General features: G+C 46.2%; 124 protein-coding genes and 1 tRNA gene (1 of these 125 only partly in view). 72 read left to right on the plus strand and 53 right to left on the minus strand.

The annotated features are described in order from the left end of the window. The first annotated feature begins 195 nt into the window (after positions 1-195). The 3 genes from K2Q26_05175 (at position 196) to K2Q26_05185 (ending at position 2,038) form a co-directional block, all read left to right on the plus strand. Positions 196-768, plus strand: a complete 573-nt coding sequence (locus tag K2Q26_05175; GenBank protein ID MBY0314887.1) for a ribonuclease HII — start codon at positions 196-198, stop codon at positions 766-768. A gap of 22 nt (positions 769-790) precedes the next feature. Beyond that, positions 791-1,063, plus strand: a complete 273-nt coding sequence (locus K2Q26_05180; protein MBY0314888.1) for a YraN family protein — start codon at positions 791-793, stop codon at positions 1,061-1,063. 66 nt (positions 1,064-1,129) lie between these two features. Beyond that, the gene (locus K2Q26_05185; GenBank protein MBY0314889.1) at positions 1,130-2,038 is read left to right on the plus strand and encodes a hypothetical protein; all 909 of its coding nucleotides are present in this window, start codon (positions 1,130-1,132) and stop codon (positions 2,036-2,038) included. Here the strand turns inward: K2Q26_05185 and lptD are convergent. Then, positions 2,016-4,271, minus strand: a complete 2,256-nt coding sequence (lptD, locus tag K2Q26_05190; GenBank protein MBY0314890.1) for an LPS assembly protein LptD — start codon at positions 4,269-4,271, stop codon at positions 2,016-2,018. The genes K2Q26_05185 and lptD overlap by 23 nt on opposite strands. Before the next feature lie 278 nt (positions 4,272-4,549). Between lptD and K2Q26_05195 the strand changes: the two genes are divergently transcribed. After that, positions 4,550-4,906, plus strand: a complete 357-nt coding sequence (locus K2Q26_05195) for an STAS domain-containing protein (protein MBY0314891.1) — start codon at positions 4,550-4,552, stop codon at positions 4,904-4,906. A gap of 300 nt (positions 4,907-5,206) precedes the next feature. Here the strand turns inward: K2Q26_05195 and K2Q26_05200 are convergent, their stop codons facing one another. After that, entirely contained in the window at positions 5,207-6,295 is a 1,089-nt protein-coding gene (locus tag K2Q26_05200) for a hypothetical protein (GenBank protein ID MBY0314892.1), read from the minus strand. Between the two features lie 141 nt (positions 6,296-6,436). On the opposite strand from K2Q26_05200, the gene K2Q26_05205 reads away from it, so the two are divergent. Further along, positions 6,437-7,018, plus strand: a complete 582-nt coding sequence (locus K2Q26_05205) for a hypothetical protein (protein ID MBY0314893.1) — start codon at positions 6,437-6,439, stop codon at positions 7,016-7,018. A gap of 1 nt (position 7,019) precedes the next feature. Here the strand turns inward: K2Q26_05205 and K2Q26_05210 are convergent, their stop codons facing one another. Beyond that, the gene (locus tag K2Q26_05210) at positions 7,020-8,225 is read right to left on the minus strand and encodes a thioredoxin domain-containing protein (GenBank protein ID MBY0314894.1); all 1,206 of its coding nucleotides are present in this window, start codon (positions 8,223-8,225) and stop codon (positions 7,020-7,022) included. Between the two features lie 26 nt (positions 8,226-8,251). Here K2Q26_05210 and K2Q26_05215 point away from each other — a divergent pair, with 26 nt between their 5' ends. From K2Q26_05215 to K2Q26_05245, 7 genes are all read left to right on the plus strand, one after another. Continuing rightward, the gene (locus K2Q26_05215; GenBank protein ID MBY0314895.1) at positions 8,252-9,865 is read left to right on the plus strand and encodes a ChaN family lipoprotein; all 1,614 of its coding nucleotides are present in this window, start codon (positions 8,252-8,254) and stop codon (positions 9,863-9,865) included. Beyond that, complete coding sequence (locus K2Q26_05220) at positions 9,852-11,774, plus strand: GYF domain-containing protein (GenBank protein MBY0314896.1); 1,923 nt, start codon at positions 9,852-9,854, stop codon at positions 11,772-11,774. Before K2Q26_05215 ends, K2Q26_05220 begins: the two co-directional genes overlap by 14 nt. A 65-nt stretch (positions 11,775-11,839) precedes the next feature. Next, positions 11,840-12,514, plus strand: a complete 675-nt coding sequence (gene bamD, locus K2Q26_05225) for an outer membrane protein assembly factor BamD (protein ID MBY0314897.1) — start codon at positions 11,840-11,842, stop codon at positions 12,512-12,514. Beyond that, positions 12,514-13,254 (plus strand): hypothetical protein, encoded by a 741-nt coding sequence (locus K2Q26_05230; protein ID MBY0314898.1) that lies wholly within the window; start codon positions 12,514-12,516, stop codon positions 13,252-13,254. The genes bamD and K2Q26_05230 overlap by 1 nt, the downstream gene beginning before the upstream one ends. Before the next feature lie 78 nt (positions 13,255-13,332). Further along, positions 13,333-14,988, plus strand: coding sequence for a hypothetical protein (locus K2Q26_05235; GenBank protein ID MBY0314899.1), 1,656 nt, complete (start codon positions 13,333-13,335; stop codon positions 14,986-14,988). Further along, positions 14,985-15,485 carry a M23 family metallopeptidase gene (locus tag K2Q26_05240; GenBank protein ID MBY0314900.1) on the plus strand — a complete coding sequence of 167 codons (501 nt, stop codon included), beginning with the start codon at positions 14,985-14,987 and terminating at the stop codon, positions 15,483-15,485. The genes K2Q26_05235 and K2Q26_05240 overlap by 4 nt, the downstream gene beginning before the upstream one ends. 7 nt (positions 15,486-15,492) lie before the next feature. Next, a complete protein-coding gene (locus K2Q26_05245) occupies positions 15,493-15,930 on the plus strand; it encodes a hypothetical protein (GenBank protein ID MBY0314901.1) in 438 nt (145 codons plus the stop codon). Positions 15,931-16,041: 111 nt separating this feature from the next. On the opposite strand, the gene K2Q26_05250 is transcribed toward K2Q26_05245, so the two are convergent. Beyond that, positions 16,042-17,763 (minus strand): hypothetical protein, encoded by a 1,722-nt coding sequence (locus tag K2Q26_05250; GenBank protein ID MBY0314902.1) that lies wholly within the window; start codon positions 17,761-17,763, stop codon positions 16,042-16,044. Positions 17,764-17,956: 193 nt separating this feature from the next. On the opposite strand from K2Q26_05250, the gene K2Q26_05255 reads away from it, so the two are divergent. Both K2Q26_05255 and K2Q26_05260 read left to right on the plus strand, forming a co-directional pair. Then, positions 17,957-18,961 (plus strand): glycosyltransferase, encoded by a 1,005-nt coding sequence (locus tag K2Q26_05255; GenBank protein MBY0314903.1) that lies wholly within the window; start codon positions 17,957-17,959, stop codon positions 18,959-18,961. Then, positions 18,954-20,030, plus strand: coding sequence for a hypothetical protein (locus K2Q26_05260; protein ID MBY0314904.1), 1,077 nt, complete (start codon positions 18,954-18,956; stop codon positions 20,028-20,030). Before K2Q26_05255 ends, K2Q26_05260 begins: the two co-directional genes overlap by 8 nt. Before the next feature lie 84 nt (positions 20,031-20,114). On the opposite strand, the gene K2Q26_05265 is transcribed toward K2Q26_05260, so the two are convergent. From K2Q26_05265 to K2Q26_05280, 4 genes are all read right to left on the minus strand, one after another. Next, on the minus strand, positions 20,115-20,840 hold the full coding sequence (locus K2Q26_05265; GenBank protein MBY0314905.1) for a hypothetical protein: 726 nt from the start codon (positions 20,838-20,840) through the stop codon (positions 20,115-20,117). A gap of 262 nt (positions 20,841-21,102) precedes the next feature. After that, a complete protein-coding gene (locus K2Q26_05270) occupies positions 21,103-21,759 on the minus strand; it encodes a 3-oxoacid CoA-transferase subunit B (GenBank protein ID MBY0314906.1) in 657 nt (218 codons plus the stop codon). 8 nt (positions 21,760-21,767) lie between these two features. Next, positions 21,768-22,463 carry a CoA transferase subunit A gene (locus K2Q26_05275; protein ID MBY0314907.1) on the minus strand — a complete coding sequence of 232 codons (696 nt, stop codon included), beginning with the start codon at positions 22,461-22,463 and terminating at the stop codon, positions 21,768-21,770. A 21-nt stretch (positions 22,464-22,484) separates the two neighbouring features. Further along, the gene (locus K2Q26_05280; protein MBY0314908.1) at positions 22,485-23,666 is read right to left on the minus strand and encodes an acetyl-CoA C-acetyltransferase; all 1,182 of its coding nucleotides are present in this window, start codon (positions 23,664-23,666) and stop codon (positions 22,485-22,487) included. 132 nt (positions 23,667-23,798) lie between these two features. Here K2Q26_05280 and K2Q26_05285 point away from each other — a divergent pair, with 132 nt between their 5' ends. Beyond that, positions 23,799-24,647 (plus strand): hypothetical protein, encoded by an 849-nt coding sequence (locus K2Q26_05285; protein MBY0314909.1) that lies wholly within the window; start codon positions 23,799-23,801, stop codon positions 24,645-24,647. Between the two features lie 63 nt (positions 24,648-24,710). Here the strand turns inward: K2Q26_05285 and K2Q26_05290 are convergent, their stop codons facing one another. Further along, positions 24,711-25,271: a hypothetical protein gene (locus K2Q26_05290; protein MBY0314910.1), complete on the minus strand. Its 561-nt coding sequence runs from the start codon at positions 25,269-25,271 to the stop codon at positions 24,711-24,713. 106 nt (positions 25,272-25,377) lie between these two features. Here K2Q26_05290 and miaB point away from each other — a divergent pair, with 106 nt between their 5' ends. The 5 genes from miaB to guaA are packed head-to-tail and all read left to right on the plus strand — an operon-like array spanning position 25,378 to position 30,717. Further along, positions 25,378-26,685: a tRNA (N6-isopentenyl adenosine(37)-C2)-methylthiotransferase MiaB gene (gene miaB / locus K2Q26_05295; protein ID MBY0314911.1), complete on the plus strand. Its 1,308-nt coding sequence runs from the start codon at positions 25,378-25,380 to the stop codon at positions 26,683-26,685. After that, positions 26,678-27,187, plus strand: a complete 510-nt coding sequence (locus tag K2Q26_05300; protein MBY0314912.1) for a hypothetical protein — start codon at positions 26,678-26,680, stop codon at positions 27,185-27,187. Before miaB ends, K2Q26_05300 begins: the two co-directional genes overlap by 8 nt. Before the next feature lies 1 nt (position 27,188). Further along, on the plus strand, positions 27,189-27,719 hold the full coding sequence (locus K2Q26_05305) for a gamma carbonic anhydrase family protein (protein MBY0314913.1): 531 nt from the start codon (positions 27,189-27,191) through the stop codon (positions 27,717-27,719). Next, the gene (guaB, locus tag K2Q26_05310; protein MBY0314914.1) at positions 27,716-29,176 is read left to right on the plus strand and encodes an IMP dehydrogenase; all 1,461 of its coding nucleotides are present in this window, start codon (positions 27,716-27,718) and stop codon (positions 29,174-29,176) included. Before K2Q26_05305 ends, guaB begins: the two co-directional genes overlap by 4 nt. Positions 29,177-29,187: 11 nt before the next feature. Continuing rightward, positions 29,188-30,717 carry a glutamine-hydrolyzing GMP synthase gene (gene guaA, locus K2Q26_05315; GenBank protein MBY0314915.1) on the plus strand — a complete coding sequence of 510 codons (1,530 nt, stop codon included), beginning with the start codon at positions 29,188-29,190 and terminating at the stop codon, positions 30,715-30,717. A 185-nt stretch (positions 30,718-30,902) separates the two neighbouring features. Here guaA and K2Q26_05320 read toward each other — a convergent pair whose 3' ends face one another. Beyond that, positions 30,903-31,223 carry a hypothetical protein gene (locus tag K2Q26_05320; GenBank protein ID MBY0314916.1) on the minus strand — a complete coding sequence of 107 codons (321 nt, stop codon included), beginning with the start codon at positions 31,221-31,223 and terminating at the stop codon, positions 30,903-30,905. Between the two features lie 145 nt (positions 31,224-31,368). Here K2Q26_05320 and dnaE point away from each other — a divergent pair, with 145 nt between their 5' ends. The 11 genes from dnaE to K2Q26_05375 all read left to right on the plus strand — a co-directional run bounded on the left by dnaE (position 31,369) and on the right by K2Q26_05375 (position 44,182). Further along, entirely contained in the window at positions 31,369-34,836 is a 3,468-nt protein-coding gene (gene dnaE / locus K2Q26_05325; protein MBY0314917.1) for a DNA polymerase III subunit alpha, read from the plus strand. Further along, positions 34,772-35,725 (plus strand): hypothetical protein, encoded by a 954-nt coding sequence (locus tag K2Q26_05330; GenBank protein MBY0314918.1) that lies wholly within the window; start codon positions 34,772-34,774, stop codon positions 35,723-35,725. Before dnaE ends, K2Q26_05330 begins: the two co-directional genes overlap by 65 nt. A 208-nt stretch (positions 35,726-35,933) precedes the next feature. After that, positions 35,934-36,779, plus strand: a complete 846-nt coding sequence (locus K2Q26_05335; protein MBY0314919.1) for a hypothetical protein — start codon at positions 35,934-35,936, stop codon at positions 36,777-36,779. Between the two features lie 197 nt (positions 36,780-36,976). Continuing rightward, positions 36,977-38,089, plus strand: coding sequence for a leucine dehydrogenase (locus tag K2Q26_05340; GenBank protein MBY0314920.1), 1,113 nt, complete (start codon positions 36,977-36,979; stop codon positions 38,087-38,089). Further along, positions 38,086-38,838, plus strand: coding sequence for a hypothetical protein (locus tag K2Q26_05345; GenBank protein ID MBY0314921.1), 753 nt, complete (start codon positions 38,086-38,088; stop codon positions 38,836-38,838). The genes K2Q26_05340 and K2Q26_05345 overlap by 4 nt, the downstream gene beginning before the upstream one ends. Further along, positions 38,822-39,991 (plus strand): PQQ-binding-like beta-propeller repeat protein, encoded by a 1,170-nt coding sequence (locus K2Q26_05350; GenBank protein MBY0314922.1) that lies wholly within the window; start codon positions 38,822-38,824, stop codon positions 39,989-39,991. Before K2Q26_05345 ends, K2Q26_05350 begins: the two co-directional genes overlap by 17 nt. Next, positions 39,988-40,371: a hypothetical protein gene (locus K2Q26_05355; GenBank protein ID MBY0314923.1), complete on the plus strand. Its 384-nt coding sequence runs from the start codon at positions 39,988-39,990 to the stop codon at positions 40,369-40,371. Before K2Q26_05350 ends, K2Q26_05355 begins: the two co-directional genes overlap by 4 nt. A gap of 19 nt (positions 40,372-40,390) precedes the next feature. Continuing rightward, positions 40,391-41,557: a cyclic nucleotide-binding domain-containing protein gene (locus tag K2Q26_05360; protein ID MBY0314924.1), complete on the plus strand. Its 1,167-nt coding sequence runs from the start codon at positions 40,391-40,393 to the stop codon at positions 41,555-41,557. Between the two features lie 12 nt (positions 41,558-41,569). After that, positions 41,570-42,091, plus strand: coding sequence for an adenine phosphoribosyltransferase (locus K2Q26_05365; GenBank protein MBY0314925.1), 522 nt, complete (start codon positions 41,570-41,572; stop codon positions 42,089-42,091). Between the two features lie 98 nt (positions 42,092-42,189). Continuing rightward, positions 42,190-42,873: a hypothetical protein gene (locus tag K2Q26_05370; protein MBY0314926.1), complete on the plus strand. Its 684-nt coding sequence runs from the start codon at positions 42,190-42,192 to the stop codon at positions 42,871-42,873. Positions 42,874-43,024: 151 nt separating this feature from the next. Further along, the gene (locus tag K2Q26_05375) at positions 43,025-44,182 is read left to right on the plus strand and encodes a cation:proton antiporter (GenBank protein MBY0314927.1); all 1,158 of its coding nucleotides are present in this window, start codon (positions 43,025-43,027) and stop codon (positions 44,180-44,182) included. Between the two features lie 15 nt (positions 44,183-44,197). Here K2Q26_05375 and hemB read toward each other — a convergent pair whose 3' ends face one another. From hemB to K2Q26_05395, 4 genes are all read right to left on the minus strand, one after another. Further along, positions 44,198-45,178 carry a porphobilinogen synthase gene (hemB, locus tag K2Q26_05380; protein MBY0314928.1) on the minus strand — a complete coding sequence of 327 codons (981 nt, stop codon included), beginning with the start codon at positions 45,176-45,178 and terminating at the stop codon, positions 44,198-44,200. Then, entirely contained in the window at positions 45,175-45,972 is a 798-nt protein-coding gene (locus K2Q26_05385; protein MBY0314929.1) for a DUF1338 domain-containing protein, read from the minus strand. The genes hemB and K2Q26_05385 overlap by 4 nt, the downstream gene beginning before the upstream one ends. Positions 45,973-45,978: 6 nt before the next feature. Further along, positions 45,979-46,797: a carbonic anhydrase family protein gene (locus tag K2Q26_05390; protein ID MBY0314930.1), complete on the minus strand. Its 819-nt coding sequence runs from the start codon at positions 46,795-46,797 to the stop codon at positions 45,979-45,981. Between the two features lie 191 nt (positions 46,798-46,988). Further along, entirely contained in the window at positions 46,989-47,525 is a 537-nt protein-coding gene (locus tag K2Q26_05395; protein MBY0314931.1) for a YbhB/YbcL family Raf kinase inhibitor-like protein, read from the minus strand. Positions 47,526-47,594: 69 nt separating this feature from the next. Between K2Q26_05395 and K2Q26_05400 the strand changes: the two genes are divergently transcribed. From K2Q26_05400 to K2Q26_05410, 3 genes are read left to right on the plus strand one after another with little or no spacing between them, the layout of a single operon-like run. Further along, entirely contained in the window at positions 47,595-48,554 is a 960-nt protein-coding gene (locus K2Q26_05400) for a CPBP family intramembrane metalloprotease (protein MBY0314932.1), read from the plus strand. Positions 48,555-48,560: 6 nt separating this feature from the next. Then, complete coding sequence (locus tag K2Q26_05405) at positions 48,561-48,881, plus strand: hypothetical protein (GenBank protein MBY0314933.1); 321 nt, start codon at positions 48,561-48,563, stop codon at positions 48,879-48,881. Between the two features lie 56 nt (positions 48,882-48,937). Beyond that, entirely contained in the window at positions 48,938-49,672 is a 735-nt protein-coding gene (locus K2Q26_05410; protein MBY0314934.1) for a hypothetical protein, read from the plus strand. Here the strand turns inward: K2Q26_05410 and K2Q26_05415 are convergent. From K2Q26_05415 to K2Q26_05425, 3 genes are all read right to left on the minus strand, one after another. After that, positions 49,643-50,353, minus strand: a complete 711-nt coding sequence (locus tag K2Q26_05415) for a hypothetical protein (protein ID MBY0314935.1) — start codon at positions 50,351-50,353, stop codon at positions 49,643-49,645. The genes K2Q26_05410 and K2Q26_05415 overlap by 30 nt on opposite strands. Positions 50,354-50,505: 152 nt before the next feature. Beyond that, positions 50,506-51,111, minus strand: coding sequence for a hypothetical protein (locus K2Q26_05420; protein ID MBY0314936.1), 606 nt, complete (start codon positions 51,109-51,111; stop codon positions 50,506-50,508). 75 nt (positions 51,112-51,186) lie between these two features. Next, entirely contained in the window at positions 51,187-51,597 is a 411-nt protein-coding gene (locus K2Q26_05425) for a hypothetical protein (GenBank protein ID MBY0314937.1), read from the minus strand. Between the two features lie 276 nt (positions 51,598-51,873). Here K2Q26_05425 and K2Q26_05430 point away from each other — a divergent pair, with 276 nt between their 5' ends. Both K2Q26_05430 and K2Q26_05435 read left to right on the plus strand, forming a co-directional pair. Continuing rightward, on the plus strand, positions 51,874-52,266 hold the full coding sequence (locus K2Q26_05430; protein ID MBY0314938.1) for a hypothetical protein: 393 nt from the start codon (positions 51,874-51,876) through the stop codon (positions 52,264-52,266). Between the two features lie 98 nt (positions 52,267-52,364). Next, positions 52,365-52,916 carry a hypothetical protein gene (locus K2Q26_05435; GenBank protein MBY0314939.1) on the plus strand — a complete coding sequence of 184 codons (552 nt, stop codon included), beginning with the start codon at positions 52,365-52,367 and terminating at the stop codon, positions 52,914-52,916. Positions 52,917-52,924: 8 nt separating this feature from the next. Here K2Q26_05435 and K2Q26_05440 read toward each other — a convergent pair whose 3' ends face one another. From K2Q26_05440 to K2Q26_05450, 3 genes are read right to left on the minus strand one after another with little or no spacing between them, the layout of a single operon-like run. Continuing rightward, a complete protein-coding gene (locus tag K2Q26_05440; protein MBY0314940.1) occupies positions 52,925-54,556 on the minus strand; it encodes an aminotransferase class V-fold PLP-dependent enzyme in 1,632 nt (543 codons plus the stop codon). Continuing rightward, entirely contained in the window at positions 54,537-54,944 is a 408-nt protein-coding gene (locus K2Q26_05445) for a DoxX family protein (protein ID MBY0314941.1), read from the minus strand. The genes K2Q26_05440 and K2Q26_05445 overlap by 20 nt, the downstream gene beginning before the upstream one ends. Before the next feature lie 2 nt (positions 54,945-54,946). Next, positions 54,947-55,375 carry a hypothetical protein gene (locus K2Q26_05450; protein MBY0314942.1) on the minus strand — a complete coding sequence of 143 codons (429 nt, stop codon included), beginning with the start codon at positions 55,373-55,375 and terminating at the stop codon, positions 54,947-54,949. A 98-nt stretch (positions 55,376-55,473) separates the two neighbouring features. Between K2Q26_05450 and K2Q26_05455 the strand changes: the two genes are divergently transcribed. Beyond that, positions 55,474-57,051, plus strand: coding sequence for a VTT domain-containing protein (locus K2Q26_05455; protein ID MBY0314943.1), 1,578 nt, complete (start codon positions 55,474-55,476; stop codon positions 57,049-57,051). Positions 57,052-57,067: 16 nt separating this feature from the next. Here the strand turns inward: K2Q26_05455 and K2Q26_05460 are convergent, their stop codons facing one another. The 3 genes from K2Q26_05460 to K2Q26_05470 form a co-directional block, all read right to left on the minus strand. Then, positions 57,068-57,832 carry a choice-of-anchor D domain-containing protein gene (locus tag K2Q26_05460; protein ID MBY0314944.1) on the minus strand — a complete coding sequence of 255 codons (765 nt, stop codon included), beginning with the start codon at positions 57,830-57,832 and terminating at the stop codon, positions 57,068-57,070. 70 nt (positions 57,833-57,902) lie between these two features. Then, positions 57,903-58,241 carry a cyclic nucleotide-binding domain-containing protein gene (locus tag K2Q26_05465; GenBank protein ID MBY0314945.1) on the minus strand — a complete coding sequence of 113 codons (339 nt, stop codon included), beginning with the start codon at positions 58,239-58,241 and terminating at the stop codon, positions 57,903-57,905. Then, positions 58,241-58,882, minus strand: a complete 642-nt coding sequence (locus K2Q26_05470) for a hypothetical protein (protein ID MBY0314946.1) — start codon at positions 58,880-58,882, stop codon at positions 58,241-58,243. The genes K2Q26_05465 and K2Q26_05470 overlap by 1 nt, the downstream gene beginning before the upstream one ends. Before the next feature lie 167 nt (positions 58,883-59,049). On the opposite strand from K2Q26_05470, the gene K2Q26_05475 reads away from it, so the two are divergent. The 4 genes from K2Q26_05475 to K2Q26_05490 are packed head-to-tail and all read left to right on the plus strand — an operon-like array spanning position 59,050 to position 61,664. Beyond that, positions 59,050-59,730, plus strand: coding sequence for a hypothetical protein (locus tag K2Q26_05475; GenBank protein ID MBY0314947.1), 681 nt, complete (start codon positions 59,050-59,052; stop codon positions 59,728-59,730). Positions 59,731-59,772: 42 nt separating this feature from the next. Further along, positions 59,773-60,210, plus strand: coding sequence for a DUF2059 domain-containing protein (locus K2Q26_05480; protein ID MBY0314948.1), 438 nt, complete (start codon positions 59,773-59,775; stop codon positions 60,208-60,210). 4 nt (positions 60,211-60,214) lie between these two features. Beyond that, entirely contained in the window at positions 60,215-60,835 is a 621-nt protein-coding gene (locus K2Q26_05485) for a paraquat-inducible protein A (protein MBY0314949.1), read from the plus strand. Beyond that, positions 60,822-61,664, plus strand: a complete 843-nt coding sequence (locus tag K2Q26_05490; GenBank protein ID MBY0314950.1) for an MlaD family protein — start codon at positions 60,822-60,824, stop codon at positions 61,662-61,664. The genes K2Q26_05485 and K2Q26_05490 overlap by 14 nt, the downstream gene beginning before the upstream one ends. A 1-nt stretch (position 61,665) precedes the next feature. On the opposite strand, the gene K2Q26_05495 is transcribed toward K2Q26_05490, so the two are convergent. The 3 genes from K2Q26_05495 to K2Q26_05505 all read right to left on the minus strand — a co-directional run bounded on the left by K2Q26_05495 (position 61,666) and on the right by K2Q26_05505 (position 63,168). Beyond that, complete coding sequence (locus K2Q26_05495) at positions 61,666-61,917, minus strand: peptidylprolyl isomerase (GenBank protein ID MBY0314951.1); 252 nt, start codon at positions 61,915-61,917, stop codon at positions 61,666-61,668. Positions 61,918-61,936: 19 nt separating this feature from the next. Beyond that, positions 61,937-62,374, minus strand: coding sequence for a response regulator (locus K2Q26_05500; GenBank protein MBY0314952.1), 438 nt, complete (start codon positions 62,372-62,374; stop codon positions 61,937-61,939). 140 nt (positions 62,375-62,514) lie between these two features. Continuing rightward, entirely contained in the window at positions 62,515-63,168 is a 654-nt protein-coding gene (locus K2Q26_05505; GenBank protein ID MBY0314953.1) for a hypothetical protein, read from the minus strand. Positions 63,169-63,293: 125 nt separating this feature from the next. On the opposite strand from K2Q26_05505, the gene K2Q26_05510 reads away from it, so the two are divergent. After that, positions 63,294-64,157 (plus strand): mechanosensitive ion channel, encoded by an 864-nt coding sequence (locus K2Q26_05510; GenBank protein MBY0314954.1) that lies wholly within the window; start codon positions 63,294-63,296, stop codon positions 64,155-64,157. Here K2Q26_05510 and K2Q26_05515 read toward each other — a convergent pair. From K2Q26_05515 to K2Q26_05530, 4 genes are all read right to left on the minus strand, one after another. Further along, positions 64,154-65,176, minus strand: a complete 1,023-nt coding sequence (locus tag K2Q26_05515) for a hypothetical protein (protein ID MBY0314955.1) — start codon at positions 65,174-65,176, stop codon at positions 64,154-64,156. The genes K2Q26_05510 and K2Q26_05515 overlap by 4 nt on opposite strands. A gap of 47 nt (positions 65,177-65,223) precedes the next feature. Beyond that, a complete protein-coding gene (locus K2Q26_05520) occupies positions 65,224-65,901 on the minus strand; it encodes a 5'-methylthioadenosine/S-adenosylhomocysteine nucleosidase (protein ID MBY0314956.1) in 678 nt (225 codons plus the stop codon). Between the two features lie 3 nt (positions 65,902-65,904). Further along, on the minus strand, positions 65,905-66,429 hold the full coding sequence (locus K2Q26_05525; GenBank protein MBY0314957.1) for a hypothetical protein: 525 nt from the start codon (positions 66,427-66,429) through the stop codon (positions 65,905-65,907). A gap of 331 nt (positions 66,430-66,760) precedes the next feature. Then, positions 66,761-67,330, minus strand: a complete 570-nt coding sequence (locus K2Q26_05530) for a hypothetical protein (GenBank protein MBY0314958.1) — start codon at positions 67,328-67,330, stop codon at positions 66,761-66,763. Between the two features lie 157 nt (positions 67,331-67,487). Between K2Q26_05530 and K2Q26_05535 the strand changes: the two genes are divergently transcribed. The 11 genes from K2Q26_05535 (at position 67,488) to K2Q26_05585 (ending at position 75,016) form a co-directional block, all read left to right on the plus strand. Then, complete coding sequence (locus K2Q26_05535; GenBank protein ID MBY0314959.1) at positions 67,488-67,952, plus strand: site-specific integrase; 465 nt, start codon at positions 67,488-67,490, stop codon at positions 67,950-67,952. 104 nt (positions 67,953-68,056) lie between these two features. After that, positions 68,057-68,194, plus strand: a complete 138-nt coding sequence (gene rpmF / locus K2Q26_05540) for a 50S ribosomal protein L32 (GenBank protein ID MBY0314960.1) — start codon at positions 68,057-68,059, stop codon at positions 68,192-68,194. A 14-nt stretch (positions 68,195-68,208) separates the two neighbouring features. After that, entirely contained in the window at positions 68,209-69,195 is a 987-nt protein-coding gene (locus K2Q26_05545; protein ID MBY0314961.1) for a ketoacyl-ACP synthase III, read from the plus strand. 1 nt (position 69,196) lies between these two features. Next, positions 69,197-70,168: an ACP S-malonyltransferase gene (fabD, locus tag K2Q26_05550; GenBank protein ID MBY0314962.1), complete on the plus strand. Its 972-nt coding sequence runs from the start codon at positions 69,197-69,199 to the stop codon at positions 70,166-70,168. Between the two features lie 2 nt (positions 70,169-70,170). Then, entirely contained in the window at positions 70,171-70,911 is a 741-nt protein-coding gene (gene fabG, locus K2Q26_05555; protein MBY0314963.1) for a 3-oxoacyl-[acyl-carrier-protein] reductase, read from the plus strand. 55 nt (positions 70,912-70,966) lie between these two features. Further along, positions 70,967-71,203 (plus strand): acyl carrier protein, encoded by a 237-nt coding sequence (gene acpP, locus K2Q26_05560; GenBank protein MBY0314964.1) that lies wholly within the window; start codon positions 70,967-70,969, stop codon positions 71,201-71,203. Positions 71,204-71,271: 68 nt separating this feature from the next. Then, complete coding sequence (gene fabF, locus K2Q26_05565; GenBank protein ID MBY0314965.1) at positions 71,272-72,486, plus strand: beta-ketoacyl-ACP synthase II; 1,215 nt, start codon at positions 71,272-71,274, stop codon at positions 72,484-72,486. After that, entirely contained in the window at positions 72,483-72,902 is a 420-nt protein-coding gene (gene rpiB, locus K2Q26_05570) for a ribose 5-phosphate isomerase B (protein MBY0314966.1), read from the plus strand. The genes fabF and rpiB overlap by 4 nt, the downstream gene beginning before the upstream one ends. Positions 72,903-72,927: 25 nt before the next feature. After that, on the plus strand, positions 72,928-74,166 hold the full coding sequence (locus tag K2Q26_05575; GenBank protein ID MBY0314967.1) for a serine hydroxymethyltransferase: 1,239 nt from the start codon (positions 72,928-72,930) through the stop codon (positions 74,164-74,166). Then, a complete protein-coding gene (locus K2Q26_05580; protein MBY0314968.1) occupies positions 74,139-74,666 on the plus strand; it encodes a M23 family metallopeptidase in 528 nt (175 codons plus the stop codon). Before K2Q26_05575 ends, K2Q26_05580 begins: the two co-directional genes overlap by 28 nt. A 152-nt stretch (positions 74,667-74,818) precedes the next feature. Beyond that, positions 74,819-75,016 carry a hypothetical protein gene (locus K2Q26_05585; GenBank protein ID MBY0314969.1) on the plus strand — a complete coding sequence of 66 codons (198 nt, stop codon included), beginning with the start codon at positions 74,819-74,821 and terminating at the stop codon, positions 75,014-75,016. Here K2Q26_05585 and K2Q26_05590 read toward each other — a convergent pair. The 3 genes from K2Q26_05590 to K2Q26_05600 all read right to left on the minus strand — a co-directional run bounded on the left by K2Q26_05590 (position 75,013) and on the right by K2Q26_05600 (position 78,922). Further along, positions 75,013-76,596: a hypothetical protein gene (locus K2Q26_05590; GenBank protein MBY0314970.1), complete on the minus strand. Its 1,584-nt coding sequence runs from the start codon at positions 76,594-76,596 to the stop codon at positions 75,013-75,015. The two genes, K2Q26_05585 and K2Q26_05590, sit on opposite strands and share 4 nt — an antisense overlap. A 109-nt stretch (positions 76,597-76,705) precedes the next feature. After that, positions 76,706-78,292 carry an HTTM domain-containing protein gene (locus tag K2Q26_05595; GenBank protein ID MBY0314971.1) on the minus strand — a complete coding sequence of 529 codons (1,587 nt, stop codon included), beginning with the start codon at positions 78,290-78,292 and terminating at the stop codon, positions 76,706-76,708. Positions 78,293-78,352: 60 nt separating this feature from the next. Continuing rightward, positions 78,353-78,922 (minus strand): hypothetical protein, encoded by a 570-nt coding sequence (locus tag K2Q26_05600; GenBank protein MBY0314972.1) that lies wholly within the window; start codon positions 78,920-78,922, stop codon positions 78,353-78,355. Positions 78,923-79,055: 133 nt separating this feature from the next. On the opposite strand from K2Q26_05600, the gene K2Q26_05605 reads away from it, so the two are divergent. From K2Q26_05605 to K2Q26_05620, 4 genes are all read left to right on the plus strand, one after another. Next, positions 79,056-79,724, plus strand: a complete 669-nt coding sequence (locus K2Q26_05605; protein MBY0314973.1) for an RNA pseudouridine synthase — start codon at positions 79,056-79,058, stop codon at positions 79,722-79,724. A gap of 51 nt (positions 79,725-79,775) precedes the next feature. Beyond that, positions 79,776-80,204 (plus strand): hypothetical protein, encoded by a 429-nt coding sequence (locus K2Q26_05610; GenBank protein MBY0314974.1) that lies wholly within the window; start codon positions 79,776-79,778, stop codon positions 80,202-80,204. 135 nt (positions 80,205-80,339) lie between these two features. Continuing rightward, entirely contained in the window at positions 80,340-81,869 is a 1,530-nt protein-coding gene (locus tag K2Q26_05615; protein MBY0314975.1) for an AAA family ATPase, read from the plus strand. Further along, the gene (locus tag K2Q26_05620) at positions 81,866-83,446 is read left to right on the plus strand and encodes a response regulator (protein ID MBY0314976.1); all 1,581 of its coding nucleotides are present in this window, start codon (positions 81,866-81,868) and stop codon (positions 83,444-83,446) included. The genes K2Q26_05615 and K2Q26_05620 overlap by 4 nt, the downstream gene beginning before the upstream one ends. On the opposite strand, the gene K2Q26_05625 is transcribed toward K2Q26_05620, so the two are convergent. Continuing rightward, on the minus strand, positions 83,443-84,423 hold the full coding sequence (locus K2Q26_05625) for a transporter (GenBank protein MBY0314977.1): 981 nt from the start codon (positions 84,421-84,423) through the stop codon (positions 83,443-83,445). The genes K2Q26_05620 and K2Q26_05625 overlap by 4 nt on opposite strands. Before the next feature lie 86 nt (positions 84,424-84,509). Continuing rightward, positions 84,510-85,052 (minus strand): hypothetical protein, encoded by a 543-nt coding sequence (locus tag K2Q26_05630; protein MBY0314978.1) that lies wholly within the window; start codon positions 85,050-85,052, stop codon positions 84,510-84,512. Positions 85,053-85,218: 166 nt separating this feature from the next. Between K2Q26_05630 and K2Q26_05635 the strand changes: the two genes are divergently transcribed. Beyond that, positions 85,219-85,294, plus strand: a tRNA-Val gene (locus K2Q26_05635). Between the two features lie 5 nt (positions 85,295-85,299). Here the strand turns inward: K2Q26_05635 and K2Q26_05640 are convergent. Together K2Q26_05640 and lipB are read right to left on the minus strand one after the other, a co-directional pair. Continuing rightward, a complete protein-coding gene (locus K2Q26_05640) occupies positions 85,300-85,611 on the minus strand; it encodes a hypothetical protein (GenBank protein MBY0314979.1) in 312 nt (103 codons plus the stop codon). A 134-nt stretch (positions 85,612-85,745) separates the two neighbouring features. Next, entirely contained in the window at positions 85,746-86,426 is a 681-nt protein-coding gene (lipB, locus tag K2Q26_05645; GenBank protein ID MBY0314980.1) for a lipoyl(octanoyl) transferase LipB, read from the minus strand. Positions 86,427-86,481: 55 nt separating this feature from the next. Between lipB and K2Q26_05650 the strand changes: the two genes are divergently transcribed. Further along, positions 86,482-87,180: a hypothetical protein gene (locus K2Q26_05650; protein ID MBY0314981.1), complete on the plus strand. Its 699-nt coding sequence runs from the start codon at positions 86,482-86,484 to the stop codon at positions 87,178-87,180. Here K2Q26_05650 and K2Q26_05655 read toward each other — a convergent pair. From K2Q26_05655 to K2Q26_05675, 5 genes are read right to left on the minus strand one after another with little or no spacing between them, the layout of a single operon-like run. Beyond that, positions 87,170-87,925: an alpha/beta hydrolase gene (locus K2Q26_05655; GenBank protein MBY0314982.1), complete on the minus strand. Its 756-nt coding sequence runs from the start codon at positions 87,923-87,925 to the stop codon at positions 87,170-87,172. The two genes, K2Q26_05650 and K2Q26_05655, sit on opposite strands and share 11 nt — an antisense overlap. Beyond that, a complete protein-coding gene (locus K2Q26_05660) occupies positions 87,922-88,980 on the minus strand; it encodes a DUF2817 domain-containing protein (GenBank protein MBY0314983.1) in 1,059 nt (352 codons plus the stop codon). The genes K2Q26_05655 and K2Q26_05660 overlap by 4 nt, the downstream gene beginning before the upstream one ends. Before the next feature lie 36 nt (positions 88,981-89,016). Next, on the minus strand, positions 89,017-89,832 hold the full coding sequence (gene mutM / locus K2Q26_05665) for a bifunctional DNA-formamidopyrimidine glycosylase/DNA-(apurinic or apyrimidinic site) lyase (protein ID MBY0314984.1): 816 nt from the start codon (positions 89,830-89,832) through the stop codon (positions 89,017-89,019). Between the two features lie 54 nt (positions 89,833-89,886). Next, positions 89,887-90,267, minus strand: a complete 381-nt coding sequence (locus tag K2Q26_05670; GenBank protein MBY0314985.1) for a DUF3307 domain-containing protein — start codon at positions 90,265-90,267, stop codon at positions 89,887-89,889. Beyond that, positions 90,264-90,683, minus strand: a complete 420-nt coding sequence (locus K2Q26_05675; protein MBY0314986.1) for a hypothetical protein — start codon at positions 90,681-90,683, stop codon at positions 90,264-90,266. The genes K2Q26_05670 and K2Q26_05675 overlap by 4 nt, the downstream gene beginning before the upstream one ends. A gap of 135 nt (positions 90,684-90,818) precedes the next feature. Between K2Q26_05675 and sohB the strand changes: the two genes are divergently transcribed. Then, on the plus strand, positions 90,819-91,829 hold the full coding sequence (sohB, locus tag K2Q26_05680; GenBank protein ID MBY0314987.1) for a protease SohB: 1,011 nt from the start codon (positions 90,819-90,821) through the stop codon (positions 91,827-91,829). A gap of 2 nt (positions 91,830-91,831) precedes the next feature. On the opposite strand, the gene K2Q26_05685 is transcribed toward sohB, so the two are convergent. Beyond that, a complete protein-coding gene (locus K2Q26_05685) occupies positions 91,832-92,689 on the minus strand; it encodes an FkbM family methyltransferase (GenBank protein ID MBY0314988.1) in 858 nt (285 codons plus the stop codon). Positions 92,690-92,811: 122 nt separating this feature from the next. On the opposite strand from K2Q26_05685, the gene K2Q26_05690 reads away from it, so the two are divergent. The 3 genes from K2Q26_05690 (at position 92,812) to K2Q26_05700 (ending at position 96,239) form a co-directional block, all read left to right on the plus strand. Continuing rightward, a complete protein-coding gene (locus K2Q26_05690; protein ID MBY0314989.1) occupies positions 92,812-93,291 on the plus strand; it encodes a hypothetical protein in 480 nt (159 codons plus the stop codon). A 71-nt stretch (positions 93,292-93,362) separates the two neighbouring features. Further along, positions 93,363-95,693 carry a polysaccharide biosynthesis tyrosine autokinase gene (locus K2Q26_05695; GenBank protein MBY0314990.1) on the plus strand — a complete coding sequence of 777 codons (2,331 nt, stop codon included), beginning with the start codon at positions 93,363-93,365 and terminating at the stop codon, positions 95,691-95,693. Between the two features lie 21 nt (positions 95,694-95,714). Then, positions 95,715-96,239, plus strand: a complete 525-nt coding sequence (locus K2Q26_05700) for a hypothetical protein (protein ID MBY0314991.1) — start codon at positions 95,715-95,717, stop codon at positions 96,237-96,239. Between the two features lie 10 nt (positions 96,240-96,249). Here the strand turns inward: K2Q26_05700 and K2Q26_05705 are convergent, their stop codons facing one another. Next, positions 96,250-96,933, minus strand: a complete 684-nt coding sequence (locus K2Q26_05705) for a methyltransferase domain-containing protein (protein MBY0314992.1) — start codon at positions 96,931-96,933, stop codon at positions 96,250-96,252. Between the two features lie 70 nt (positions 96,934-97,003). On the opposite strand from K2Q26_05705, the gene K2Q26_05710 reads away from it, so the two are divergent. Then, on the plus strand, positions 97,004-98,152 hold the full coding sequence (locus K2Q26_05710; GenBank protein MBY0314993.1) for a glycosyltransferase family 4 protein: 1,149 nt from the start codon (positions 97,004-97,006) through the stop codon (positions 98,150-98,152). On the opposite strand, the gene K2Q26_05715 is transcribed toward K2Q26_05710, so the two are convergent. Then, positions 98,123-99,655: an oligosaccharide flippase family protein gene (locus K2Q26_05715; protein ID MBY0314994.1), complete on the minus strand. Its 1,533-nt coding sequence runs from the start codon at positions 99,653-99,655 to the stop codon at positions 98,123-98,125. The two genes, K2Q26_05710 and K2Q26_05715, sit on opposite strands and share 30 nt — an antisense overlap. Positions 99,656-99,746: 91 nt before the next feature. Here K2Q26_05715 and K2Q26_05720 point away from each other — a divergent pair, with 91 nt between their 5' ends. Continuing rightward, complete coding sequence (locus K2Q26_05720) at positions 99,747-100,886, plus strand: glycosyltransferase family 4 protein (protein ID MBY0314995.1); 1,140 nt, start codon at positions 99,747-99,749, stop codon at positions 100,884-100,886. 1 nt (position 100,887) lies between these two features. Further along, on the plus strand, positions 100,888-101,877 hold the full coding sequence (locus K2Q26_05725) for a nucleotidyltransferase family protein (protein MBY0314996.1): 990 nt from the start codon (positions 100,888-100,890) through the stop codon (positions 101,875-101,877). Here K2Q26_05725 and K2Q26_05730 read toward each other — a convergent pair. The 4 genes from K2Q26_05730 to K2Q26_05745 are packed head-to-tail and all read right to left on the minus strand — an operon-like array spanning position 101,845 to position 104,515. Further along, on the minus strand, positions 101,845-102,273 hold the full coding sequence (locus K2Q26_05730) for a S24/S26 family peptidase (GenBank protein MBY0314997.1): 429 nt from the start codon (positions 102,271-102,273) through the stop codon (positions 101,845-101,847). The two genes, K2Q26_05725 and K2Q26_05730, sit on opposite strands and share 33 nt — an antisense overlap. Then, complete coding sequence (locus tag K2Q26_05735) at positions 102,274-103,317, minus strand: radical SAM protein (protein MBY0314998.1); 1,044 nt, start codon at positions 103,315-103,317, stop codon at positions 102,274-102,276. Continuing rightward, positions 103,308-103,571 (minus strand): PqqD family protein, encoded by a 264-nt coding sequence (locus K2Q26_05740; protein MBY0314999.1) that lies wholly within the window; start codon positions 103,569-103,571, stop codon positions 103,308-103,310. Before K2Q26_05740 ends, K2Q26_05735 begins: the two co-directional genes overlap by 10 nt. Next, a complete protein-coding gene (locus K2Q26_05745; GenBank protein ID MBY0315000.1) occupies positions 103,568-104,515 on the minus strand; it encodes a hypothetical protein in 948 nt (315 codons plus the stop codon). Before K2Q26_05745 ends, K2Q26_05740 begins: the two co-directional genes overlap by 4 nt. 95 nt (positions 104,516-104,610) lie before the next feature. Between K2Q26_05745 and K2Q26_05750 the strand changes: the two genes are divergently transcribed. Beyond that, entirely contained in the window at positions 104,611-104,778 is a 168-nt protein-coding gene (locus K2Q26_05750; GenBank protein MBY0315001.1) for a hypothetical protein, read from the plus strand. A gap of 9 nt (positions 104,779-104,787) precedes the next feature. Here K2Q26_05750 and K2Q26_05755 read toward each other — a convergent pair whose 3' ends face one another. Continuing rightward, positions 104,788-105,918: a glycosyltransferase gene (locus K2Q26_05755; protein MBY0315002.1), complete on the minus strand. Its 1,131-nt coding sequence runs from the start codon at positions 105,916-105,918 to the stop codon at positions 104,788-104,790. 59 nt (positions 105,919-105,977) lie between these two features. Here K2Q26_05755 and K2Q26_05760 point away from each other — a divergent pair, with 59 nt between their 5' ends. The 4 genes from K2Q26_05760 to K2Q26_05775 all read left to right on the plus strand — a co-directional run bounded on the left by K2Q26_05760 (position 105,978) and on the right by K2Q26_05775 (position 110,511). Beyond that, the gene (locus K2Q26_05760) at positions 105,978-107,189 is read left to right on the plus strand and encodes a glycosyltransferase family 4 protein (GenBank protein MBY0315003.1); all 1,212 of its coding nucleotides are present in this window, start codon (positions 105,978-105,980) and stop codon (positions 107,187-107,189) included. Continuing rightward, on the plus strand, positions 107,186-108,337 hold the full coding sequence (locus K2Q26_05765) for a glycosyltransferase family 4 protein (GenBank protein MBY0315004.1): 1,152 nt from the start codon (positions 107,186-107,188) through the stop codon (positions 108,335-108,337). The genes K2Q26_05760 and K2Q26_05765 overlap by 4 nt, the downstream gene beginning before the upstream one ends. Further along, positions 108,327-109,508, plus strand: coding sequence for a glycosyltransferase family 4 protein (locus tag K2Q26_05770; protein ID MBY0315005.1), 1,182 nt, complete (start codon positions 108,327-108,329; stop codon positions 109,506-109,508). Before K2Q26_05765 ends, K2Q26_05770 begins: the two co-directional genes overlap by 11 nt. 175 nt (positions 109,509-109,683) lie before the next feature. Beyond that, complete coding sequence (locus K2Q26_05775; GenBank protein ID MBY0315006.1) at positions 109,684-110,511, plus strand: endonuclease; 828 nt, start codon at positions 109,684-109,686, stop codon at positions 110,509-110,511. A 56-nt stretch (positions 110,512-110,567) separates the two neighbouring features. Here the strand turns inward: K2Q26_05775 and K2Q26_05780 are convergent, their stop codons facing one another. Together K2Q26_05780 and K2Q26_05785 are read right to left on the minus strand one after the other, a co-directional pair. After that, positions 110,568-110,819, minus strand: coding sequence for a hypothetical protein (locus tag K2Q26_05780; GenBank protein ID MBY0315007.1), 252 nt, complete (start codon positions 110,817-110,819; stop codon positions 110,568-110,570). 125 nt (positions 110,820-110,944) lie between these two features. Continuing rightward, positions 110,945-111,337 carry a hypothetical protein gene (locus K2Q26_05785; GenBank protein MBY0315008.1) on the minus strand — a complete coding sequence of 131 codons (393 nt, stop codon included), beginning with the start codon at positions 111,335-111,337 and terminating at the stop codon, positions 110,945-110,947. Between the two features lie 223 nt (positions 111,338-111,560). Here K2Q26_05785 and K2Q26_05790 point away from each other — a divergent pair, with 223 nt between their 5' ends. Further along, complete coding sequence (locus tag K2Q26_05790) at positions 111,561-111,866, plus strand: hypothetical protein (GenBank protein MBY0315009.1); 306 nt, start codon at positions 111,561-111,563, stop codon at positions 111,864-111,866. Positions 111,867-111,878: 12 nt separating this feature from the next. Here the strand turns inward: K2Q26_05790 and K2Q26_05795 are convergent, their stop codons facing one another. Further along, on the minus strand, positions 111,879-112,131 hold the final stretch of the coding sequence (locus tag K2Q26_05795) for a DsbA family protein (protein ID MBY0315010.1). The gene runs 518 nt beyond the window's last position; the window shows 253 of its 771 coding nt (coding positions 519-771); its start codon lies beyond the right edge, outside the window; its stop codon occupies positions 111,879-111,881.

The following is a 112,131-nucleotide window of genomic DNA, read 5'->3' on the forward strand; positions in this document are numbered from 1 at the left end:
GAATCAAAAGGGTATGAAGGTTCCAGCTCCCTGCGTGCACTTTTCCACACCAGTTGTGGAAAAGTGCACGCAGGGAGCTGGAACCTTTTAAGATTGAAACTCTTTTGAAAAAGCGCCATTCTTTAATTCAGGGGAATCATCTTGGCGAAACTTCGTAATTACAATTGGCGCGTGATTAAAGGGGCCGTCATTGGCGTGGATGAGGCGGGTCGCGGGTGTCTGGCGGGACCGGTCTACGCGGGTGCAGTCATCGTTCCCATCGATTTAAAAATTCCTGGTCTGACCGATTCTAAACTTTTAAATTCCGAGAAGCGGAGTGAGCTCTTTGAAGTCATCCAAGAGAAATGCCTGTGGTCCTGCGGGATTGCAACGGCTCAAGAGATCGAAAGGATAAATATCCTGCAAGCCTCCTTGCTCGCGATGAAGCGAGCCGTGGAGGGCTTGCAGCGCGAGGCTCAATTAATTTTGGTCGACGGGAAGTTTAAGATTCCTGGAGTTCAATTCCCGCAAGAAGCTTTGATTAAAGGTGAATTGCGAGCGATGCCGATTGCCGCCGCTTCAATTGTTGCAAAGGTGATGCGCGATCGCAGATTAATGGAACTCGCTCAACAATACCCACAGTATGGTTTCGAAATTCACAAAGGTTATGCAACGGAACTGCATCGCCAGAAAATTGCAGAGCATGGGCCCTGTGCAGAGCATAGAGTCACTTTTGCTGGCGTACGCGAGCACGTCCGCCTCGCACCTTCGCCAAGCCCTGCTTTGTGAAATTGAAGCCGCCCAATTTCTTTTGGGCGAGGGATATTCATTGCTCTATCATCGTCGAAAAATTTGTCACGTGGAGGTCGATCTCATCGTAACTAAAGACGGTGTTGTGACTCTGGTCGAAGTCAAAACTCTTGCAAGTTTTGATCATCTCTCGCACCGACTTTCGGCTTCGCAGAAGCAACGACTCCTCAGGGCTCGAGCGTGGTTCGAAAACTACTACCGAGTCCCCACGGAGCTGAGCCTTGTGGTCGTGCCTTCGGATCTTGGAGGGATTCAGAGCTTCTTGGTAACATAATAATTCTAAGGCTTTTCTTTTTCCTCACATTCCTATTTTTCTAGTGTTAGATTTTAGGCGAATCCTATGCAATTTTTAGCCAAAGCCTTTCCTGAGCAAAAAGACGAACTCCTGCGCGAGATCCAGCAGCGCGGTGGCCATGTCGTGCAAGAGTATACCGAGTTTGTCGTTTACTCTGGCTTTAAAGAACGCCCTCTCTGGGCGCAGTTTGTGGGCGCTGATCCCTACCTTCACAAGTTTGAATCCATCTCCGACGGAGCAGAGCATTTGCTCTCGATGCAAAAGCGTTGGTGTTCGTTGTCGTCGCGAGAGCACCGTCGCGCCGAACTGATTCAAGAAAAAGTCTTCCGCTATAAAATTCCTCAATTTAAATTTTTACAAGACATTCCTGAGCAAAGCTGGGGCTTCTGGAGTTTGATTGAAAAAAATGAGATGGTGGTCTGCCGGAAGATCGATACACCAGTCCCCCTCGGAGAGTTTCAGTTTGTAGAAACAAAAGAGCCGCCGTCACGGGCGTATCTCAAATTGTGGGAAGCCATCACTCGATGGAAAGTAGGTCCGAACGCCGGCGAATACGTTGTGGATCTTGGCGCCTGTCCTGGAGGTTGGACATGGGTCCTCGCGCAGATGGACTGTAAGGTAACGGCGGTCGATAAAGCGGCGCTGGATCCCAAAGTCATGGCCATGGATAATGTTACTTATCTCAAAAAAGATGCGTTCAAAATGACCGAGGTCGAACTCGGAAATCCTCAGTGGATATTTAGCGATATTATCTGTTATCCCAAAGATCTGTATGACTTGGTGATGACCTGGCGTGAGCGCGGGGTCAAAAACTTTATTTGCACTCTTAAATTTAAAGGGGAGACGGACTGGGAGTCGATTCGTAAATTCGAAAAGATTCCGGGTGGAAAATTAGTCCACCTGTGCGCCAACAAACACGAGTTGACGTTTATTAGCTTCCAAAAAGAAAATTAAAGCCCACCTTCGTACCGAAGTTGTCAGCATCGAGAACCTTAAAGAGATCCAAATTAAAGTTCCAACAACGCCCCGGAGGCGTCAGCGCGGTACTAATCAACCAGCTCTTAAATTCAGACTCAACAAATGAGTATTGAATATTGCCTGAGATTGTAATGTAGGAAACATTGGCCCCGGCACTTAAGAAGGCGCTCTCACGACGCTCATTAAACTTAACATCGATAGGGCGAGCGGGGATATTGAGATAGTTGGAATAGATCACTTCGGCAAAGGTCGCTTCGGTCAAAGAGGTTCTCAGTCTCGTTGTGACGTTGGTCACCTTGTGATTAGGAAATGTGAAAGTCTCGGTGATACTGTCGATGCCTCTCCAGCGCACGGAAGTGAACGTACGAATATCTTGCCATGGAATTCCATTGGGTTTATCGGCCTCTTGCATGTCGTAGGCTTGAGAGACTCGAAAGAGAAAAGCTTGATCGTAACTATTCCATTCGTTCTTAGTCACAATGCGGTTGGAGATCGCTAAGTTCAATAGTCTTCGTCCAATCACGCGATCTTCGTAATCAAATTGTAAGCCTCGTCCCGCGAGAGTGAGATCCTGATTCTGTAGAGGCTGCGTCTCTAGGAAGAACGGAATCTGATCCTGACTACCGAAGAAAGGGTGATTGGTCTGATTCAGTTGAGGAATAGCTTGAAAGCTCAGTTCCGGAATGATCGAGTGTCGAAAGGACGTCTTTCCTTCGGTCGTGTAAACACGGCTAAATTCGGTGGATGTGTTTACGCCGTAGGTGGCATAACTACGGCGAGGAAAAATATCAAATTCGTCCACAATGGGAGGGGTCGTCGCGGGATTCAGATCCGATTGAGCTCCTAAAAGATATTGCGTGTGGCGATAAGATAAGAAGGGTGTAAAGTCCACTCGATTGCCAAAAAGCCGAAACGTCGCGTACAAGTGAGGCTGTAAATCTAAACGCTGACCGGTACGAACCTTGTCATTATTGGGATTAAAAATTCCGTTACTGAGATTAGCGCTGTAGGAGCCATCCGGTTGAAGTGTATCGAAACCATTTCCGGAGCGGGCCAGGTTAATGTATTGCGAATCGAATTTAAAATACAAAGGGAACGATTGGAAAAGTCTCTTGTCGGTGATGGAAAAACGAATCTCCGGTAAGCGATGGACCGAGTTTTCCTTACTCTCGTCGATCGAGTTCTGAATCAAGCTGAGATAATAACTTGTATCTAAGCTCAAGTGATATCCAGCATGATTCTTAGTGATCGAGGTTCGCGTGTCGAGAGCGGATTCACCGACGAAGTTAAAGTGGTATTGGAAATCTTTGACGTAGTCCACATCCGAAGTCAGGTTCACGGTAGTGCGCTGGATGTAGTCATTTGGTAAATCGAAATAGTGAGAATAGGTGGTGAACCATCGCGTTCGATTGCCGCTGACTTTATCCCTAAGCCAACCTCCATTGAATTCTCCGCTGGATTTTTCCGAGAGCATGTAGCGATAGTTTGTGAGCAACTGAACTCCTCGTCGCGAGAGATAGCGAGGAGTGAGCGTTAAATCCTGACTGCGATTGATGGCCCAAAAGAAAGGGAGATCCAAAGAGAGTCCATCTCGATTGGTTTGTCCAAAAGATGGGGTCAATACGCCCGTTTGTCTCTCGTTTTTAAGAGGTACGATAAGGTAGGGCATATAGAGTGTGGGAAACTCAAGAAAGTTCAGCCATGGGTTGGAGATAAAGGCATAACCCTCCATCGTGGCATCGATACGATCTGCAGTGAAACTCCACGAGGTGGGACATGTGGTACAGCTCGTGAGATACGCATCATTTACTATAAATTTATCGGGCCCGGTTTTTTCGATGTACTCGCCCTGCAAGAGAATTTGCCCGGAGAGGATCACGCCACCGTAGATGTGACCTTTTTCATTCTCAAAATTATAAACGATTTTATCGGCTTGAATGGTCGATTTGCCGGACTTCATTAAAACATTGCCGACCGCGATGACTTCGTTTTTGGACCACAATACGATCGCCTCGTTGCAAGAAATGTAGTTTTGATCGAACACCACCTGGACATTGTCTCGCAAAATGGAAATGCCTTTTTCGTTATCTCTCTCCATAAAATCGGCATTAATCAGGATCTTCTGACTGGGATTCTTGGTCAGCGACGGTGCACCGTGTGCGGAGCTGAGTAAAATGACTGAAAAAAGGAATGAGAGTAGGGCCTTCATGAAGTGACACAAGCGTACCTAATTTATGAGGTTTTGGGTATAAACGTCGTCGCCCGACGCGCAGCTTTTAGTTCGCTGAGAGGATAAATTTTTTAAAATGAAGGTTGGGTGTTCTTTCCACCTTTGCTCAATTTATAATCAGACAGGACCAAGCCTAGTCTAGACTTTCTCAAATTGAGACACCCAGCTCGAATTAAGACCATAGTAAAGTGGAGGGCGCTGGTTTTTTTGAAAACGCGCACCAGAATGATATACTGTGATTTATCCGGGGGGAAATAATGCAAGCTAAAGTGAACCATAAGAATGGTGTTGTTGTCGTTAATCTTAAAGGTTTTATTGATTTCGAAACGGCTCAGCCTTTTCGAGATGCCTGCATGAAGTCTTTTAATAAATCGGGAAAAAAAGTTGTCTTTAATCTTGAAGGCTTAAATTTTGTGGGTTCCAACGGAATTCTTCCGTTCGTCGAAACGTTAAATGACATCTGCGATCAGAACAATATCGAAGTCAAATTCTGCAAAGTCAGTTCGGAATTCCAGAAAATCTTTAAAGCTAGTCCGCTTCGCGACGTCGAAATCTACACCGACGAACAAGGCGCTATCAGCGCACTTCAAAAATCAGAGCCCCAGGTTTCTTAAAGACATAGTCCAAACCATTTACTGCTTTCGTCGTAAGTGAAGAAGTGGTTTGTGGCACTTCACCGTCCCTCGCATTCACATCCAACGATGAGTTTGAGCGGATCTATCCATCCATGAGAGGGTTGTCGTCTTGGCGTCCGGTCAAGCCGAACTAAGCCAGATTTTCTATTTTGATCTCATCCCCAAAAAAATCTCACACAAACAGAAAGCCCAAGGGGCAAGGATGCCCCGCGCGTAAGGCCTCCACGGAAGGAGACATCGAGAATAATTCCTAGGGACCACTGTCGCTAGGAGATTCAACTAGGGTTCCATGTCGTGATTTTGCAAAAGGAACTTTTTAAAGTATTCGTCTTCGGTTCCGGTGGCGGCGATCTTATGATGCAGTTGGAGCGCGAGCTCGCGGTTGAGTTTGTTAAGAGCGGTATTTTTTGTTTTCTCTTTTTCGAATTCGCCCTGAAGTTTGTACCAAAGATTTTGCAGGTTTTCGACTTGCTTTTCGAGTTCGTTGTTGTCTCGTTGTAAAGACGCCGCTGTGGCTTCCAAAGTTTGGAGTTGAGTGCCCGCGTGATGTCTTTCCTGGGTGATGGCCTTATAGGCCGCACGCAGGTTTTGGAGCTCTTGGTTTTGTTGAGCTAATGTCTGATGGATCTCCTTCACGGCGTGCTCTTTTTCGCGCTCTTTGACGATCAAAGCGTTTTCTAACTCGGCTTTTTCTTCAATGACCTTCTGGTTGAAATCGACCTGAGTTTTTAACTTTTTAATGGTTTCTTCTAAAGCGGTAATACCATCGGTTTTAGCTGTGAGCTGATTTTTAAGAGCTAAGAGGTCCTCTTCCTTGCGTTGAATATAGGTGCAGAGTTCGTCGATTTTGCTCTTAAAATAATTGTTTTCGTCGCGAATTTTAATATTTTCCTGCTCGAGAGGAATGAGTTTTTTCAGTTCCGTGATCTGCGCATTCAGATCTGTCATCATCTTGTTGGCTTCGGATTCCTTTTTTTGCCCCAGCGCAAAAGTCTCGTTATAGCGGAGCTCTAAAAGGCTCAATTCTCGATTTGAAGATTCAAGTTGAGTTTGGAGATCGCGCACCTTTTCCGATTGAGTTTGATCCTTCTCAATGAAGATTTCGTTTTGCTGTTGAAGGGTTTGCATCTGTTTTTCAAGCTGAACGGTTTTGTCTTCGAAATCTAAAGCACGTCGCTCAAGGACCGCGTTTCTGCGGATTTGCACCTTGAGGCGAGCCATGAGATCTTCAGTTTGAGACAGCAAAGTCTCTACCGTGGCGGAGTGAATCACACTCAATGGAACTTTGGATAAGTCGGGAGGTTCTGGAATTTGGGAAGGTAAAGGAATAGGTACAAATTCGTTCTTTTCAAACTCGGTCTCAGTCATAGATCCTCCGTGATAATGACTTGTACTGATCGAATGACCAGTAGGAATATTGTGTCAGGCCTTAAGGCGGTGTGTCTATAAGTAATTCTTTCTGCTGACGCGGCTCTTAAATTTTCTCCGTAAATCGCCGATAAGTGACCGATGGCGAATGTTTTATTGACCAAAGAAACACAAAAAGGAACGACAAAGGGTTCAGGAAAAAAACTCTTGGCCTTTAAAAACCTTGAGAAAAGACTGGAAGAACTTCTTAACGAAGAGGGCCCCAAGTCTCGAGTTTCCTTTGGCTTTATGGTTTTAAACTGTGTTGTTCAGGGGAACTATGAGCGGGCTCTCTCCGAGCTCGACAGCACGGCGATGGGAATTGAGGGTTATCCGGAATTCACGGAGAAATCTTCGCGCTACATCGAGCACGCTAAAAGTCTAGTGCTCGCCATTAAAACTAAAAAAGAGATTGGCCTTTCTCCGCACATCAATAAATCCAAACAAAAAGAGCTCGGCGATCGCATCGCCGAGCATTTTATGGATTTAAAAAAATGCATCATCATCATCGAAAAAATAGAAAAAGGAATTCGCGCCAAGGATTTGGGATCCTCAGTATATATTATTGTATCGCTTTATTTTAGCGTGGTCGGGCTGTTTGTCGCTTGCTTGGTTGCATATCTATGGCCAGAGATCAAAGATCTACCTTGGGATAGTATTCAAGAATACTTCTGGCCCGAGTAGATTACTTCACATCTTCTAAAAGCACTTCACCATGAATCGCCTGCAGAATTGATAAATTCGCAGCGCCTTTTGTTAATCTTTTATTAATGAAAATTGTAGGAGTGGAATTGATTTTTAAAGTTTTCGAAGCGTATTCTTTTTGTTTCACCATCGCTTCATAGGTTTGAGGATCTTTAAGACAAGAAACGATTTTTTCACCATCTAGGAACCGAGAGCGAACAACTTCGGCGAGAACGGGGCTTAAACCCTCTTTAGCGAGATCAGATACGGGGTCCTTGTAAAGCAGCGCTTGGCGATGAAAAAGAGCTTCGTTAGTTTCATAACCGCTCCCTTGTTGATTGGCGCAGTACGAGAACAGCGCCAGTTCGCAACTTTTTCCATAGGATCCATTCACTTTTTCGCAGCCATCCAATGGGAAGGCTTGAAATATAAATTCGACGTCGGGGTTCCCCTTGAGGAAGGTATCGATCTTTGCAGACGCCACCATGCAGTGACCGCAGAGGAAATCGGCGTACTCAATAATTTGCATCTTAGCTCCCTCAGCGCCCTTACGGATAGGGGAGAAGACTTCGATTTGAGTTTCGGGTGTTTGTTTCCATGTGCTAATGATCAGGTCGTACATTTCGCGAGCTTCCCGATTCTCGTATTTATTAATCGAGATTTTGCCGGAGGCGAAACTCAATGCAAAAACGATAAATCCAACGATCGCGAGTGAGCGATAGGCCGCCGGTGTAAATATATTTTTGCGTGGGAAAATCATGAGCGCCGAAATGATAGAAAGAAACGAAAGAACATAAGCGGCCGTACAGAAGGGGCAAAGAGTTTTTAATATGACAAGCGAAATGGTGGCCATCACTATACTGGCAAGCACAGCGATACCCGTTAAGCTAAGAACAATAGTTCCGTCGTTAGAACGAGCTTCGTCGGAAGAGCTAAGGAGGAAGTACTTCAGGGTAAAAAACAAAGCGACCAGTGCCGTCATAATCCCGAAAAATGCGATGGGGATTCCAAACAATTCGGAGTAGCTACTCGAAATCGCAGCGTTACAGTTGATAGTGCTCGAGACGTTACACATCTGATCGCCAGCTTCCATACTGTATTTGGTCACCAAATGCAGGCGAGCAAGATAGAAGTGAACTCCCGCAGCAAGGGCGAGACTGATTATTAAAGTAAGACTTGAAGGGTTGGTAATTTTTGTTGTACGCATGCTCTCTCTTTTCTAATCTTGATACTGTGACACTAAAGAACAGCTTACGGCTTCGTCAAGAAATTCTAAATAAAATCAAAAGTCAGGTGCAGCTTTATCTGACTGAGGAGCCTAAAGATCTTCGGCGTTACGCACTTGCCTATAAAAAGAACATAGAGCGAACCCGTTGGCAGCTGTCCGACACCGAGGAACTTCAGGATCAAATTCAAGGAGTCGACATTGTCTATGGAGGAGATTTTCATGCGTTTTCGCAGGCTCAGCGAGTCCATCTCAGGCTTCTAAGGACAATCTCCGAGCAAAGGAAAGTTTGGCTTTGCCTCGAGTGTTTCACTTCCAACGCTCAGAGAAACATCGATAGCTATTTGAAGGGTAATATTAGCGAGGAACTATTTCTTAAAAAAGCTCAGTGGAGTAGCTCTTGGGGGTTTCCGTGGGAGCACTATAAGCCACTTTTTGATCTGGTAAAAAAGCAGGGGGGAGAGTGTCGCGGGCTCAATATTATTTTTAGCCAACGCACCGGCAAATCCTTGCGCGCACGAGATCTTCATGCGGCGAAGATTTTAGCGAAGGTGCTTCGGGAAAAAGCCCCGGAAGACTTGGTCTATGTTGTTTATGGCGACCTTCATGTGGCCAAAGAGCACTTGCCTAAAGATGTCGACCGACTGACGAAGTCTAAATTTAAAGGACTTACGGTCTTTCTCAATCCTGAAAAAATTTATTTCCAATTAATCAAGAAGGGCTTAGATCGCTCGGGGACCGTGCTCAAGTTTAACTCGCGAGAGTATTGCGTCGTCGATTCTCCGCCTTGGGTCAAATGGCAGAGCTATCTTCTGTTTCTTGAAGAAACTCTCGATAAGTCCATCGATGAGGAAGATCGACATTTTAATTATGCCGAAACTGTGTCCTCCCTGATGAGGCTCATGACCTCGGATCTCGGTGTTGATCATAAAAAAGCGGATTCTATTGAGCACGTCTACTCCTTTAATGATGAGGAATTTCTTGATTTGTTGGCTGACAAACTCGGGCGTGATGAGTTTTCCTTAGCCGAAAAAATCGTAGCCGCAGACGTGAGTTTTTATTGGCGCGAAACCGGTACTGCTTATTTAGCGAGGGGAACTGTGAATTATGCGTCTCATTTGGCGGGACTCATTGTGCACGGCGGATTAAGTCGACGAGATCAAAATTTTTGGGATTTGCCGAAAGATTTCACTCGCCAGATCTGGATAGAAGCCATGGCTTTCTTTTTAAGTAAAACCGTTAATCCTCACCGCAAAGCCCTTAATTTGAATGACTTAAAAAAACAGCTAGCGGCCTTCTCGCCTCGTGATTCGGGGGAAGAATCGCTGAAAATTGCCTTAGATCAGAAAATGTATGAACTCGTTGCGACCTATGGAAGGGCGAACGAGAAGCGAAGATTACGTGCAAAACAAACCGTGAGTTACCTTAAGGCAGCGCAAATTCTTGGGGCGATTCTGGGTGAAAAAGTATTTACGAACTATCGAGCTGGACGTTTGTCCCGATCCAAGATCATGGAATGGCTCAGTTCTCCTGTGAATCAGGAAAATTTCGACACTTTCTATTATCAACGGGTCAAAGATCTTGATAGCATGGAACTAGGAGATCCCCATGCAAGACAGTAAGTGGTATTACGAAAGCTTTGGCGCTGCCAAAGGTCCGATGACTTCTCAAGAACTGATCCTTAAATTGAACAAGGGTGAGCTCACTTTGGTGAGTCTTGTTTTTAAGGAAGGTGAGGGGCAGTGGTATCCGCTTGAACACTTTACCGAGATCACAGAACAGCTCGGAAAGAATGATGTTAAGGTCGATGCGGAATGGGTGGTCCTGCGAAGTCACGAAGTGGACGGTAAGCAGAGTTTTGAGCAAGTGGGGCCGTTCAATGCGGAGCAAATTCTACAGCTGATCGAAAACGGTAAAATAAAATTTAGTGATCATGTTTGGCGTGACGGGTTTAAAGCATGGGTTCCTCTTGGAAAGATTGATGAGTTTGAAAAACCTTTGACGTCGTCTGTGGAAGTGGATCTTTCGCTCTATCAGTTGCCGAAACACGAGATCATCAATTCTTCGCCAGCCCCGATTAAAAAGTTTTCGCCAGCGACCATTGAGGAAACGGAGCCAGAGCAGATCCCAGAAGAAGCGAAAGGCGAAGATCTCGCTCAACCGAGTTGGATTCTTAAGCGAAAGCCGAAAGTTGAAATCTTAGAAGAGCCGACCCAACAAGATCCTCTGCTTCAAAAGAAAAAAGAGAAAGAGGCTGCCGCTCGAAAGGCGGAGCAAGAGGCGGTGGATAATGAATTCCAGGCCAAGCAAGCTGCCGCTGCGTCCAAAGAAGCTCAGCGAAGAGAAAAAGCCGAAAAAGAGCGTTTAAAGCAAGAGGCTTCCGAAAAAGAAGCTCAAGCCCAAAAAGAGATTCTCGAAAAAGAGGCCCGAGCTCGGGCGGCCAGAGAAGCTGCGAAAGAAAAAGAGGTTCAAGAAAAGTTGGCCATGGAAAAAGCCGCGAAGGAGAGCGAAGCCGCAATGATCGCGGCTGCAGTAAAACTTGCGGCGGAGAAAGAGGCGGCCGACGCCAGTGCCGAAAAGTTAAAATCCACTGCGCAGATCAAGGCAGAGGAGGCCGAAGCCGCCGCTGCAGTTAAAGCGCGAGAGGTTGCACGCAAATCGAAAGAGGAAACTGTCACAAACGCTCCGATGATGACGGAGAAGCCCAAGCGAGACTCTTCCAAAGATAAAGTTGTGGTGGATATTCCCACCGCGGACAAGCTTGAAAAGATGTCGAGATTGTGGAACCAGGTCGCCACAGGCCTAAGCGTCGCCCTGGTGGTTGCCGGAGTTATGGTTTTCGGTGTTTTCGCTAAAAATAAGTTTTCTAAATCCAGAAACTCAGTGGCAACAGAGGAGATTTACCCCGATGTGCCAGTGGAGTCGCAGCAGGCCACAAATCAGTTACCCCCGCCCAGTGAGGGTCTGCCTCCACCCGTTCCTGCAGAGCCCCAAGTTCAGAACCCATCTCCTTCAGCGGGCACCGTGGCTCAACAGCCGACGTCGACCCCTTCGCCGGTCACTGCCAAAACTTCCGGTGAGGATCTCATGGCCAACGAAAATTTAAAGAGAGACCCAGAAGCTGAGGATGTCTCTAAACTCGGAATAAAAGAGCGCTCATACTATTTTAATCGCGATCAAAAGTTAATTTATTACACATCCCTTAAAGGTGTAAAGTTCGCAGCAAGCATAGAAGCCGTTTACAAAAAGCAGAGGAATGCAGACTCCTGGAATGCAGAATTTAAGAAGTGGAAGACTCAGGTGAAAGCCGGTATTCCGCAGGATCTCAAGCGGACAAGCTTTAAAGGGGATTACATGTTTCCTGACACCATGACGGCGTTGAAAAATAATTTTAAAGAAATGCTTCGCCGGGGTGAAGAAATGAACGGTAGCCTGGTCGGAGGTCGAGGCCCTAGCCGCGACCTAAATATGGCTGACGTGATCGGAAAATTTAGAGATATTAGCGAAAAAGCAAAGAAGCTCAATCCCTAAAGAAATCAGTGGAATTTAAGAGCTAAACCCTTAAGCTTATTTGAGCTTTTACCGATAAAATGGGTATGAGTTCGAGAGTGATTGCCATCGTATGTTCTTTTATCACACTGGTGTGTTGCTTTGCGCTTTGGCGTGGAGAACTTGCATTCGCAACGCGTGCAGGAATTGAGAATCGTTTAAAAATGGCTTCGCGCAATGCCACCGAAGAAAAAATTAAGCGATTGAGTTTGCAAGCCCGCTTTAAAGATTTTCAACAGAATGTTGCTCTTTATATTCCCAGAGACAAGCATAATAAAGTCGAAATCGAAGCCAGGGAACTTGCGAGTGTTATTCCTCATTCTTCGTTTCCTAAAAGTGAAGAATCACTTTCACGTATGGCTCTCAAGAGCGGCAAAGAGCTTTTTTTAGATAAAAAATACGAGCAGTCGATTCAGCCTTTGACCGATTTAATTTCGAAATATCCCGAGTCGGTTTCTAGTCTCGAAGCTTCTTACTATCTCGTGAAGGCATTTTACGAGACGAAAAACAAACAGGAATCGATGGAATGGGCCGAGAGAATGATCCGGCAATTCCCAGAAAGTATTTGGACGGCGAAATCCATGATTTTACTTGCGGATATTTATCGCGAGCAAGATCGTCGTAATGAGGCCTTGGATACTTATCAAATTGTGATGTCGTCTTTCGACGAAGCGGATATTCGCGATGAGGTTAAAAAGAAAATGGCAGAGATGGGTTTATAATGAGACCGTTCTTTGGCCTCCTCTTTTTGGTTTTGCTTCTTCAAAATTCTGCTTTCGCAAATTACAGTTCCATGCCTAAGGGATGTCTTAAGCAGCCGCTGCACGACGGTGAGATCTGCAAAGTCTTATCACATGATAAAGTGATGGTTCCTTGGGTAAAGAACAAATTCTATACTTCACCGAAAACTCTTTTAGAGATTCAAAAGGACCATATTTTTTTAGGATATGGTTATGTTTGGTTTCATTTTGATCAGCCCGTAGAAATTCGTACCCCCTATGGAAATGTGATGCCGACAGGATCTGGCGAAGTTTGGGTCGAGGTTAAAAATGATCACGCGATGATTCGCGCTCTAGGGGACAATCTTTTAGTCACCGGTAAGGGGAGCGAAAGTTCGCAACTTCTCGTCAAAGGTTTCGAAATGAAGCTAGGTACTGTGTCCTATGCGACAGGCGCTGCCCATCAGACAATTCCCACTTCAATTTCAATGGAGGATCATCTCCAGTCTTTAGACCGAGTATTTCCCTACGATGACATGGATTTTAAAGCGACCGTAAATCAATTGGCCCACGTCTTAACTAAAGCCTCGGCTCAAGCTTCGCAGCTTCACCAAAAGATCGTTGAGCGAAAAATTGCGAGCGAAAAAGAGCGCATGCAAAAGGCCGAGTTTAATGCTGAACTTAGGTCGCGCCTCGAGAAGTACTTTCGTCGCATATATCGTCAAAAAAACAGTCTAGAATAGCCCTCCTATGATATTCTTAAAAGGAGCTTTATTTCCGCTTAAATACTGGAATACAGCGTCTTTTTCATGGAGGAAAAAGTGTCATCGATCAATGGTAATGATCCGTACGACGAGTTAAAGAAGCTTCGTGAATACTATCAAAAGCGCGAAGAAGAAACTAAAACGAATCACACCAAAGAAAAAGAAAAGCTCTCTTCGGCCCACAAAACTGAAGTTAAGAAAATCAGTGAGCAGAATGCACAACGCGAGGCCGAACGACGTGATGAGACGAAAACTGCCATCAGTAAAAATGATATGCGCTACACGCGAGATGTCGAAAAGATGAAGCAGCTTCATAGCAAGCAAATTAAAGATCAACTTTCGCGTCAAGCCATCGAAGAGAAAAACTACAAGAAAGCCTACGAGGACAATAGCGAGCGCAATGAGGGAATGTACAAAAGTAAATTGAGTGAACGAGAGAGAGCTCACGCCAAAGCCCTCGAAAGTCAGCAGGATACGACCGCAGAGACCATGACTCGCTACCAGCAAAAAACGAAACAAGAGATGGATGAGATGCGAGCTCGACATCAAAACGAAACTTCGAACAAAAAAGACGTCGTTAGAAAAACACTGCACGAAGAAAAGGCAAAGGTCGTTAATGAGTACGATGACTATCGCGCGTTTAAAGAGCAGGAGATTAAAAAGCAAGAGCGAAAAAAAGAACATGAGATCAGTAGTCTCCGCGAGGATTATCAGCAGCAGTTGATGCGGAAAGATCGACTTACCCAAGAGAAGCTCGATGAGATGCGTGAGCTGAGCCAAGAGGGTGTAGCGCGTGAGAAGCAGCAACATATGAAAGCGCTCGAAAAAGAACGTAAGGCACTCGAAAAAGCTCGCGAAGATCTCGAGATTGGTCGTAATGCAAAACAGATCGATCATTTGCAATATAAGATTCAAGATCTTCAAGACAAGAACATTCGGGATATTCAGAAGAGTGAGAGAGCAAAGAATCGTGAAATCGAAAACGTCAAGATTGCTTATCAAGATAATGTCGATCTATTAACCGAGCAGCGCTCCGCAAACCTAAAAACACATAATGAAATTCGCGCCAATCAATCCGAGTTGACTCGGCAACAGGCTGAAGCGCGTGTGAAAGACGCACACGATTACTTTAAGCAGAAGATGGATCAAGAGTCGGACCATCACGACGCCAATGTGGCGCGCCTCGAACGTAAAATGAGTAAAGACAATCAGCATAAACATGCCATGTCCGATATGAGATTTAAAAAAGTTCAGGAAGATTATGCTCGTGATCGTGCAGAACTTGAACGTGCTCATGGGAGAAACGTCGCAAGTTTGCGCGAAGAGTTTAAACGAGTGATCGAAAATGAACGGGGTGAGCATTTCCAAGAGCGTGATACGATGAGAAAGCATTACGAAAACCAATTTGGGGAAATGCAAATAAAACATCAAAGCGAAATGGATAAAATGCGATCTCAATACGAATCCTCCGTGGCTCAATTGAGAAACGAATATGCCGACCATCTCAATGAAATCCATAACAAGGGCCAAGCGAAGTTAACTGAGCAGGCTCGCATGAAAGATTCCGAAACGGAAAACCGACAAGCTCAGTTTGAATATCGCCTAAAAAAAATTGAGCAGTCCTACAATGAAAATCTAAAGCGTCTCAACTCGAGGCAGGAAGAGAACGTTAAGCTCCTAAACTCAACTCCTTCTAAAGGGAAGTACGCGTGAAGAAACGTTTAGGAAAAGGTTTTCTCTTATGTTTACTTTTTAGTGGCGTTAGCGTCGCATTTGCGAGTATTTTTAATCAGAGGCCAAGTCGCGGTCCCAGTCGAACTCATGATGGATATGATTATCCAACAGCCCATGGAACTCCGGTTCCTTCGCGCAGCGCGGGAACGGTGAGCCTTGTCGGATCTCGTCCTGGTTATGGTAAAACCGTAGCGGTGGACAAGGGACGTTGTCGCGAAATTTATGCTCACTTTAGCTCGATGAGCGTTTCCCCCGGGCAGCGTGTGTCCCCTGGAACTATTCTTGGCTTAGCTGGCCGTACTGGACGGGTGTCGTTGTCTCAAAGCACCGCGGTTGTTCATTACGAGTCGTGCAGTCCACTTTATCCTCTCGGAGGAGAAGTTCGAGGTTCTGGAACTCGTGGACGGAGAGGCCAGCCGTCTCAACAGGGCGGTTACGACCACATGCTGAGGGACACAACAACGACGGGCCAATAGGAAAAGGATGAATATGATTCTAGCTTTGTTATTATCTTTATCGATCGCTTCGGCAAAACAAAAAGCGGACCGTGTGTACACGCCTCGGGCCGGTGAAACTTCAATTCAGGCGATTCTTCGCAAATGCGTTGAGACCGAGCAGGCACGGATTTTAAAAGAAAAACTTCACAAAGAGAGCGCCGTGGGAGCGGCCGATATTTGTCGGTGCATCACCGACAATTTACAGAAAAATGTTCCCGAGGAACAACTCTATATCATAGCGAAGTACGAGGCTGGATTTCGCGTCATCGACGATATTCGTCGCATCGAAGGGGCCCAGGTCCTTTTTGATTTTGATGAAGGTGTTCGCACAAATTGCCGTAAGGACGTGAATCACGTGGCGCAGATTGAAGACGCGAATGAGACTCCGGGGAATGATCGCCGGCCCAATTCTAAGAAGAAGTAAAACGTACGCCGGTTCGATTCCCAAACGCAAAAGGCCATAAAACATTAGGTGTTTTATGGCCTTTTGCGTTTGGGAATCGAACCGGCGGAAAGTGGATGCCGTAACTTTTCCTTACTGGTTTTGGCGCCAAACGTTTTTCTTCATAATGTAGAAGAAGTCTTTGTACGTCGGCTGGATGATCGAGCGTGGAGCTTTTTCACCTTGCCCGCTGACGCTTTCTCCGGCCATGGAGGAGTGCAGAGTCTCAATATCAAATAATCCTCGGTCGTTCCGTGTGAAGAGAGCCGCATACGCAAAACGAGGAGAGTTCATATCCAGATGAATCGCATTTTTGCACTGATAGGACTGCAAGACGCGAGTCATCGCACTCGGGGAGTGTCCTGAGAAATAACTAATAAGAAGGAAGCGACGTCCATTGTTTTCGACGATACATGCCGCAGTTCTTGGAGTTCTCAGTTGAGCATCGGCGTTTCCAGACCAGTTCCCGGCGCCCCAATTATTGACGTAGCGACCTGGAACTCCGTCTTCAATGAGAGGCACTCCGTTTTGGCGAATGTCTTTGATCTTATCGAGATTGGCGTTGTCAGCTAAGGTCCACGTTTTAATGTCGACGGTGCCGTCTTTATAAGTAATTAACGAAGATAGGTTGGGAACGATGGTGCTCATGATCACACCTTTTTCCATCACACCGTAATGGTGCCCTTTATTAAACGATGTCAAATCACCGCTCTTAAAGGCTGCGTGTTTGCGCTGGAATCCTCCCGCAAAAGTCCCAATGACTGCCGGAAGATCCTTGGGGTTAAGAACACCAGGAAACGCCAATGGTGCGAGCGTATTGAAGCCATCAGGACCGTTTCTGTCGTCATTTCCGCGACGAATTCCCGATGGGCGAGGAGACCAGCCTGTGCCAGGATGCTCAGAACCATTATCAAAAGCCACGAGGTACTTCGAAAGATCCATGGCCATAAACACGGCGAGAGCACCGCTTTCTCCGCGGGAATTGCTGCCAGATCCATCTAGAGAACTGACGCGCTCGGGGTAAGATCTAAGAATGTCCTCTTTCACGAGATTGGGGCGCATGACGCTCACGTAAACGTTTTCGTAATTCTTGGCCTCGTACCACTGACCAGCCACCATAGACTGATTGTCTTCTTTGCTCTTTACAGAGAGACCGTGATTTTTAATGGCAACACGACTGCTCACTAATGCTGCGGTAGGGGCTTCGGCTCCGGCGTGGGAATCGGTCGCGTTTTTATCTTCCGTTCCAAAAACCTGATCGGCCTCGTTGTATTGATTCTCTTTCACCCAATCGAGAAACGACTCACCGATGCCACCTGTGCTGCGAATGCCGTTCACAAGATTTTCGAACGTCGAGCGATTCCCGTCCTGTTGAGTTTTAACAGAAAGTCGGAATTCGCAGATCATCGTGTAGGGGCTACGGGTGCGAACCGCCTTATCAAAGTCACCGTCGGTGACCTGAGTTCCGAGAACGTTACAGTTTTGTTCGCCCTCTTTTGTTGTTATCGTCAGCTCGCCGTTGTTGGCTAAGGTTATTTTTTGAGACGAAGGTAAATTGTTTTCGAAATTATAAATGTACTCTTGTCTTCCAAATTTAGCTTTAAGAATAAACCAGGAGTTGATTTCTTTATTCAGACTAATGAGTTGGACATCAGCTGTTTTGCCGGGAGCCAAAGTTACAGTTTTTGTGATTGTCTCAGAAAAAGTTTGAAAGGCTACGACATCTGGGGCCGTTCTCCAGTTTTCAATTCTCTGATTTCCCTGTGCATTTGCAGCTAGCGAAAATAGAACTGCAGACAAAATTGTAGTGATCATGACACTCCCTCTTTATTTAAAGATTTAGCGGGAACCTAAGCCAGTGAGTGATTTATGACAACAGACGGTAAGACTGTGGAATTTTTTATGAAAATGTGGAAAAAAATTTCAAAAGGACGCTTTGATCTGCCTCTCATTGCTGCGACCTGCTACCTCCACACTCAATATACAAAGGGAAAGAAAAGAGGGTCTCGTGGGGTCTTTTAAACACTTACGCATCTTTATACTGATGCTGGCGCTTTCGCTAGGTTCATTGGCAACGGCGCAAGCCAATATCTGTTTAGACTTATTTGCCCATTCAAGATGGGTCTCCAACAAGTCCTCGCACGCGTTCCTCAGAGTTGAATATCCGACCTACAGCGCGCCCGAGCGGGCTCAACAGGTTTTTGATAACTACAATGACTCTCTTCAGTTGGTGGGCCAACTTGGGGCGACTTCGGATTCCCCCGCATTGACCATCGTTATTCCAGCTTACAAGGAAGCGGCTCGTTTACCTCGAAGTGTCCAGCGGATTAAAGATTTTTTTGAGGTATTTCCATTTCCCGTGGAAGTTATGATTCGTATCGAAAAATCGCCTGACAACACGGTTGAGGTGACCCAGCAAGCGGTGGGGCAAAGTCCAATTTTTAAAGTCTTTCCCCATCCTGTCCAGCGCGGGAAGGGATATGCCGTGAAGCAAGGAATGCTCGAAGCGAACGGCGCCTACATTCTTTTTATGGATGCCGATCTTTCTACGCCACTTCCTGAAGTCTTTAATATCTTAGCCAGCGCCTACAAGAACCAAAATGTGGATGTTTTTATCGGTGATCGACACCATAAGGAGAGTGATGTCACTCAAAAACAGTCGTTTCGCCGGCAAGTGATTGGCTCCGTATTTCGTTTTATAACGACCACCACACTATCTACAGTGGGTCTTAAAGGGATTTGCGATACTCAGTGCGGATTTAAGATGTTCTCGGCTCCGGCGGCGCAAAAAGTTTTTAATCTGATCGAAACCAACGGGTTTGCCTTCGATGTGGAAGCGCTGATGTTGTCCTCACGACTTGGCTTCGAAGTGATGCCCATTCCCATCCAGTGGGTGGACGACGCCCGCTCGACGGTCAATCCCATCGTCGACGCCCCGAAAATGTTGATAGATACAATTAAAATGCATCGAAGAATTCGCAATCGAACTTTTGAAGGAAATGAAAATGAATAAAATAATTCTCGGTCTGGTATTGCTCGTCGGCGCTTCCGGCGATGTCGTCGCTAAAGAAAGCGAAGCGTTTGTGAATAAAGTGAGTGAAGCTCATGCGCTAACGCCCACGCAAACGCAGTCGCTAAAGGTGATCATCACCACAGAGCCCTCCCTCACCCGAAATATTGGGACCGAGGATCTCGAGGCGGTCCAAGGGACTAATAACTCTTGGCATCCTGTCAGTCGAGCGACCTGTATCGAAAAAGTGATCAAAACGGGAATCGTTCAGCAGAATCCCGAATTCGAGAAAATTTGCAAGCGCAAGTGGATGTCTCCGGTGCCGGGGTCTGATGGCAAAATCTCTTCTGCAAAGGTGTGTATTGATCAATTCGAATTTCCTAATATTCCTTGTGAATATCCTGTAGTGTGGACGCCCGCGTCCTCGGCGAAAAAGATTTGTGAATCCATCGGCAAGCGAGTCTGTAATTCCCATGAGTGGGAAGGCGCATGTGCGGGGTCTACGGACGAAAAAAATCCTTATCGCTTTGATCTTGCGGATCTCAAACAAAGACGGAGCGCCTATAATAACTCTCGCCAGGTGATCTGGGCGTTTTCTCACGATCCCGCTTTAGCTCATATTCAGGACACCCGTGAGCTCTGCGGTGTGTACTCTGCCAACGATCCTGACTTTGCGGACTACTTGAAGAACGGAAAAGCGAGTGAATACTTCAACTCCATCGGAAAATCCAACACGTGTCACAAAAAACCGTCGGACTACGCCACTTGCGGGACGAACACATGGCCTGCTGGTTTTAAGCATCGCTGTAAGAGTTTTTACGATGTTTACGATATGCATGGGAACGTGGCGGAGGTGACAAACTTTCCAAGATCCCCGGGCGGCCTTGCGACCGTCGGAAACACCGACCGCACAGAACGCAAAGGTTCGTTCTTCGTGACCCGAGTGGGTGGGGGAATGAAGTACCCCGATGATTGCCGAGTAAGACAGCCCTACGAGCATTTTAATGACTACGCTACAGATAAGCACTCTTACTATCAAGAGGGATTTCGCTGCTGCTCCGACATTAAATAAATTAAATTTAAAGATGATTAAAAATAAAAAAAAGGCAACAGGGTTGCCTTTTTTTTTATTTTTAATCAAAGACGAAAACCTGGCTTACTTTTGGAACCAGCCGGCTCCGTATTTGCCACTGATACAGTAAGGCACCGAAGTGTGTAAGTGGTTCTTGTGATTTTTATCTTCCTTACCAATAGTTCCGGCATTTTTCACATTCGGACATTTGTTAAAGTCCCGAAGAGTTTCTGACCAACACTTTCTAAAGGCATTAAAATAGGCGGTGTTGGCTGAGCCCGCAAACACGAAGTTCTTCACTTTACCGCCAACGAGTTTGACTTCCATGGATTTGATATCAATAGCACGATTTTCGGCGTGTAAGCTTTTAGGAGAATGTCGTGGGTCACCCGTGATTCCGGCGTGGACGATATGGTAGTCGGCCATTTTTCCACCACCTTGGGCTGCGAGGCCGCGGTTCACGCACTTGTGCATATGGGTCATCATAAATGTTTTCAGGATTTGAGAAATTTTGCGAGTGTTGGCGCATTTATACCCACTATAATTTCCAGTCACATCATCGAGACATTCTTTCCAGATGGTTTGAGGGAACTTATACTTATAAGCTTTGCCAACGATTTCATTTTCGAGTTGTTCCTGCTCGAAGGCTTCTTCTTGCTCAGGTGATAATACATGGAGATCAGATTCTTCAGCCTCAGAAAGAATCTCGTCCGTCGTGGAGGCGAGAGTCGTCTGATCTATGGGGTCATTCCCATTCTTACCACAGGCGACCGCAAGGAGAACAACCGGAATCAGATAGATGAATTTCATAATAGACCTCTTGTTGGTTACAAGACTTTCATCGACGGAGAGAGGTCTAGGATTTAATCCATAGTGTTCAGGACTTTTATACGAGCTATAAGCACTATTCCAAGGAGGAAACTGGACGTTTCGAAAAAAAATTGAACACTAAAGTAAAAAATGAGGGCCAGGTGCTAGACCATCTCATGCACTGAATTTTAGATATTTTGTTAAAAGAATCGACAAGATTTCAGGCCCGTCATCCTCAGCGAACGCAAAGGATGACATCTCATTAAAACTTCATCTCTTTAAGTTGAGGGGAGACGACCACGGGTGCGCCTGTTCCCTTGATGATGTCGTCGACAGAAACGTCGGGGGCTTTTTCAAGCAAAATAAATTTGCGATCTTTAATCGAAAAAACGCCAAAATCGCTCACCACCATATCGATGCAATTGATGCCGGTAAGGGGGAGGGTGCACTTGTCTAAAAGTTTCTTATCGCCGGAGCGATCCATGTGTTGCATGGCCACGATCACGCGGCGAGCGCCGGCCACGAGGTCCATCGCGCCGCCCATGCCTTTGACCATTTTACCTGGGACCATCCAGTTCGCGATAGATCCTTCAGCGTCCACTTGCATAGCACCGAGAACGGTCAGATTGACATGACCCCCACGAATCATCTCAAAACTTTCGGAAGACGAGAAGTAGCTGGCTCCAGGAACTGCAGTCACTGTTTGTTTTCCGGCATTGATTAAGTCAGGATCGACTTCGTTTTCTTTGGGAAAAGGACCAATCCCTAAAAGTCCGTTTTCGCTCTGTAACATAACGCTCATGTGTTTAGGAATGTAGTTCGCCACAAGCGTGGGAATACCGATTCCTAAATTCACCACAAAACCATCTTCGATCTCTTGAGCCACTCGTTGAGCCAATTGTTCTTTAGTTAAAGGCATACAAATTCCTACTTTGAAACTGTTCGTTGTTCGATGCGTTTTTCGTACTTTTCACCCTTGATAATTCTTTGGACAAAAATTCCAGGGGTGTGAACTTGGTCTGGATCGATATCACCATAGTCGACGATCTCTTCTACTTCGACGATTGTTACTTTTCCCGCAGAGGCCATCATGGGATTAAAGTTTCGAGCGGTTTTACGGAAGACCAGATTCCCAAAAGGATCAGCCTTCCACGCTTTGATTAAAGCAAAGTCGCCGCGAATTCCGCGTTCCATCACGTATTTTCGTCCATCAAATTCGCGCACTTCTTTTCCTTCGGCAACGAGAGTTCCCACTCCCGTCGGCGTGAAAAAAGCGGGGATACCAGCTCCTCCGGCGCGCAGTCGTTCCGCGAGAGTGCCTTGAGGCGTGAGTTCCACCTCGAGCTCTTGACTCAAAAACTGACGCTCGAATTCCTTGTTCTCACCCACGTAGCTTGAGATCATTTTTTTGATCTGACGAGTCTCCAACAGCATTCCCAGTCCAAAGCCATCGACTCCGGCGTTGTTGGACACGCAAGTGAGCCCCTTGGCCCCCGAGTTTTTTAAGGCCAATATTAAGTTTTCGGGAATTCCGCAGAGACCAAATCCCCCGACGAGCAAGGTCATGTTGTCTTGAATTCCTTCAATTGCTTTTTCTGCTGAAGGATAGACTTTATTGATCATAATATCTCCGTCCGACTTAAATTATTCCGCAAGATTTTCGACGATCACAGCAACGCCTTCGCCGCCACCGATACAAAGGGTCGCTAAACCATACTTCTTATTGTGAGTTTTCAGGGCGTGAAGAAGTGTCGTAAGGACGCGTGCGCCCGAGCCACCGATTGGGTGACCTAAAGCAATCGCACCGCCATGCACGTTCACCTTTGATCGAGGAATGTTAAGGTCTTTCATCGCCGCCATGGTGACAACGGCAAAAGCTTCGTTGATTTCAAAGAGATCAATCTGCTCGACTTTGAGGTTCGCGGCTTCGCAGGCTTTACGAATGGCATTCACCGGAGCGGTCGTGAACCACTTTGGATCTTGAGCAAAAGTGCCTTGGCCGACAATTTTAGCGATGGGTTTTAAATTTTTACTTTTGACATATTTTTCAGAGGCGAGAACCACAGCGGCCGCTCCGTCGTTGATCTTTGAAGCATTGGCCGCTGTGATTGTACCGTCTTTGGCGAACGCTGGTTTAAGACCAGGGATCTTATCGTACTTCACCTTAGTGGGCTCTTCATCGGTATCGATAACGTTGGTTTTATCTTTAACAGTAATTTCTACCGGAGCGATTTCGTTTTTAAAGGCTCCGCTGGCCTGTGCTTTTGCGGCGAGCTCGTAGCTTTCTTTGGCGTACTTGTCTTGCTCTTCACGAGTGAACTTGTATTCTTTGACGCAAATTTCGGCGGCGTTACCCATATGAAAATTATTGTAGGGGTCCCACAGTCCATCTTTGATCATGGAGTCAGTCATCTGCACATTCCCCATGCGATATCCGGCGCGGGCGTTCTCCATCAGGTGAGGAGCGAGGGTCATATTCTCTTGTCCTCCAGCGACAACCACGTCGGCATATCCGAGTCGAATGCTATCGTTAGCCATCATCACGGTTTTTAAACCTGAACCGCAGACTTTATTGATCGTCATGCATGGGGCAGAGGTGGGGATTCCCGCACCGAGCGCTGCTTGGCGAGCGGGGGCCTGACCGACACCGGCGGTGAGAACTTGGCCAAAGATCACCTCTTGAACGTCCTCTGGCGGAACATGCGCCGCTTTCAGTGCGCTTTTAATTGCGGTGGATCCCAGTTGTGGTGCCGGAACTGAGCCTAAAACTCCTTGGAAACTTCCGATGGGTGTACGTTGTGCGCTTAAAATATAACTCTGATTCATAAAAACCCTCCCGTGATGAAAGAAACATGTGTAACAGGTAAAACTCCCTACGAAAAGACGCGAACAGGATGCGCAGTATAATGTGTGGTATATGCTATTGACTCTCTAGACGAGATGAATCAAAGCTACTTCATGGCTAAAAGTAAACCGAAAGCGAAAAAACCAGCAAAAGCGGCTAAACCCGCAAAACCTATTAAAAAAGCAGCAAAGTCCGCGACGCCCGTAGTGGCCAAAAAGCCTGTAAAACAGGATGTGAAGTCTGCTAAAAAAGTCGCCGCTAAAGCCACGCCAAAGAAAGCAGAGAAAAAGCCTGTTTCCAAGGCGGAGTCGAAAAAGTCCGACTCGAAAGGTGCCGCAGGAAAAGGCGATGGTAAATCGGTCGTTAAGTCGCTTAAAAGTTTAGTTTCGCAATTACTTCCGACTAAAAAAGGCGCGGCTGCTGTTGATTCCAAAGCAGATTCGAAGAAATCTGACGCCAAGGACACCAAGGGCGATGCCAAGTCCGCAAAGGCTTCCAAAGCGGATGCAAAAGCGGCAAAGACCAAAGGCAAAGTCGAAGAAGAAATCAAAGTTGAGGCGAAGCCTGTTGTTCAGCAAGAGCTGATTCTCACAGATGCCGAAGGTCGTCGACTTTGTAAGGTGAAAGATTGCGATCAGCCCGCTGTCGTTGAGGGGTACTGTCGTTATCATTATTTGTTTTTCTGGAAAAAAATCCAAAACCGTAAGAAGATTCTCTCCGAAGGAAAACTCGAGCAGTATATCGAAGAGTTGACAGCTCGTTATCCTTTGAAGTTTCTTGAACTCATCCGCAAGGATTTAAACACTGAGGCCGATTTCATGGGCGCGATCCAAGAGTTGGATATCGACGAAAATAGCAACCTCGACGAGTTTGAAGATGAGAATTTTATGGAAGAAGTTCGCGGCATGAGCGCCGGCGCTGCGGCTGGCGAAGGTACAGACCGCGTCGACGACGACTTTTAGTCGTCGTCGATAGTCCAAAGCCACCATCCCGAATTCCTGACAGCTCGCTTGAACCCTTACAAATTAATGCAGGGGATTTTCGTCTTCGGACGTCGATGCACCTTCATGGGCGCCTCGTAAAATTTCTTCGACGAAGTCTTTGTCGGCGTTTTCTACCTCTAGAGTATCTTCACCATAAACCAACTGTTTGTCGTATTGCTGAAGCAAAAGATCGGCTTCTTTTTCTAGATCTGCATTCACGGAAGTGTAGCGATAGTGGATCGGAGAGTTTTTGGTGTAGGGCTGCCATAACAACGGGAGTTCAATGAGGGGAACTTCTTCTTCCAGATGATCTTCCCAGATGATGCCTAAGGCGTCGGAGAGCTGTTGAATGACCTCTGTGGCTTTTTCTTTGTCGGGGTTGTAGGCGACGGAGACCTCAAAATTGTCCCGGCGAAGTTGGTTGGGAACCGCAAGTCCCACGCGCAAAACGATCTCGGTCGGGAAGATGGCTCCCTGGGCTTTAAATACGCCCTTTTGAAGATCATATTCGGCGAAAAATTCGTTAAAGACATCCTCGATCTGACGGGTCAGTTCTTCGGGAAACGTCGTCCATTTGGTGGAGGTTTTGAGTCGGGATTCCATGAGTCTCCTTATTGACTTCAATTTTGCAGTTGCTATAACTACGTAGATTATTTAGCGCAATTTGTCACGCCTCGCTAAGAAGGCGCCCTCAGTTTTAAGGAATTCGATGGAAAAAGGTGTATTTATTTCAACATACGGCTGTCAGATGAACGTCAATGACACCGAACGCATGTACTCTTTGTTGGAAATGCAGAATTACGTGCCTGTGGCGACACCAGAGCAGGCCGAACTGATCATCATCAATTCCTGCAGCGTGCGCGAGAAGCCCGTTCATAAGGTCTCCTCGGAAGTGGGTCGCTATCGCAAGATGAAGGACAAAAACCCGCGCTTAAAAATCGGCGTGGGCGGCTGCGTGGCCCAACAAGAAAAAAAGAATCTTCTCGATAAAGATAAAAACCATCTCATCGATTTCGTTTTTGGAACAGATGCCATTGATCTCCTACCTGACCTTGTCGAGCGCGCCTACAGTAGCGAAGAAAAGTTTGTCTCCGCTCGTTTCGAAAACTCAAAGCCTTATCAAATTGAAACTTTAGTGAGAAATCCTGGTGTTTCGACGTTTGTGAATATCACTAAGGGTTGTGATAACTTCTGCACGTTTTGCGTGGTGCCCTACACCCGTGGACGGGAGCGCAGTCGCAAACTTTCGGAGCTCATCTCGGATATCAATTCCTTAACGGCTCGCGGAGTGAAAGAAGTGACTCTGCTCGGTCAGAACGTCAATTCTTACAAATCCGAGTGCGGAGCAAATTTTGGTCAACTCCTCAAAACTGTAGCAACCGACACGGATATTTTGCGAATCCGTTACACGACGTCTCATCCCAAGGACTTCGATCAAGAGCTCGTGGATATTAGTGCTCAGTATCGCTCCAAGATCTGTGACTACATCCATCTGCCGGCTCAGTCTGGAAATTCTGAAGTCCTCGATCGTATGAATCGCGGGTATACACGCGAAGGCTACCTCAAAAAAGTTGAGATGATTCGCCAAGCGATTCCGGGAGTGACCCTGTCAACCGATATCATTGTTGGATTTCCTGGGGAAACCGAAGCGCAGTTTGAAGATACGATGACGATGATTCAACAGGTGCGATACGACAACATCTACGCTTTTAAATACAGCCCACGCCCGTTTACCAAGGCGGCGCAATGGCCTGATCATTTGTCAGACGAAGAAAAATCAGCGCGGCTCGACCGATTATTCAATGCGCAGAAACCCATTGCGCTTGAGCTTGCGGCCGAGTCCTCGGGCCAGGTGCTCGAAGTGCTCATCGAAGAAAACAACGAAGGGCGAGCCTTCGGTCGGACCACTCACAACCGCCCGGTGAAATTTGATATTCAGAACCACAAAGTCGGTGATCTTGTAAATGTGAAAATCGGGAAGGCTCGACCGGTTTTAATGGAGGGCGAACTTGTCTAAATCTAAAAAAATTATGGCTCCTATTTTTTGTGAACATGAGTGGATGGAACTTCATCCTAAGGGTTTAGTCTTTGAAGGTTCTCATTTTGTCTTCCTGTTGGAGAACGCCAAGGAGCAAGTGGTTCTGCCTTTGAGATATCCTATTCAGGCCGTAGAATTGTTGGGCGCGGTCCATATGCAATCTTTGTGGAAGCGTTCATTGACTTTTTTGCGCAACGAAATTCTTGGAGACGAAAAGATTGAGTTTAAGCGCTGTGTGTTTTCTCGGCAGGTGGGTGGCCAACATATCGTGAAACTTTTCTATGTTCGAAATGGCGAGAGTCGCTTTATTGAAAAAGATTTAGAGCACGTATTAGGGGTCGCTATCGAGGCGGAATTGCCTTTTTATGCCACAAGATCGTATATACAGGAGACCAAGGTTTCTGGAGCCGAAGATCAAAAAAATCATTCGATTTTAATGAATCAACAGTGGACAGAAAGCTCGCAAAAGTATTTAATGTGACATGGCTCACCTCATTCAACTCGACGGTAAGGAAATTATCATTTCCCCGAGTTCATTCCTAGCCAGCACTGCCCAAATTATTGGAGATGTAGAGATCGGCGACAACAGTTCGATCTGGTACGGAGTTGTTCTTCGCGGGGATGTTTTTCCCATCAAAATCGGAAAAGAAAGTAACATTCAAGACAACACTGCGGTCCACGGCACTTACAAAAAGTGCGGGACACGCGTGCATGATCGCGTAACGGTTGGTCACTCGGCCATCCTTCACGGGTGTGAGCTGCATGACGAAAGTTTTATCGGTATGGGTGCCATTGTTATGGATATGTGCGAAGTCGCTCCCCGCACCATGATCGGAGCCGGCGCTCTCCTCACCGAGAACACAAAAACCAAAGAGGGATGGCTTTATTTGGGTCGACCGGCCAAGGCCATTCGCCCGCTCACTCCCGAAGAGCTCGCTTTTCTTCCTCAATCCTCAAAAAACTACATGCTCTATAAATCCTGGTACACCACCGCAAAGGAGTCTAAATCATGATGCACTTTGAAGACACCGCTCTCACTTATGATGATCTTCTGCTAGTTCCTCAGTTTTCGGAAGTGGTTCCGAGTGAAGTTCAAACGCGAAGCTTTTTCGCTCGAAATGTATATCTGAACACTCCGGTGATTTCGGCGGCGATGGACACCGTGACCGAGCACAAAATGGCGCGAGTTCTGGCGCAACTGGGTGGTTTAGGATTTATTCATAAAAATATGACCATCGAAGAGCAGGCCTTCGAAGTCGAAAAGGTCAAAAAGTACGAAAGCGGAATGATCACGGATCCGATCGTCCTTGCTCCTGATCTTCCGGTGAGTCGCGCTTTAGAAGTCATGCAGAAGTACGGCATCAGTGGAGTGCCGATTGTTGTGAATAAAAAACTGGTGGGGATTCTCACCAATCGCGATTTGCGTTTTGAAAAAAATCTCAGTCAGCCCATCTCAAATTTAATGACCAAAGAAGGTCTAGTGACTGCGCCACAAGGAATTACTCTTCAAGAGGCGAAAACGATTTTACAAAAACATCGCATCGAAAAACTCCCGGTGACAAGTCCCAACGGAGATCTTGCCGGTCTCATCACAATTAAAGATATCGAAAAATCCAGTGCCTTTCCTCAAGCGACTAAAGATTCCAAAGGTCGCCTATTGGTGGGAGCCGCTGTAGGCATTGATGCGACCTCTCGGGATCGCATTGCGGCTCTTGCGGCTCAAGGCGTGGACGTGATCGCAGTGGACACGGCCCACGGTCATTCGAAGAATGTTCTAACGATGGTCGATTGGGTGGCTTCGAACTATCCCGACATTATTTTGGTCGCGGGCAATGTGGTCACTCCCGAAGCCACCGAGGAATTATTTAAACGTAAAACCGATGTGGTGAAGGTCGGAGTGGGTCCTGGAAGTATCTGTACCACTCGTGTTGTGGCGGGAGTAGGGATGCCTCAAGCGTCTGCCGTTCGTGATTGCGCTCTCGTCGCTAAAAAAATGAAAAAGACCATTATTGCTGATGGTGGGATTAAGTACTCTGGAGATGTGGCCAAGGCCTTAGCCTTGGGTGCAAACTCCGTCATGATCGGAAATCTTTTAGCTGGCGCCGATGAGAGTCCCGGTGAGATGGTGATCTATCAGGGTCGTACCTATAAAACCTATCGGGGCATGGGAAGTCTCGGAGCCATGAAGAAAGGCTCTCGGGATCGTTACTTCCAAGCCGATGTAGAAGATGGCGATAAATTAGTTCCAGAAGGAATCGAAGGACGCGTTCCTTACCGAGGATCGACCAGTGGAATTGTTCATCAACTAGTGGGCGGTGTACGCTCAGGTATGGGTTACGTCGGAGCCGCGAGCATCGAGGCATTACAAGAGCGTGCTAAATTTGTTCGTATCAGTACTCAGGCTTATAAAGAATCCCATGTTCATGATGTGGCGATCACTAAAGAAGCCCCAAATTATAGATTAGAGTAGGAGATCTAGCCGTGACAGGTGGTTTTGTAATTTTAGATTTTGGTTCGCAAGTGACACAATTGATCGCGCGTCGTTTGCGCGAGTTTCAAGTGTTTTCAGAAATCGTTCCGTTTGATATTTCTTTAGAAGAGCTACAGAAGAAAAAGCCTGGCGGAATTATTTTAAGTGGTGGACCTCAATCCGTGAATGACAAAAAAGCGCCTTTGCGAGACGTAAAACCGCTGATGGAACTCGCTCCACTTTTAGGAATTTGTTACGGCATGCAGCTCATGGCCAAAAGCTTAGGCGGTATCGTTGAGACAGCCAAAGTGCGGGAGTACGGTTTAAAAACAGTTCATTGGAAAACCGCCATCGCCCCAACGGTCCCGAAAGATCAAACGGTATGGATGAGCCACGGCGATGTGGTGAAAGTTCCGCCTCCTGGATTTGAAATTGTCGCGCATTCCGATAACAATCATCCCGCGGCAATGATATCGAAATCTTGTATGGCCGTGCAGTTTCATCCCGAAGTGTCTCACACTCAGCACGGGGCCGATCTGCTGAAGCATTTTGTATTTGAGCTTTGTAAAGCCAAACCTAACTGGAAAGCGCCGGGCATCGTCGAGCAGATCAAGCAAGACATGCTTAAAAAAGTAGGACCCAACGAACATATTCTTTGCGCCTTGAGCGGCGGTGTGGATTCGACGGTGGTGGCTACACTTTGCACGCAAACGTTTGGTTCGGATCGCGTTCATTGTGTTTTCGTCAATAATGGTTTGCTTCGGAAGAATGAATTCGAAGAGGTGATGGCCCGTTACGAAAAATTAGGCCTTAACGTTATTGGCGTCGACGAATCGAAAACCTTTATGAAAGCTTTAAAAGGTCTGACCGATCCCGAGCAAAAGCGGAAGGCCATCGGTCGCACATTTATCGAAGTCTTCGACGAGAATATTAAAAAACAAAAACTCAAGTGCCAGTGGCTCGCCCAAGGGACCTTATATCCAGACGTGATCGAAAGTATTTCTCTTCGCGGAGAAAACGTGACGATTAAATCTCACCACAACGTCGGTGGTTTGCCAGAGAAAATGAATTTAAAATTACTAGAGCCGCTCCGTGAATTGTTTAAGGATGAAGTGCGCGCCATCGGTCGTGAGCTCGACATCCCCAAAGAAAGTTTAGAACGCCATCCGTTTCCAGGACCGGGACTGTCGATTCGAATTTTAGGAGAAATCACCGAAGCCGATCTCGAAACCATGCGTGATTGCGACGACATTTTTATCAACGAACTTAAGATGTCGGGTCTCTACGATAAAACCTGGCAGGCCTTTTGCGTTCTCCTTCCCGTGAACACCGTGGGAGTTCAGGGTGATGCACGAACTTACGGTAAAGTCCTCGCACTCCGCTCTGTCACATCAGTGGATGGAATGACGGCCGATTGGACGCAGCTCCCTTTTGATTTCCTGCAAAGAGTTTCTAATCGCATCACCAACGAGGTTCACGCTGTGAACCGCGTGGTCTACGATATCACCAGTAAGCCTCCAGGCACCATCGAGTGGGAGTAGAGCCTGTTGCTCGTCCGGTCAAATGAGTGGCGAGTGAAAGTGTTTGAGCGAGATAAGAGTAACATAATAATTCTTTTTTTAAGCGGAACTTGACCGACTCTCACTTAAAAAAAATGAACAGGAATTCCATTCCTAGCGGAATCAAATTAAATCCAGTGAAGTGAGTGGCTTGGAGGAGCTGGTGTCTACCAGCGGGCGAAGACGTAGTAGGCGATCGGGAATAATAAAACGTAAGCCGCTAAATTAAGAGTCGCTAGGAATTTAATGCGGTTGCCGCGGTCTTTGTAGGTGAGTTTGCGGGTGCGGCCGTCGATGGGTTCAAAGATCAAGTAGAGTCCGTAAACGAGGATCAAGCCTTCGTATCTACGAGTGCTCACATAACTAAAACCGGCGCGGAGAATGAAATACCCGAGAATCGAAAACAACACTCCGGTGATCATATTAAAAATTTCCATGGCAACGAGAGCTTGAGGGCTCGACGGTGGAAGCTGAATTTCTGTACCCATGTCTCTAGTGTGTTCCCCTTCTCAAGGAAAAGCGAGCTCTCTCGACAAATAGCCTGATATTTAAGCAAAGCTTTAAGTATTTAGGTGCCTTGCGCTGCGAAGATAAGACCTGCAGGGGATGTAAAATTGTGATAGTTTACTTCCCGTGTCTTTCGTTCATTTACACGTCCATTCTCAATACTCGCTTCTCGAAGCCTCCTGCATTCCTAATAAAATAGCGGAGCAGGCCGCGGCGTTTGGCATGCCCGCGGTGGCCATGACCGATAATGGAAATATGTTTGGAGCGATTGAGTTTTATTTCGCTTGTAAGAAGGCGGGGATAAAACCGATCGTGGGCATGGACGCTTATTTAGCGCCGGGGTCGCGATTGGCCAAGGAGGGCGGAAAGCCGTCCCACACACGTATCGTGCTTTTGGCTCAATCTTACCAAGGCTATCAGAATCTGTGTCGTTTGAGTTCTATCGGGTATCAAGAGGGTTTTTATTATAAACCTCGCATTGATTACGATCTCTTAAAGCAATACTCCGGAGACATCATCGCCTTGACCGGCGGGCAGTTTGGAGATGTTCCGTTAGCTCTTATTAAGTCGGGGGAAGAGCTTGCTTTAGAAAAGCTTAAAAACTTAAAGGAGATTTTTAACGATCGCCTTTATCTTGAATCTTGCCGAATGAATATGCCCGATTGGGATCGGGTGAACGACTTCTACAAATCGGCCTCCAAAACTTTAGATATCCCGCGAGTGGCGGCCAATGATGTTCATTATCTCAAAAAAGAAGATCAGATCGCTCAAGAGGTTTTGATTTGCATAGGAAGCAACAAAACACTTCATGATGAATCTCGTTTTCGCTTAGGTAGTGATGAGTTCTATCTCAAGTCTTCCGATCAGATGCGAAATCTCTTTAAGGATGAGCCTGAACTTTGTGATCGCACATTAGAAATCGCCGATCGGTGTAAGCTGGAATTCAAACTGAAAGATGAAAAAGGGAAAGCCCTTTACTTTCTTCCTTCCTACAAGACGGAGCCCGGAGTCACTCTTAAAGAAGAAGTGATTCGCCTCACTCACGAAGGTCTCAAGGACCGGTTTGGGGAAGCGGAACGTCGGGGTGAAGCGGTCGCCGAAACCGATAAACCCAAGTACTATGATCGTTTAACCTACGAAATTAATGTGATCGAGAACATGGGCTTCTTAGGTTACTTTATGATCGTCCAAGATTTTATCAACTGGGCGAAGACGCATGATATTCCCGTGGGCCCTGGACGGGGATCGGGAGCGGGATCTCTTGTCGCTTACACTTTAAAAATTACCGATCTCGATCCGGTGAGATACAGTCTGATCTTCGAGCGATTCTTGAATCCTGAGCGTGTGAGCATGCCGGATTTTGATATCGATTTTTGCCAAGAGCGCCGCGGGGACGTGATTAAATACGTGACCGACAAGTACGGCTTTGAGAGTGTGTCCCAAATCATTACCTACGGTAAACTCCAAGCGCGGGCCGCGATTCGCGATGTGGGTCGAGTTTTGGGAATGACGTATGCTGATGTGGACGTGATCTCGAAATTGATGCCCGACAAATTGGGTCTCACTTTAGAAGAGGCACTTAAACTCGAGCCTCGGCTCGGGGAGTCGATGGACGCTGATCCGCAGGTGCGCACCCTGATGGATCTCGCTATGAAAGTGGAGGGCTTAGTTCGCCACGCCGGGATTCACGCCGCCGGAGTTGTGATTGCCGACGGACCTTTGGTCTCCCACGCACCGCTTTATCGAGGCGCGGACGGGGAGAGCGTCCTTCAGTACGACATGAAGCACGCCGAGAAGATCGGTTTGATCAAGTTCGACTTTTTAGGTTTAAAAACTCTGACTCACATTAAAGATGCGTTAAAGCTCATCGAGAAAAACCGTGGGAAGACCATTCTTCCGCAGGAAATTCCTCTGAGTGATCCCAAAATTTACGAAGTGATGTCCGCGGGAGATTCCGCGGGAGTGTTCCAGTTTGAAGGTGACGGGATCACCGATGCGCTTAAAAAAATTAAGCCATCAAGTTTTGAAGACATCATGGCGATCAATGCTCTCTATCGCCCAGGTCCGATGGATATGATTCCGGAGTACACTCAACGGAAGCATGGACTTTCGAAGGTGAATTATCTGTTTCCAGAACTTGAAGAAGTTCTTAATGAAACTTACGGAATTATTATTTATCAAGAGCAAGTTCAGCTCATTGCCTCCAAAATTGCATCTTATTCTTTAGGTGAAGCCGATCTCCTTCGTCGCGCCATGGGAAAAAAGATCGCTGAGGAAATGAATCAGCAGCGCTCTCGTTTTGTCGATGGGGCTGTTAAAAACGGTTTTGATCAAAAGAAATCCGAAGAGCTCTTCGAGTTAATGGCCGAGTTTGCCAACTACGGATTTAACAAATCTCACTCGGCGGCCTACTGCGTGATCGCCGCGCAAACCGCCTGGATTAAACACTATTATCCAGTTGAGTTCTTCGCTGCGCTGTTAAGTACGGAGATGTCCGATACGGATAAAATCGTTAAGTACACGCGCGAAGCTCGTCGCCGCGGAACCGAAATTAAACCTCCGCACATCAGTTACTCGGATTATAAATTCACCGTGAAGGGTGATGTGATCTACTACAGTCTAGGAGCGATCAAGGGCGTCGGCGAAGCCGCAGTTCAATCGATCGTAGAGACACGAGAAGGTTTGCCGGGGAAAAAGTTTGAAAGCCTAGAGCAGTTTTTCGAAACCGTGGATCTCCGGCGCGTGAATAAAAAAGTGATCGAATGTCTCATTAAGGCGGGCGCTCTCGATGGTTTTGGTTATCACCGCGCTCAGATCTATCAAGAGTACGAACGCATTCTTGATGCCGCGGAAGTTTCTCGTCGCGACCGCGAAGTGGGACAAGAGTCTCTCTTTGCGATGATGGAAGAGAGCTCGTCAAGCTCAAGCAAGATTGTGCTTCCGGCAGTGACTCCGTGGGCTGACCTGGCACAGCTCAGTTTCGAAAAAGAAGTGTTAGGATTTTATCTCAGTGGACATCCCTTGCAGGGCTATGCCGCACTGGCCGCCATTTGGTCTGATTGCGAAATCAAAAATCTGAAAGATCGGCCGGCAAAAAAGAAAGTGCGACTTTTTGGAATGGTGGCCTCTCATCGAGAGATCATCACAAAAAAAGGGACGCGGATGGCGTTTTTGCAGTTTGAAGACCTCACTGCGCAGGTGGAGTTGATCGTCTTTCCGGATGTGTACGCGAATGCCGAAGCGCTCATTAAAATGGATCTTCCGATTTTACTCACAGGCACTCTAGAAAAAGACGGGGACACGGTCAAAATCATTGCCGAGAAATTGGAAATGACCGGTAACCTTTTAAAAAAGGTCCAAAAGATGACTCTCAAGATCGACGAGAGCATCGAGTCCAAACTCCCCACTCTGCACGCGAAGTTCAAAGAACATCCCGGGGACACTAGACTTTCGTTGGAGATGATACTTAAAGGTTTAGATAAAACGATCGTATTAGATATATTGGAACCTAAGGGAGTTGCACTTTCTGATGAATTCTTCCAAAACATCAAAAATGAAGTGGGGCATACTGATTTTATTCAGTTGCATCTCTAAATTCGCCGTAGCGAATCCTTCGCTGATTTCATCGAATCCCTCAGAAACTCGAAAAGCCACGCTGACGCAGAACCTTGAAAAAACTCAAGCCTCACCGAAAGGCAACAAAGCCAAGCCTCTCGTTCTTCCGCTGATGACCTTCTTTGATTCGGAAAAGGGAGAGGTCTATAACTGGTGGGCCGAGAATCAATCCACCGGCCGAATGAATCAGCTCTCTCAATGGGTTTTAAAAAATATGCCCGTGGCGGAAGCGCCCGTGAGTTTTGCACCGGTGCTCACAAGTCAGGTGAGTTTACCGGAATCTTACAAGAAAACAGAACTGACGCGCACACAAATGGTGGAGCTCGCAAAAGCGTTTCGTGCCCCTTACATTGTCACCGGAGATATTGTGGTGTCGAAGAGTCCCATTGTTCAAGGGGGCACTCGCATGAAGGTCCATCTGGAAATTTTTTCGGCTCACAACGGGGTTCGGGTCCACGAGGTTCTTCGAATTTCGGAACTGCCGGCCCATATGCTCGTTCCGCGCAATCAAGATATGGTAAATACGTCGAAACATATTCTCATCGACTCATTTACGGCGATGGGTGAGGGCTTGCAGCAGAAGCAGGCGGAAACAGCGTGGATCGACATTGTTGTGAATGGTCCCATGAGCCACGCACAGCTTCAGCGATTAAAATATATCTTAAAAACAAATGTTGCGGGGATGAGATCCATGTACGAAAAGGTCCACGCTCCGGAGCAGGTGGTTTGGAACGTGGACTACGATGGTCCCGGGGCCAAAGGGCTGAGTTCCGCACTGGCGCATATTGCTCCTGAGGAATTCTTTATTCAGGTCGCTCAGTCTGATGCGGGACAAGTTCTCCTCGATGTTAAAGTAAAACCTAAATAGTTTTGGCTTTAATGAGAGCGGTAAAGATTCCCCGTTCTTTTGTCCTGTTATCTCCGCCTGCGGTTGGTGGATCTCCGACCTCCATTTACAATAAATAAATATGAAATACTCTTGGTTGCCTCTATCCATCTTATCTGTATTTTTAATTCAGTGTGCCTCCATTCAGACAAAAAACAGAGGAGCTCTCGGAGATCCAAAGAGTTCGAATGTGAAAACCAAGCAGGAAATGTTTTCGGCGCGCCCGGGGTCGGAACTTCGTAAGCGAATTATCGTGCTCCCTTTTTTAAATCATTCCGCCTACGACAACGACACTTTGCTTCAGGATGCGCGCGATCGGTTTATTGATGAGGTCAAACGCACCGATGACGTTATCGTGCTGGACTGGAAATCTCTCGGCATCCATCAGCTCTCCGAGTATCGCGATGGGAATAATTATAAAATAACAGACCTCGTAAAGAAACTTCGCTCTTCCGGTGTTCATGCCATCGTCGAAGGCACCATCAAAGATTTACGCACGGGAAAAAAGGGCGACTCCATCGGAGTTTTTCGCAGAGTGCAGGCGGATGTCAAAGCCATGGTTGAGCTCAAAGTCTATTCGGTTCGGAGCGGAAAAGTGATGGCTTCGGAGGAGCGCCAGGCGGACGCTTCAGAATCTTACACTCGCGTCGCCGAAAAATCTTTCACAGATAAAGAGCTCCGCGACAATCCCGAATCCGTGAGATTTGTTGTCTATCTTGCCTTTGAAAAGACCGTGCCGGTCCTTATTGACTCCCTCAAGAAATTCTCTTGGGAGGGGCGAGTGGCTTTAGTGAAGGGCGAAAAAGTGTATCTCAACGCAGGTCGCCTCTCTGGGTTACAGGTGGGAGATCTGTTGCGCATTGTAGAGCCTCAAGAAGAAGTTTTCGATCCCGAAACAAGTCAGTTTATCGGGCAGATCAAGGGGCGAATGAAGGGCACGGTGGAAGTGACAAATTACTTCGGCACCGATGGCGCAGTGACACAAATTCATTCGGGATCGGGATTTAAGGAAAACGACCTCGTCGAATTTTACTAGGCGGACGTCGTCACTTTCAGCCTAAAATAACGACTTAGAAATTCTCACAACATCCTATCAGATATGTTAATGACCGAGACATGATTTGCCTCTTTTGGCCCTGTAATTATTCTCTTGAAAGGCCTGGCATTCCTCATTATTCTCGTCCAGATACTAAGAACAGCATTGTGAATTTTTACTCAGTCGAAAGGTGATTTATGGTCTTCGAATCCATTGGCAAACACGGAAATCACGAGGAAATCGTTTACTGTCACGATAAAGATGTCGGTCTAAAGGCGATCATCGCGATCCACAACACGACACTGGGCCCAGCTCTCGGCGGCACAAGAATGTGGAATTATAAAACTGAACAAGATGCGTTAATTGACGTGTTACGTTTATCTGAGGGCATGACCAACAAAGCATCCGCGGCAGGGCTTAACCTTGGCGGTGGAAAAGCGGTGATTATCGGAAACCCAAAAACCGATAAGACCGAAGGAATGTTTCGTGCGTTTGGTCAATTCATCAATGCCTTAAATGGACGCTACATCACTGCCGAAGACGTGGGCACAACAGTAAAAGATATGGAGTATATTTATAACGAAACTCCTTGGGTCACTGGAATTCCGAAAAGTTTAGGGGGATCGGGCGATCCTTCACCGTATACCGCTCACGGCGTTCTTATGGCGATCAAGGCGAGTTGTAAAGAGAAGCTCCATGCCGATAGCCTTCGTGGTGTTCGTATTGCCGTTCAAGGCTTAGGAAACGTGGGCTCTCACCTTGTGAAATATCTTAAAGACGAAGGGGCCGAACTGACGATTGCGGATATCGATGAGCAAAAGGCAAAAATCGTGGCTCAACAATTTGGGGCCACTTTGGTGGGCCCCGATGACATTATTAAAACCGAGTGCGAAGTCTTCGCACCGTGCGCCCTTGGCGCGGTGATCAATGATCAATCTCTAGAACAACTTCGCTGTAAAATTGTGTCGGGAGGAGCGAACAATCAGCTCGCAGAAACTCGGCACGGCGTCGCGCTTAAGGAAATGGGTATTTTATATGCTCCGGACTTTGTCGCTAACGCTGGCGGATTGATGAATGTTTTTGTGGAGCTTGAAGGCTACTCTGTGGACCGCGCTCTCGAAAAAACGACACGCATTTTTGATAGCATGTTGGAGATTTTCGAAATCGCGAAGAACGAAAATATTCCAACGAATGAAGCAGCCGTTCGCTTGTCGCGCGCGCGCATCGAGACGATGGCTGGCCTTAAACGTAAACATTTGGGTAAGACGTCTCGTCTTTACACTAATTTAAGAGAGGTTAATCTCCGATGAGCGAGCAACTCAGTCATTACGTCCAAAAGTCCGCAGTTCCTTTGATGATCCTGTTAGTGGTTATTGCCGCAGGCGGGATTGGATTTCATTTTATGAATTCCAAAAAGAGTGAGAAGGCCGAAAAGCTGGGGAGTGAGCTCTTTACGATTCGTAAAGAATATCGAACCGCCACAGAGGAATTAGCGAAAACCCTTCCAAAGCCTCAAGAAGGAAAACCGCAGCTTGAGGCTCCTAAGCCCAAAAAAGCAGACGCACAAAAGGCTTATTCGGCTCTTGTGGAAAAGCTGGATGGATTCGTAAAAGCCAACCAGGGAACTCTTGTTGCCGTTGAAGGCGGTCTTCTTGCGGCGGAAATGGCTCAGAGTTATGATGACTGGAACAAAGGAGCTGAAATCTTAAACTCGAGCCTTAAAGATTTTAACGACAAAGGCAACTTTCTCTATGGCACGGCCTACTCTGAGCTCGGTCATTTTTATGCAAAGCTGGATAAGTGCAACGAAGCCACTCAAGCCTGGGAAAAAGCGATGGGCAGTGAGCCTGTGGCATTTTTAAAGCCACAACTTCGTTTAAAATTAGGAGTCTGCTTCGAAAAGCTCAGTCAGTGGGATCGCGCCGAGAAAATGTATCAGGATATCATCAACGAGACTCCTGCCACGTTAACGGCTCGAACTGCGAAGAAGTTTTTATTCAATCTCAAACTGACAAAGGCTAAAGCTTCGAATGAATCTAAAAATGCTCAGAACAATTAACGGATTCTTCTTGCTCCTCCCATTATTGATGGGAGGCTGTGCCCACCGGACCAATACAAATCCTGACAAAGTAAGGCTTGAGCGATCTTGGTCGCGCTCCACGGTCAACGACAAGTACATGGGATTTACAGATCCTGCGACCATCTCCCCTTTGATCTATAAAGACGTCGTGATCTCTGGAAACGGCACCGATGCCATCATGGGATTTAATAAAAAGACCGGAAACGAAATTTGGCGCATTCCCTTAAAGAACGGAGCGGAGGGTGCATTTATCGACGAAAAAGGCTTTCTTTATTTTGGTTCAAACAACGGTTTGTTCTATCAAGTCCAAGCTGAAACTGGTCAAGTGGTCTGGAGTTACCCCATCTTCTCAGAGTCGACAGGGGCACCTTTAGTCAAAGGAACCTATGTCTTTCATTTAGCGATGAATGGTTCTCTCTATGCCCTCGAGAGTGATTCGGGTCGGGCCATATGGATTAAGTCTCGGCCTCCTCGAGATCCGATCTCTATTCGCGGATCAACTCAGCCTCTCTTTGAGGATGGAAGAGTGTACGTGGGTTATAGCGATGGCTACTTTGTGGCTTACAATGCGACCGATGGGACAAAACTCTGGGAAAAGAGAATGTCCGATAATAAAAAATTTAACGACGTGGATGCGCGTCCTGCAACAACGTCCAAATGCGTGATTGTTGCTAATGCCATCGATTCCATCTCTTGCCTGGATAAAATCACAGGAAATACCCTGTGGCAGTCGGCAGAAGGGGGGAGCTCTCAAGCGGTGCTCGTTGTTAACAATACAGTGATTTACTCCACAGATAATTCCGTGGTCATGTTGGATTCAGATTCGGGTCGACTTAAAAAGAAATATGCCATTGATAAAAAGTACGGAAACATTACCGCTCCCGTGGCTTTGGAGAAATGGGTTTTTGTCGGGACGGGCGAGGGGCCTATCCTAGTGATTGATACGCAGACTCATCGGATCATTGAAACATTTTCCACGGGTCGCGGGATTTCGGCTCCGATGACCTATGATGAGTCCACTCGCAGTTTCTATGTGACGTCCAATCAAGGAAATATTTATCGACTGTTATTTAAATCAAAACCCGAAAAAGTAGCGGCGATCAAATCATCTAAAAAGAGTATAAAAAAATGATTCAAAAATATTTAGTTTTTTTCGCTTTAGTGTTTGCGGTGGGATGTACCACGGGACAATGTCGCCGCGACGGCAGTCCCGTATTGGCCAAAGAGGAAGGTAAGACGTTGTCGGAGCAGGAAATGGCGAATGAGGTGGTCTTGGTTTCGAAATCCGACGGAAGTCTCCAGTGTGGTTATAAAATTGGTGTGACCATCGAGGCGATGAGCCAAGAGCTCAAAGGCCTACAGATTCTCAAATCTGAAAAACGCAACGATGGGCTCGTGCGCATCCAAAGTTGTGGAGCTCCCACCGGTATGCTCAATGTTTATCACATCTATCGAAAAGATGTAAAAACCGCTCTCAAGCTCGGTTACAAAGTCATAGACACCGCAAAGTAATTCCAGCCATAATGTGGCTATGGGCCAACTCGAAAATCTCCAACTCAGTCTCGAATCCAACTCGTCAACGTCGTTGTCTCTGGCGAAGGCCAAAAGCGCCGCTCTTGAAGGGTTTCTTCAACTCTGTAACGGATCTTATTCTATTCACGAAATCATTATGACTTTGCATCGCAAGGGACTGCCGGTGAATTTCACCGAGCTTGTATCGACCTTGAGAAATCTTGCGAAACATAATATTTTTAAGAACTCCGCTCACATCCTTTTACTTCTCGATTACAAACCCGGCATCCGGCCGGGTAATGATGTTAAAGTGGAAATCAAAACCGAAGATGACTTGATCAAATGGCTTCGCAAAGTGCGTTTGTTCTCGGATCTCGCGGAGCCACTCTTAAAGAATATGGTGAAGTCCTCGACCCTTAAAAAATATAAGGCCGGGGATCTAATTATAAAAAAAGGCACCATTGGAACTGACGCTTTTGTCTTGGTGAACGGGCATGCGGGGGTGTTTACCGGGCGCCCCGAAGATCTATCAAAGCCGGTGGCGACGATTGGTCCAATGACGGTCTTTGGCGAAAGCGCAGCTGTCGATGGAAAGCCTCGCACGGCGGATGTGATGTCGCTTGAGGATTCTCTGGTGGTCCGAATCGAAATGTCGTCTTTTATAAAAGACGACTCGATTAAGGATCTCAAAAAAAATATTCGCCTGCGCTTAATGGTGAGTCAGGTGCTTAAGCTCCACCCGCTGTTTAAAACACTTCCGGCCGAAATTATGAGCTTAATGATCAATAGCTGTCGGCTGGAGCGCACGCCGGCTCAAAAGACGGTCATCCAACAGGGGGATCAGAGTCAGAATTTTTATTTTATCATGAGCGGGGAGTGTCTTTTAATTAAAGACCGAGTTCCCGAAGTGAGTTTAAAAAGTGGCCATTATTTTGGTGAAATGGGCATTTTGACCAAAAAAGCCCGCACGGCCTCGGTGATCACCAAAACGGAATGTGTCCTTTTGAGTATTGATTCTGAGAATTTTATGTCTTTATTGGCCAATAATTTAGCACTCGCTGTCGTGATGGAGGGTATTGTTCAAGAGCGCATGGGGATCACGGATGAAGAAACCGACATTCTGAATATTGACGGAGAGATCACTCAGACGTTATCTACATTCCCAGACGCGATCGATCTCGTATAGCAAGGGGGATTTGTGGTTAGTATTGGTGATATCGAACAAAGAATAAGACAAGTTCCTAATTTTCCCAAGCCGGGGATCAACTTTTTAGACATGAGTCCCATTCTTGAGAACAAGAAATTATTCTCCGGACTTATAGAACACATGACCCGAGCGGTCCAACATCTGTCGATCGATAAAGTCATCGCCATCGAATCTCGCGGATTTATACTCGGGGCCGGAATGGCTCGCGATCTTAACGCGGGGTTCGTCATGGTTCGCAAAAAAGGAAAACTTCCAGGAACGACCGTTTCCGTCAGTTATGATCTCGAATATGGCACAGACTGTTTAGAGATCCTTCCGCAAAGTATCAAGACGGGGGATCGAGTCCTTATCGTGGACGATGTGCTCGCCACCGGTGGAACCGCAGCGGCCACGGCTCAGTTGTGCGATAAGCTAGGGGCTCATGTGATGGGATTAAGCTGCTTTATGGAGATCGGATTTTTAAACGGAAGAAACCGATTCCCCTATCCTGTTTATAGTTTAATACAGCGGTAAGAGCGGATCCCTCGCTGAGCTCAGGACGACAGCTGGACCTTGGTCAGTTTCTGCTCGCAAACGTTCTCTGCGCCGAAGGCCAGTGATATTCTTTGATCATGAAAAATTACATCTTAGTTTTAATCGCGTTAATCACTCTAACAGCTTGTTCTTCTTCCGATAAAGATCCGGCGAACGAAGCCCCTGCACAGGAAAATAAAATTGTCATCGAAACGGGCGATATCGAGATCGACGGCGACAACTTAAGTGTTCCGATCAAGGGCCGATGTATCAAAGGATACTCGAACGTTGTCCTTCAGATTGGGGATTTCTATAAAGCCTTCGAATGTAAAAACGGCGGTTTCAATTTCACCCACACTTTCCCTAAGGCGGCGCTTAAAGAAAATCGCTCGAAAAAGAAAGATTACGTTTTAAGAATTCGTAGTTTCCATGAGGAGAAAAAAGCGGAGACCTTAGCTCAAAGTTTAGTGGTGATTAGTTATAAAGATTTCCAAGCGAAGCTTGTGATTAATCAGAATCTCACCACACTCGTCGGGAAAGAGGGTCACTTTTCGGATTTATCTCTCTTTGGGCAGTGCGCCCAGAACAGTGTCATTGAGGTTGAAATTTTTGATGACTGGCGGGGCGTGAGTATGGAAGAGGAAAAGCTTAACTGTACTGAAACAGGCTTTGTTTACTTCTCGCGCCGTCCTGGAGCCATGAAGAAGGGTATGCGTTTGCTTTTACGAGAGATGCGCAATGAAAAACCTCTCGCGAGCTACGAAGTCGTCCTCTTTAACTAATCTCATCTCATTTCCATTTTTATTGGGAGAAATGAGCTCCGCATGTTATAAGTGCTGAGCATGGCCTCATTTCTTTCAGAGCACTACTTTTGGTACATTTTTTTAGGGATTATGCTGCTGACCTTCGGCATTGTCCGGCATCACACCTCCGATGGTATATTTGTCCATCGGTGGGATACTGGGTTTATTTTTCAGAACAAGATATGAGGACGTCATCTCCCAGGGCAGACTTCTTGAGTATTTTACGGAATTCGTTGTTATCGTTTCCATTTTCGCAGCCTCCACCAAACTCAAATTAGATCGAAAAAAGGAATCCCCAAAAGTTATTTTTCGACTTTCCGTCGTGGCCATGTGTATCTCGGTTCTGTTGATGGCTCTCCTTTCTTCGCTTCTCTTTAATTTTGATTTCAGTTTTGCCCTTCTTTTGGCCGCTATTCTGGCTCCCACAGATCCTGTCTTGGCGTCTTCGGTCCAAGTGGAGGACAAACAGGATACGGATAAATTACGTCAAGCTCTCACCGGCGAAGCCGCGATCAACGACAGTAGTGCTTTTCCGATTATTTATTTAGCATTAGGTTTAGCCGGCGTACGAGAGTTGGGAAGTTATGGAGCTCATTGGTTTTGGAAAGATCTCGTCTGGGCCATCAGTGGTGGTTTGTTGATTGGCTCATTTTGCGGCTTCATCTCAGCCGAAATGATTCGTTGGGCTCGCAAGGCCGGCTGGGAAACGGTTATCCTTGATGACTTTATTGCCATGGGAATTATGGGATTGAGTTATGGATTAGCACTGTCAGCGGACAGTTACGGCTTTGTCGCCGTGTTTGCAAGCGGTGTTACTTTTCGCTACGTCTTCGACAAAAATCAAAAACGAGAGACGCCGACCGATAGCACAAATCAAGACTCAAATCTCGACGGGATGATTCAATTTCAGGAACAGATCGAAAGATTCGCAGAGATGTTTGCGGTCATTATCTTAGGAGTGCTGGTTGTTTCTGTGGACATGAGCTGGTCGATGATTGGCTTCGCTGGGGTGACGTTCTTATTGGTTCGACCCGTCTCAGTCTTTTTGTCCTTGATAGGATCTTCCGTCACACTCAAACAAAAAATCATAATCTCTTGGTTGGGGCTCAAAGGAATAGGCTCGATGTTCTATCTGAGCTACTCCATCGTTCATAGCTCAGATTCAGAGCCGTTGAGGTGGATTTATTCAGTGACCTTGGTGGTTATTTCTCTTTCTATCGTCATCCACGGAGCCACATCATCAAGTCTGATGAAATGGTACAATCGCAAAAAAAACCTAACTTGGTAGTTGTAACATAATACTTTAGAGCGAATTGAGCCACTCGCAATATTCCATCGCAAAATAACTTAAAATCACATCGGCACCGGCGCGTTTGATGGACGTGAGCATCTCATGGGTGGCCAGGGGGCCATCGAGAAGTCCTTTTTCGGCGGCGGCTTTGATCATGGCGTATTCACCACTCACATTGTAAGCCGCAACGGGGACCGAGCTGTGTGTTTTAAACATTTTGATAATATCGAGATAGGCGAGAGCCGGTTTAACCATAACCATGTCGGCACCTTCGCTGATATCGAGCTTTAGCTCTCTCAGGGCTTCGCGAGAATTGGCGGGGTCCATTTGGTAGGTCTTTTTATCTCCGGCTCGGGGAGCCGAATCTAATGCGTCTCTAAAAGGTCCGTAAAATTGCGAGGCGTACTTTGCGGAGTAAGCGATGATCCCGGTTTCTGTAAAATTATTTTCGTCGAGCTGTTGACGAATTTTTTTGATTCGGCCATCCATCATGTCGGAAGGTCCCACATAGTCGGCACCAGCCTCCGCATGGACTACGGCCATCTGTGCAAGAACGTCGTTGGTTGCGTCGTTGAGAACTTTTCCATTTTCGACGATGCCATCGTGACCATCGCTTGAAAACGGATCTAACGCGATATCGGTCATCACGATAAGCTCAGGGAAATGCTTTTTAACTTCCCTTACGGCATGAGGCACTAGACCGCGAGAATTTAAAGCCTCCGACGCCTTTTTATTTTTTAAAGACTCGTTTATTTTAGGAAACAGGGCGATCCCGGGAATTTTTAGTTTTTCGATCTTCTCACAAAGTAAAAGAAGATTATCCACAGAGTGCCGGAACTGGCCGGGAAGTGAGGAGATTTCCTTTTGGACATCCTTTCCCTCAACAATAAAAACGGGATAAATAAAATTATGCGGTCGAACTTCTGTTTCCCCCACCAAGGTGCGGATGGATGGGGTTCTTCTATTGCGGCGTGGGCGTTGTAACACAATTATCTCTTTACGTTAGTGCTCTCGAAAATTTTATCGGCCGACTGCTCGACAAAACCAGAGTAGAGTTGACCATTCACTTTAAATCTTTGAGCAAACTCATAGTAACAACCGGGGATTTGATGAGTCCCATCCCTAAACTTTACAGCAATAGGCTCGGCCAGTGTCGAGGACTGGCGAAGTCCGATCTCTTCGGTGCCTTTGATCACGCCACCGCTGGTATTCAGTTTAAATCCCGCGGCCGTAATGGCGTCGTTAACGGCTTCGAGATTTGAGAGAGTCCTTAAACCATTCACAAGTACGGTAAAATGATTCACTCGAAATCCGAAAGCGGCCATCCATGCGGCGTACTCGCTCTCCTCTAAGAGCTTTTGATAGTCATGATGGCTCACCATCCACGGTTTTCCGCTCACACAAAAGTCTTCGGCTTCAGCTTGTTGAATAGGGATCGTATCAATGATCGAATTCACTTTTTGCTGAAGTTCGGGAGAAAACTGCTCTGTGAGAAGTTCACTAATAAAAATTTTCGGTTTTGCCGGATCGCTGTGCTCAAAATGTTCCGCGTAAAGTTTTTTGACCTTAAAACTATAGTCGCCTTTTTTGCTATAACCATGATCTAAAAAGTATTGGGCCATTTTTTTAAGCCCAATTTTAGGATGGTTATAAGTTCGAAAGGCGACGTGATCGTTGATCACCGACTCTCCTCGATCCGTAAAAACTTTGTAAACTTTGGCGACACTCGGGTTAAGTGTCGTGTAGTCCTGCCATAATTTTTCAAACATCGAATCGAGTGTCATCACTAAGTCCTAGTAGTTGTTCACCTTGCGGTTTTTGCTCTCCTGAAGAGGGCGATTGTTGGCCGGGAATTTAGATCGGAAGGCCATGATTTGGTCTCTCGATAATTCCATTGGCGTGTTGAAGATAATCCACTCCACACCCTCGGAGCAAGGAGGAGTTGTCAATGACCCGACATAGTTATAATGCGTGCGAGATGGAGGGATGATCTGAGCGAGATCGATCTGAAGATCTGATGGTGGTTCCATGAGCTTATTAAGCACCATGTTGATCATCGAGTTCTCATTCCCCTCAATTCCAAAGATCGAAACGATCGCGATTTTATCGCCGTTGACCGCTTTGTGAATCAATTGCATTTCCATGGCCAAAGAATTTCCACTCAAGTTGTGTTCGCTGGGAGAGTGAAACTCCATTTTTTCCAGTCTGTAAACTTGGCCTTTGTAAAGAAGTTGATTGTTGCCCGTGACATTGACGCCCGCAGTGTAGCCGAGGTTTTCGACACGAACCGCCGAAGGTCCGTAGCTAAAATCCATGCGTGGCCCTTTTTTCGTCGGCTTTTTCCACTTGAGATTGATCGGAGATTGATTTTTGCCTTTGCCACAAAGAATGTAGTCGGGGTTGATACTGGCCCAAGACTGCGCCCCTTTATCGCCCTCGTAAGACCAAGGAAGCGGATTGGCGGGAGTCGCTGCTGTGGCGGCCGTGGGAGCAGCGGCTGGGGCTTCTGCCACCGGTGGCTCCGTTGTTTCTTCTTGAACCGCAGGCTTACTGCGGCAGGCGCTGATTACATAAGATAAAGCAATAATTGCTAAAATACGAAAAACCATCATTGGTGTCTCCTTCAAGTTGTTGCAGACTAAATTATTGTTTTTCAAGCTGAAGTTGTCCATCACTCAAGGTGAGCGACACACTGCGACTGGGGGGAGGGGAGCGAAGTCATCCTGGGCAGAGCAAGGGACCTTAAAGTGAGATCGTTTGCTCCGTTCAGGATGACTCTCAGATGGATCGATAACGTGATTTTCTATCGACCGTAAAGACCGGTGAGCGTGGCCTTTTCAATGGCGTTTTGATTTAAAAAATATCCGACCATGGCGCCGGGGGCGTTGCTGTCGAGATCAATTTTGTCGGTTTTTAATGCGTAAACCGTAACAATGTACCGATGAGGTTTATCCCCAGGAGGAGGGCAAGCTCCGCCAAATCCTGCTTTCGCATAGTCTGTGCGACCTTCAACGGCACCTTTAGGTAATTTTGCTGAAGTTAAACCTTGAGGAAGTTCTTTAGTATTTGCGGGTAAGTTGAAGAGGGTCCAGTGCCACCAGCCACTTCCTGTGGGCGCATCGGGATCATACACGGTCACTGCAAAACTTTTTGTCCCTTGAGGCGCATTTTGCCAAGCGAGCTGCGGAGATAAATTTTCTCCAGTACAACCCATGCCATTAAATACGTGTTTATTCGAAAGCGTTGCACCGTCCTTAATGTCTTTGCTGGTGACAGTGAAAGGTTTTGCAAAAGCCAAAGAGCTGGCAAGTAAGCTAAGAGTAACGAAAATGATCTTCATAAGGCCTCCTTTAGTCCATTATTGAATTCATGAATTGTAACTCACTCAATTGCTTTCTATAAATAGAAAATGAACTTATTTTTTATTTTGTTTGTGCTGTTTGCGTCAGCAAAAGAGGTCTCCTCCCTAGAACCGGTTCCGACTCCTTTTGCCATTGAAGACCGAGGCCAAGAGCCTTTCTTTTCCTACCGACTGGTGGGCGCATTTGATGAAGAGCGAAATTATGAATGGCCCGCGGTGGTTTCTATTTTTATTCCGGGATTAGGTCAGTGGTGGGAAGGTCAATATCGTTCGGCCGCACTTTACTCGGCCTACGGTTTTGGCGGATTAGCTACGGCTCTTTCGCTGCGGGACGATGTGAATGGACTTAATAACAGTTTTGGTGACCGCGAAAACGGAGAGCCGCAGTTTAACCAAAAGCAAATGTGGTTCACCTTTGGTTCTCAGGCGTATCAGGCCGCCGGATTTGTGAGTGCGTTCCATGCGTTTCGCACATCGGTCGAGGCGAAAAAGAAAAGCGGGGAGTACGAATTTTTAACTCACGAAGAAACCACAGGGGACTTGATGCTGGCCCCACTCCGCTTTGACTATCTTTTGCGTCCCACCACATTCCTTCCCTTACTTTTAATCGGGGCCGCCATTTCGCTCGATGATCCTCATCACTATAAAATCTCTCGCAGTGATTCTTTGTTTGTCACCGGTCTTTCCTTTAATGCGGGAGTGAGTGAAGAGGCGTTTTTCCGTGGGGCCATGATGCCTTATGCAAAAAATCAAGGGGCCTCCGATTTTTGGTCGAATGCCATCACGGCACTTCTCTTTGGGGCCGCTCATATTGATAGCGATAATCCATTTCCCATCATGCAAACTTTAGGAGGTTACTACTTTGGTTATCTCACTCAAAAAAATCAGTGGACGATGTCAGAAGCTGTCTTCGTGCATTTTTGGTGGGATATTATCGCCATAGGTGCGGAGTTAGGTGCAAGCCGCGGCAAAGGAGCTTACATTCCTCTGATAAACATGTCATTCTAGTGAACGATGATCAAGTGGCTTTGTCTTATCTCCTATTTCTTTTTGCTCGCGAATCAGTTCACGCTCAACGAGCTCGAAGAGCAGTATAATTCTTCAAGTCCTAGCGTGGTCTTAGATTGGGATGGGGATGGCGAGCTCGACTTCGATCACGAGGACGAAGAAGACGCAGAGGCGCGCAGTCTAGGAAAATGGTCCCTGGATATTTATTCCCCACCTGATTTTGTTTCTACATTGAATGTAGATCCTCACAAGCTTTGTTTCTTTTACCCGAATCTTTCGGACCAAAACGTTTTTATTAAGATCAAATACCCACCTCGAGCCAGTTAGCTCGGTCTCTCATCCGTTAAAAATTGAATAATAACTTTGCTTTAGAGGTGGATTCTATGAGTTTTCTTTTATTTTTATTGATTTTGTTTTCTCATTTTCAGGTTTTCGCTCAAGATACGGCTTTCGAAGACTACGAAACGAAGGGCGAAATTCCCGAGCCCCTATATATCGACTTAGTTCGAAATTTAAACTCGAAGAGGGGAGAGTGGGAAGTGAACTCTCTATTTTATCATAAAGACTCGGGATTTGATGCGTTTCAGTGGGCTCCAGAGATCGAGTGGGTGGCTTATTCTGGAGGAGCGGTAGAACTCGAGTTTCCAATGCTAGGAGATTCGTTGTACAGTTACAAAGTCGCTTTTCAGCAAAAGATTTGGGGAGACCCTCAGCAAAATGATTTGCACGGATTGCAATTGATTTACGAGGCCGACAAATCGTTCTCTGAATCTGAAGGCACTCTTTATTATATAATCGCCTACCGTTGGAATGCGTCGTTCTCGGCCATCGCCCTTATCGGTGGGCGATGGGCTTTAGAAACGGACCACGGATTCTCGCCTCGGTGGAATATCACATTGTTCTATAATAAGTCTGACGAAATCGACATCGGGTTCGAAGTGAATCATTCCTCAAATTGGCATTCCGAAGCGCAGTGGACCCAGATTATTCCCCAACTGCATTTCGCTCTCGACGAAGGATACAAAATACAGTTTGGTTTTGGCGCGAGAGAGGAGTTTAAGCAGTGGAGTCCAGTCTCCATGTTTCGATTAATTCGAGAATTCAATAGAGGTCCTTAATATTCTTTGGATCGCGTTGAACCAGCCTTCGGCGAGTTTTTGATTGCCGCGGTCATTGGGATGGAACCCATCAGGTCCAATGTCTTCGGCGGTTAAAAGCTTAAAGTTATCTTGGAAATAGAGCTGTTTATTATGTTTCATTTCGCGAGTGATTTCTTTTTGCAGCTTGGAATTGAATTCGATGACTTTCGCATTGAGATGATCCGCTCTCGGTGGTCGACTTTGAACAATGACGATCGCTTGGGGTGAAAGTTTATGAATTTTCCGAATCAATGAAACAAGCCGTTGATGAGCGGAATCCAATTTGAAGTTTTGGGCAATGTCGTTACCGCCGGCGCCCAGCAAAATGAGATCTGGCTTAAATGTCCCTAAACTTTTTTCGACCACTGGACCGAGTTGGTCAATGCGATACCCACCGTACCCTTCATGATCTGGATCTGGCATATCCGGTGGTCCTTGTTGATTCGATCCGAGGAAGTCCACCGAAAACCCTGCATTTTTAAGTAAAATGTAAAGGTGAGGACGATAACCTCCATTATTAGCGACTCCTGCCGTGAGGGAATCACCCAGGGCGAGAATTTTGAGTGTTCGAGGCTGAGGCGCTTGGGCGAGATGACGAGTTCCAGAGTGACAACTCAAACCTAAGGTAAAAACAGTAAGACCAATGAATGTTTTAAACATAACGATAGAATCACTCATAAAAAGAAATAAGAAAATGAGGACCTGGACCAGGCTGAATTAGCAAAATATAATTTGAGTCATTTCAAGCAGATACACACTTGATGATACATAATATAACTTATAGGAACGATTTGTTTTCGATGAAACCAGACCTATGTGGCCTGGCCACTTTGGTAAAGCATTATGAATCTTTGGGTCTCTATCATTTCGTAAATTTCTAAAATGTATTTTTTAAAATTTGGATTTTGTCGAAGTTCGTTCATTTGATCTTGAACTGGAAGTGCAAGAAATCTTTGAACTATAGCGGCGGGATACTCTCGATTCTCCGGGAGGCTTAAGCTGAACTGCGGACTTGAGAGGTTGAGAAGAACTTCCGGAGGCACTAGTGCCAACGCCGGTACAGATCGTTTTGCAGTCGCCAATGCCAATTTCTGTAGAGTGTTTAAAAATAACCATCGCGATGCCGCGGTCGCTCCAATTGCAATCCAAACAATTCGCACGTGGGAGTCGTTGAGGGCCAACTTGAGTTGTTCTAGAGTGCGTTGAAGGGAGGTTTCACTCCCCGCCTCATCTAAATGGTAGGCGCAACGTTTTTCCGCTTGCTCGAAGGTCAAACCCCAGTTGTCCATAAGATCTTCCACGCAGGCCTGATAAACATCGTAGATAGATGGTTTTTGCGGAGTTTCGTTGCCATCACTGTCATTGGCCAAAAGAGGAGCGCAGAATAGAAAAATAAGTAAGGAGAGCGTGAGTTTCATAAACAACCTTCGATCACTTGCAACGTATATGATCTCGCTCTCCCCATCAATGTGAGTGTCTCGCCCCTGTGATTATTACTGAATTGACTTCGAATTCGACAATTTATCGGAGCAAGCCCCGATCGTAACTTCCATATGGACCCAGTCATTGGGCTTATCGTAGACTTCAAAACTCATTTGTGTTTCATTTTTTGGAACCACATTTCGAATCGAAAATTCATCTCCTAAGAAATCGGAATCGCTTAAGGAGTAAAGAATTTTTGAAACGTCTTCGGTGTTTCCATTAAAGCAAAGTTGACCGTTAATCAACGCCTCGGCCCCACCCATATCCCAGGCCATTTCCACTTCACTTTCATCCACATCTTCGCCGAGCCAGTCGATCTTAATCTTTGTGCCATTTTGGACCAAGATCTCGATACTGCTATGGTCTGCAGCGAAAGCCGATGTTGTACCGATAAGTATGATGAGTGATAAAATTAAATTCATAAATTCTCCTTCTCTTAATTGACGCGGATCCTAAGCCAGGGTTTATGTTGGTTGACTGATTTGACCGACGTAGCACAGCGAGGATTGAAAAGGAAAACCAATACCCTGTCTCTCAGGCGCAGTGAAAAATATCCCCGTTACCACGCAAGAGTTATTTCCTAAATTTACCAAATTTGTCAGGGTTCCATAAGAAATGAGTCGAAGTGAAATTCGAAAAAAATTAGCATTTCAATTATTTGAGTTTCAAGGATATGTTCTCGGAATAGGGAGAATTTTATGAAAACTTTATTGTTCAGTTTTATAGTTGTCTTGACCATGGGTGTTAGCGCGAGTCCTCAAAAGTCTTTTGAAGTTCCTGCGGCGGGAGAAATCACTGCGGTTAGTCCTCTTTGTCCTCAGGGGATGATGTGTATCACTAATGGCTCGATCATCGATATGGTATTTCGTTTTTCTAACGGATGTTCGGCTCTCAAAGTTTTGAAGTTTGAAGCAAATCCTGAAGCCAAAACAGTTGAGGTTGAAGCGGTCGAGTCTCGGGATCCTTTGAGTATGTGCACGACGGCCATTGTCGAGCGCGCGGAAAGAGTCACTGTTCCGAGTTTTTACCCACCCTTCGTCCTTTCGTTTAAAGGTACGGGAGTGGTTTTTAATGTCACTGAGTTCTTCTAAATAATCTCTCACTGTCGAAAGATCGCTCTGTTCTAGAAATATTACAGGGCTTTTGCGTGCTCATGGAGTTAAAGGGGCCTCCCCATTATAATCCGGCAATGTCTTTTCGATTTGGGACCATTACTTTGAAGCTTTTAGTGAGTCTTTTCATCGCTGGAAATTCGGCTCCCGCCAGTGCCATTACGTTTGAGGAAGCTCAAGGATCTTGGACTCGCGTCGGTGACGGATGTCGGGAGCTCACTTCTTCCGAACTGGCAAATCTTTCCAATAACGGTGGGGGAAACTCCTCTCGACGTCGCATGCAGATGACCATCACCGAAGAGGGTTTCTCGGCGGCATCCTATCCCAGTCTTCGCTGTGAAAGGGATTTCGAGCGTAACGATGCTATCCCCTTTGATAATCAAAATGTTTGGTTCAATTGCGCAAATCCTGCGACCAATTCCGGTCGAATTACCTTTGATGGCGATAATGTTTATACTTCGGCTAATGATTGTCGGAGAGTGGCTGATAATCCGTGGGGCTGCACTCTCACCGACTGGAAGGTGCGTCGCGTGGGAGATGTTCTAGAATTTAAATATCAACATCCCCAAGAGTGTAAATCGGGAGAACACTATTTTTACATTTACTTTATTCCAGCGCCATTGAGCTAACGATGGTGTCACGTCACCGCGAGGGCCGCGGTGAGAAGTTCTTTTAAGTGGTGGAGCTGGATATGAGGATGCACCAGGATTAATCTTAAAAAATGAACACTGGTCTTCGTCGTTGAATAATTCACCATTGCCGTGTTCGATAGGCGAAGCTGCTCGCGCACATGTTTTGACCACAAGGGATCGTGCTCCCCTTTTGGGTTTAAAACTTCTACGCAAATGTTTAAAAATTCGGGCTCGTGAACGAGCATTAAGCGCGGTTGATCTTGAATCCACCTTACGCATTCTTCCCGAAGATCTAACATATGATCGATGGCCGCTGTCATGCCTTGCGTGCCTAAGTTTTTCCAAAGTGTCCAAAAGCTTAAAACGTCACCGCCTCTTCCACATTGCCAGGACAGTCTCCCCCGGTCGAGAGTCTCACTCTCGTGAAAAAGGTACTCCCCGCCCTTAGTGTCGTTGGCTTCGAGTAACAGTTGAGGGTGTTGGATTAAGAAAAAGCTACTTGTAAGGCTCGAACCAAAAAACTTGTGAGCATCAAAAGTTAAAGAATCACATTGATCCAGCCCTTTAAGTCGCGGTTTAAGCTTTTGTGAGAACAGTGCGGGCGCGCCCCACGCGGCATCGGCATGAAGCCACATCTTGTAACGACGAGCGATGTCGGCTAATTCTTCGAGGGGGTCAATAGCGCCAAACACGGTGGTACCTACTGTGGCTCCAATATAAAGCGGGATGTGTCCGCTCGCTAGATCTTTCTCGATTAAGGCTTCTAAATGCCGAACATCCATTTTACCCTGAGCATCCGTGTTCACAGAAACTAAAGCGTCGGTGCCTAATCCTAAAACGGCCACAGCTTTTCTAAACGAATAATGAGCCTCGTGCGAAATATAAAGTTTTACTTTTTGATTTCCAATACCTTCCCGACGAGCGTCTGGGAATTTTTTCTGGCGAGCACAATGAATGGACATAAAATTAGCGGCACTTCCCCCAGGAACCGTAATTCCGCTACGCAGTTCGGGCTTCCAGCCGATGAGTTCGCCGAGCTGATCGGTGACCTGTTGCTCGATGAGCGAAAGAGCCGGGCTGGCTTCGAAGGTGGCTAAGGTCGTTCGAGTCTTTTGTAACGTATTCTCTGCCCATCTTGTTTGGGAAAACACTCCCGAAAAAAGCTGATTCATAAAAAATGGGGAGTCGGTGGTGATGGAGGCCTTCTCAATGTTCTCTAAGTTTTTAAAAATGTGTTGGTATGAGCTACCCTCGTAGGTCAAAGCCAGATCCAAATTTTTCTTTAAAACATCTGGGGACTGCGGGACAAATTGGACCAGAGAATCGACTTTAACTATTTTGGGCGAATACACATGAAGTGTCTTTCCCCGTTGGGACACGCATCGCAGTTCGTGCTGAGCACCAAGAGGGGTAAAAAACGTTTGTCCCTTTTCGATCGCTTGGACTTCGCTTTTAAATTCGTAGGCGGTCGTGTTTTCAAACAGACCCTCTTGGACAAGAACCGAGCAACTGCTGTCCCCGTGCCCATGCATGGGTGAAATGGCACCCCTCTCCCAATCACAGGCAACCACCTCGAAGGCGTCGCACTCATAGATTGTCGTTCGAATGTATTGAGGATTAGATTTGTTTTCTGACATATTTACTTTTAATGGCCATGATTTTTTGAACAAGCTGCTGTCTGTTGAAAAAAAGAATCATCAGCGAACCGATAAATACGGTTACAGCCAAGCCAAATAAAAGTCCACCATCATTTTGCACGATAATCCCCAAGATCAACAAATGGCTTAAAATAGCTCCTGAAATGATCATTAACGAAACGAGCGCTCCGAAGAGCTGCGTGGCCGGGATTAAAAGCAGAACGGCGGCCGCGAGTTCAGCAAATCCCGAGAGCCAGCGCCCCCAAGGCTCTGCCCCAAGAGAAGAAAATATAAAAACAGACTCCTCGGCTCCTGTGAATTTAAAAAACAGGGTTTGAAGCAGGATTGCCGCCACAACGATTCGAGTAGAAAGTAAAAAATATTTCATTGTTACTCCTTAGAAGTGCGGACTTTGGGCCACAACTGGTCTGCTTTTTTAATACTCTCGGCTTCGTTTTTTACCCATTCCTTTTTGGCATCACCCTTCCAGCCTTTATAAAACAGGTATAAACGACCGTCTGTAATTTTGTAGTTGAGAGGATCTATATCGTACTTATAGCCCCCGGCAACTGCGGTCGCACACCACCCTTCGTACGCGGGACGATATTTTTCAGGATTCTTTAAAAACTCACTTCTATTTTCTTCGCTAGCAAACAAATATCGTAGGCCTCGATCATCGTAAGAAATCGTTTTTTGACCACGACTGGGTTGATCTTTAAAATACGAAACCGGGTCGTAGCCATAAAGTAGTACTCCGTCTCGAATATTAGCGGTTGAATCTGCACCGGCGATGGACCCGAATAAAAATAAAAAAAACAATCGTGAATCTCATATTGAACCTCCATAAGCTCTACGAGGTATTACGCCATGGTTTATAAAAAGTTACAAAAAAAGCAAGTTAGTGTTACGTTGTTGGTATGATCAGCACCTTCTGGGGAATCGTATTAGGAACTTTCGTTCTCGAAGATATCGCAATCGCCAGCAGTCTTGCCCTGGTTCAACAAGGTCAGATTTCACTAGGCCTTGCGGGGTTCGCCTGCTTTTTCGGCATTTCCTTAGGGGATATTATTCTCTTCTTACTGGGTCGAGGGGCCTCGCGATTTGACTTTATCCGGTCGTGGTCTCTGATTAAAAAAGCACAAAGGTATTTCTCTCACGAAGAGCAAAGGCAAAAACTAGCCACGGCTATTGTGGTTTCTCGGGCCATTCCTGGAACTCGGCTTCCCACCTACATTGGTGCTGGTTTGCTCAACTACTCTCTGCCCTCTTTTGTGGGACTGACTCTCATCAGCGTGGCGATTTGGGTTTTAGCCACTTTTGCCGGCGGTCGTCTACTCCTTGGACAAGGTCAGTTGCATTGGTCACTGATCGTTATTGGTTTATTAGTTCTGATGGCGACCCTGCGCCGCCTCTTCATCCTTGGCACTGATCCTTGGGCGCGCAAGGCGTGGAAGTCCTCTTGGCTCAAATGGCGATCTTTTGAGTTTTGGCCCGCGTGGCTTTTTTATCTTCCGATGATTCCCCATTATCTCAAGTGGTCTTTTAAAACTCGAAGTCTAATCACCCCGTTTTATGCGAATCCGAAAATTTTAAATGGGGGTATTGTTGGAGAATCGAAGTGGGACTTTCTGCAAGATCTCCCCTTAGCGGCACCCTACACCTTAAAGTCTTGTCAGCTCTTTGCTCCAGTCACTTTGGAGACTGTGAAATTGCAAGTGCAAAAACTGGGACTCGAGTTTCCCTGGATTTTAAAACCTGATGTAGGACAAAGAGGTTTTGCGGTGAGATGGATTAAATCGTGGGACGATGTAGAGGGGTACCTTGCACAATCACATTTTGATTTGATTGTTCAAGAGAAAAGTAAGTATTCACGCGAAGCCGGCGTATTTTATATCAAGTATCCTGGAAAACCTCGCGGCGAAATTTTCTCCATCACGGATAAAGAATTTCCATCGGTTAGGGGTGATGGAGTTACAAAGCTGGGAGATTTAATTCTTCAGGATGAACGAGCTCGAATTATTGCGTCGGTCTATTTTGAAAGGCACAGGGTGGAGCTGGATCGCGTACTTCGGCCCGGAGAAGTCTTCACACTCAGCGAATGTGGCAATCATTGTCAGGGGGCTATTTTTTATAATGGGAAGAATTTAAAGACCCCCGCGCTACTCCAGGCGATAGAGGAGGTCGTTAAAGATATTCCTGAGTTTTATTTTGGGCGTATCGACCTCCGCTACGAGTCGGCGGAACGACTTAAAGAGGGCAAAAACTTCCAAATTGTTGAGATCAATGGCGCGGGTTCGGAAGCCACTCATATCTGGGATGCCTCGACAACACTTTCGGAAGCTTACCAAACTCTCTTTCAGCAGTGGGAGCATCTTTTTTTGATTGGCCAAGCCGTAAGAGAAAAAAATATCGAAGCCAATGTGAGCGCGAGAGCTTTCCTTAGAGATTTTTTTTCACAGATTTTGCGCAAAGAAAAACTTTCCGTATCCTCTTAAAATACTTGCGTCGGAATTACTTGGCTCGGCCCAAAAGCTCAAGTTCAGCGGCTTGAACCGAGTTTCCATCAAAATACTGGAGCGTTAAAGAGTTGGTAAAAACACCTGCCTCCGAAGGTTGAAACTCAAGGAGCATCTGACAGCTCTCATTCGGTTTAAGAGTGGCTCCGCAGCTCCCGGCGGTGCCCGGATAATCTCCTCCTGGAAAGGCGAAAGGCGTTTGTAAGTCTTTAATAACGATTCCACTGAGGGTCGATCCGCCAGAGTTAGAAATAGTGATCACTCGTGTGGACACTGTTCCTTTCTTAAGGAGTCCGAAATTCACGGAGTCTGCTTCGAGGACGAGGAGGCCGGGCACTATAGGGTTAGGCTCCATCGGGGCGTCCTCAGCGATTCCTTGCCCCGTTAAAGTCAGTTGGAGACTTTGCGGTTGGTTTCCAGCCGTGTATGAGAATTTAATAAATGTTGAGACCGTTTTACCGATCGCATTTGGGGAGAACGCGACAATAAAGGTGCATGACTGGAACGGTTGAAGTTGATACTCGCAAGTTCCGCCCGTCCCCGGAAAGTCTTTGTCGAGGAAGAGAATCTGTTCGAAAGTAAATCCAATGTAAATCGTGTTTAGAACTACAAATTCATTTGAAGTATTGACCAGAACCACACTCGTGTTCTGTGTTTGGCCGGCCACCACTTTCCCGAGGCTTACATTTTCGCCCCCAGCGATACTCAAAGCGGCGCTCGATATGTGGGTCGTTAATAGGAGAGAAAGAAGTAAATTCATAAAAACCTCCGAGTGAATTCAGTCTGACGAAGGTTTTCGAGGAATCAAGAGTTAACGCTGGAATTAATATTTATTTTTTATTGGCGACGCGGAGCTTTTCAGACAATGACTTCATGGTGATTTTTACCCACTCTGGCAAAAGCTCCATTTGTTTTTCGAGCTGAAAGTACGGCAGCTTCACAAGTTCGCTGTCTTCAATAGCTTTCGCACTGGCGCTGCGAAGACCTTTATCAAAAAGCCCCATTTCGCCAATTAGATTTCCGGGGCCAACCAGCGTGAGCGCTTTCTCTCGATTATGCTCAATCACGTAAATGCTCACGGCACCCGATCGAACGATGTACATACAATCAGGATAATCGCCTTCTTTAAACAAAACTTCATTTTGTTTGAGAGAAATAACTTCGGACATCACTGCTCCACGGATGGTGGGGCCGCAGGGGCTGACTTGGGAATATTAGCTTCACGAGTTTTATGGTTGGCTCTCGCGGCTCTTTGAATTTCGCGCGCCTCGTTTCGGACTTCTGCAACCGTTGTGCAAGGTTGCACGGCGGCGGCGAAATCCAGCAAGCAACTCTGAGAGCGGCTCATGCCCCGATCGGAAGGCGGCTCACACTCAAGACGACTTTTTGTGATCTTCTCGTCAAGAAGGGCTTTCCACTCTTTAGTGAGACTCGCACCCTTCAGGGCACGGCAACTCGCCAGTTGTGAATTGTTTTTTGCAGCCTCTTGAGGATCAACCACCGAACTATTTTCTCCGTAAGCTAAGTGATGGACGCGACCATTGCTTTTCAGAGAAAGATAGAACGGACCTGTTGAGGCCGTTCCGCCGGTCACCACGGGAGCGTTCGCGGGAACTTCGCACTGTTGAATCCCTTGTGCTGTAATAATTTGAAAAGCTTGAGCGTTGATTCGCCGGATTCCCGCAGTCCCATTTGCAAAAATGGTTTGCACATCCGAAAAGTCGCTCAGTGATTTATAGCAGCGAAACTGCGCGGATGAATTGGCTTGGGCTATGCTAAAAATTGTAGCAATCGTCATGATGAAAAACACAGGGACCTCCATGCGGCAAGCCGCCAATTCAAGAATACCGCTCCTTTAGATGCCTCATCAAGTCTAGTTCGCCCTAAATTCCTGAGATTTGGCCTGTGACACACCAAATTGATCTTTTTTAGGGAAACAGTACCGTGGGCTGTGCTATCGAGATGACAGAGGTGCCTATGAAAATTTTTGGTGTGCTAGCTTTAATTATAGTTTTCGTGACAACGCTTTCGTGCGCGCAGACGTCTCAACTGGAAATGCCTGCAGATCCGCTCCCCGAGCGTCGGGAGATTCCGTTATCAAGTGGAGAGGTTAAAGCCATTGAGTACAGAGTCCAATCCAAATGTTTAATGTTAGGACGAGCCGCCCTTACGCCATCCGATGAAGTGATCTTAACTTTTGATAACAGTTGTGGAGCGATTTCTAAAACAGGGCCTCTGTGGCACGGATATGGGCTTATTTTACAGGCAGTCCGTCGAGATTTTCCTTTGGAAAAATTAAAGACAATGACATTTTTAAATCACAGTTCCATCGGATCTGTCGACTGGGGTCCCACTCTTGCCGGCGCAGCGGTCAAGTCGGAGTCCTGGACATCCTATAGTAAGGGAGAGAAAGCCAGTCGCGCATTTACTGGTCTCTTCAATGAGAATCAGTTGGGCGCCGAAGTTCGCCTGCTCATCAAAGATTGGCCCTTGGAGATTCAGTTGGACAAGGTCGAAAAAATCTATCAAGAGCGTGGAAAGAAAATGCCGTTTGCTGCGCAAAAAGGAGAGCTGTTTGCATCACGTCTGCTCCTCCCCTACACGGCGTCGGTTTTTATCTTTACGGCTCACAAGCCCTTGATTAAATCGACAAACTAACCAATGATAAATTCGTTCGATGTTTTAACCCAAGGACTATTTATGAAATTAATGATTTTAATTTTTGGAATACTCGCCACCGTCTCCGCTGTTGCGCAATCCACCCACGACAAAGCGGTCGATCAGCTCTTTAAATCGATGGATATGGAGGCGGTTCAGAAAAAACAGATTGAAAATATGGTCGCCATGCAGTGCGAATCGAATCCCGTGCTGCAAAAAATCCGTCCGGAGCTCACCAAATTTTACATGGATAATGTCGGGTGGAAGCAGCTCGAGCCGGAAATGAAAAAGCTTTACAAAAAGTATTTCACCGAAGCCGAGGTGTCTGAAATCAATAAATTCTATCAAACGCCGGTGGGTAAAAAAGCTCTTTTACAAATGCCGACCTTGTTTTCTGAAGGGATGAAGTTGGGGCAAGCGAAAGTGTCAGCGAAGATGCCCGAGTTTATAAAATCCGTGGAAGGCAAACTCAGTCAATAAACGTATGGAAACTCGATTGACCGACAATTCCTTCTATCTCTGCGACCAATGTCACCAACCCATCGCCTATGACAACTCTCTTGAACAAGGACTGCATTGCGATCGCTGTGGTCATCATATAGATCGTTGGTACGGAAAATCCACTCGGCACACATTAGTTTTTAGCCTAACGGCACTGGTTCTTTACATTCCAGCGCTCATGTTCCCGTTTATGACGGTAGAGCTCAATGGAAACCGAACCAGTTCCACGATTTGGCAAGGCGTTGTTTCTTTAAGTGAAAGTGGATCATGGATTATCGCGATCATTGTTCTTCTCGCGAGCATCGTCATCCCTTTTGTAAAACTGATCCTGCTTTTTTATCTCACCATCACCCGATCCACGGAGCGCAATGCAAGAGCAAAGACGCAAATTTTTAGATTCATCGAAAGTATCGGTCGGTGGTCGATGTTAGATATTTTTTTGCTCTCAGTTTTGGTCGCGATTATGAAGATCAATCCTTGGACCTACGTGCGACCAGAGTTGGGCTCTTTGATGTTTGCATTTGTCGTGATTTTTACAATGATGGCCTCAGCCAGCTTTGACCCTCGTTTAATTTGGAAGGATATTCCCAGTGAAAGAAAATAAAGTAAGACAAATCCCTTTAAGTTTAATGGATATCGCCGTATGGCTTTTTCCTTTGTTTGCGGTGGGAATTACTGCATTTTTAATCTTCGACTACTATCAGAAGCGGGGTCCAATGATCACCCTTCACTTTAGCGATGCTTCGGCGGTGGAGGCTCAAAAAACTCCGTTGCGATTTCGTGGCGTCAACGTCGGAAAGGTGGAGGCGGTTGTCCTTGCGGAGGACACTCAAGGGATCGTTGTTAAGGCGCGCCTCAATCGCGAAGCAGGTCATCTCGCGGTTGAGGGGACCAAATTTTGGATCGTTCAACCTCAGGTGGATTTTGAAGGAATTCGCGGACTCGAAACCCTGTTTAAAGGTCCTTACATTCGAATCGAACAAGGCTCTGGCCAGCCGAAGAAGGAGTTTAATGGTTTAACTTTAGACGAAAAAGACTCACCTTCGGGAACAATGGCCTACACATTGACCTCGCCCCTGGCCGATTCCGTGGATGTCGGCGATCCGGTCAACTTTCGTGGAGTTAAAGTGGGCTCTGTGACTTCCGTCAAGTTGGATAGCAAGGGTCAAGGGGTTGATATTCAAATTAATATTGAAAAACGATACTCCAAGTTTGTTCACAAAAATACAGCCTTCTGGCGGAAGGTGGCGGTTCACGCCAAAATGGGTCTCCTCGGAGGAGAAGTGAAAGTGAACTCGTTTGAAACTCTTTTAAAGGGTGGGATCGACATGGCCACTCCGAATAATCCGACAGGAGTGGCGGAGGCCAAAACGAGATTCGTACTCCAGGAAAATCCTCCAAAGGATTGGATCAGTTGGAATCCCTCATTGTAGCCTAGTAGCGCAGAATAATATGATGTCCAAATCGGGTTCTTACGATTGATGAGAACTCACCGATCTTAAGTTGCTCAGCAATTTCAGCAAAATCGCTATCGAGTCTTGCTGGATCCACGCTCCCTAAATCCCCGCCCACCTCTTTTGATGAGCACTGAGAGTATTTACGAGCGAGCTCATTAAAGTCTTCACCTCGTTTCAGTCGGAGTAGAAGATCTTCGGCTTCGTAACGGTGTTGGGTGAGAATGTGCATGAGATTGAGCGTCGCCATTTTATCGGGGAGGGACTTCGTTCAACTTTAACCAGTATTCTCCCAGGCTTTTCACGGTCTCTGTAAAGTGGGAGAAATCAACAGGCTTACGAACGTAGCTATTGGCGCCCAGATTATAACCTGTGGCCACATCTTTTTCTTCTTTGGATGTGGTGAGAAGCACCACTGGCAGTCTCTTCGTGATTTGGCTGGCACGAATTCGCTCAAGAACTTGGAGTCCATCCATCTTCGGCAAATTAATGTCGAGTAAAACAACTTGGGGAGTGATGTCGGGATTGCGCTCGGAATACTTCCCGGTGCAAAACAAATAATCCACGGCTTCCGCGCCATCGCGAGCGATGATCACTTCGTTTGTAATCTTATTTTGTTTAAGGGCACGTAGGGTCAGAAGTTCATCCTGAAGATTGTCCTCGACCAAAAGAATTGGCTTTGCATCCATACGAACCTCCTACATTCCGTTGAGAGCTGTCTAACACCCTAAACCCATTGTCGGCAACAAACAAGGCGAGTTTTCAGCTGTTCCAAACCAAACTGGAATTGTCAGATCAAAAAGAATGGTAGTCCTTTTTGAACATCCGTTTATCGAGGTATAAGAAGCAAATTCTTCACAAATTTCTGCATAAGACTTTTTTCTTCAAAATGACGGTGGAATGTTTTCAGCGCCGACGCCTCCGAAAGTTCCTTGGCCTCTCGCCACAGATCTTCAAACAGCAAAGAGGTGGCTCCAACGGCCAGGGATGGAAAAGCGCCGTCGTCAACTTCTCCGTGGCCGACAATCAAAAGGCGAGAGAACAGGTACTTCATCGCACGATTGAATTCAGGTTCGTTATCGCGCCCTTGCAGGTCGTGCTCTTTTTTGATGTCGCGAGTAGAAATGGGCGAATTGCTTTTTAACGTTTCAAGAATTTGTGCGGCCGTGCGAGGTATCCCCTGCTCCTCAATTTCTGTGGTCTTAAGAATTTTGAGGAGAGCTGTGAACACTTCGCGAGAGAAAAAAGTCGCTCGCCCGCGAAACCATTTGCCGTAAACGATGTCGGTTCGAGCGGAGAGTTCCTTCATCAGGTGCCAGAGCTCGGCCACGTGATCATCACCGTCTTCGGACCATTCCCAGCGCATTTCTTTACGCGGGTAGAATTGAGACCAGAGGGACAAGGGCTCCTTCGCATTTTTGATCGGAAAAACCAAAAGTATTCCTTCTTGATTGATAAATTCGATCGCCTTTTTTTTCTGCACCGAAAGCTCCTTCCGTCTCCCGGAGTCTAACTCCAAGCACGGGTGGGAACAACGCAGTTGTCACACTGTATTAAGTTACGACAGCTTGAGAGAAGTTTGGTAATTCCTAGGAATAAGGAAGTATCATGGAAATCACTATGACCTCAGCATTAGAAATTTTAGTCAAAAAGATCGAACTCTGGTTTCATGAATCCGTGGCCGCGCTCCCGAATATCATCGTTGCCGCCATCATCGTCGCTGGATTCTTTGTTCTCTCCCGATTTGTCCATAAGCTCGGGCGTCGCTTTTTAGAGCGATTTTCTATCAACCGGGCGCTCAATGAACTTATGGCCTCAAGTCTACAGATGGCTGTGGTTTTGGTGGGCATTTTTATTGCGTTGGGAATATTAAATCTCGAAAAAACCGTGACCTCTTTGCTCACAGGTGCGGGAATCATTACTTTTGTTATCGGTTTTGCGTTTCAAGATATTGCGGCGAATTTCTTTTCGGGAATTCTCATCGCCTTTAAAAAACCTTATCAAATTGGTGATGTGATCGAGATCGAAAAAAATATGGGTGAAGTTCAAGAGATCGAACTTCGATCAACAATGATCAGAACATTTGATGGTCAGGACATTTTAATACCTAACAAAAATATTCTCACTCAGGTGGTCACGAATTACACCTACTCCCCTTATCGACGAGTTTCTATTGCTGTGGGTGTGGCCTACGATTCCGATCTTAAAAAAGTCGTCGAAGTGACGACCAACGCCCTGGAAACGCTAGAGGGAAGAGACCCATCAATCCCGGTCAGTGTGCATTTCACCGATTTCGGCGCAAGTTCCGTCAATCTCTCAGCCGAAGTCTGGATTGATTATAAACGCAACAGAACTTTCCCTGAGGTAAAACACCAAGGCATTATGGCGATTCATGACGCCTTTAAGCAAAATGGAATTGAGATCCCTTTCCCAATCACCCAATTGATACCGCCACCGGCACCCAAAGTTTAAACTTTTCCAAAGATGATTTCGATCCGGAAATAGAACTCTAACTGGGTATCAAATTGACGGTCCCGGGGAAATGAGACTCCCGGAGAATATTCGAAGAACATATAGTTTTTATAAACGAGTTGACGATAGGTCACGTAGGCCTGGTAACTGTTCGCATGGAACGTCGACGCCGTCGTGGGGTTTAAACCATTCACTGTCGCCAGGTAAGACATGGAACGACGTTTGGAAAGTTCATGAAAAAAAGCAAAGCCATTGGTTGTTAAAAACGTATGATCCAAGTCACGATAAATGGCCTCGTTGATCAAACGGAATAAAAGCTTTTTGTTCACACTGTAATCGAGGTAGGCCGTAAAACGATCTCCCGTTCTGTCATCTGTGTCCCCAAAAAAATCGTTAATCAGAGTGAGCTTCGTGCGTCGATTGAATGCAATATCTCGAGAAAGTCGAAAATTCCCATAAGGGACAAAGCCATTGCGATATCTCGCCCCCGCCGTAAACTTACTTTTTAGACTGAGAACATCTTTAAAAAACGAGAATCCAGCTCGCGTCGCCCGATCCTGACTTCGCAGAGGGGAGTTCTGTAAGCTTCCGGTGTTTCCGCCTTGGGCTGAGTATTCGTCGACTTGCTGACCTAATTCAAACTGAACTTTTTCCTGCAATTGGGGAAGTCGCAAGCGCAAACGAACGTCGGCGTTATTTTTAAACCCCTGGTGCTCAATAACAGAGGCGGTATTTAAAACACGCAAGTTGGTCTGGTTTCTCCCGTCGATCACTCTCTCATTCACGAAAAAAGAGTCAATCCGTTCTGCATTTTCAGTGATTTCTTCCGAAAGACCATCGTGGATGTAATCTAAAGTTTGCAGAACGGAGAGCTCTTCGTTCTTGAGCGGTACAAAATCTTGAGAATCTTCGTATTCATTAATAAAGGAGTCTAGATCTTCGGCCATCTCGGTGCGCACGGCGGCCTGCGAGTAGGAGCTCAGCGTGAAGATTAGTAAGGAATAGAAGTATTGTCCCACAACTCGAGTATAAGGTCTCAGAGGAAGAAAAACATTATAAAAACAATTTAAAGGCTGGGTGTAGAGACGAGTTGAGCAAGAACAACGGAAAGATTATGAGAAATAACTTTAATATTTTTCCGGAAGTCCGTGTTCGCAGAGCTTGTAGCGCTATCGGTAATTCCGCGCAATTCGACAAAAGGAATCTGATTAAAAGCGCAGGCTCTCGCGCCTCCCGCCCCTTCCCACCCCACAGCTATACATCCCGAGGATTGGGCGAGCTCGTCGCGACGCTCACGAGAGATAATGTCCTCATCTCCGCTCGCGATGGCCCCTAAATGGATCCTAAAACCCGCATAGCTCATGCTCTGGAGTTTATCTAAAAGAAAGCTCGCCCCTGGAAATTCTGGAGATGGTTTTTGAATAAATCTTAATTTGAAATCATGTTCAATCGTGCGAGTGGCCCCGATGATATCACCAACATCGGTCGCGTCACTCAAACTCCCCGCGCCGCCACAGCAAAGCACAGCTGAGATCTTTTGAGGGAAATGATCAATGGCATACTGAGTTTGTAAGGCAAACTGGGTTTTTCCATGGCCGCCGATGGAAAGGCAAAGCCCCAACTCTTTAAAAAAAGTGGCCGGAAGCTTTCCTAACTGGGTCTCTTCCGAGGAGAAACTGGTCCTAAGGGCCAGTGCGAGCTCGTCATATTCAATTCGAAGTGGAGTCAGAGCGATAAAAGCCATAAATTACTTTAAGTACATTAGGTAAAGCCCAGCCGACAGGATCAATAGTAAGGATAATCCTTGAAGAGCTAAAACGCGAACCAATATCTTGTTTCGCAGCTCTAATTGCACCGAGCGACTCACATCTCTGCGAAGTTCCCATGAAAGTTTATTTTTAATATCTGTCAGCTCTAAATCCGACATCTTCGGTTGAGACACGCCTGCTAGCCAAAAGTAAGGATGAGCTTCCGGATGCTTTTCGTGGAGAGTTAAAAACCAACTTAAAGAGCGGTAAATATGGGGAGGAGCTTCGTCTCCATGCTTTGTCCATCGAGTCCATGCCGACGGATCCACCATTAAAAGCTGGGATATTTTGCGCTGACTGAGGCCGAGCCTTTGCCGGATGCCTTCAAGATCTCCCCACTTCTCTTTAATCAACGTGATTTCTGCGGAATACTTCATCCTTTGTGAGCTTTGGGCTCTTTTGGAGGTCTCTAAAGGCTTCACCAGTTTAAGCCGATCATTTTCCGTGTTGTTTTCCAGATCCATATAAACACCTCTTTTGACGTTGTATATTACAATTAATATATTGTTAAATAGAATATAAGTAGTTGTAAAATACAAAATGGGGATCCTTGGAAAAGTTATGCAAAACATTAAGGATCTGAAATAATTCTAAATAAGCTGGAATTCAGATCCTTCCCGAAGTTTAAAGATCTAAATTTACACTTATAGTTATAATATTAAGTATTAAGTAATTGATATTATTAGGTAATATTAAATAACGAGTTTGGACCTCTTAAAATGGCCTCTACGGCGCGAGAGGTTGGGGGGATGTCTAGGTATGGCTTTTTTCGATTTTGAAAAGCTTAATTTTTAATCAGGACATGGGGTACGGAATCCAGTACCGAACCAAGGTTTTTCCACTCAAGCACTGTTGCGTACCCCGTTGCTCAAAGATCATGGTGGTTCCGATCATTCGCACCACCACAGTTTTTTGGTCCACCCCGAGAGCTTCGTAAGCGCCTCGATCCATGGTGGTTCTCGAACCTTCAAAGGAGTAGATTCCGGCATTCCCGAACGGTTTATAGAGGCCTTCGCTTTTGACCGGACTTCCGCAATAATATTGATTGTCGTCCCCGTCTATTCTTTGGAACTGGGAGTACTCCTCTTTACAGCCAACGCCGGCAAAAAACTCGGAGGAATACGTTCCATTTTGCAGGCGTAAAATCGTCGAGAAGTAATGGCTATTGCCGCCCGATTGGGCGAGGTTTTTCACTTGGTCCTCAGGAAGATGAAGATCGCAACCGGAGACCACTTCGATCCACACTCCTTCGATAGATGGAGGTGATGAAGCATCGGACTGAGCGATACTGGATGATAATAAGAAAACAAATCCCAAAAACGTTCCCAAAACAATTTGACCCATGTCAGCGGTATCCAACGGCATTTCTAAAAAGGCAATCTCGTCTCGATAGATTATAAAACTAACACTCTCAAAAGTAGTTGCAGGACCCCGACGCCCTCCCTATCCTAAGGGGGTGTCCAGTCGCTATTCCCTCAATAAAAACAAATATCTCCTCGATCCTGAATACGATCATCTCGAAATGCTTCTCACCCGTTATCGCAAGGACGAGCCGCGAAATTGCCTAGCCATCCATTTGGCTTTAAAGACCGGAGCCCGGGCCCAGGAGCTCCTCAACGTCAAGAAGTCGGATCTCAACCCCTACGATCAGTCGGTGTTTATCACGGGCCTCAAAGGTTCTGACGACCGCGAACTACCGATTGATCCGATGCTCTTTGAGCAAGTGGAAGAGTACGCGCACAAGAAAAAGCCCGAAGAGTTTTTGTTCGATATCACCTATCATCGCTTGCGACAAATCTGGTGCGATTACCGACCGGTGGCCAAAAAGTTCCATTGCCTGCGCCATACTTTTGCCATTCGATTGTACAAAAAAACGAAGGATATTCGATTGCTTCAGGTCGCACTGGGTCATAGAAATATTACAAATACCATGATCTACGCCGACTATGTGTATTCGCAGACCGAACTTCGCCGCTTAATCTTATAATATTAGTTGATTTTCCTGGGAAATTTTATATTTTAGCACCTCAATTTCAAACAGAGGTAACTATGGCAACGCCCAAGAAACGCATGAGCCGTTCAAAAACTGGAATGAGAAGAGCACACGATGCATTAGTGCCGACAACCGTAATCGCGTGCAAGAACTGCAGTGCAACGGTGAAGCCTCATCATGTTTGCCCTTCATGTGGATACTATAAAGGTAAAGAAGTCGTCACCGCTCAAGCGTAAGCGATTCACCCTTCATGTATAGATCCTACATCTCAGGTACCGGAAGTTTTCTTCCGGAAAAAAAACTAACTAACTACGATCTAGAAAAAATCATGGAGACATCCCATGACTGGATCGTCGAGCGAACAGGGATCGAAGCCCGACGTATCGCCGCTCCTGGGATTGGTCCAAGTGATCTTGCTCTCAACGCCACCCGCGCCGCTCTGGAACAGGCGGGTTTAAAGCCAGAAGATTTAGACATGATTATTTTCGGAACATTAACGTCCGACTACATCATGCCCAGTGCTGCGTGCGAACTGCAGCGCAAACTCGGAGCTCGAAACGTCATGTCTTTTGATTTGTCTGCGGCCTGTTCCGGTTTTGTCTACGGAGTTTCCGTGGCTGATCAATTCATTAAAACCGGACAGTATAAAAATGTTCTCGTCGTCGGCGCCGAGGTTCTGCACAATTTGGTGAACTACCAAGATCGTCAAACCGCGATTCTTTTTGGAGATGCTGCGGGCTGTGCGATTTTGAGCCGTGCACCTGAGAAGAGCCAAAGCCAAATCCTCAGTACACATATGTTTGCGGAAGGCGAGCTGGCAGATCTTCTTGTGATCCCTGCGGGCGGATCGAAAACTCCGACCACCAAAGAGACCCTTGATCAGCGTCTGGGATTTGTGACGATGAAAGGGCGCGAAATTTTTAAACATGCCGTTCGCACCATGTCTTCCTGCTGCCAGATTGCCCTTGATCATAACAAAATGGGCAAGGACGAAGTCCAATGGGTGATTCCGCACCAAGCGAACACTCGAATTATCGAAGCTGTGGCCAAACACTTTGATATCTCCATGGATAAAGTCATTTTAAAAATTGCGGATATGGGTAACACATCTGCCGCTACAGTTCCTGTAGCTCTCGATACGGCTGTTCGTGATGGTCGAATTCAGCGCGGTGACGTGGTTCTTCTCACCGCCTTTGGCGCTGGCCTGACGAGTGGCAGCGTCCTTATGAGGTTCTAATATGTCATTTCATTTTTTGTTTCCGGGCCAAGGCAGTCAGCACGTGGGCATGGGAAAGTTTCTCTGCGAAGAATTCTCTGTGGCTCGTAATGTTTTTGAAGAGGCCTCGGATGCCATTCACGTCGATCTCAAAAAAATGTGCTTCGAAGGGGATGAGGCGACTTTAGCGCTCACCCATAACACTCAGCCCGCTCTTCTCACCACTTCGGTGGCCACGTTTCAAGTTTTAAAATCCATTCGCGAAATGCGTGTGGAACTGAGTGCGGGCCATTCTGTGGGCGAATACGCCGCTTTAGTGACTGCGGGGACGATGTCTTTATCCGACGGTGTAAAAGCTGTGCGCTTTCGCGGCCAGGCCATGCAAGAGGCTGTACCCGTGGGCAAAGGTGGAATGTTAGCTGTGATGGGCCTACTTCCCGAAGAGGTCGAAAAAGTGTGTCAGTGGGCGATGCAGGAGTCGAAGCTAAGTCCGCTGGAGCCGGCCAACTTCAATGCTCCTGATCAGACAGTTGTCAGTGGCTCGGCTGAAATTTGCGAATGGCTCCGAGCGAATTTTAATGCGGAAAAATTGCAGATCAATAAACGAGTGAAGTTTATCCCGCTGAAGGTCTCAGCTCCATTCCACTGCTCTTTGATGAAGCCGGCCGAAGAGAAAATGGCCACTTTCCTAAAAGATATTTCATTTGCTCAGTCCCTTTGGCCCATCGTTCAAAATTTTACCGCAAAGCCGGTGATGTCTCCGGAAGACTTAAAGCAAAACATCATTCGTCAGGTGACCGGTTCTGTCCGCTGGACTCAAAGCCTAGAGTACATGCGCACTCATGGATCCCAGCCTTATGTCGAATGCGGTTCCGGAAAAGTTCTCGCGGGTCTTTTAAAGAAAACGAATCCCGACGGCATCATCTTTAACATCAATTCTATCGAAGATATTAAATTATTTGAAACTGCACCCCTGGTTTCGGGCGGAGGCTAAAAATGGGATCACTCACAGGCAAAAAAATTATTGTCACCGGAAGTAGCCGAGGCATTGGCGCAGGTATCGCGAAACATCTTGCCGAAGAAGGCGCTGCGGTCGCGGTCACCTATTCCGCTTCTGAGTCGCAAGCGCAAGAGGTTTTGAAGTCCCTCCCCGGCTCCGGGCATATCCTTTTACCTCTTAAAGTGGATGATGAGCTCTCCGTACAAACAGCGTTTGATCAAGCCGTCGAAGCGTTTGGAACCATTGATGGACTCGTGAATAACGCAGGCATCACGAAAGATCAGCTTCTTCTCCGCATGAAGACCGAAGATTTCACTCAAGTGATTCGCACCAATCTGACAGGTACATTTCTCTGCACGAAGGTGGCCGTTAAATTGATGATGAAAGCGCGCAGCGGGAGCATCGTAAATATCACAAGTGTGATCGGGCAAACCGGTAATGCTGGCCAAGCCAACTATGCGGCCAGTAAGGCCGGTGTCGAAGGGTTTTCGAAATCGATTGCTCAAGAAGTGGGCTCGCGTCACATTCGTGTCAATTGCATCGCGCCGGGATTTATTGTGACCGATATGACAGATAAATTAACGCCTGAACAGAAAGAGGGCATTTTGCGCAAGGTCCCGTTGCAAGACCTTGGAAAAACAGAGGATATCGCATATGCTGTGGCGTTCCTACTGAGTGATAAAGCTAGATATATCACCGGACATACATTAAGTGTGAACGGTGGACTATACATGTAGTTTATACAAAGTATTTTTTAATAAAATAATTAGGTAATTGACGAAGGAGTCATAAATGGAAGTTCCTGCAAAGATTAAAGAAGTGATCGTAGAACAACTCGGTGTAGACGCTGAACGCGTTAAATCCGAAGCTTCATTTATCGATGATCTAGGTGCAGACAGTCTCGACATCGTTGAGCTTGTTATGGCGATGGAAGAAGAATTCAACATCGAAATTCCTGACGAAGAGGCTGAGAAGCTTAAGACCGTCAACGACGTTGTTTCTTATTTAAAAACTAAAGGTAAAGCTTAATCCTCGAGATCCCCGTGAGCGTGTTTACAAGACCCATCACTGCAGAAAGACGAGTTGTCGTTACCGGAATGGGGATCATTTCTCCTTTAGGCCTTACCATTGATGAGAACTGGAATTCCTTAATGGAAGGAAAGTCCGGCGTCGGACTCATCAGCCAATTTGATTCCGAAAAATTCGACGTGAAGATTGCGGGCGAGGTGAAAAACTTCGACCCCAATACCATCATCGAGAAAAAAGAACAGAAAAAAATGGATCGCTTTGTTCAGTTCTCTCTGCATGCGACGGAACATGCGATCAAAGACAGCGGACTTAAGTTTGCGGAGGACGAGGTTCTTCGCGCGCGCACGGGAGTGATCGTGGGCGTGGGAATCGGTGGCCTTCAATCCATCGAAGATCAAACGGAAGTTTATCTCAATCGCGGTCCAAGTCGCATTACGCCTTTCTTTATTCCTCAAGTGATTATCAACATGGCCTCGGGACATATTTCTATCCGTCACGGATTGCGTGGCCCTAATTTCGCGGTCACTTCGGCCTGTGCTACGGGCGCTCACTCCATTGGTGAAGCGGCCAAGTACATTCGCGAAGGAACTTGTGATGTGATGATTGCTGGCGGAGTGGAAGCGGCGGTCACTCGCCTTGCCGTGGCGGGTTTCTCTTCCATGCGCGCATTATCAACGCGCAACGATCAGCCTTCCAAAGCCAGTCGGCCCTTTGATCGCAATCGCGATGGTTTCGTTTTAAGCGAAGGTGGAGCTGTACTCATTTTAGAAGATTATGAGCATGCCTCTCGACGGGGCGCTAAAATCTACGCCGAACTTACCGGTTATGGCGTGTCGTCAGATGCGTATCATATGACCAACCCTGCGCCTCAAGGCGAAGGCGCGGCGCTGGCGATGAAGATGGCCCTTAAAGGGGCGAGATTAAGCCCGGAATCCATCGATTACATTAATGCCCATGGAACCAGCACTCCCGTGGGAGATGGGCTAGAAACCGCGGCCATAAAGCACGTTTTTGGCGACCATGCGAAAAAACTCTTGGTGAGCAGTACGAAAAGTATGACGGGTCACACTTTAGGTGGCGCTGGAGCTATCGAGAGCGTTTATTGTTTATTGGCCCTCAAACATCAAATTGCACCTCCGACCATTAACCTTGATGATCCGTCGGATGACTGCGATTTAGACTATGTGCCTCACCGACCGAGACCACATAAAATGCAGCACGTGCTCAATAACAGTTTCGGGTTTGGTGGCACGAACGCCTGTGTGATATTCTCGAAAATATGAAGATACTCATCGCCTCTGATCACGCTGGATTCTCTCTTAAAAATAAAATTATCGAAAAGCGAGATCATGAATGGATTGATCTTGGTCCACAAAACGAAGACCGAGTGGATTATCCAGACTTTGCGGATCAACTCGCTCAAACGCTAAAACCGGGGCAATTTGGAGTTTTAATCTGTGGCTCGGGCCAAGGAATGTGCATGCGAGCCAATCGTTATTCTCATATCCGAGCGGCTTTATGCTGGTCGAAAGAGTCGGCAGAATTAGCTCGCCGCCACAACGACGCCAACGTCGTTTGCCTCGGGGCCCGTCTGCTCGCCGAAGACACTGTTTTTGAAATTTTAGATATATTTTTCAAGAGCCCTTTTGAAGGTGGCCGTCACGCGGATCGTGTGGAAAAATTATCAAAATCGACGTAATACACTTTAAAAAAAGTAGGTCCTTATGCAAAAGCATTTACAGTCCGTTGATCCCCAAATTTTTAACGCTATCGAAAAAGAGTTTGAGCGCCAGCGCTTCGGTCTTGAGATGATCGCCTCTGAAAACTACACCTCGCCGGCCGTGATGGAGGCGCAAGGCTCGGTCCTCACCAATAAGTACGCCGAGGGATATCCGGGAAAAAGATATTACGGCGGTTGTGAGTATGTGGATGTGGTAGAAACATTAGCGATTGAACGCGCGTGCCAGTTGTTCGGTGCGGCTGCGGCCAACGTCCAGCCTCACGCAGGATCTCAAGCAAATATGGCGGTTTACCTCGCCGAACTTAAAGCGGGAGATACAGTTTTGGGAATGGATCTTTCTCATGGAGGTCATTTAACCCACGGTTCTCCGGTGAACTTTAGCGGAATTTTATTTAACATCGTTTCTTACGGATTAGATCCCGAAACTCATCTCATTAATTACGATGCCTTAATGGCGAAAGCTAAAGAAACGCGTCCAAAGATGATCATTGCGGGTTACAGCGCTTATCCGCGCATTTTAGACTTTCAACGCTTCCGCGAGATTGCCGATGCCGTCGGTGCAAAACTTCTTGTCGACATGGCCCACTTCGCAGGGCTCGTGGCCGGAGGCGCTCATCCCAATCCGGTGCCCTACGCGGACTACGTGACGACGACCACCCATAAAACTTTGCGGGGACCCCGCGGAGGATTGATTCTCACCACCGAAGAGAACATTAAAAAAGTAAACAGCAAGATTTTTCCCGGCATTCAAGGTGGACCTCTCGAACACGTTATCGCTGCTAAAGCTGTGGCTTTTCAAGAGGCCTTAAAGCCTGACTTTAAGGTTTATGCGAAAAACATTATCGTAAATGCGAAAACTCTGGCCGAGGGTCTTCTCTCTGAAGGGTTTAATTTAGTCACTGGGGGGACGGACAACCACTTGCTTCTCCTCGATCTGACGGCGCAAAATATTACAGGTAAAGATGCGGAGAATGTTCTCGATCGCGCGGGCATTACGGTGAATAAAAACACCGTGCCCAATGAAAAGCGCAGTCCCTTTGTGACGAGCGGCGTGCGCATCGGAACACCGGCATTGACGACGAGAAATATGGGGCCACAGGAAATGAAAAAAGTGGCTCGCTGGATTTCCACCGTACTTAAGAATCCAGCCGATGAAAGTGTCATTCAGAAAACCAGAAACGAAGTGAGAGAGCTTTGCGAGCAGTTTCCAATTTATTCTTAAAATTCGTTTTTCTTGGCGCCGTGGTGACGTTCACGGCGTGCGCCACTCGCAATTCGCAAGAGGAAGTAGTTCCGGATACCGTCGAGGACGCGGCCGTCGACAGCTCGGCGATGAATTTTCAGTTCCCTCTGAAAACCTTCAAACGTTTAGGTCGAGGATTTAAAAAGAAACACAAGGGCATTGATATCAGTGCGGACAAAAACACACCCATCCTTGCGTCGGAATCCGGATGGGTGACGTATGCAGGCCGACGCTTCAAAGGCTTTGGAAAATTGGTCATTATTGAGCACAGTAAGGTCTGGGCAACCTTTTATGGGCATCTTAATACCTACGCGGTCGAGCAAGGCAAGTGGGTGAATAAAGGCGATGTGATCGGTTATGTGGGAAGCACGGGTCGCTCCACCGGCTATCACCTGCATTTCGAAATACGCCGGAGTCATGTCCCGATCGATCCGATGATTTACTTTTACAACGATAATCTTAAGATTGGTTCCAATTAATTATTAAAGTCGTCGGCCATCAGCGGGTTTTTTGCCACATTGCCGTCCATTTTTTTCCATCAGCCCCACTCTGCCCCTTTCGTTTCGATGACATACATTTTTGAGCTGGTATATAACGTGCTCTAGTCCAAGTGAATGGTCAGGAGGCTTTCATGGAAGATCAAGAAACCAACACCAAAGTTTTAAATTCTCTTTTTATAATGGTGGCCGTTTGTGTCCTCACGTTACTTTTAAGAAACACCGTCGCCCTCGTTGTTTTCCCTAAGGGTGGAGAAGGAGCTCAATTGGAAATCCTTCGTTCGACCCAGGAAGACGGGCGTGAGAACGTCCGCCTTCAACCCGTGGGTTAAGGGTTTTCACTTTCTAAGCTCTCGAGGTATCTGAGGAGTTCGTTTTTACTGACTGTCGATGGCGCCCCTCTCGGCGGCATCTGCTCCTCGGAAGTGGCATAGTTGCTCAATCTGAACTTGATCTCCTCCAACAAGGTTCCCCGTTTATATCCGCGAGTTTTAAGTTCGCGCGCTAAACTCTTTGGATTTAGAAAGCTAATCGAAGGAATATCTCCCACGCTGGCGTCTTCCGAATGACAGCTCGCGCATCGTTGAATGAGAGGCATCGAGGGTTTGCGGATCAGCGCATCTGCTTGTCGCGATTGATCTTTGATTTGTTGGACGGTGTTGATATTCACTTGTTCCAGGCTGCGCCCTTTGAGCTTCTCGCAATCGGCCTCCATCAACTCTTTGTCGTCCGCCCAGACCACCTTTAGGGCATTGAGGAAGGTTTGATTGGGATTGCTCGGAGTTCCAAAGCGTTCAAACGCCGCCATGCGAGCGTTGTCGCTTTTAAAGTCCATGGACCAATCCTCCGTATCGACGTGAAAAGGCTCGAACATCAGAGAGATCACATCGCTGACTCGGGCGATGGGAAAAATCAGCGGCGGTCGCTCGATGATGATCGGACCACCATCACTTCGTAAGCCATCGCTATAATGAAAAACTTGAGGGTAAGTCTGGTAGATCTGTTCCGGCATGTGGGGGTAAAGTTTTGCGGAGTTGGTTTTGAGCCAATCGTAGGTGCCATCCTCACCGATATAAAAAGTATTACACTTAGCGTATCCCATCACCGTCCATTTGATCTTCTCGAAGATCGGCGTGGCCTTCATCAGACGCCCGACCCTTTGGAAATTCAATTCGGCAATGAGGTCGGTGAAAGTCCCGTTGAGAGTCTTTTCGCTGGAATAGCGACTGCGTCGCATCTCGTCTTCTAGAATTTTATAGCGAGGATGTTGGGGTTTGATGTCCTTTTTGTAAGTTTCGAACCACGACTGTTCGTTATCCACTTCGTAAAAAAGAATCTGATCTAGGTCCTTATTGTACTGAGGATCGTTACGCATGTTGTTTTTAAAAAGATCCACATCATCATCAAGACTTCCGTAAAATCCGGGCCATGTATTGTAAGGCTCCCAGTTCGGCCGAGGATCGGCGTTGGAGCGAGATTCACCTTGGTGGCAATCCAAGCATTTGCGCGGGTTCACATTGGAGAGCTGAGGCTTTTCGCCATTTTTAAAGGAGATTTCAAAAAATTCAAATTTACGATCCTCCCGATTAAATCTCATCACCTCCAGATCATTGTGGCCGCGGAACTTTTCGTGCCCATTAAATGTAATTGCAAAGTCCGCCCGTGGAGAAAACATTATGATACGAGGAAACATTGGGGACGCTTTTTGCAAGCTTCGACTCCGGTAAGCCAGGAGATAACTTGCAAAAAGGTCCGGCTGTTGCGCCTTCATTTCAACTAGAAATTGATCGAGAGTTGCGCCTCGCGCGCTTTGGTTCACTTGATTTAAAAGAAGCGGAAAATGATCTCGAGGTTCGACGTCCTTCGCCCAGCTCCACTGAAGACTCATAACGATAAATAAAATGATTCCCAAAGTTCCCCCGAACTCCCAACCCCATCCCAGTTGCTAATAGGAAACACTTCAAATATGTAGCCTAAACCCCTAAAATCACTGAGATGTAATGTTTTTGTAAGAAAGAAGTTTATTGTCGAGAATTTTTTTCCAAGGAGGACGCCTCGGGGTCGTCGTCGTAGGGGTTATTGCTCTCGAGGTTATCACTTTTCGAAAAGCAGTTGTGGGTCCAAACTAATACTTTTTCTACGACTCCCGTCTCGCCGGGGGCGGGGGTATTTTCACGCATAAAGAATAATTGATAGTCTTTGAGTTTTTCACTCTCAGGTCGGTCATTAAAGTCATTACGAACTCGACACAAATATCGGCCAAACGCCAGGCGAGTTTCTCGCGGACTACTCTCCATCCAAGCGTTGGTCATGTACTTTCGCCAGTAAGTGGTGCGGAAAGTGTCGGAGATGTTTTTAGGTTTGTTCCAGTGAGGCTCGTTCGTTTGATTCCATAGATCAATTTTCTCGCCATTTTTTAGACGCCCGTCCATTACAAACCAACCGTCACTTCTCATCGGAAATGGAGAGAACATACTCCAGTACTGATCCAATCGGACAATCAGAAGCCAGCGCTCCATGGCGACCGGCACGTGATACGGAAATCGAGGAAAGCTTGCAATATTCCAACTGACCGCGGAGACGATAGAAAACAACAGTACAATTTGTAAGATCACGTGGCGAAATGTAGATCCCCGCCAGAGAAACGGTGGAGGAAGGAACCGAAGTATAAAATCAAAAAAGAGCTCAAGTAAAGACACCATTGAGGCGGCCGCCGCGGGCACGAGGCTCCAGATGCGATGAGGTATGAACAGAGTCCAACAGGCGATACATGTCCACGGAAACATCCCTAAGTTCATAAGGAGAATCAAGCCGACATGAAATCCCATAAATAAAAAAGGTATAAAACATCGAACCCAACTCTGAATTCCCGGCACAATGAGCAGTACCGGTCCCAAGACTTCTAAATGATAAGTGCAGAAAGTTAAAAATTTGAGGAGTCCGGGGAAGTGCAAAAGATACGGCGCCAATGACGTCGTAAAATGATCGAGGTTGAGTGCATAATAAAGAGCGGTGTAATCTCTGTTCCACTCGGGGTGATTTTTTAAGAGTCCCGTACAAAAATAAACTAAAAGAAGTTGAAGTAGAATCGAAAACGAGGCGAGCGAAGTCACACCCTTTTCTTGAGGTCGAAAAATCCCCTCCCCTAAGCTTCGCTGATAAATATCATCTAAGGAGACGTAGGCTTCGGTCGGTAAAAACATCATCCAGAACAGCATCACTCGAATAAGATTATCACCCGAGTGCAGAATAACAGGATTGCGATTATGTAAAGAAACAACAAAGATCCACAAAAGAAATATCGAAAGGCGTGTTTGATAGCCAATCATCACGCAAAAAGCGAGTAAAGCCCCCACAAGGAAGCTAAGATACATAAACCAATGGCTGCCGCTCGAGAAGTGAAAGGACCATGCCCACCACTCACTCTTTTCGATGGCGACAATTCGAGGAAGCACGCCGATGTCGGTAAAAAAATCAGTCGTTCCGATGAACTTTGTATAGATGTCGACCAGAACGACAAGTCCGAAGACGATGCGAAAAAGTATAAGACTTCGCCAATCGATGAGAGAGATATCTTGCCATGCTGATTTTAAAACTGATGTGTTCACGAGATAAATTTAACCCAAAAAAAGGGCTACCGAAATAGCCCTTGAATAAAAACTGACGAATTACGGAATTTTCGTAAATGAAGTGAGTTCGATAGTCACTTGGCCCAATTGGCTCGGTTGAACCGTTTTAATCATGCCTGAAAGTGGCACAGATGTGGTCTGCCATACATTCACTTCTTGATTTTGTGTTTTATCCATCAAACGAATGTGCATGCAATTGAATGTTCCCGCGGGGACAGTGATATTAGCGTCGACGATCTCGATCACTTCGATCTCTTGTTTTGGTGGCTCTTGCTCTTTTCCGTTAACGAGAAGTTTAAGAACCGCACCCGTGTTAGGGTCGATCAGAGTTTCCATGTTCTGCTTCCCGGCAAAGCCCAACTCCACGTCTTGAGTCATCCAAATTCCTTCGGAGTCGTAAGAACGAACAGCCATCACCATTGTTCCTTGAATAAAACCCATATCGAGTTTGTAATTGTTGGTGTCTCCCACTTTCCATTCCAAAGCGCGACTCACAGCCTGGGCGAGCATGTCCTTTTGGATTTTAAGGGTCACTTCTTCGATACTTGTGGCAGCAAAAGCGTTCATAGAAAAGAACATGACTGACGCTGCTAGAATTCTTTTTAGCATTGATTCCTCCTTGAAATCGTTCGTTCTGAGGCCCATTAAATCACAGGGAAAATCACTGTCAATAGCGGACAACAGTACTTGCTCAATGTTTACGCAAGGCGAATTTTGTTCTTGTGTTTAAAAGAGAACTACGTTGTCTCTACAAAGCATGCCGTCGTTAATTCCACTTTTGCTCCGGAACGAAAACTTCATCGCCGTGGATAAGCCGCCAGGGCTATCTATTCATAACACAGAAGACTCGCAGAATCTTATCAGCGTGCTCGAGCAGCAACTCAAAACAAAATCGCTACTCCCCGTGCATCGCTTAGACAAGGAAACCAGCGGTGTTCAAATTCTTGCGTTCAATTCAGCGACAGCTCAAAAGTTAGCCAAAGAGTTTGAACAACGAGCAGTACGAAAAATTTATCATGGAGTTACGAGAGGAATTGTTCAGCCCAGCGAAGGCGTATGGGATTCTCCCTTGACGGATAAAGCTGAAGGACGAAAAGCCCCAGCGGGTCACCCTTCGGCCCGGGTACCTTGCCTTACAGAATATAAAGTTCTCAGATCTTCGGCTTATTTTAGTCTGTGTGAATTTGATTTAAAAACGGGACGTCAGCACCAGATTCGAAAACATGCCGCTCTCTCTAAACATGCTTTGGTCGGTGATGATCGTTACGGCGACCCAAAGTACAATCTACGTATGGTGGGCATTTATAAGTGCAACAGAATGTTTTTACATAGTTCCCAACTGGAATTTCTCGACTTTAAGATCGAAGCCCCCTTACCGCCCGAATTTGCAGCGCTCTTAGACCCTAGTTAGAGTCAAAAATTATTTCTTTGGTTTTTGAGGAGAGTGTGGGACTATTTCTTTATGAAGAAATATATTTTTATCGTCGCCCTCGTATTCGTCTCTTGCACCTCCACGGCTCCTAAAGAAGGGGCCAGTGAGGATGAAACCAGCTTCACCAAGCCTCCGTCGTCCGAAGAAGTGATGTTGGATCGCAGCTTTGATACGACAAAAAAAATTGATGTGAACATTCTAAAGTCCCTAAAAAACTCGACGATGACCGCTGACGTTTTTGTCAGCTTAAAGATGACCTGGGCCGAAGTGGATGATTGTCGTGACGCGATTTCTAAAACGGGCATCCAGCTCTATCCCGGCCCTGCTCTTGTTCCCGACTCGATGTTTTCGGCACGTGGGAATCTCGCATCCCTGCGAAAATTGGCTCGCTTAAAATGTGTAAAGAAGATCGAATTGGATCGCAAAAGCCAACAGCTGAATCCCGCCCAAGACGATTAGTTTCGTTTTCAAAGATGGGGCGTTGTTCCCCATCTCCTCCGTTACTCTTTTTCTGTATTCGCTTAAAAGACACCTGCAGCCTCTATCTTTGAGGTATGGGCTTTGCTTTGTCTTCTTTTGAGCGAAAGGACAATTATGTTAAACACACCAAAAAGTAAGCATCTGGAACCCAAGTCACCAACAGGTGTGCCCGGGCTCGACGAAGTTTTACGTGGGGGACTTCCCTCCAACCAACTTTACCTCATCCAAGGAAAGCCCGGCACCGGAAAGACCACTTTGGCCCTGATGTTTTTAATTGAGGGGGCTGCGCGAAAAGAAAAAGTCCTCTACGTCACTTTCTCCGAAACGAAACAAGAGCTTGAGGCGGTCGCCCATTCCCACGGATGGGATTTAAGCCATGTGGAAATTCTCGAACTTTCGGCGATCAATCTCTCCATGGGGGAATCTCGCAAAAATACTCTGTTTCACAATTCTGAAATCGAACTTGAACAAACGATCAATTTACTTTTAGAACGAATAAAAACAGTCAATCCTCAGCGAATCGTCTTTGATTCGGTGTCGGAATTAAGATTGCTCTCTGACAGCTCGCTGAAGTATCGCCGGCAGATGCTCTCTTTTAAAGAGTTTTTTATCAACCGCGGATCTACCGTTTTATTTCTTGATGATATGAGCACCGAGGCTGGAGATATGCACGTTCAGAGTATCGTTCACGGCGTCCTACTTCTTGAAAAAATTCGCGCCGGGTACGGTGTTGAACGTCGCCAGTTTCACATTGCAAAACTGAGAGGTGTAAACTTTCGAGCAGGGACTCATGACTACATCATCGCTCGAGGCGGAGTCCAAATCTTTCCTCGTTTGGTTTCCGGAGAATATAAAAAGGCCTTCGATGACGAGACGATTTCCACGGGCGTTCCCGAGCTGGACAAACTCTTAGGCGGTGGCCTTGACTGCGGAACTAGTAACCTTTTGCTCGGACCCGCCGGCACAGGGAAGTCGACCATCGCCATTCAATGCGCGTACGCGGCGGCTCAACAAGGCAAAAAAGCCGCCGTATTTAGTTTTGAAGAGGCCGGGCACAATCTGATCGCCCGTGCGAAGGCGCTCAATATCGATATCCAAAAATATATCGATTCCGGCCACATTCTTTTGCGAAAAATTGATCCTGCGGAAATGACTCCAGGTCAATTTACGTCTTTGTTGCGGGGAACTAATTCGGTCAATAAAACCGATATGGTTATTATTGACAGTCTTAACGGCTACATCCATGCGATGCCCGAGCAGCAATTCTTGATTCTTCAACTTCACGAACTTCTGTCTTACCTGAGTAACAAAGGCGTGATCACGATCATGGTTCTCGCCCAGGCGGGAATAATGGGGACGATGCAGACTCCGCTCGACCTCACTTATATCGCCGATTCTGTGATATTGACTCGCTACTTCGAAGCCTTTGGGAGCATGAAGAAGGCGATCTCAGTCACCAAAAAGCGAACCGGCTTTCACGAGCCTACATTGCGTGAGTTTAAATTTGATCCGAGCGGAATTAAGGTGGGCAAAGTTTTAAGTGAGTTCCGCGGAATTTTTACGGGCACTCCTCACTTTCTTGGCGATTATTCAGAAATTATGGACGATCACGAGCTCGAACCAGAAGGGACAGCGGTCGAATGATCACTTCGGTGAGTGCAGAAACAATACTCATCCTCTCGCCCACATTTAATGATGCGGCGGTGGCCGTAGAGGTTCTCGAAAAAGCGGGATTCTCGGCCGTGGCTTGCCGTAATATGACTGAGCTCTGTGATAAAATTCGGACGCAGACTTGGGGAGCTGCCATCATTTCCGAGGAAGCTCTCACCATTGAAGGAATGAAGGCCCTACAGTCCGTGCTCGACACTCAAGAGACGTGGTCGGACTTGCCAATTCTACTTCTCACCAACGCGGATGTGGTAAGAGCCTCCCAGGTTTTTGCGAAGAGCGGGAATATATCTCTTCTAGAGCGCCCCTTCTCACGTCTCACCTTTATTCGCTCAGCGGAAGTCGCATTGAGAGCGCGCCGCAAACAGTATGAAGTTCGTCAGCTCCTTTCAGCACTTAATAAGTCCAAGGAGGATGCGGAGAATGCCAATCAGGCAAAAACACAGTTTCTCGCCAACATGTCTCATGAAATCCGCACTCCCATTGGGGCCATCATCGGGTTCACCGAAATCATGAAGGATACGCAGAGTTCAGAGGAAGAGAATGCCAAGTTTATGGGAATTATTCATCGCAATTCCCAGCACTTATTACGATTGATCGATGACATTCTCGATCTCTCAAAAGTCGAAGCGGGGAAGATGGCTATCGAGCAAGTAGAGTTTTCGTTTACAGAATTCCTGTTAGAGTTTAAATCTTATTTTGCCTTCAAGGCGGCAGAAAAGAATATTCAATTTGACTGTAAAATCATTGGGGCTATCCCGGAGAAACTCAACACAGATCCTGTCCGACTCAAGCAAATTCTCGCAAACGTCGTCGGTAACGCCATCAAGTTCACCCATGTGGGCGGAGTCACTCTATTTGTCGAATTTCAGTTCCCTCACCTCGTGTTTACGGTGCAGGACACGGGTGTTGGCATTAGTCCTGAGCAAGCGATCAAGTTATTTCAACCCTTTTCTCAAGCCGACTCGTCGACCACTCGAAAGTTTGGTGGAACGGGTCTTGGCCTGGTTCTCTCGCGCAAACTCGCTCAACTTCTGGGGGGTGAGCTAGTTCTAGAGCAGTCAGCACCAGACCAAGGCGCCACTTTTGTCATCCGGGTCTCTCCCCATCTCCCAGAGAACGTCAAGCTCACCCAGGAGCTGAGCACTAACGACTCGAACGCTCCCACAGAGATGCCGGTCAAGATGCTCAATGGAATGAAGATTCTCATCGCGGAAGATTCGGTCGATAACCAGGAGCTGTTCTCATGGTATTTACAAACCACGGGGGCTCACATCGAGCTCGTTTCCGACGGCGCTCAAGCAGTGGACACGGCCACGTCTAAATCGTTTGATGTGGTTCTTATGGATATCCAAATGCCAGAGAAAGATGGACATCAAGCCACGCGCGAATTGCGAAAATCACATTTCACGAAGCCCATTATCGCTCTCACGGCTCATGCCATGAACGACGAGCGGATTCGTTGCTTTGAATCGGGATTTACAGATTTCTTAACAAAACCCATCAGTCGAGATCGACTTCTCCAAGTGTTATACCGTTACAGAATGCTCTAGAATACTGTTTTCACGGAGCCGGAGACCCAATAATTGACATTTAAGTCCACGTCGTCGCGATTAATAAATTTTTGCGTGACGGGTATTCCTAGTTCCATGGCTGCGATCACGTTTTTTCGAAATGGGATCGTGACTTTAGTCACGGCATTTAAATCCCAGTTGATTTGGGTGCCCCGATAGAATTGGTGACCATTTCCTTGAATGCTCGGATCTGTCGGAGACGCGTAATTGTTAAAAAGTTCGTACTTACCATCTCGCCCACTGACAGGTGCGCGAAGCCTGTAGTTGAAAAGTCCGCCCAAATTCAAATAAGGCCCCAACTGGTAACCGGTGGAAGCTCTCAATTGCACATCATCTCCGAGTGAGTAATCGTTATTATTTCGTCCCATACGAGCGGTTCCCTGTCCTCGCAATGTAGAGACCCATTCGGGTCGGGGTGCGTAGGTGTAACTCAATCCGGCGATCACATCAACCGTTCCTGATCCGGTCTGCATGTTGTAAGAGGCTCTCTGCGTGGGCACCGAACTAAAATATTTATCTACACTCCCTGTGGGTGCGGTTCCACCGATATCGTAAGTCCACGTGTGCCTCCCATTGGTCCACAAAGGACTGATGGCCATCAATCGCAAATCCCCTAACCCACTCACTTGATCTCGAAGTTTCAGATTTGCGCCGGCAGTTGTTGGCTCGTAGATCGTTTCGATGGTTGTCTCTAGATAAGGGACAAGAGCCACAAAGGTCCATCTGGGGCTAGCGAGCCAGGTGGCCCCGAGCAAATGCACGTTAATATTGGCGTTACCAAATTGATAGATGTTGGTGTTCGCCGCTTGGGATCCCTCAAGAGAGTAATTCATTGTATCGTACGAGAGGACATACTTGGGAGGCGCTGGGGGCTCAACGTTTGCGGTCACAGTGGCCTGTTGCCCGTGTCCCAAAGATATTGCAAAAAATAATGAGAAAAAGCTAAATAGAATCATGATCCCCCAACCCTTATCTAAGGCTTCTTAAGACCAAGATCGTCGTTTGTTGTCAACCTCTCTGCGATGTCGATTCGATAAAACGACTATTTTTTAAGTACGACACGGGCGTAACCCGTCTTTTCGGTTTTCACCAGGCTGACCGAACTCGGATCTAAAAGTTGAGCCACGGTGAGATTAGGACGATTGGGCTGATCGTTGACATCGAGAACTTTCATTTCAATGGCGTCGTCATCAAGCCGACTCAGCACAAATAGTTGATAACGAAATGGGTTTTCGAAACCTTCGGAGCTTCGTGTAAAGCCACAAGAGATTTTACCCAACTTTCGATCGACGATTTTTGATCGTGCGGCCGAGAGGAGAACCATCTGAGACCCTCGGTCGGCGGCATGATTGCTTCTGATGACACAGCCTGAGCCTTTGTCGGTGCTCCGAGACGAGGACAAATAGGAATCATTGATGACTTCTTGTTCAACCAAAAAACGGTGACTGTTGACAATAATCTCGGAGGCCGTCACTTCAACTTTGACATGCTCATTCTTCCAAGTTCCTTCGGGAAGCGAGTGACCCAAAGCCGTCGAATGGCCGAGCGAAATTGAAAGCAAAAAAATGAGCTTTTCCATGGTCATAGCCTAACTCCTGAGAGCGGTTTTCATTTATTTTGAATAACTAATGCAATAGGCTATAAACGAAGTAAAGGAGATTCCCTGGGGGCGTGTATTTTTAACGTGCTGAGAGCAGGAATTACTAGAAAAACCCACTCTAGAGTGCTAAAGGTAATTATCTCTTAAGATTGGTCGCTTGGCGCAGTTGGTAGCGCGTTTCCTTGACATGGAAGAGGTCACAGGTTCGAGTCCTGTAGCGACCACCAATTCTTTAAAATTTGCACTGGGAAAGATACGATCCAAATCGACCTTGGATCAACTTGATGTCGTTTATTTTTCGAGCTTTACCCGCGACTTCGATATCTTTACCGATCTCCGTAAACGCCGGGAATCCATAGCTGGCTCCCACACCTTTCATTCGATGCCCGATTTTTGCGACTAAAGAGAAATCCTCTTTTTTGATGGCCACTTCGAGTTCAGCGAAGTCGGCTTTCCGGCGCTTCATAAAATCTGGAATCATTGGTTTGAGATCTGCAGGAACTTCTATGGGAAACCGGCTATAGTCTTTGCTTGTAGAACTCATTTATACTCCGTGGTTAGTGCGCCGACGTTCTGTCGAATCGAATCTAAACATGATTGTAGAATCGGACTCGGGCGACGTCCACTCTCACCTTCCCCACTCCGCCATAGGTTTGTTTCCCCCAAAGAATTTAGACTTTAATCTAATCGGTACCCGGTACCTTTTGCGGAAGCACCGCTTCCGCAAAAGGTACCGGGTACCGATTTTAAGAATTCATTTTTCCAGATTTCGAAAAGGTTTTCGGGCGTCATGTCTGGGTCGTAATGGCTCACACGATCCATTGGAGAATTCGTCACGCCACAGGCGCGAATTTTAGAAAATTCAACAAGGTCATTGCGTACGTTAATGGCCAAGCCGTGACTTGTTTTTCCGTTTTTAATATTAAATCCGGCCGAACAGATTTTTCCAACGGATGTGAAAAGACCATCTTTTTGCGAATCAATTGTTATGTTACAGTTTTTAAGAGTTTGTGCAGAGACTTCAAGCATTGCCTCTACAAAATTTCTGACCGTGATGTTCATCGCTTTTAACGACAAGAGTGGATAAATCACCAGTTGTCCCGGATTATGAAGTGTCGCTTGTCCACCTCTTGTTGTTTTAACAACAGGTACGTCATGAGAGAGAACATCATCCGCGGATCCGCGGACTCCCAGCGTGATCACCGATGGGTGCTCGAGTCCTAATATGATCGGCAGCTGATCCGCATTTTCTGCCTTTAAATAGGACTGCTGGAGCTCCATCGCTACGCTGTAGTCTACTGTGCCGAGCCATAAAAATCTCGGGGGGTTGAATTCATGAAATTGAGCTGGAATCTGCACGGCTCAGTCTTATTTTATTTGACAAAAAAACACAAGAAACATGGAATAGGCCTACGTGAGCAGCCATAAAAAAGAAAACCCGCTTATTAATCTTCTCGCCAATGTCGTTGCCCCGGTTTTTATTCTCAATAAATTCTCGAGCAGCTATCCCATTCCAGCCCTGATTTTAGCTCTCTCTCTTCCGATCGGCTATGGAATCTGGAGCTTTATTTCCACCCGCCAGATGAACTACATCTCTGTGTTAGGGCTTGCCAATACGCTGTTCACCGGTGGATTTGCGCTTTTAAAATTCGAGGGCATTTGGTTTACCGTCAAAGAAGCCGCTTTCCCTTTTTTGATTGGCTGCTTCGTCCTGGGCTCGTCATTTACCAAAAAGCCTTTTCTCAAAATGATGTTGGTGGATACCGGCGCTCTTAATATGGAAGAGATCGACTCCCACCTTCACGCGACCAACAAGTGGCCCCAGTTTTTACAAATCATAAAACGCTCGACTTTCTTTTTTTCTCTCACGTTTTTCTTAAGTGCGGCTTTAAATTTTGTACTCGCATTTCGAATATTCAAACACATTCCAATGGAACTTCCAGAGGCTCAACGCAGTGAAATTCTCAATAGCCAAATCGCTGAAATGACTTGGATGGGATACGCGGTTATTTTTATTCCGTCGATCGCGCTTTTCTTTTTGATCATGTACTACTTTTTTAAGAAGACATCCCAACTCACTGAGATTCCCATGGAAAGACTTGTTAAGTCTTAAAATGTTTAAGTATCTTTTCGATCACCCAGTCGGGAGCATCTAAGGCCATCTCATGTCCTGCGGACTCATGGATTTCAATAGGAACCTCCCAGTGGCGGGCGATGGTCTTCGAGCAACGAAAACTCACCATATTGTCCGCTTCGGATGTTAACACCAACACCGGCACTTTCGGCTTCTGCTCTGGCGCTTCGTAAATGGCGGCCGCCGCAAGCTGTTTAAAGAAATTCATCGCTGACACGGGACGCTCAAGAGCGATCTGAGCCCACTTTTTTGCAACCTCGTCTTTTCGTTCCGACGGGAGTTGGCTCACCATATTGAGGATCTCGCGTTCGCGGGCCACCGGACTGTGCGCCGTCGCTGCTTTATAAAAATGGATGAGCGCCTCTGTCTGCAAACGTTGAAAGATTCCCGAGAAATTTTTAAAACTCGAATTGATAAGAACCATTCCGTCATAATCTTCTGGATGGAGATAAACCATTTCGCTAGCGACCATTCCTCCGAGGGAAATGGCCACGAGAATTCTCTTTTGGCCACTCTTTCTTTCGGGCAATTGAGAGTGCACAAACTCTGCAATCCCATGAATGGTCATCGGACTCGAAAGACGATAAAATTTTCCAGCGCCTGGCAAATCTAAACCCAAGACTTCCGATTCGGGATCCCTAATTTGAAGCTGCTGTTTAAAGTCTTCCCAATGTGCTTGCTCGCGACCTAATCCTCGAATCAGAATCCACTGACGCTTCATCATGATGCTTTTCCTTGGTACCAAGCTGTCATCGCGGCCTGGAGATGATTCTTTTGCTCTTCGCTGGTCAAATTGGTCCATCGTTTTGGCGAAGAAACGGCGCGAATTAAAAATTCAACCAAGTTCTTGTGCCGACGAAGCATTCGTCGGGCGCGGTGAGGACTCATCGGATTAAAGATTCCCAGAGGATTAAAAATTTGTAATGGGTTTTTGCGAATCCAAACCCAAGAGCCCATTTCCAAAGTGAGTGGAACAAAAATTTGCTCGGGCTGTTTCGTTTTTTCGAATTCCATAAGGAAATAATCCCAAACATCACCGTGGGTGGTGTACTGTTGAGCTTGAGGCTCAATAGTGTAAACGTGATGCTGATAAGTATTGTCCATCAATTCTTTAAGAGCATGCATCTGAGTGAGATAGGGGAATGGTTTTTTTGAGTACGCCCAAGGAAACCACAGACGATCTTTAATTCCAAAGCCGGAGTGCACGTCCAACGCAATGGTCACCTTGGAAGGAAAAACTTTTTCTCGGACCAGACGCCAAAGCGCTTGATTCTCGATCTCCATAAAGTCATTACTGCCTCGAAAAAAAGGCAATCGAGGAGAGATTCGATGCCCCCCATAGAGAAACTGAGATTTTTCCTCGGACTCCACCGGCGAATTCCGCATCAAATCCACATCGTTCCCATTACTTCGCGACATACGATACATGCCCACAGGATTCATAATCGGAATAAAAATAATACGACAGTTCGCAAGTGTGTTCTGAAAATGCTCGTCCCACATGAACGATCGAGCCATGGAGCGTAAAACCGATATTAAAACCTGCGATCCAATGCGCTCGAGACCGTGAACTCCACCGGTGAGCAATAAGCACGGCTTGGTCAGATCCTCACTTCCCATACTGATCGAATACAAAGGGAACTCGAAGCCCTTGTAAGGGAGCGATGTCAGCGTTTCGATTTTAGCGTAAGGCGCCAGCTGTGCGATGACCTCTTCAAGATCCTTGAGCTCTGGTAATCGTTTATAAATCGGCTCTCGGTCTTTTAACGGAAGATTCATGGTCAGTCGTCCTATCGTCTTATGATACGGTGTTAATTATCTCTTCTGACATTTTACACACCAAAAAGTGCTTCGGCCAGCGACAACTTTAACTTTAATCAACTCCCGACAGACTTTACATTTTTCCCCGGCTCGTCCATAGACAAAATGCTCGTCTTGATAGTAGCCCGATTCGCCCTCGCTGCTCGTAAAACTCGATATAGTGGATCCGCCTTTTTGAATGGCTTTCTTTAAGACTGTTTGAATCGCGGAGACCAGGATTTCGAATTGCTCTTTTTTGATTTTTCGCGCCTGGACCAATGGCGAAATTCCTGACTTGAACAAAGCCTCGGCGGCGTAGATATTTCCTACCCCCACCACCACTCTTTGATCCATCAGAAAAGTTTTAATCGTGGTGGTTTTTCTACGAGAGGCCTGATGAAGATAACTTGCGGTCAAATCTTTCGAGAGCGGCTCGGGACCTAAAGACTTCCAACGTCGGTCGACCCGCATTTCCTGCGGCGAAAGGATTTCGAAAATTCCAAAACGCCGGGGATCGTTGTAGATCAAGTGGATATTCTGACTTAAAACAATTTCTACATGATCATGAATGTGCTCTCGAACACCCTGACGCCAACTTCCCGTCATTCCTAAGTGAGAGACGATAAAGTCACGCTCAAGTTCGATGAGAATATATTTAGCTCGACGAGAGATCGACTTAATTTTTTGCCCGCGCAAACGGTCCACTTTCTCTAACGGAAGTCTCCCCCGAATATTTTCGCGATAGAAAAGAATATCTTCGACCAAGGATTCTTGAGGAATGATTTTGTTGAGACCGCGACAGACGACCTCAACCTCGGGCAGTTCAGGCATAGGACTATTTTCTATATGGCTTTGAAGGAGATGTATAGGCCTGATTTGTGAGAATTAAATCATCATCCATACAATGAAGATATGGGTCACATGATGAATCATTTGATCAAAACCGAAGACCCGCCAGAATACACTTGTATGGACGTTGTTAAAACGACCCAAGTAATTGGGGCTCGAGCGAAAACGATCCATCGCAAAGTGAACGGTGAAATCGACGACAGACAACCACCACATCGATGGCTTAAATATTAGGCAAATAGCCAAGGTCATTAGACCGTGAACTCCACAATGAGTGGCCAGTGGATAAATGAAATTCCATCCTACACGGTCTTTCTTGAGCATATAATTGTTTTGGAAACAAAAATCCGCGAGGAAGTGCTTCACTTGGAAAACTAAAAATAAAATGAAAACGAAATCGATGGGGGCGAAGCTCATGGAGCCTTCTCAATTCCGTACTCCCGATTTTTCATGGGAACCGCGATCTCTTCATAGAGTTGTCGTGCAGCACGGGAGATTTCGGCAAAAGCTTGCTCTTGTTTTTTTCGGTCTGCATCTCGATTTTCCACTTTTTTGAGATACTCGGGAAGAAGATGATCATTGCCGTAAATGGGACGTTTAAATGAAGCTCGAGCACGCTCGAGGCGCTCCTCGTAGTCTCGGCGCTTTTGCTTTTGAGCGTCAGAGGTTTTTAGGCGTTCAGCGTTACTCGCCTCGCGGCGCTGGGTCCACTCCTGAAAACCCTTTTCTTTACGTCGATAGGCGGCCTCTGACATTGGTTCCGCGCTCAAAGGAGAAACTCCTAGGAGAGCCGTCAGAATCACAATGTAAAACGCAGATGTTTTGAGCATCATCACCTCGTTCCATTATCGGCACATGGCTCAATAAATTGTAGTATTAAACCCTCGACAAAACACCAGCTCTACCGCTAAATTCGACAGCTCTGGACTATCGTGCAAGTCGCACTGGTCCTAAATATGAGGGTATTTATGATGGATGTTTTACTAGCCCTTGCTGTCAGTTCGGCAAGTTTTTTAATCAAAGCCATAATCGTTGTAGCCGCCATTCTTATCGTCATGGCATTTGCGATGAAAAACAAAGATACCGATTCCATTTCCGTAAAAGATCTCAATAAAAAATTTAAAAATTATAAAAATCTGATGATGGCCGCCCTTCTTGATAAAAAGAAATTAAAGAAGGAACTTAAACTTCAATCCAAAGCCGATAAATCCCTCGCTACCGAAGATAAGCCAACCACTTACGTGATTCATTTTAAAGGTGACGTGAAGGCTTCAGCGGTCGATTCTTTACGTGAATCGGTCACCGCAATTTTAACTGTGGCTAAAGAGTCTGATGAAGTAGTTTTGTGTTTAGAAAGTCCTGGAGGAATGGTGCACGGCTATGGGCTCGCCGCCAGCCAACTTCAGCGACTAAAAGAGGCACGCCTTCGCCTCACCGTTTGTGTCGACAAGGTCGCGGCCAGCGGTGGTTATATGATGGCTTGTCTGGCCGATCAGATCATCGCGGCACCCTTCGCTATCCTAGGTTCTGTGGGCGTTGTGGCCAATGTTCCGAACTTTAATCGCAAACTTAAAAATAATGATGTGGACTACTATCAAATCACTGCCGGCAAATACAAACGCACAATCTCGATCCTGGGCGAAATCACGCAAGACGGTTTAGAGAAGTTTAAAGAAGAGCTAGAAGAAACACACGTTCTCTTTAAGAATCACGTCAAAAAGTTTAGGCCTCAAATCGATATCGAAAAAATTGCCACCGGCGAACATTGGTATGGAGAACAATCCCTTGAGCTCAAACTGATCGATAAACTCGGCACGAGTGATGATTATCTGCTCACTCAGAGCGCGACCCGTCAATTGAAAGAAGTCGAATACAAAATTAAAAAAGGTTTAAAAGATAAGTTATCTGATGGTCTTGTGGGAATCTACGAAAGAACTCTCGATTTTATGATGGATCGGAACCAATCCTTTTTTCACTAAATTCACGGACATAAGCAATGCCATCCGCGCGGACTTAACACCGACTCCACCGGCACGCTTTTGCGGTAGGCAATGTAATTTGGTGGTTCCCATAACGGAAGCTCTTCTCCGTCCGCAACGCTGATTAATGACGGTCCCCAAAAGTTCTTAACGATTCGTTTTACGATAAATCCACTTTGAATTAAAAAATTTATGGCCGCGGATTTATGGCCGCTAAAATCTTCGAAAAGCACCATTTTTGTTTCGCTCAAAACTCGGTGTCCGCCCTCAAACACCGCGAGCTCATGACCTTCGACGTCGATTTTGATCAGATCGATTTTTTCACTCTTAAAAACCTCGTCGAGAGTTTGTGTTCGAATCTTTAAACATTCACTATCTTTTTGCGCTTCGAGAGACGCCACTCCCTCATTTTTTGCGAAATCTTTCGGGATAAACAGAACGCTGTCTCCGGCTTTGTTTGAAAGTGCGATATTGTGGAGGGTGCAGTTGTCGGTCTTAGAAATATTATGTTTCAACTTTTGGAAGATTTCGGGATGCGGTTCAAAACTAAAGACTTTTCCCTGAGATTCCACCTTTGCGCTCAGGAGTAAAGAGAAGTATCCGACGTTAGCACCGATATCTAAGACTCGCATTCCCGGTTCCGCCAATCTCCATAAACACTCACTGAGACTAAGGTCATACACTCCAAAATGAAAAAGTGATTTTCCGATGGTCTCCCGGGGATTCACCAAGATCTCACCTCCCCAAGGGAGAGTCACTCGACCTTCGTGCGGAGGCTCTTTCCACAAGTAGGATATACGTCGAGGAATCTGTCGCGGATTAAATAGATATTCTGGCTTTTTTAGTATTCGAGTGAGCATAAATCCTAAATAAAATTGAACAATTTGCCGAAAAACAAACGATGCTGATACGAGTTTTCACATACCTTATTCTGATTCTAGTCCCGATTTGGGCTCAGGCTCAACAGTATGGTGACTCCTTTATGAATAAACCTCGACTTCTTTCTTTAGATGCGAAGTATTCAATGTATGATGATGTTCAAAATGATCCCAACCAACCCCGAAAAGAAATCGCAGATCAGGTCGCCGTCAGTGCGAATATCCGCTTCTATAGAATCTTTAGTTTGTGCGCGCTTTTCAATCAGTCTCTCGACAGTGAGGTCGATCAAGTTCGATCCTTTGGCTTAGGTTTTCGTGTGGATCTGCCCGGTATTTTCTTTTTGGGTGGATCACCTACGGAGCTTATTCGCAAACGAAAGCGCCGGGATATCAACACGTATTTCCAATGGTCCAAACTCCAAGTTCAAGAGCCCGCCGCCGAAAAGTATGTGGCTGATCGCATGGCCTTTGGTCTCGATGGATTTATTACCGGCGATTTTTATTTAAATTTTGAAGTGGCTCTTTATTCTCACCAGGGAAATCAGTTTTTCTCCCCCGGCGTAGGAATAGGTTATGAGTTTTAGGGTGAATTCATCATCGAAAGCAGACTAAAATAAAGTGAGAGATAATGACAGAAACTAACAAGAAAATACCAATGAAAAATAAAGTCCAAGAGCTTTCGGACCGTCGTGCATTTATGTTCGCCGCGATTGAAGTCCTTCGCGCTAAAAAAGCATTTCTGATTCTCACATGTACGCTGGCCGTCACTGGGACCTTCTTAGGACATTACACTCAAAAAACTGAATACAGCACCTCGGCCACTCTTTTTGTTCAATCCATCGAAGAACCTACGGCCGCTGAATATTTATTAAACCAACATGTTGGGCGAGCGGCCAAATCCGAGCGCATCGAAACTTATATGCGTTATTTGAGCTCCGACACCTTCTTCCTCTCTGTGGCTCAAAAAATTAAGTTTCATCCCGACTACGCAAATCTTAACTTCACCTCAGTTCAGAACCAATCGATCTTGTCGGTCGGGTTTTGGAAGAACCTGATGGCTGGACCGACAGAGAGTAAAGATATCGAACTTTCAATTGATGATATCGAAGGTCGTGTGAAACAAATGGTTTCCTACGATAGCGACTATAGCCACTTCGTTTACATCAAAACAAAAACCCTAGATCCGCGGACGGCCCAAGTGGTCGCTAACGTCATCGCTGAGGAATTTGTATCCATGACGAATGCCCGAGGTCTAGAAGAAATTGAGCACATTCAGGCTTTCGTTAAAGGAAAACTTGAAGAGACTCAGGAACGCCTTAAAACGAACGAAGTGGAATTGATCGACTTTAAAAAGAAAAATAGTATTATTTCGACCGACACTAGCTCCAGTCTGTTGGCTGATCGTTATACCAAAATTGCATCGGAACTTGAATCTTCTAAACTTCAATACGAAGAGAATCAAAAGCTTCTCGACTACTTCGAAAAGGGTCAAAAATCAAATATCGAAAGTATTTCCGAGAATCCTAAAGAACTTAACGGGGTTAAAGAGACATCGATTGTCCTTCAGAGAAAACTTGAGCAGCTCAAAAGACAAAAGAGTGTGATCCTTGCTCAAGAGGATAAATCCCAAGAATGGCGCTTAGAGGCCCTCGATAAGGAAATCAACCGCACGGCTCAAGCCTTTCGTCATTATGCGGGCAAGCTTAATAATGAAAGTATTTTTGCGTATATGAATCCGCAAAAAATTCAAATGAAGATCAATGAGCTTAAAGAAGAAAACCAAATTCTCAAGAGCAAGATCAGCACGCACACTAAAGCTATGGCCGAAATTAAGGAGCAGGTGGAAAACATCCCATCTATGGCTCAAAAACAATTCTTTTTCGAAAACAATTTAAAGCTCGAAAACGAAAACTATACGAACCTAAAAAATAAACTGATGGAACTAGAAATCCAAAGACTCTCTTTAAAGAAAGAGATTCGCGTCGACCAAGCCGCAAGTCTACCCGGCGCAGTTCCCAAAGGGTCTTTAACGCTAAAGCTCCTTTTTTCATTTTTCGCCTCTATGCTATTTGGTGTTGGGATCATTATTGGAATCGAAGCCATTGATCCGACCATCAAGCACCGCTCCGATCTCGGTGAATGCGGCGTTGAGTTTATCGGCGACATCCCACTTATCCCGGAGATGAACTCCGGTCCTAAAAAGACATTTAAGGCTTCGCATAAACTGGTCTGTCTCAATACGCCAGAGTCTCTCGAGGCCATGGCCTTTAAATACATTCGTGCGCGAATTGAATCGATGCGCTACAAGTTTAAAAAAGAGCACCAGGTGATCAGTATTTCGAGCAGTGCGGTTCACGATGGAAAGTCTTTCGTGACCGCGAACTTAGCGGTCAGCTTGTCGCAGTTAAAACGAAAAACTTTACTTATCGATTGCGATTTACGTCGGCCCTCTCAGAACTCCTACTTTGAAGTCTCACCGCAGTTCGGCTTGGTTGATCTCTTGGATATGAAGAAAAATCTCGACGAAGTGCTCATGAAAGACACGCTACCCTATCTTGACTATCTCCCCGCTGGATTTTGCTCGCAGAACTCAACGGAATATATAAGTTCCGAAAAATTTAGAGCGCTGATTTCCTACTTGAGAGATCAATATGATTACGTCATTATTGATACGCCTCCCACCTTTGCGGCGGTAGATGCCTCGGTTTTGGCCGCTTTTAGCGATATACCGATTCTCATTTGTAACTTCCGCGAAACCAAAAAGCACGAACTGCACGAAGCTTACAGTCAGTTGCTTCAGGTCTCCTATAAACAGGTTTATGGAATCATAAACAAGGCTATTTTGAGCACCACGCGCTTCCACTACTACGGTTATCACAGCTATAGTAAGTCTGAGAAAGCGAATGTCGGCTCTTTGTCTAGTCTGAGTGAAAACTCCTCCGATATCCAAAAATTTCTTGATAATCTAAAGACGAAATCAAGTTAATTTTGGATCGCGAGGCTCACCTTGTTTAGACATCTTTTAATCACCGTATTGCTGGCGCAAGTGACACTTAGTCCTTTTCAAGCTCAAGCCAAAGAGTTGGTCTCAAGCTTTGATCTCCTCCAGGGAGATGCATTTAAAACGTACGCCGATGGAAACGAGTTTATGTCAGGCCGCGAACCCGGCGTTGTCATGATGAAGGTCAATCTGTGGGGAGCCGTTAAAAAGCCTGGAATTCATCACATCCCCGTGAAAACTGATCTGATCTCTTTACTCTCCTACGGTGGTGGCCCCAATGATAATGCCGCGATTGAGGATGTCACGATTAAGCGAAGTTTGGGGAATAATCGCCAAAAGATTATAGATATTAACCTCGCTCAAGTGATTCATGGCTCTCAGACCTATGATCTCACTCTTCAGCCCGAAGACATTGTCGTTATTCCGGCAAATAAGCCGATCATTAATCAAGACACCTACATGATCGTGACAATCATCGCGACCATCGCTACGACGGCCCTTTCGGTCGTTCTTTTGAGTAAACAGGATTAATCTTAAAAGACTATTTTCTAGCGATCGCGATGAGATTATCGCTGTATCTTACACCCTTTAGCGCACCGAGCGATAATTTTTGCCAGGTCCATCGACTGAGCTTAGGAACCATTCCCATATCGGTAAAATCAAAATCGACGCTTGTGAAACCCACCTCGTGAAAAATTCTCTCGAGATCTAAACGATTCAGTGAAGTGATATGAGCCGGATAGGAGGAATCAGTGAAAGAAACGAAATGCCCGCGAATTACATAGGATATCATCGCCCGCCAACTCTCGTTATTGGGGGTTGTGAGGATCAAATAACCTCCAGGCTTAAGAATATTGTAGATATCACGCACGATGTGCCTAGGATTCTCCATATGTTCAATCACTTCTACACAAGTCACGACATCAAACTGCTGACTTTCTAACTTTAACTTATTATTGAGATCCTGAACATACCAACTCACTCCATCGATGTGATTTTGCATCAAATCAATCCCGTGAAGTTCAAATTTTAAATCCGACTGAGCCATGAGCAGTTTTAAAAAATCACCCCGGCCTGCGCCAAAGTCGAGAAGATGTCCTATCTGAAGCTTAAGCTGACGAAGTTTACTCATCACTTTATCGTAGATGACAGAACTACTGATGCCTTGACTGTGTTGGGAGGCCTCTTCTCTGTGAATTTCCAGCGGAGTTTTCAATTGTTCCATGACTATTGAGTGTAATGAATCCGTTGACGGAAGCAAGATTGTTTTTCTCCCGAGACAGTGTTTGAATAGGATGATGATCCGCGTTCTCTATGTTTGCCCTTCGACAGGAATCGGTGGGGCTGAGACCTTTATCAAAAGCACATTTCACGGGCACGACCCCAAAGTCGTTAAGCCTCACTATCTTTTATTTTCGCAAGGCCCCCTCTTTGATTATTTAAAAGCTCATGGAGCCAACGTCGAAACTCTCAAAAAGCGACCAAGACTCTCTCGCCCCTTCTCGGTCTTCGCTGCTCAAAAGGAAATTCGACAGCACATAGAAAAGAATGAGATCAACTTGGTTCATTCGACGATGGCTTACGGAGCGCTTTTTAGCTTCCTTACTCCGAGGAAATGCCATCACGTTTGGTTTCAACACGGTCCCGCGTCGGGATGGCAAGATACTTTGGCCGGGATCCTTCCTCATCAGGGATTGATCACGAATTCTCGATACACTTCCGAGACTCAAGCACGACTCGAGAGACCATTTTCGTTTTTTGTTCCACAACGACGCACGATGATTCTCAACTTAGGCGTTTCGTCTTCGGTCCCCTTGGAGACCGAAACTACGGCATTAAGAAATTCTCTCATCTCGGAGCATGGTCTTTCTCAAAACACGATGATCGTGGCAATGGTCACTCGAATACAGGATTGGAAAGGGATCCATATCTTTGTCGACGCTTTGAGAGGACTTCAAGAAAAATACAGTCGAAGTCAGATCTTTGGAATCGTCTGGGGAGAACCCTTTAGCGGCAGCGATGAGTACTATAAACACCTTTTGGATCAAGCTCAAGGTGTGCGAATCCATTTTGCCGGCCACGCCGCCAATGCGCGACTGGCAATGTCGGCTTGCGATGCCGTCGTTAATGCATCTGTCCAACCAGAACCTTTTGGCTTTTCACTGATCGAAGCGATGAGTGTGGGTGTCGTGCCCATTGCCGCCAATTGGGGCGGACCCAGTGAAATTATTACGGATCAATATGATGGTTTACTTTTTAAACCCCATTCAGCCCTCGATCTTGCAATAAAAATCGAAAGCCTACTGACAACTCCAGAACTTTTAAATCGTCTAAAGACGAATGCGGTGGACACTTATAAGAAGAAATACTCTCTTCAGCAAATGATGCAAAATCTAGAGGCTTTTTATCAAGCCTTACTTTCTGCGAAGCCGAGCGAGAAATGAGTTTAATTTATCTTTGATGAGGTGTTGCGTCTCTTGCTTGAGCAAAAGAAAATAACCCCCAGTTGAAAACAAAAGAGTGAGGAGCGCCCCCGAGGTCACAAGTCCCGTCCAAGAATGAAGCACCGGGAATCCCCAAATCTGCATAAATCCAATGGCGATAAAAAACGGCGGCAACATGGGTCTCATCCAGGACAAGGTAATGACCTTTAGGCTGATCCCAAACGTCTTAGACATCAACAACGTCTTCCACCATAGACTCACCAGAACCAAGCTAATGAGAGTCCCATAGAGAGGACCTAAAAAACCCAAGGATCGAACCAGAATGAGAGACACTACAACATTAACACCCGCATGAACGAGATTGACGCGCACAAGCTTATTCGCCAGATTTGTCGCCGAAAAGCACCACGACCAAAAACTGAGAACACCTAAAAAAGCGGCATTGATCGCGGTGATGTTCGACACCCAAACCCCGGCAAAAGTGGAGGAGCCCGTCCATAAAGTCACAAAGCTCGGATTCAGCAGGCAGGTGATCGACAGGGTTACCCCGGAAAAATAAGCTAACATTTCGGTCAATTGAATCACTCTCGCATTAAAGACTTCCGTTTTCTTCTGATAATAAAGTTCACTGAGCGCAGCCCATGAGGAGTTCCCCACCTGAAGGAGCTGCTGTTGCATCATGCTGGTGGCTTTTTGGGTGATAAAGAACGGGGTCACCATTTCCGCACCCATAGAAATGGAAACAATAATGTTATCCGAGAGGAGTGAAACCCGACCGCAAAGCTCGCTGATAAAATGACTCAATCGCTGGCGTTTAAGAACGCGCTGGTTTTCAATCGATTCGGAATTGGAGAATAAATCCGAAAAAATATTATTGGCATAAATGAAGTAAATCGCTAAAGAGATAAATAAACTCACGACGTAAGACACCGCTTGACCTGGAAGTCCATAACCAAAAATAGCGGCGGCAGTGGCCATACTGAGGTAAGAGATATTAAATATCACCAAAATCACACTAACGACATAACCCTTTTGGACACTCTCAAGGTAGGCTCTAAACACCTGACTCAATAAAAACAATAAAGATACCGACATTAACAATGCCGACACCCTCAATTCCATCTTCACCGCCTCAGACGCAGGAATAAGAAAATCAATAGAGAGGTAGAAACAGATATAGGCAAGAATTTGCAGGACGAAAACAACAAAGTAATTCTTGTAAATCAGGCGCAGTGATGCCGTGAGACTTGCCGAACCTTCCGCGGCGGATTTCGTGAGCAATGCTAAACTCGCTGAGTACAAACCCAACTCAAAAATTCCGATATGAGATATCCAATCCATAAGAATACGGAAAGCTCCGAAACGCTCTTCTCCGAGATATCGCAAAAGTATAGGGGTACTCAGTAACCCTAAAGCAATTCCAATAAAGTTTCTCACGAAACCAAACATAAAGTTTAAAACAGTGCGATGCGCTCTCACCTCTTGAAGTTTAAACAGTTTCACAGAGAATAACAAAGGCCACCTTAAGACGTAGCTAGACCAATATCCAGTCTTTCAATTGAACATACTCTGCCTCTTCCTGTCGCCGTATTCTATGCAGATGAAGCCCTTAAAGATCGCTTTTAACGCACGAATTCTCGCTACAAATTCACTGCGGGGTTGGAGTCGCTACACTTACAATCTGCTTCTCGAGTTAGCGAAGACCGAACATCAAGTCTATTTACTCAGTGATCAATCCATCAATCCGCAATTTGTACCGGAAAGTAAAAATATTCATCTTTTGATTGAACCGGCCACCTCTTACATTCAGTGGGAACAGTGGACTCAGAATCGCTTGTGTGAAAGCGTTGGAGCCGATGTTCTGCACGGACCCACAAATTACGGAATTCCTTTTTTTGGAAAAACGAAAAAAGTGCTCACCATCCATGATGCGATCGAGAAGTCGTTTTATGACCCCAAGAAAAGCTTCTTAGAAAAATTAAGACCGACTTATCTTAAAATGCGTCAACTGAACTCTTTGTCGCAAAAAGCAGCGGATCGAATCATTACGGTGAGCCACCATGCCAAACACGATATTCATAAAACTTATGGAGTCCCTTTAGAAAAAATTCAGGTGATTTACGAAGCTGCCGATCCTCAGTTTAATCCAAAGGCGGTGCTTCCTTGGAGGGACCTCGTCAAAATAATCCCGCGACTCATGGAGAACTATTTCTTCTACGTAGGAGGCCTTGAAGAACGAAAAAACATCGGTCTCCTCTTACAAACGTTTGCCCTTCGCCAAAAGAAAGACGAACAACTTTTGATTTCTGGCGGAGACCCCCTATGGATTCATCACTATGAGCAAAAAACAAAAGATCTTCAGCTGAGTGATCAAGTTTTTTTTACGGGACCTGTGGAAGAGGCACTGATGCCCTCCCTTTATCGCTACGCTCGCTGTTTTCTTTACCCTAGTTTATATGAGGGTTTTGGGTTACAGGTCGTCGAATCTTTGGAGATGGAAACTCCAGTTTTGTGCGCGAACACCACGAGTCTCATCGAAGTTTTAGGAGACAGCGAATGTGGATTCTCTCCTCACTCGCCTCATGAGTTATCTCTCCTTATGGATAAAATAAATCAGCAAGACTTCTACCTCCGCAAAAAACAATTCGCCAAAGAGCGAAGTCAGCACTTCTCTTGGAAGAAAACCATCGACGAGACTCTGAGAGTTTATCATGATGTTGTGAATGAGGTTTAAAATGCCCCCTTCAGGCTCTGTCTGTCAATTTTTACTTCAAGCTTTAAATCAGGACCCAATCACTCACCTCCTGTCTACGGAAGAAGAAGCCCAACTGCAACACCTGGTGAATGAACATAAGATCGAAGGCTACATTCTCCCCTATCGTCACCAACTCAAGTCCCCGCGACTCATCGCTCACCTTGAAGCCGTCGTCAAAAAAAACACTCTACAGAATTTGATTCTCAAACAAAACTGGATGGAAATTCAAAAGGAATGCGAAAAAATCAACATCACTCCGTCGGGTTTCAAGGGCATTGATCTCATTCAGTGGCTTGTATCTCCTGGATCTCGACCCCTGACCGATATTGACGTGTATGTTGAACCTCAGTATTTCTCCGACGTCTCAAAAGTTCTGCAACGACTCAATTACCAAGCCGTTGATGAGTCGAAGTGGTTTGCTAACGCTCACAAATCGACTTTTAAGTCGATAGAAGGACTTATTGAGACGACCGTGGAAGTTCATACTCAACTCTTTTACAATCAAGCAGTTTCGACCCAGTGGCGATTTGAGAATCGTTCTCACGGTTCATCTTTAGTTCCCGCAGATCAGGTTATATATTTGTCCTATCACCTGGCGCACCAACACACCTTCCTTAAATTGTTCTGGCTTATGGATCTTGTTCGATTGACCCAAAGTCATCCGAATGTTTGGAACGAAGAGCTTTTTCTTCGAGCGAAATCGTTAGGGGCTTTTCAAGCGGTTATGAGTGTTGCTTACGTCTTAAACTGTTTCTTCAAATCGGGAATTCATCTCCCGCCGGCGAAAATTAAGGCTCGACCGTGCCTGACTTGGGAATTTTTAGTCTCTCCAGAGGCGTATCGTTGGCGATACTATACGGCAAAACATTTGCTGAAAGACTCTTTTGCTGAAAGTCTCACCTATGATCTAGGATGGGTAAAACACCGCTGGAGTGGACTATTGTCGCCAAAATCGATTGATCGAACCTAAAAAGTAGACGCCGATGCGACTAAGTCCTCGAACCGGACGCCATTGAGACAGCCGCATTTGTCTTTGTAAAAAACAAAAAACAGAAAGCGCCCAAAATTTTTCAAAGCGCGAAATTTTTCCGTTTTGAATTTTTCCTTGGATCTTACCCCAGACTTCGATGTTGTTATAAATCTCTAGCTGGTAGGTCCAATCTCCTTTAAAAAAATAATTATTCTTGGTCTGACCTAGGAAACGATGGCACACCCACTCCCCGTTAGGGCAACGGTACAGAAAAATCTCTCCGATTTGATCCTGATCCGAAAGAGCTCGGGGTTTTTCAAACATATCCACTAGAAGCTGATCGCCCGAGCGAAGATACGGGAACATACTACTGCCACTGAGAGGGATCGGCGTCATTTACGTGCTCGCTTCAAAAACTTCTTTTTTAACTTCGGCTAATGTTTTTGTAAAACATCCCACGGCGGTCGCATCTCCACCCTCGTTTTTAGCCATACCGGGGCAATGATCACAAAAAGAAATGAGATCGTCGGAAATATTTTTAAGATCCTTGTTTTTCATGTGACGCCATCGATCCACTTGAGACGCATGCCATAGTTCTGCAAAGGGAGACTGAGTGAGGTTGCCGAGGGGCTCACGGATTTCAATGCAAGGCAGAAGCTCTCCATAGGCCGTCACGGCACACTTACCTTTGCCGGCATTACAAACATAGTTGTCACCCGTTTCGGGATTGGGTTGAGGCAATCCTTTTTCCCAGCGCCGCGCTTTCTCACTAAAAAAATATTTTAACTGCTCTCGACTGGCCCGCATTAACTTTGGCGAACTATCGCCATTCAGCTTAGGGGTAATCATGGGGTCCATCTTAAGATTGTAGTTACGATTCACACACCAATCTTCTAATTCAAAAATGGTGTCTATGTTTTCTTTGGTCAGGAGAGCATTTAACGAGATATCTAAGCCCGCTTCGCGACAAAATTCGATCGCTCGAACGGTCTTTGCGTGAGAGCCTCGAACTTTTGTCATGCGATCGTGAATTTCCGGGGAATGGCTGTAGAGACTCAAAGTGACATTGTTCATTCCTAGATCTTTAAGCCTTTGTGCCGTCTCCAGGGAATTAATTTTTAGCCCATTCGTAATCATCGAGGTGTGAAACCCGAGCTGGCTGGATCGCTCCATGATGGGCCAAAAGTAAGGACTCAGCATCGCTTCGCCCCCCATCAGGATCAAAAACAATGTTCCCGCAGTTCTTAATTCTTCAAGAATATGCAGCCAGTCGTCTAATTTTAACACTCGCTGAGCATCGTCCTCGAAAGACTCAAGATAACAATGCGTGCATCTCTCGTTGCAACGATTGGTCAACTCGAGCGAGGCCTGTAAGGGGATCCACTTTTGACTGCTCAGAACACGAAACTTATCGAGCAATGTGGCTTTTTCTAAAGACATTCCACCAAGCCCTCTTTTTGGAAATCACTCATCAGTTGTTCGATTTCCATATGAACGGAGGTCGGAACGTCCTCGAATTCATCAAAAACTGTGGTTATGATTTCAGAGAGCTGTACCTGACCATCAAGTTTTTGCCACACAAAAGACGCCACTTCATTCAGCTCGTGAACTTTCTGATTTTTGGGATGGATAATAATCACCTGATCATCGATTCGCTGCCACGGCAACTTTTCTTTGCGTCGATAAATACTCATATAGAAATCTCCGTCGTTTTGCGGTCAGCACTGAGCTTTAAAAATATCTGCGGCCAAATATCGGGCTCAATGGCGAACTTTAATTCGTAATGTAAACTGTTTTGGCTGGCGAGAGTCACCAGGGATACAATTTTCGCCATTTTTTCTTCGTCGATCTGATCCCAAAAAACATTCGCCACCGACTGATACAAATGCTTGGCAAAAAGGGGCTGGGTTAACTCACTAATTTCAAAGAACTGTGCTTTTTTAAGCCAAAAGAATCCGCCGACCTCATACCAGTTGTTATACTCTTTAGGATTGGAAACACTTTGGCCGAGAGCTCCCGCCTGAGCCCAGCACTTTCCATCTTCAATTTTAAGCACATTCATATCGTCGCCGAGCACACGAGATCTTGGCGCGAGACTGGCAATCGTTGACTTTCCAGCACCCGACGGCCCTAAACAAAAATAAGCTTTATGACCGGGGCCAATCACACAGGAACTGTGGATTAAGAGCTTTCCCTGCTCTACAAAATGCAAAGGTATTAACCATCGTAAAAAATTATAAAAACCATCTGCGAGAGTGTAGGGAGCGATGAGAAAAACTTTTTTATTGTCCACGACAGCAACAAAATCCCGATGAAGCGCGATGGTTCGACCGTTCTCTTGGTAAGTTTCACATTCAAAACGAGGCTCATCCTCCCAGTCTTCCGGCGTCCAACCCCATTTTTCACTATCCACCCACTCGATCTCGTACAACGGCTTTTGATTTTGCCCACCCATTAACCAGTGCAGCGGATACTGATCAAAAATCATCTGCACTAGATTTTCCGAGGCAAAAGAAAATTTTAATGGGACCTCGTGGAGATGAAGATGAAACGAATGAGGGAGCGCGGCGACCGAAGAAAAAGAAATAGTTTCGGCCAGCTTCTTCTTACGTTGCAAATTTTCTGAAAGAGTATTCATCCCCACCCCTCATTTCTATTGTCACAGGGTCTAGTTCTCTCCGCCACAAAAATACCCGCTTGCTAACTCAGTGTGCCATATCCTAGTCTTAAATCATGAGCGACACAAAAGACAAAAAGCCCGTAAAGAAGTACAAAAAACCTCAAGTGAAATCTGAATCTTTAATGACTTTTGGCGCTCTTTGCAATGGATCCGCCGTGGGTGGACGAAAGCAATCGACCGGCGCACCCAACTTTTGTAACAGCGGAAAACTTCTCTCTTAAAATTTTTAATTATTTGAGTAAATTGAAATACTGCTGAGCAATGGCTTTCGCAGAAAATATTTTGGAGCGCTTTAGACCACGATCTCTTAGCTTTTCCTGCAACTCGGGTCGATCCATCAGTTGAATCACCTGTTGCAACCAAGCCTCTTCATCATTTTCGTCCACAAGAATTCCCGCATCATCAACGACGAACGGAATCTCACCGGATCGACTGGCGATGATAGGAACTCCCGATGAAAACCCTTCAATCAACATCCTTCCAAACTGTTCTTTCCATTGGAGAGTGGTTTGACTGGGGCACAGGAGCGCATCACAGAGAGGCAACCACTGGGGAACGTCGTCATGCTTTAGACTTTTCAACTGAACACGCTCGGAGTAATTATTTCTAGCGATCCACTGACGAAACTCAGTCTCCATCGGACCGCTTCCAAGAATCAGCGCGCTCCACCCTTTCTCCTTGGGAATTCGATCAAGAACTCGCATGAACAATGAGCAGCCTTTTTCCGCCGTCCATCGCCCCATAAAACCAATGACAAAGGGCTGGAGGCCTTTCTCCTGCTGAAGTTTTATTTTTTGCGCCGGATCTAGAGGTTGAAATCTTTCGGAATCTACAAAGAAGGGAACAACTTCGGACGGTTGAGTAAATCCTTTGGCGCGATGAGTGTCCTCGACCAAGCGACCACACGCTAAAAGCGACTTGGCCCATGAGAAAACTCGAGACTCGAAAAAACGAAAGGGAAATGGATACTTTTTAAAAATGTTCTGACAGGAATAGAAGCTAAAAGGAATTCCAACTTTGTTGAGTTTTCTTGCAATCTGATATCCAGAGACAATGTAAGGCTCTTCCCAAAGGATGGCTTCATCAAAATGTTCCTGTGAAAGAATTTGATGGATTTGAGAGGGATTATAAAAAAACAAGTGGATGGACTTGGAGAGATACACATCAACAGCAATGACACGTAGAGGACTTCCTAAGGGCTCCGGCTCAACATGAATATCACGAAGATCCCCATGAAAAAATCGAGGGCAAACCACGGTCACACTCATCCCGGTGTTTCTTGCCAATTCCCTCATCACTGTGCGATTAAGAGCGATGCAGTAGGAGTGACCTAGAGTGAGGATCTTTTTGGGGTTCGACATTTGTCGAGTTTACCGCGCCATACAATGCTCTTCAACATTCCCTCATTTAAACTTAGACCATGGTCAAAAAGCTCATTATCGCAATTCACGACTTACACCCTTGGGGCGGCCAAGATAAGTCGAATCTCGAAATTCTTTACCCGGTCAACAAAGACGTGCCGATGGAGCTTCATGCCTATCAGTTCATCGATCAGCGCCCTTGGCCTCAATTAAAGTTTATCCCCTACTCTGTGAAATTCACCAAAATCTTCCTAGTTAAACAATTTCATTACATTTTCATGACCACCCTCCATTTTATTTGGCGCTACCGCAAGAGCATTCGTCGCAAAAATCAGATCTGGATTCAGACCACCGGCACCGCATCGCTCATTGCCGATATCATTCAAGTTCAGTTTATCCATTCATCATGGCAAAAAATCATTGATAACTTCGAAGTGAAGTCAACAATCAGCGGTTGGAAGGCGATTTATCAAGGACTGATCAGCTCTTGGAATGCAGCGCTTGAGCAATTGGTCTTTACCCCTAACCGAAAATACATTGCCATCTCTCATGCCATCAAAAAGGAACTGATCAGTGAATTTTCGATCCCCGAAAAAAACATCATTACGATCTATCATGGCGTCGACACGGAGGAGTTCTGCCCACACTCTTCCACTTCCACCTCGACGAGCACTCGCCAACGTTTGAGAAAAGAGCTTGGTGTTAACGACGATGATTATGTCTTGCTTCATGTCGGCGCTCTCAACGAAAGAAAAGGAGTCAATACCGCCATCAGCACCCTCGGTTACCTTCATAAAAATGGGATCGAGAACGTTCATTACGTCGCGATTGGAAGCGGAGATCGACAGATTCTCTCTGAGCTGGCCGAGGCCGAGGGCGTAAAAAGTAAGGTTCACTTTATTTCACATTCCAAAAACGTACGCGATTATTACTGGGCATCGGATATTTTCTTTTTCCCAACGGTTTATGAGCCCTTTGGTCTTGTCGTCCTCGAGGCGATGGCCAGTGGACTTTGCACGGTGGTCTCGAGTACGGCGGGAGCCTCGGAGCTCGTCACCCATAAGACCAATGGTTTACTGATCAAGAATATTTTTGACCCGACCACCATGGGGGATCAATTGACTTCACTCATCAAAGACAAGGCCCTTCAAGAAAAACTCTCCACCGAGGCCCGCGCTCTCGCCTTAAAAAATTCTTGGCAACATGTCGCCGATAACTACCTCGCCTTTTACAAGACTCTAAAAAGGGATGATTCTCGAGGAGGACCATGATTCAAAAGAAAATTCTAATTCCCTCCTATGATTTTAAACCGGCCCTGGGCGGTGTTGCTAATTATGTTCACGAAGTCGCAACCAGTTGGGCTAAGCTCGGACATAAAGTGACTGTCCTCGCCCGAACTCAAGAGGGCGATAAAGCGTTTGACGAGCAAGTGCCTTACACCGTCGTAAGAATTCCCACTCCTCAAACCGCGATTTTAACTTTACCGATGTTTTCAAAAAACATTCGATGGCTCTCTGAGACATTGGAACCTGATTTTATTTTTTGCCCACTGTGGTTCCCCGACGGCGCAGCCACTTATCTCTCGCGAGTCAAAACTATTCCGTTTTTCCTAGCCGCTCATGGCAGCGAAGTCTTTTTAACCAAAGATTCATTAAAACACACGGTGCGCACCGTTTTTTTGGGCATTTTACAAAAAGGGGTTTTCTCTTCGGCAAAAAAAATATTTGCTGTCAGTAACTACACTAAAAATGCCCTGCATGCACTGCCTGGAGTAAGACCCAATTCTGTGATCGTCGCCAACAACGGGGTTAATCCTGACGTTTTTTATAAAAAACATTTAGAGTTCCCACTAGAGCCGTCTCTTAAAGGAAAGAAACTTCTGTTGACCGTCACGCGCCTGCATGCCTACAAGGGCGTCGACTCGGTTCTTAAAGCGTTACCTCATGTGATAAAGAACGTTCCCGACACCCACTATCTTGTTGTTGGTAAAGGACCCGATCGCGAACGTTTGGAAGCTTTAGCTAAAGATTTAGGGGTCAGTGCTCATGTCACATTCCTGGGGGCCGTCTCCTACGAGCAGGTGATTGACCTCTACAACACCGCCACCCTATTTGTCCTTTTGTCTCGAGAGGAACTTCCCGATGTGGAAGGCTTTGGTTTGGTGTTTCTCGAAGCGGCCGCCTGCGGACTTCCCTCTCTCGGGGGCCACAGCGGCGGTATTCCCGATGCGATCGATGACATGCGCTCGGGATGGCTGGTTGATCCGACATCTATTTCTGACATCGAAGTGAAGCTCACCAATCTCTTATCGTCTCCACAAATTCTTAAATCCGCGGCAGAGTATGGTTTAGAGACAGCCCCCCTGCGCACTTGGGAAACGACCGCACGTACAATCCTAGAAAACATTTATGAAAACTGAACCTGCAAAATCTCACATCGTTTTTATGGGAACTTCGACCCATTTAGGGGGCGCCGAGCGCTCGCTGCTCGATTTTTTAAAAATGTACAGCCAAGATCCTGAGCGCGAAAACTATTCGGTTCTTTTTCCGAAAAGCGATGGTCCGCTGATCGAGGCTCTAAAAAGCCTCGACATCAAAGTGTTCACGCTCAGTTGGCCGGAGCTCTTTCTCAAATCCTCACGAAGCAATCAGCGCTCGATCTTGGCCGCTCTGATTTTTAATTTTCCTCAACTTTTAATTTATTTTTTTCGTCTGCTTTATTTTTTTAAAAAACATCGAGTGACTCACGTTCACTCCACAGGAATCAAGTGCCACGTTCTCTTGTGCTTAGCCTCTCTCTTTGTCAGAACAAAAATCACAATTCATTTTAGAGATAGCATCACCCACCCTCGCCTCCGTCGTTTTTTTTCCCTGTTCAAGAGACGAAAGAACATTATTTGGGTATCGGCCTCTAAATACATTCAAGCCACTGCGCCAGAACTCCCGATGATCAACATCTACGATGGATTTGATGACGAAATCTTTTTCCCCCAACGAGGCACGTTTTTAAAAAAGCAATTAGGCCTTCCCTTTGGAACTCCGCTGGTGGTGCTGATGGGAGTGGTGGCCCGCTGGAAGGGACAAAAAGAGTTTATCGAAGCCGCTCAAAAAGTGGTGCAGGCCGTGCCGCGAGTTCACTTTGCCATTGTTGGAGAGAAAATCTACGATACACTTGCCGATAGTGACTACTACGATGAGATCATTCAATTAGCAAAGACCTTAGGGTTGGAAGATCGAGTTCACTTCGTCCGTTTTCAAAAGCATCCCGAGGTGATCTACAATAGCGTGGATCTTTTAGTGCATTGCTCGATCGCGCCGGAGCCCTTCGGACGCGTGATTGTTGAAGCCATGCTTTGTAAGACACCCGTGATCGCATCGCGTGCCGGCGGCGTTTTAGAAATCGTTGAGGACAATGTGACTGGCTTCCTCCACGAGCCCGGAAATGTTCGCGACTTAGCGAGAAAAATCAGAAATTGCCTCCTGAAAGAGGGACTGCAAGACCCGACCGCAAAAGCTCACGAGTTCGCCAAAGCTGCATTCAATCTACGCAAACAATACGATGCTCAGAAAAAAACCTTCTTGAGATTATAGTTCCTCTTTTTCGATCTCAATTCGCTTAAGGAATCATCAGCTTTTGTTAAGGTTTTGTTAGCTCTTTGTAACACTTCTCATTTTTCTTTGAATTCCCTCGGGATAACTCATTAATATGACTCGGGGTAATGACAAAAACTTGAGAACTGAATCACGGTGGAAAGGGAAATTCGCCATGCTTAAACAACTCACGATTGTACTAATAGGGTTAATGGTAGGCTCAGCGGGGTTCAGCGCAACTCCCAAATACTATCCCGAATTTCAATCCAAAACGTCGGAAGATCTCAAAAAGGAACTTTATACGATTCTGAGTCAGTTTCACAAGCCTCAAGGGGATAAGCCCGATGCGATCCTAGCCAATTGCTCTGAGCCCGGCTGCTTTAAACACACCGAAGTGTCTTACAAAAAAGCACGTGCGTATTTATTCGGTTTTTTGCATTTAGAAGGGAGTAGCTTTAGCAGCTATCGCCTCGACACTTACTACTGTGATGCGAGCCTGACCAATGAAGATTTTCCTAAAGGAGAAGCTTTAGGACCAATGATGATTCCTAAGCACACCGTGGTCAATGCCGAGCATGCATGGCCGCAAAGTAAATTCACCGGGAAATTTTCGAAAGCTACTCAAAAGTCTGATCTCCATATTTTATTCCCAGTGGATTCCAAGGTGAACTCCATTCGCCAAAACCTTCCGTATGGCGAAGTGGTTGAGCCCACCAAAGACGTTTGCCCCGAGGCCCTCTCCGGAAAAGATGAGGCCGGAACTCATGTCTTTGAACCCAGCCTTGAGGACAAAGGCGATATGGCCCGGGCCACCTTCTATTTTTCCATTCGTTATCAAGCGAAAATCGATACAAAGCAGGAAGCGATTCTTCGAAAATGGGCCAAGCAAGACCCTGTCGACGCTCGCGAAGTGATTCGGAACGAAAAGATATTTTCGATCCAGATGGATCGCAATCCGTTTATTGATTTCCCAGAGCTCGAAGACCTGATCACAGACTTCTAAGTCTGTGATGACGGCCGACGCAGGTGTCGGCCCATCTCGACGGTATTAAAATTACATTAGTTCTTTTCGATGGTGCGGAGCTGCTGAAGTGTGTAGGCCCGTGTTTTTTCGATATCAAAATTCGGCTGGAATTGAATCTGATAGACCATGGTCGAAAACATTTTCTTTTGGGTGGCCGACGTCGGATGAGTCTCGAGAAAACGATTGATATAGAGAACCGCTTTGCGCTTGAAATCGCCGTAGTCTTTAACATTGATCGTTTGAATGGCAGTCTTGAGATCGGTGATGGTATTGATGTTTTCTAACATGCTCTAAAACTATATCGAGAGGTTTTCGAGATCAATCGTTTAACGATGACAATGAGTGTAGAAAGTCCGAAAAGGGGGTGTCCTCTCGACCGGGGGAAGCCGAGAGGACTTTTTGGGGGGGAATCTTAATTATTTAATGTGCTCATGAGATCGGCTTGAAGATTGGCTTCCTCGTCGCCCGTGAGCTTTTCAATTCTAAATTTAATTTTTTCTTTCTTATTGACGCGAGACTCTTGGCGAATGGCTTTGGAGTAGGTGCACTCCCCATTAAATTCGACATTCTCTCTCATGCCGCCTTTATAAAGGTTCACACAGTTCGCATAGGCATAGCGACGAGCCTCATCGTGGCTGCGAGCCGGTGTTTCAGCGTTAGAACTATATCCTCGCTGAGTGATAAGACCATCATCTATCATATTGCACTGACAAACGGCGATCACGCCCTCTGTCGTTGTACGGCTTCCGGCAAAAGCTGAAGAACCAGCCAAGACCAGGCCTACAAGTGTTATTACGAACTTCATATATCCTCCTATAAACGTTCCAGTAAATTCCGAAGAGTCTATGTGCAGACTCCATGCCTGGACGGAAACGATCGAGCTGCAATATAAGCTCCCTCGATTCTAACGGAGTGACAATTCTGGGCCCATTCGGCCCTGAAATGAGCGCCCGAGGACCTCCTCTCTGATTTCTTTGCACTTGCGGATGGCGCTATTTGTGCAAAACTTAAAGGAAACAGGAGGCCCTATGTCTTTATCCCGAATTCTTTTAGTTTTTACGATTTTTGGATGGGCCTCGATCACCCTCGCCGCTCCCAATCCCAAAGAGGTGGAGGCTCAGGTCGTCTCTGCGGTTTCCCGACAGTTAAACATTAAGACCGACAAGGTGATCACTCAAAGTCGTATTGAGGATTTAGGTGGGGACGAATTCGACATCGTCGATATCGCTCACCGGCTCGAAAAACAATATTCGATCTCTCTGAGCGATAGCGAAATCGACTCCTTGTCCAGAGTCGATGATTTTACGCAGATTATTTTGAATAAAGTGAAGTGATTTCGCAAAAATTTATTTCTTAAGAACGCGCTCGATAATCGCGCTAAATGTCCCGGGCTCTTGGGCCCCCATCAGAGCCACCCCGTTAATCATATAGGCGGGAGTTCCGTTAAATCCAAGTTTGTGATGCTCTTGAACGTCTTCGTTAATTCGTTGAGCGACCACGCCTTTTTTGATCTCCGCCTCAACCTTAGCTTTCACTCCCCCCACTTTTTTAAGAAGATCCCAAACATCCTTATCACTTTCGATGTTTTGCTGATTTTCG

Source organism: Bdellovibrionales bacterium (genome assembly GCA_019750295.1).
Taxonomy (GTDB): domain Bacteria; phylum Bdellovibrionota; class Bdellovibrionia; order Bdellovibrionales; family JAGQZY01; genus JAIEOS01.

What these genes read in the sequence shown, in the direction of transcription:
- K2Q26_05185 (MBY0314889.1), top strand. Translation starts at nt 1,130, where the DNA reads ATGCAATTTTTAGCCAAAGCCTTTCCTGAGCAAAAAGACGAACTCCTG.
- lptD (MBY0314890.1), bottom strand. Translation starts at nt 4,271, where the DNA reads ATGAAGGCCCTACTCTCATTCCTTTTTTCAGTCATTTTACTCAGCTCC.
- K2Q26_05195 (MBY0314891.1), top strand. Translation starts at nt 4,550, where the DNA reads ATGCAAGCTAAAGTGAACCATAAGAATGGTGTTGTTGTCGTTAATCTT.
- K2Q26_05200 (MBY0314892.1), bottom strand. Translation starts at nt 6,295, where the DNA reads ATGACTGAGACCGAGTTTGAAAAGAACGAATTTGTACCTATTCCTTTA.
- K2Q26_05205 (MBY0314893.1), top strand. Translation starts at nt 6,437, where the DNA reads ATGGCGAATGTTTTATTGACCAAAGAAACACAAAAAGGAACGACAAAG.
- K2Q26_05210 (MBY0314894.1), bottom strand. Translation starts at nt 8,225, where the DNA reads ATGCGTACAACAAAAATTACCAACCCTTCAAGTCTTACTTTAATAATC.
- K2Q26_05220 (MBY0314896.1), top strand. Translation starts at nt 9,852, where the DNA reads ATGCAAGACAGTAAGTGGTATTACGAAAGCTTTGGCGCTGCCAAAGGT.
- bamD (MBY0314897.1), top strand. Translation starts at nt 11,840, where the DNA reads ATGAGTTCGAGAGTGATTGCCATCGTATGTTCTTTTATCACACTGGTG.
- K2Q26_05230 (MBY0314898.1), top strand. Translation starts at nt 12,514, where the DNA reads ATGAGACCGTTCTTTGGCCTCCTCTTTTTGGTTTTGCTTCTTCAAAAT.
- K2Q26_05245 (MBY0314901.1), top strand. Translation starts at nt 15,493, where the DNA reads ATGAATATGATTCTAGCTTTGTTATTATCTTTATCGATCGCTTCGGCA.
- K2Q26_05250 (MBY0314902.1), bottom strand. Translation starts at nt 17,763, where the DNA reads ATGATCACTACAATTTTGTCTGCAGTTCTATTTTCGCTAGCTGCAAAT.
- K2Q26_05260 (MBY0314904.1), top strand. Translation starts at nt 18,954, where the DNA reads ATGAATAAAATAATTCTCGGTCTGGTATTGCTCGTCGGCGCTTCCGGC.
- K2Q26_05265 (MBY0314905.1), bottom strand. Translation starts at nt 20,840, where the DNA reads ATGAAATTCATCTATCTGATTCCGGTTGTTCTCCTTGCGGTCGCCTGT.
- K2Q26_05270 (MBY0314906.1), bottom strand. Translation starts at nt 21,759, where the DNA reads ATGCCTTTAACTAAAGAACAATTGGCTCAACGAGTGGCTCAAGAGATC.
- K2Q26_05275 (MBY0314907.1), bottom strand. Translation starts at nt 22,463, where the DNA reads ATGATCAATAAAGTCTATCCTTCAGCAGAAAAAGCAATTGAAGGAATT.
- K2Q26_05280 (MBY0314908.1), bottom strand. Translation starts at nt 23,666, where the DNA reads ATGAATCAGAGTTATATTTTAAGCGCACAACGTACACCCATCGGAAGT.
- K2Q26_05285 (MBY0314909.1), top strand. Translation starts at nt 23,799, where the DNA reads ATGGCTAAAAGTAAACCGAAAGCGAAAAAACCAGCAAAAGCGGCTAAA.
- K2Q26_05290 (MBY0314910.1), bottom strand. Translation starts at nt 25,271, where the DNA reads ATGGAATCCCGACTCAAAACCTCCACCAAATGGACGACGTTTCCCGAA.
- miaB (MBY0314911.1), top strand. Translation starts at nt 25,378, where the DNA reads ATGGAAAAAGGTGTATTTATTTCAACATACGGCTGTCAGATGAACGTC.
- K2Q26_05305 (MBY0314913.1), top strand. Translation starts at nt 27,189, where the DNA reads ATGGCTCACCTCATTCAACTCGACGGTAAGGAAATTATCATTTCCCCG.
- guaB (MBY0314914.1), top strand. Translation starts at nt 27,716, where the DNA reads ATGATGCACTTTGAAGACACCGCTCTCACTTATGATGATCTTCTGCTA.
- K2Q26_05320 (MBY0314916.1), bottom strand. Translation starts at nt 31,223, where the DNA reads ATGGGTACAGAAATTCAGCTTCCACCGTCGAGCCCTCAAGCTCTCGTT.
- K2Q26_05330 (MBY0314918.1), top strand. Translation starts at nt 34,772, where the DNA reads ATGAATTCTTCCAAAACATCAAAAATGAAGTGGGGCATACTGATTTTA.
- K2Q26_05340 (MBY0314920.1), top strand. Translation starts at nt 36,977, where the DNA reads ATGGTCTTCGAATCCATTGGCAAACACGGAAATCACGAGGAAATCGTT.
- K2Q26_05345 (MBY0314921.1), top strand. Translation starts at nt 38,086, where the DNA reads ATGAGCGAGCAACTCAGTCATTACGTCCAAAAGTCCGCAGTTCCTTTG.
- K2Q26_05350 (MBY0314922.1), top strand. Translation starts at nt 38,822, where the DNA reads ATGCTCAGAACAATTAACGGATTCTTCTTGCTCCTCCCATTATTGATG.
- K2Q26_05355 (MBY0314923.1), top strand. Translation starts at nt 39,988, where the DNA reads ATGATTCAAAAATATTTAGTTTTTTTCGCTTTAGTGTTTGCGGTGGGA.
- K2Q26_05360 (MBY0314924.1), top strand. Translation starts at nt 40,391, where the DNA reads ATGGGCCAACTCGAAAATCTCCAACTCAGTCTCGAATCCAACTCGTCA.
- K2Q26_05370 (MBY0314926.1), top strand. Translation starts at nt 42,190, where the DNA reads ATGAAAAATTACATCTTAGTTTTAATCGCGTTAATCACTCTAACAGCT.
- K2Q26_05375 (MBY0314927.1), top strand. Translation starts at nt 43,025, where the DNA reads ATGGTATATTTGTCCATCGGTGGGATACTGGGTTTATTTTTCAGAACA.
- K2Q26_05390 (MBY0314930.1), bottom strand. Translation starts at nt 46,797, where the DNA reads ATGATGGTTTTTCGTATTTTAGCAATTATTGCTTTATCTTATGTAATC.
- K2Q26_05395 (MBY0314931.1), bottom strand. Translation starts at nt 47,525, where the DNA reads ATGAAGATCATTTTCGTTACTCTTAGCTTACTTGCCAGCTCTTTGGCT.
- K2Q26_05400 (MBY0314932.1), top strand. Translation starts at nt 47,595, where the DNA reads ATGAACTTATTTTTTATTTTGTTTGTGCTGTTTGCGTCAGCAAAAGAG.
- K2Q26_05405 (MBY0314933.1), top strand. Translation starts at nt 48,561, where the DNA reads ATGATCAAGTGGCTTTGTCTTATCTCCTATTTCTTTTTGCTCGCGAAT.
- K2Q26_05410 (MBY0314934.1), top strand. Translation starts at nt 48,938, where the DNA reads ATGAGTTTTCTTTTATTTTTATTGATTTTGTTTTCTCATTTTCAGGTT.
- K2Q26_05415 (MBY0314935.1), bottom strand. Translation starts at nt 50,353, where the DNA reads ATGTTTAAAACATTCATTGGTCTTACTGTTTTTACCTTAGGTTTGAGT.
- K2Q26_05420 (MBY0314936.1), bottom strand. Translation starts at nt 51,111, where the DNA reads ATGAAACTCACGCTCTCCTTACTTATTTTTCTATTCTGCGCTCCTCTT.
- K2Q26_05425 (MBY0314937.1), bottom strand. Translation starts at nt 51,597, where the DNA reads ATGAATTTAATTTTATCACTCATCATACTTATCGGTACAACATCGGCT.
- K2Q26_05430 (MBY0314938.1), top strand. Translation starts at nt 51,874, where the DNA reads ATGAAAACTTTATTGTTCAGTTTTATAGTTGTCTTGACCATGGGTGTT.
- K2Q26_05435 (MBY0314939.1), top strand. Translation starts at nt 52,365, where the DNA reads ATGTCTTTTCGATTTGGGACCATTACTTTGAAGCTTTTAGTGAGTCTT.
- K2Q26_05440 (MBY0314940.1), bottom strand. Translation starts at nt 54,556, where the DNA reads ATGTCAGAAAACAAATCTAATCCTCAATACATTCGAACGACAATCTAT.
- K2Q26_05445 (MBY0314941.1), bottom strand. Translation starts at nt 54,944, where the DNA reads ATGAAATATTTTTTACTTTCTACTCGAATCGTTGTGGCGGCAATCCTG.
- K2Q26_05455 (MBY0314943.1), top strand. Translation starts at nt 55,474, where the DNA reads ATGATCAGCACCTTCTGGGGAATCGTATTAGGAACTTTCGTTCTCGAA.
- K2Q26_05460 (MBY0314944.1), bottom strand. Translation starts at nt 57,832, where the DNA reads ATGAATTTACTTCTTTCTCTCCTATTAACGACCCACATATCGAGCGCC.
- K2Q26_05465 (MBY0314945.1), bottom strand. Translation starts at nt 58,241, where the DNA reads ATGTCCGAAGTTATTTCTCTCAAACAAAATGAAGTTTTGTTTAAAGAA.
- K2Q26_05475 (MBY0314947.1), top strand. Translation starts at nt 59,050, where the DNA reads ATGAAAATTTTTGGTGTGCTAGCTTTAATTATAGTTTTCGTGACAACG.
- K2Q26_05480 (MBY0314948.1), top strand. Translation starts at nt 59,773, where the DNA reads ATGAAATTAATGATTTTAATTTTTGGAATACTCGCCACCGTCTCCGCT.
- K2Q26_05485 (MBY0314949.1), top strand. Translation starts at nt 60,215, where the DNA reads ATGGAAACTCGATTGACCGACAATTCCTTCTATCTCTGCGACCAATGT.
- K2Q26_05495 (MBY0314951.1), bottom strand. Translation starts at nt 61,917, where the DNA reads ATGCACATTCTCACCCAACACCGTTACGAAGCCGAAGATCTTCTACTC.
- K2Q26_05500 (MBY0314952.1), bottom strand. Translation starts at nt 62,374, where the DNA reads ATGGATGCAAAGCCAATTCTTTTGGTCGAGGACAATCTTCAGGATGAA.
- K2Q26_05510 (MBY0314954.1), top strand. Translation starts at nt 63,294, where the DNA reads ATGGAAATCACTATGACCTCAGCATTAGAAATTTTAGTCAAAAAGATC.
- K2Q26_05520 (MBY0314956.1), bottom strand. Translation starts at nt 65,901, where the DNA reads ATGGCTTTTATCGCTCTGACTCCACTTCGAATTGAATATGACGAGCTC.
- K2Q26_05525 (MBY0314957.1), bottom strand. Translation starts at nt 66,429, where the DNA reads ATGGATCTGGAAAACAACACGGAAAATGATCGGCTTAAACTGGTGAAG.
- K2Q26_05530 (MBY0314958.1), bottom strand. Translation starts at nt 67,330, where the DNA reads ATGCCGTTGGATACCGCTGACATGGGTCAAATTGTTTTGGGAACGTTT.
- K2Q26_05535 (MBY0314959.1), top strand. Translation starts at nt 67,488, where the DNA reads ATGCTTCTCACCCGTTATCGCAAGGACGAGCCGCGAAATTGCCTAGCC.
- rpmF (MBY0314960.1), top strand. Translation starts at nt 68,057, where the DNA reads ATGAGAAGAGCACACGATGCATTAGTGCCGACAACCGTAATCGCGTGC.
- K2Q26_05545 (MBY0314961.1), top strand. Translation starts at nt 68,209, where the DNA reads ATGTATAGATCCTACATCTCAGGTACCGGAAGTTTTCTTCCGGAAAAA.
- fabD (MBY0314962.1), top strand. Translation starts at nt 69,197, where the DNA reads ATGTCATTTCATTTTTTGTTTCCGGGCCAAGGCAGTCAGCACGTGGGC.
- fabG (MBY0314963.1), top strand. Translation starts at nt 70,171, where the DNA reads ATGGGATCACTCACAGGCAAAAAAATTATTGTCACCGGAAGTAGCCGA.
- acpP (MBY0314964.1), top strand. Translation starts at nt 70,967, where the DNA reads ATGGAAGTTCCTGCAAAGATTAAAGAAGTGATCGTAGAACAACTCGGT.
- fabF (MBY0314965.1), top strand. Translation starts at nt 71,272, where the DNA reads ATGGGGATCATTTCTCCTTTAGGCCTTACCATTGATGAGAACTGGAAT.
- rpiB (MBY0314966.1), top strand. Translation starts at nt 72,483, where the DNA reads ATGAAGATACTCATCGCCTCTGATCACGCTGGATTCTCTCTTAAAAAT.
- K2Q26_05575 (MBY0314967.1), top strand. Translation starts at nt 72,928, where the DNA reads ATGCAAAAGCATTTACAGTCCGTTGATCCCCAAATTTTTAACGCTATC.
- K2Q26_05585 (MBY0314969.1), top strand. Translation starts at nt 74,819, where the DNA reads ATGGAAGATCAAGAAACCAACACCAAAGTTTTAAATTCTCTTTTTATA.
- K2Q26_05600 (MBY0314972.1), bottom strand. Translation starts at nt 78,922, where the DNA reads ATGCTAAAAAGAATTCTAGCAGCGTCAGTCATGTTCTTTTCTATGAAC.
- K2Q26_05610 (MBY0314974.1), top strand. Translation starts at nt 79,776, where the DNA reads ATGAAGAAATATATTTTTATCGTCGCCCTCGTATTCGTCTCTTGCACC.
- K2Q26_05615 (MBY0314975.1), top strand. Translation starts at nt 80,340, where the DNA reads ATGTTAAACACACCAAAAAGTAAGCATCTGGAACCCAAGTCACCAACA.
- K2Q26_05620 (MBY0314976.1), top strand. Translation starts at nt 81,866, where the DNA reads ATGATCACTTCGGTGAGTGCAGAAACAATACTCATCCTCTCGCCCACA.
- K2Q26_05625 (MBY0314977.1), bottom strand. Translation starts at nt 84,423, where the DNA reads ATGATTCTATTTAGCTTTTTCTCATTATTTTTTGCAATATCTTTGGGA.
- K2Q26_05630 (MBY0314978.1), bottom strand. Translation starts at nt 85,052, where the DNA reads ATGACCATGGAAAAGCTCATTTTTTTGCTTTCAATTTCGCTCGGCCAT.
- K2Q26_05640 (MBY0314979.1), bottom strand. Translation starts at nt 85,611, where the DNA reads ATGAGTTCTACAAGCAAAGACTATAGCCGGTTTCCCATAGAAGTTCCT.
- K2Q26_05655 (MBY0314982.1), bottom strand. Translation starts at nt 87,925, where the DNA reads ATGATGAAGCGTCAGTGGATTCTGATTCGAGGATTAGGTCGCGAGCAA.
- K2Q26_05660 (MBY0314983.1), bottom strand. Translation starts at nt 88,980, where the DNA reads ATGAATCTTCCGTTAAAAGACCGAGAGCCGATTTATAAACGATTACCA.
- mutM (MBY0314984.1), bottom strand. Translation starts at nt 89,832, where the DNA reads ATGCCTGAACTGCCCGAGGTTGAGGTCGTCTGTCGCGGTCTCAACAAA.
- K2Q26_05670 (MBY0314985.1), bottom strand. Translation starts at nt 90,267, where the DNA reads ATGAGCTTCGCCCCCATCGATTTCGTTTTCATTTTATTTTTAGTTTTC.
- K2Q26_05675 (MBY0314986.1), bottom strand. Translation starts at nt 90,683, where the DNA reads ATGATGCTCAAAACATCTGCGTTTTACATTGTGATTCTGACGGCTCTC.
- sohB (MBY0314987.1), top strand. Translation starts at nt 90,819, where the DNA reads ATGATGGATGTTTTACTAGCCCTTGCTGTCAGTTCGGCAAGTTTTTTA.
- K2Q26_05685 (MBY0314988.1), bottom strand. Translation starts at nt 92,689, where the DNA reads ATGCTCACTCGAATACTAAAAAAGCCAGAATATCTATTTAATCCGCGA.
- K2Q26_05690 (MBY0314989.1), top strand. Translation starts at nt 92,812, where the DNA reads ATGAATAAACCTCGACTTCTTTCTTTAGATGCGAAGTATTCAATGTAT.
- K2Q26_05695 (MBY0314990.1), top strand. Translation starts at nt 93,363, where the DNA reads ATGAAAAATAAAGTCCAAGAGCTTTCGGACCGTCGTGCATTTATGTTC.
- K2Q26_05705 (MBY0314992.1), bottom strand. Translation starts at nt 96,933, where the DNA reads ATGGAACAATTGAAAACTCCGCTGGAAATTCACAGAGAAGAGGCCTCC.
- K2Q26_05710 (MBY0314993.1), top strand. Translation starts at nt 97,004, where the DNA reads ATGATGATCCGCGTTCTCTATGTTTGCCCTTCGACAGGAATCGGTGGG.
- K2Q26_05720 (MBY0314995.1), top strand. Translation starts at nt 99,747, where the DNA reads ATGCAGATGAAGCCCTTAAAGATCGCTTTTAACGCACGAATTCTCGCT.
- K2Q26_05725 (MBY0314996.1), top strand. Translation starts at nt 100,888, where the DNA reads ATGCCCCCTTCAGGCTCTGTCTGTCAATTTTTACTTCAAGCTTTAAAT.
- K2Q26_05730 (MBY0314997.1), bottom strand. Translation starts at nt 102,273, where the DNA reads ATGACGCCGATCCCTCTCAGTGGCAGTAGTATGTTCCCGTATCTTCGC.
- K2Q26_05735 (MBY0314998.1), bottom strand. Translation starts at nt 103,317, where the DNA reads ATGTCTTTAGAAAAAGCCACATTGCTCGATAAGTTTCGTGTTCTGAGC.
- K2Q26_05740 (MBY0314999.1), bottom strand. Translation starts at nt 103,571, where the DNA reads ATGAGTATTTATCGACGCAAAGAAAAGTTGCCGTGGCAGCGAATCGAT.
- K2Q26_05745 (MBY0315000.1), bottom strand. Translation starts at nt 104,515, where the DNA reads ATGAATACTCTTTCAGAAAATTTGCAACGTAAGAAGAAGCTGGCCGAA.
- K2Q26_05750 (MBY0315001.1), top strand. Translation starts at nt 104,611, where the DNA reads ATGAGCGACACAAAAGACAAAAAGCCCGTAAAGAAGTACAAAAAACCT.
- K2Q26_05755 (MBY0315002.1), bottom strand. Translation starts at nt 105,918, where the DNA reads ATGTCGAACCCCAAAAAGATCCTCACTCTAGGTCACTCCTACTGCATC.
- K2Q26_05760 (MBY0315003.1), top strand. Translation starts at nt 105,978, where the DNA reads ATGGTCAAAAAGCTCATTATCGCAATTCACGACTTACACCCTTGGGGC.
- K2Q26_05765 (MBY0315004.1), top strand. Translation starts at nt 107,186, where the DNA reads ATGATTCAAAAGAAAATTCTAATTCCCTCCTATGATTTTAAACCGGCC.
- K2Q26_05770 (MBY0315005.1), top strand. Translation starts at nt 108,327, where the DNA reads ATGAAAACTGAACCTGCAAAATCTCACATCGTTTTTATGGGAACTTCG.
- K2Q26_05775 (MBY0315006.1), top strand. Translation starts at nt 109,684, where the DNA reads ATGCTTAAACAACTCACGATTGTACTAATAGGGTTAATGGTAGGCTCA.
- K2Q26_05780 (MBY0315007.1), bottom strand. Translation starts at nt 110,819, where the DNA reads ATGTTAGAAAACATCAATACCATCACCGATCTCAAGACTGCCATTCAA.
- K2Q26_05785 (MBY0315008.1), bottom strand. Translation starts at nt 111,337, where the DNA reads ATGAAGTTCGTAATAACACTTGTAGGCCTGGTCTTGGCTGGTTCTTCA.
- K2Q26_05790 (MBY0315009.1), top strand. Translation starts at nt 111,561, where the DNA reads ATGTCTTTATCCCGAATTCTTTTAGTTTTTACGATTTTTGGATGGGCC.